Genomic DNA, 96229 nt, shown 5'->3' with positions numbered 1-96229 from the left:
CCTGATACTCTTGCTTTTCGTAGGTGCGAATTCATTCGCACGCTCTTGATACGTCGAAAAGCGTGCGAATGAATTCGCACCTACACTTTTAGAGCGGAGCTTGCTCCGCTGCCTTGGCTGTTGGGTTCTGGCGATCTGCCGGCCTTTCAGGCCGGGGTTTCGTCCGCTAAAACCGCGGCCGAGTTACTTTCTTTTTGATGGGCCCAAAAAGAACAGTAACCAAAGAAAAAGGGCCTTTGGAAGGTATCCCGGCGATGGGGTTACCTCGTGTTCTTGGCCACCGCTCGCCCGCCCTCGGGATTCCTCCGTCGCTTCGATATTCAGATGCGAGGCGATCGACAAGAACTACTCCTTAGCGCAACTCCGCAAAAGCCACGTCACCCATAGGCTACGAATCAAAATCTAGTACCGGCGTAAGAAGGTCACCTGCGACGAAAGCAGGTCCGCTGGCGGACTTCAGGTACGACGCATCGCACCGCAGTTCAGGCCCTTTCTTGGGTTACTTTCTTTGGGCCAGCAAAGAAAGTGACCCGCGCGCAGCGCGGAAGCCTTTGTCCATGGCGCGAGTCGCAGCGCAGCTGGCGAGGACGCGGGCCTGGATCCCGGCCTTCGCCGGGATGACGGCTTAGGGGCAACAGCAAGAGCAAGATGGGTCCCAGCGTTCGCTGGGATGACGGCCTAAGAGCGAACGGCATAAGAGCAAAAGGCATAAGAGCAAAAGGCATAAGAGCAAAAGGCATAAGAGCAAAAGGCATAAGAGCAAAAGGCATAAGAGCAAAAGGCAAGGCAAGTGCAGCGGGGCAAGCCCCGCTCTACAAGGGCAGGGTGCCGCTGGATGCCATCGCGGGCAAACGGCTTAAGAGCAAGAGCCAAAGTCACGCCAGCTAAAGTCATAGCTAATGACCCAGCCAAAATCTGCTGAATAGGCGTGTCAATGCACAGTGAGCAAAAAATTATCCGCCGCGCTTACACTGCGCGGTAATGGCGAACACCGAATCGCTGCCGCTGTTTCCCCTGCACACCGTGCTGCTGCCCGGCGCACCGCTGGGATTGCGGATCTTCGAGCCGCGTTACCTCGACATGGTGCGCGACTGCAGCCACAGGAGCGCCGGCTTCGGCATCTGCCTGATCCTGGACGGCCAGGAAGCCGGTTTGCCCGCCACCCCGGCCGCGTTCGGCACCGAAGCGCGCATCGAGGATTTCGGCAGCACCGACGAAGGCCTGCTGACCTTGCAGGTCCGCGGAGCGCGCCGTTTCCATGTGCGGCAGACACGGGTTCGCGACAACGGCCTGATCCTGGGCGACGTCGAATGGCTGGCGCGCGATCCCGACGACGAGATCCAACCGCAGCATGGCCTGCTGGCCACCGTACTGCGCAACCTGCTGGACCAGATCGGCGGCGAATACGCCAGGGCGCCGATGGCCCGCTTCGACGAGGCGGCCTGGGTCGGCTGGCGGCTGGCCGAACTGCTGCCGCTGGACGATGCGCGCCGGCAGGCGCTATTGCAGCAGAACGATCCGCACCGGCGGCTCGATCGCCTGCTCGAAATGATGCAGTGACCTGCTCTGCAGAGCGGAGCTTGCTCCGCTGCTTTTGCTCTTCGTAGGAGCGGCTTTAGCCGCGAGCTCTTGTTGGATAGCCAGGCCGAACCGAAAAGCTCGCGGCTAAAGCCGCTCCTACGAAAAGCCCCGCTCTACAAACTGCGATCAGTCGCCGGTGCGCAACAGCAGCACTTTGCCCGCAGAGCCCGGGAAGGTTTCCTCGCGCACGTCGGTACCTTGCAGCGCATCGCGCAGCGCCGCATGCGCGGCGCGCGAGTCCTGCTGCGGCTGCCAGAAGCCGACCATATCGAACGGCCGCTGGTAGCGCAGCGTCTGCGCAGTGGCGATCCATAAGGGCGTGCCATCGTGCAGGCGCGCGGGCGCCGGCCACAGACGCAGCGCGAACTGCTGCTTGTCGTCGGCGCCGGGGTGCACCATGAGCAGGGCTTCTGCGCGCCCGTCGAGCGTGGCAGGCAGCACGGGTTGTTGCGGCGGAGGCGTGTCGTCGTCCAGCAGGCCAAGCGTGGCGATCCAGTCGGCCTGCGCCTGCACGCGCCAGCCGGCCGCTTCCAATTTCGTGCGCAACGGCGTCAGCGGGCCTGCCGCCTGCAAGTCCAGCGACCAGGCCAGATCGTTGGAACGCTCGTTGCGGCGTGTCGGCAGCGTGGCCCATTCCTGTCGCCACCAGGCGTGGGTTTGCAGCACGCGCGTAGGCGGCGGCGGTGCGAATTGCGCCAGCAGACGCTCGGTCTGGCGGGGCGCATGCCACAGCACGGCTGCGGTGAAGGCGCCATAGAACAACGCCGCGAGCGGGCGCATCAGGAACGATCGCGCGACGTGGCGCCGGTAAGCGATGCCCAGCGCGAGCAGCCAAACCACGCCGAACAGCACACCGCCGGCGATGTCGCTGAGCCAGTGCGCGCCCAGATACAGCCGCGCGAAGCCGAGCGAAGTCACCGCGGCGCCTGCCAGCAAATACGGCCACACACGGCTGCGTCCGGGCAATTCGCGCGCGATCAGCACGGCGAAGAAGCCGAACGTGATCGTGCTCATCGTCACCGCGATCGACGGGAAACCGAAGCCGCTGGGCGCTGTCGGCGGCCGCGGCATGTCGACCACCGCGCCCAACAGCGCGGTCAGCGCCAGCCCGAACACCAATGCGCCGAGCCAATGCGCCGCCGCCATCCAGCGCCGCCGCCACAGCAGCCAGGCCAGCGCGACCGCGGCCGCCGGCGCCAAGACCTGCGCGTCGCCGATCGAGGCCAGCGCCGCCATCAGCTGGTCGGCCAGCGGATTGCGCAGCTTCGACATCGCTTCGAAGACGTTGCGGTCGATCGCCAGCGGCCCGCCGCGCGCCAGCACCGCCGCCAGCCAGGCGAACCAGGCCCAGCCGATACCCAGCAGGCAGGCGGCCAGCAATATAAGGGAAGGCGATTCGGGCCGGTTGGGATCGATCAGCGCCGCCGCGTACTTGCCCAGGTGCGGATGCGCGCGCGTCCACTTGAGCGCGCGCGCGAGCAGGTTGTTGGCATGCGCGGCGAACCAGCGATAGGTGTACAGCACCACCGCCCACACCAGCGCCAGCGCGGCGAGCAGCGCCAGGAACACCAGGCTCAATTTGTCCGCAACCGCGGCCACCGCATCGTAGGAAGCGCCGAACACCCAGCCCGGCGCCAGGAACGCCGCCGCCCACGCGATGCAGGCGAACAGGCTGGCGGGCGCGTAACGCTTCAGCGGCATCCGCAGCATGCCGGCGATCGCCGGCACGAACGGCCTCACCGCCCCGACGAAACGTGCGATGACGATGCCCTTGCTGCCGTGGCGCCGGAACAACCGTTCGCCGCGTTCCATGAATTGCGGATAGCGGCGGAACAGCCACTGTTCGCTGAGATGCGAGCCCCAGCGATGGCCGATCCAGTAACTCAAGCCGTCGCCCAGGAAAGCGCCGATGGCGGCGCAGGTCAAGGCATAGGGACCGTCGATATGGCCCAGGCCGATCAAAGCGCCGACCGCGAACAGCAGCGGCAGCGCCGGCACCACGATGCCGACCACGGCCAGCGCATCGCAGAACGCGATGAGGGCGATCAACAGACCGGCAGCGAGGGGGTGCGCGCTGATCCAGGCGACCAGGCTGTCTAACCAGGCGGTAGGCATCGCTCAATTATAGGCAACGAACGCGCAAGGTCGGCCATCATCGGCACGCCATCGTGGGGCGAGGTTAGAATCGGTCGTCCCGAATCGACCGCCCCCATGTCCACACTGTCCGGAAAAACGCTGTTCATCACCGGCGCATCGCGCGGCATCGGCCTGGCCATCGCCCTTCGCGCGGCACGCGACGGCGCCAACATCGCGATCGCGGCGAAATCGGCGGTGCCCAATCCCAAACTGCCGGGCACGATCCACGAAGCGGCCAAGGCGGTGGAGGCCGCGGGCGGACGCGCGCTGGCGTTGAAATGCGATATCCGCGAAGAGGACGAGGTGCGCGCCGCGGTCGCCGCCGCCGTCGATGCGTTCGGCGGCATCGACATCCTGGTCAACAACGCCAGCGCGATCTGGCTGCGCGGCGCGCTGGACACGCCGATGAAGCGCTTCGATCTGATGCAGCAAGTCAATTCGCGCGGCAGCTTCCTGTGCGCGCAGGCCTGCCTGCCGCACCTGCTGCAGGCGGCCAATCCGCATATCCTGACGCTGGCGCCGCCGCCGTCGCTGGATCCGAAATGGTGGGCGCCGCATGCCGGCTACACGCTGGCCAAGATGGGCATGAGTTTCGTCACGCTCGGCCTGGCCGGCGAGTTCGGTCCGCAAGGCGTGGCGGTGAACGCGCTATGGCCGCGCACGTTGATCGCCACCGATGCGCTCAACATGATTCCGGGCGTGAACCTGGCCAATGCGCGCAAGCCGGAGATCATCGGCGACGCCGCGCACGCGATCCTGGTCAAGCCGGCGCGCGGATTCGCGGGCAAATTCCTGATCGACGACGAAGTGCTGCACGAGGCGGGCATCGCCGATCTGTCGCCATACGCCGTCGATCCGTCGCAACCGCTGCTGCCGGATATGTTCCTGGATTGAACGCGGTGGATTGCCCGTTCTGCGCGATCGTCCAGGGCCGCGCGCCGGCCAGCGTCGTCGCGGAAACGGAACGGGCCGTGGCGTTCATGGATTTCCGGCAGATGTTGCCGGGCCATGTGCTGGTCGTGCCGCGCGCGCATGTCGAAAACATTTATGCGCTGGACGTCGAAGACGCGGCAGCGGTGACGGCGCTGGCCGCGCGGGCCGCACGCGCCCTGCGCCCTGCGCGCGGCGTTCGACCCGCCCGGATTGAACCTCTGGCAATCCAACGGCGACGCGGGCAGCCAGGAAGTGCCGCATTTTCATCTGCACGTACAGCCGCGGCGTTACGATGACGGCCTGCTGCGGATCTATCCGGCGGACGCACCGCCATCTGAAGACCGCACGGTGTTAGGGCATTTGGCGCAACTGATCAGGCCGCACATCGACGCGTGATGGCGGCGTTCGTTTTTTTGGAGACTTCGATGAAATATCTGCACACCATGATCCGCGTCCGCGACCTGGACGCCACGTTGAAATTCTTCTGCGACGGCCTGGGCCTGAAGGAGAACCGGCGCATGGACAACGAGCAGGGCAAGTACACGCTGGTGTTCCTGTCCGCGCCCGAGACGCCTCAGGCCGAGATCGAACTCACCTACAACTGGGGTTCGGAAGAGGACTACGGCAGCGCGCGCAACTTCGGCCATCTGGCGTTCCGCGTCGACGACATCTACGCCACTTGCGAGCGGTTGCAATCGATGGGCTACACCATCAACCGCCCGCCGCGCGACGGGCACATGGCCTTCGTCCGCTCGCCGGACCTGATCTCGGTCGAGTTGCTGCAGGAAGGCCACCTGCCGCCGAAAGAGCCGTGGGCGTCGATGCCCAATACGGGAAGCTGGTAGGCATTTGAGACCGTCATCCCGGCGCACGCCGGGATCCAGCGACGTTGCCCTTGCTCTGTAGAGCGGAGCTTGCTCCGCTGCCTTGGCTTGGGGGTTCTCGCGAGCTGCCGGCCTTTCAGGCCGGGGTTTCGTCCGCTAAAACCGCGGCCGAGTTACTTTCTTTTTGTGGGGCCCAAAAAGAACAGTAACCAAAGAAAAAGGGCCTTTGGAAGGGATCCGGCGAGGGGCTACTCCATGTGCTTGGCCACCGCTCGCCAGCGCTCGGGATTCCTCCGTCGCTTCGACATTTAGATCCGAGGCGATCGACAAGAACGACTCCTTAGCGAAACTCCGCAAAAGCCACGTCACCCATAGGCTACGAATCAAAATCTAGTACCTGCGTAAGAAGGTCACCTACGACGAAAGCCCAGGCCGCTGGCGGACTTTCAGGTGCGACGCATCGCACCGCAGTTCAGGCCCTTTCTTGGGTTACTTTCTTTGGGCCAACAAAGAAAGTGACCCGGCGCAGCCGGAAGCTTTTGTCCATGGCGCGAGTCGCAGCGCGACCGGCGAGGACGGGGGCCTGGATCCCGGCCTTCGCCGGGATGACGGCTTAGGGGCAAGAACAAAAGCAAGATGGGTCCCAGTGTTCGCTGGGATGACGGCCTAAGAGCAAACGGCTTAAGAGCGAACGGCTTAAGAGCGAAGAGCAGCAGAGCAAGCTCCGCTCTACAAAGCAGGGGCAATGTGGCACTTCTTTTTCGAAGGAGAGAGACAAACAGGGCTGTCGAATCCGGCCTTCGCCGGGATGCCGGTAGCAGTGGCAGGAAAGCCGACCAGCGGTCCGGTTAACGCTCGACCTTCGGGTAACGTCCTATCTCTGACCGACAAGGCAGGGCGAATTGAGCGACGCGGCAGCCATCCCGTTATGGGTCGAAGCCGCGCGCACCGGCGACGGGAGCGCGATGGATGCGCTTTACCGGCGTTTTGCGCCGGTAGTGCACGGCATCTTGCTGGCCTATGTGCAGCACGCCGATGCCGACGACCTGACCCAGGACGTGTTCGAAACCGCGATCCGCCGGCTCGGCGAACTGCGCGAGCCGGCCGCGTTCCCGGGCTGGATCGTCAGCATCGCGCGACGCGCGGCGTTGGATGCCAAGCGTCGTCCGACAGCGATGACCGGCCTGGAGCTGGATCGCACGGCTTCCCCCGACCGCCCCGACGATCGCCTGGAAGCCGAGCGCTCGCTGCGCGCGATCGCGTGCTTGCCCGAGGCGTATCGGGAAACGTTGCTGCTGCGTCTGGTCGAAGGGCTGACCGGTCCCGAAATCGCAGAGCGCACCGGCCTGGCCCCCGGCAGCGTCCGCGTCAACCTGCATCGCGGCATGGCGATGCTGCGCGCCACGCTGGGGTCGGCCGCCGACGCGCGAGGAACCACGGCATGAATATTCCGAACGACCCGTTCCGCGACGACGATTACCTGTGGGACCGCAGCGGCCCCGCGGATCCGGAGATCGTGCGGCTGGAAAGCGTGTTGGCGCCCTTCGCCCTGCGCGCGGAACGCGGCGTGCGCGCATCCGCATCCGCGCTGCCGCCGCCTGCGCAGGCAGCCCGTGCGCGGCGCCCGCGCTGGCGCACCGCGCTGGCCAGCGCCGCAGTTCTGGCGATGTGCGCGCTCGGCGTCGCCGGCTGGTATCGCCACCGCTTGCAATGGCCGGAAGGACGACCCTGGCAGCTATCGGCGTTGAGCGGCGAAGCGCGCATCGATGGACGCACTGCGTCGGGCGCGAAAGCATTCGCTCCGGGCAGCGTGCTGGAAACCGGCCGCGGCGGCTCCGCCAACCTGCGCGTGGCGCGGATCGGCCAGGTGGCGATCGGCGAAAACTCCCGCTTGACCCTGATCGAAACGCGCAGCGGCCGCCACAGGCTGCGCCTGGAGCAAGGCAGCCTGTGGGCGCGCGTATGGGCGCCGCCGGGCGCGCTGGGCGTGTCCACGCCGGTCGCCGACGTCATCGATCTGGGCTGCGAATTCCTGTTGAAGATGGATGCCGACGGCAACGGCCAGCTGACGGTGAACAGCGGCTGGGTGCAGATCGACAATTGGCGTTGGGAAATCCTGGTGCCGCAGAACGCGCGCGTCGAACTGCGCGGACAGGCGCATCCGGGCACGCCCTACGATCTGGGCGCCAATGGGGACTTCGTCGCCGCGCTGCGCGAGATAGACGCGCAAGGCGCCGCCGCCGAACCCGACAGCGATGCCGTGCGCCGATTGGTGGCTTCGTCGCGCGCGCAGGATGCGATCACCCTGGTATCGCTGCTCAGGCAGTATCCGCAATTGGGCGAAGGCCCCGTATTCGATCGCACCGCGCAGATCATGCCCGCCGACGCGCAAGTCACCCGCGAAGCCTTCCGCGCCCGCGGCGCGGATGCACTGGATCCGTGGTGGCGCAGCCTGCCGTATCCGCGCATCAAGCGCTGGTGGGTGCAGTGGCCCGATGCGTTCGGCAAGCCCGCTGATGCTGAATCGCTGTTCAACGAAAAGCAGTGACGGTTAACGCTCGGGGCGCATCGGCAGTCTCTGGTGTGCGCACACCCGTGTCGCGGTCCTTGCGGCGCCGACATCCGACGACCGGACGGATCTCCAACGCAACCGGAGGCATCCGAAATGAAGCACCCCAAGACTCTGCTATGCGGCGCTGCGCTGTCGGCCGCGCTGCTGTTCGCGCCGGCCGCATTCGCCGGCCCGCCGCTGCTCTGCCATCCGTTCGATACCGCAGGCGCGCCGTCGCTGGATTGGGGCGGTCGCGCGTGGAATGAAGCGCGCCGCGATTATCCTTTGAACAACCTGGTCGCCAATACTTCGGTTCTGCTGACGCCGCAGACGCCGGTGATCGCGCGCATGGAAACGCTGCGCCGTGCGGCGATCTACGCCAGCCGCGACGGCCAAGTGGCGCGCGATCTGGCCGTCAGCCTCGAATCGCGCGTCGCCCGGGCATCGACGCCGGAGGCGAAGGCGCTGGCCCTGTTCGACGCCGGCTACTACGCCGAAACGCTGCAGGACATCGTGCGTCTGCAGGGTTACGACATGCCTAGCATCGGCAAGGTCGACACGGCAGCCCTGCGCGCGATCCTGGCCAAGGGCGACGGCAGCGCGCGCATCGGCCAGGCCTTGGCCCTGCGGCCCAACGATCCGGCGATGAATTTCGCCGCGGCGCTGGTGGCCACCGCCGACGAACGCAAGACCGACGTCGCTTCGCACACGCGCATCGCTCGTGCGGGCGTCGGCCGGGACCGGTTGGTGGCGCTGAATATCGGCAAGATCACGCGGTAGCCTTCCTGTAGGAGCGGCTTCAGCCGCGAGCTTTTCCTTTCGACAGAGTAGAAGCTCGCGGCTGAAGCCGCTCCTACAAAAGCGGGAAGAAGGCATATCATTCCGCAAACAGCTCCGGAAGAACGCCTTGTCCACGCCCGCCACCGCCGATCTCGTCGCGATCGGCCAACACTATTACCTGCCCGTCTATCGCCCGCGCGAGGTGATCCTGGAGCGCGGGCAAGGTTCGCGCCTGTGGGATCGCGATGGCCGCGAATACGTCGACTTTGCCGCAGGCATCGCCGTTTGCGGACTAGGCCATAACGATCCGGACCTGGTCGCGGCGCTGACCGAGCAGGCCGGCAAGTTGTGGCACACCAGCAACGTCTTCTACAGCGAACCGCCGTTGCGGCTAGCGGAAGAGCTGGTGAGCGCGTCGCGCTTCGCCGCGCGCGTATTCCTGTGCAACTCCGGCGCAGAGGCCAACGAAGCGGCGATCAAGCTGATCCGCAAGTGGGCCGCCGCGCAGGGCCGCGGGCCGGAGCGGCGCGTCGTCGTCACGTTCCGCGGCAGCTTCCACGGACGCACGCTGGCCGCGGTGACCGCGACTGCGCAGCCGAAGTACCACGAAGGCTACGAACCGTTGCCCGGCGGTTTCCGTTACGTCGACTTCAACGACATCGCGCAGTTGCAAGAAGCGATGGCGGCAGGCGATGTCGCAGCGGTGATGGTCGAACCGGTGCAGGGCGAGGGCGGCGTGATGCCGGCGGCGGAGGGCTTCCTCGAAGCCGTGCGCGAGCTCTGCGATCGCCACGATGCCTTGTTCGCGCTGGACGAGATCCAGTGCGGCATGGGCCGCACCGGCACGCTGTTCGCGCATTGGCAGGACGGCGTGGTGCCGGACATCGTCACGCTGGCCAAGGCTTTGGGCGGCGGTTTCCCGATCGGGGCGTTGCTGGCCGGGCCGAAGGTAGCCGAAGTCATGCAGTTCGGCGCGCATGGCAGCACTTTCGGCGGCAATCCGTTGGCCGCTGCGGTCGCGCGCGCGGCGTTGCGGAAGTTGTCGTCGCCGGAGATCGCCGCGAATGTCGAGCGGCAGTCGGCTGCGATCCGGGCGGGGTTGGCCGCAATCAACGACGAACTCGGCGTGTTCTCGACAATCCGCGGCCGCGGGCTGATGCTGGGCGCGGCGCTCGCCGAAGGGCATTGCGGCAAAGCGGGCGAGATTCTCGATCTGGCGGCGAAGCGCGGGTTGCTGCTGCTGCAGGCGGGGCCGGACGTGTTGCGTTTCGTGCCGGCGCTGAACATCGGCGATGACGATGTGACCGAGGGGCTGCGCCGCCTGGAGGCGGCATTACGCGAATTTATGGGCAAATAAGACCGTTCCTACTCTGTCATCCCGAACGCAGTGAGGGATCCGCCGTTTGCGCGGGCCGTGGCAGCAGATCCCTCACTGCGTTCGGGATGACAGCCTGGGGGGTCAGCCCTGAAGTGCCTGTTCCAGATCGGCGATCAGATCGTCGGCGTGCTCCAGCCCCACCGATACCCGCAACAGGTTCTGCGGCGAGACCGGCTTGTCGCCTTCCACCGAGGCGCGGTGCTCGATCAGCGATTCGCAACCGCCCAGCGAAGTGGCGTTGGTGAAGATCTTCAGCCGGCCGGCCATCGCCAAGGCCGCCTCGCGCCCGCCGCGCACTTCGATCGACAGCATGCCGCCGAAATCGCGCATCTGCTTCGCCGCGATGGCGTGCCCCGGGTGCGAAGCCAGCCCGGGATAGTTGACGCGTTCGATTTCGTCGCGGCCAGCGAGGAATTCGGCGACGCGGCGTGCATTGGCGCAATGCAAGGCCATCCGCGCCGGCAGCGAGCGGCAGCCGCGCAAAGTGAGCCAGGCGCTGAACGGCGACATGTTGGCGCCGGCGATGTGCAGCCGGTGCGCGACGCGTTCGAACAGCGCGTCGTTGCGCGCGAACGCCAGCGCGCCGCCGAGCACGTCGCTGTGGCCGCCGAAATATTTGGTGGTCGAATGCATCACGGCGTCCGCGCCCAGCGCCAGCGGCCGCTGCAGCACCGGCGATGCGAAGGTGTTGTCGCACACGAGCATGCCGCCCGCTTCGTGCGCGATCGTCGCCAGCGCGGCGATATCGCAGACCTTCATGCGCGGATTGGACGGCGTTTCCGCCCAGACCAGATCGATGCCGTCTGCGCAGGCCTTGCGCACCGCTTCCAGGTCCGCCATGTCCACGGTCGCGACCACGATGCCGCGTTCGGGCAAGAACTCCGCGGCCAGCACGCGCAGCCCGGTGTAGCAGTCGTCCGGGATCGCGATCCGCGCGCCGTTCGGCAGCGATTCGAGCAAGGCGCCGATCGCCGCCATGCCCGATGCGAAGGTCAGCGCTGCGGCGCCGCCTTCCAAAGCCGCGACGGCTTGGCGCAGGCGGTCGTTGGTCGGATCGCCTTCGCGCTGGTATTCGTAGCCGGCGATGCGCTCGCCGGCCGGGCCGTGCTTGAAGGTAGTGGCCAGATGGATCGGCGGCGACACCGCGCCGGTGCCCGGGTCGGCCTCGCCGCCGGCGTGGATGGCCAGGGTTTCAAGTCGCATCTTTTTTCTCCAGTACGCCGAGTTCGGCCAATGCCGCGCGCAATGCGGCGGCGCCGGTGAAATGGTGCGCCTGCAATCCGGCTTTGCGCGCGCCTTCCGCATTGGCCGGGTTGTCGTCCACGAACAGCGCCTGCGCCTCGGCGACGCCGAGCGCGGCCAAGCAGCGGCGGAAGATGTCCGGGTCGGGCTTTTCGATCTTGAACTGCGCCGAGCAGAACACCCGGGCCGAGAACAGCGGAAACAGCGGCGGGCAGATCTGCGGCAGGTAATCGCGCAGCATCAGGCCGTTGTTGGTGAGGATGGCGACGCCCGCATGCTTCGCGGTCTCGTGCGCGAGGGCCAGCATCGCCGGCTCGACGGTCATCGAAGCCTTGCGCGCCGCGACGCAATCTTCCAGCGTCAGCCGCGCGCCGAGCCGGCGCGAAAGTTCTTCGGCCTGGCCTTGCGGGCTATACACGCCGCGATCGGAGTCCGATTCCAGGCCGGAATCGAACAGCGCTGCCTTGACCGCCGCCGCGTCCTTGCCGCTGCGTTCGGCCAACACGTCCAAGCGGGCCTGATGGCTGTAATGCACCAGCACGCCGTCCAGGTCGAACAGGACGAGCGCGGGCGCCGCGCTCATGCCTTGGCCTCGCGGAAAGCTTCGCGCGCGGCTACGAGCGTCGCGTGGATCACGTCGTCGTCGTGCGCCGAAGACATGAAGCCGGCTTCGAACGCCGATGGTGCCAGGTACACGCCACGCTGGAGCATCGCATGGAAGAAGCGGTTGAACGCGGCGGTGTCGCAGGCCACGGCCTGCGCATAGGTATCGACTTTCTCGTCGCTGAAGAACAGCCCGAACATGCCGCCGACGCGCTGCGTGGTGAGCGGCACGCCGGCTTCGCCTGCGGCGGCTTCGAGGCCGTCGCACAAAGCATTCGTGCGGCGTTCGAGGTCGGCGTGGAAATTCGGCGCCTGGATCAGTTCCAGCATCGCCAGTCCCGCGGCCATCGCCACCGGATTGCCGCTGAGCGTGCCGGCCTGATAGATCGGCCCGCTCGGCGCGATCTGCCGCATCAGGTCCGCGCGGCCGCCGTAGGCGCCCACCGGCATGCCGCCGCCGATGATCTTGCCGAAGGTGGACAGGTCCGGCGTGACGCCGTAGCGCGCCTGCGCGCCGCCGAGCGCGACGCGGAAGCCGGTCATCACTTCGTCGAAGATCAGCAGCGCGCCGTGGCGCGTGCACAGGTCGCGCAGATGTTGCAGATAGCCGTCGCGCGGCGGCAGGCAATTGGCGTTGCCGACCACCGGTTCGACGATCAGGCCGGCGATGTCGTCGCCGCATTCGTCGAACAGCGCGGTCGCGCCTTCGAAATCGTTGTAGCTCAGCGTCAGCGTCAGGTCGGCGAGCGCTTTGGGCACGCCGGGCGACGTCGGCACGCCGAAGGTCAGCGCGCCGCTGCCGGCCTTGACCAGGAACGAATCGCCGTGGCCGTGATAGCAGCCTTCGAACTTGACGATGCGCGCGCGCCCGGTGGCGCCGCGCGCCAGGCGGATCGCCGACAGCGTGGCCTCGGTGCCGGAATTGACCATGCGCACCATTTCGCAGGCCGGCGCCAATCGCGCGATGGTTTCGGCCATCGTCACTTCCAACGGATTGGGCGTGCCGAAGCTCAGGCCGTCGCGTGCGGTGCGCAATACCGCATCGAGCACGGCCGGGTGGTTGTGGCCGACGATCATCGGGCCCCACGAGCCGACGTAGTCGATGTAGCGGTTGCCGTCGACGTCGTACAGATACGCGCCGTCCGCCCGGTGCACGAAGAACGGTTCGCCGCCGACCGACTTGAACGCGCGCACCGGCGAATTGACGCCGCCGGGCATGAGCCCCTGGGCGCGGGCGAAGAGTTCATGGGAGTTTTGCGTGTTCATGCTTCGAAGCAGTCTCGGTAGGCGCGCGCAGCGGCGGCGGGATCGGCGGCGTCGAACACGCCGCTGATGACGGCGAGCAGATCGGCGCCCGCATCGATCAATAAAGGCGCATTGTCGGGCGTAATGCCGCCGATCGCCACCCGCGGACGGCCGAGCGCGGCGCTGTCGCGCAGCAGGGCCGGCGTCGCGCGCCGCGCATGGGGCTTGGTGGGCGAGGGAAAAAAGGCGCCGAACGCGATGTAGTCCGCGCCGGCTTCGGCCGCTCGCCGGGCGCGGTCCAGCGAGTCGTAGCAGGACGCGCCGATCAGCGCGCCGCGGCCGAGCCAGGCGCGTGCGGCGGAGATGTCTTCGTCGTCCTCGCCCAGATGCACGCCGTCGGCGCCGATGTCCGCGGCCAGGGCCGCATCGTCGTTGACGATCAGCGGCACGTCGTGGCGGCGGCACAGCGCCAGCAGGGCAGAGGCCTGTTCGCGGCGCAGGGCGGCGTCGGCCGCTTTGTTGCGGTATTGCAGCAGTGCGGCGTCGGCCAGCACGGCGCCCACGCGCGCCAGCAATTCCCCCGTATCGGCCAGATCCGGCGTGATCAGGTACAAGCCGCGGCGCGGCCAGCGTGGATTCATGACATGGGTTTCCGTGCCGGGCGCAGGGTGGGACAATGCCATCCCGCTGGTCCGTATTATCGCTCCGATGTCCGAAGTCGCCCAAACCACCGCCTACCGCACCTGGATGTGCGTCGTTTGCGGGTTCATCTACGACGAGGCCGCCGGCTTGCCGGAGGAAGGCATCGCGCCGGGCACGCGCTGGGAAGACATCCCGGAGACCTGGACCTGCCCGGACTGCGGCGTGACCAAGGACGATTTCGAGATGATGGTGGTTTGACGCCGCCATCCGCCGGGGAACCGCTCATGGAATCACCGGCCGCGAATTTCCGGTTCTGGCGGCCAGAGGACCGAGACCTCGGCCTGGCTTTCTTCGCCAGCAACGCGCCGCGGTATTTCGCCGAATCCGAACGCAAGGACTTCATCGCCTTCATCGACGATCTGCCCGGGCCGTATTTCGTGGCGATCGATGCCGACGGCACGCCGGTGGGTTGCGGAGGATATGCGCAGGAAGACGATCATCCGCATGTCGCCGCGCTTTGCTGGGGCATGATCCACCGCGATCGCCATGGGCAAGGATGGGGCGGTGCCTTGCTGCGGTTTCGGCTGGACAGCATCGCCGCCGATCCTGCTTTCGGCGAAGTCCGGATCGAGACTTCTCAATTCAGCCGCGGTTTTTTCCAACGGTACGGTTTCGTGCAAACGAAACAGGTGGAGAACGGTTTCGCCCCCGGCATCGATCTGATCGCGATGACGTTGGACCTGGAGACGTACCGCTCTTCGTAGGAGCGGCTTTAGCCGCGAGCTCTTTCCATCCGTCGCGAGATCTTGGTAGGAAAAGCTCGCGGCTAAAGCCGCTCCTACGAAAAGCAAAAAGAGCTAATGCATCCGCGACGAGCCGCTATTCAGCTCCACCAGCCGCTCGCGCATCTGCGCCATGTCCGTAGCCTGCGGATTCTGCTGCACGTAACGCGCCAGGTCGTGGCGCGCGCCGCCGCGATGGCCCAGCTGCAGATACGCCAGGCCGCGGTCGCGCAGCGCCTCGGGCTGGTCCGGCGAGAGTTTCAGGATGCGGTCCGCGCTGCGCGCCGCGCGTTCCCAATCGTCGCCGTCGGCGTACACGCCGTGCAGGTTGCGCAGCACGCGCACCAGGATGGCGCGGTGCGAGGCGGGGTTGAGGATGTGCAACAGGGCGCCGTCGTCCGGCAATTCGCCGCCCAGGTGCGGCTTGGCGCGTTCGCGCAGTTCGTCCACGTCCAGCGGGCGGCCGCGGTTGAACGGATCCATCACCAGCAACCCGTCGTCCACCGGCAACCGCACCAGGAAGTGGCCGGGGAAGGAAACGCCGTCCAACGGCACGCCCAGCCGGCGCGCCACTTCCATCTGCACCAGGGCCAGCGAAATCGGATTGCCGCGCCGGCGTTCGAACACCTGGTTGAGATAGCTGTTGCGCGGATCGTAGTACTCGTCGCTGTCGCCGGTGTAGCCCAGCTCTTCGAACAGGTGGCGGTTGATCGCGGCCATCTTCGTCGGCCACGCGTCGACCGCGTCGATCTCGGGGCGCAGCGCTTCGGCGTGCTCCTGCAGCAGGGTGTCGTACAGGTCGGCGTCGAGCGCGGGATATTCGTCGCGGGCGATCAGCAGCGCGGTGCTGAGCAGCGGCAGCGTATCGTCGTCCAGACCGGCGAGGCTGTTCCACTCGGGCAGGGAGAACCGGTCGCGCATGGGGCAAGAGTGAGGCCGTTTCCGCGTCGAATCAAGACCCTTTTGCGGCGTCCGCTTTCTTGTAGGAGCGACTTTAGTCGCGAGCTCTTCCCTCATGCTCGCGCGAACTTGAGGGATAGATCTCGCGGCTAAAGCCGCTCCTACGAAGAGCTATGGCTCACTTCGCGGGCGGTATGGCGGGCGAAAGTCTCAGCTCAGCGCCTTCGGCGAGCTTGAGCCGCGCCGCCTGGCCGGCGTTCAATTCCAGCACGTAACGCGCCGACGCCCCGCTGGGATAGTTCGGGCAGTTGTCGCCGAGCGTGCACGGCGGCACGTCGACCTGTTTGGCCACCAGCTTGCGGGCATTGTCGAAATACAGGATGTCGAGCGGAATCTTGGTGTTCTTCATCCAGTACGCCAGCGGTTCCTGGCGGTCGTGGATGAAAAGCATGCCGCGATCGTCGGCCATCTCCTCGCGGAACATCAGGCCGCGGGCGCGCTCGGCGTCGTCGTCGGCGATCTCCACGGTGTAGCGCTGGCCGTTCACTTCCACCCACGGGTCGCTGGCCGTGGCGCAGCCGCTCAACAACAACGCGGCGAACAGCAGGGGGCGGAGAGAGCGCATGGCGGGTTCCGGCGGCGGCGGCCGGGCTAGTTTATCGGTAATCCGGAGGCGTTCAGAACAGCGGGCGGGTTTCGCCCACTTCGGGTTCGGGCTTCTTCTTGCGGCCAGCCCAGCCGCCGGCCCCGGCCTTGAACGGCTGGGCTTCTTCGCCAGCGGGTTTGCGCCCTTTTTGTTTTTGCGCTTCGCGATGCGCCGTTTCGGCCAGCACCTTGAATTGGCGCTCGCGCTGCAGGTACAGCTCGTCGGTCACGTCGGCCGGGTTGCCGCTGCGCTTGCGGACCGATACGTCCTGTTCCAGGGCCGTGTCGGGAATCTTGGAGAAGGGGATGCGCATCGGCGCGGCGTCGTGGACCATCGCCGGCTGCATCGCGCCGAAATACACGGCGTTGTTGCCGTACTTGCCGTTGATCCTGTCCACCACCAGGCTCATGTCCTTGTCGCGCCGGCGGCCGGCCATCAGCTCTTCGGTGACGCTGCCGATCGGTTCCAGACCGACCAGGGTCACGGCCACCGACAGCGGCGGATTGCGGCGCGGGTTCCAGCGTTTGCGCGCGATCGCGTTTTCCAGTTGCGACAGCTGTTCGCCGAGCAGGCGCAGCAGGGTCGGCGTGTCGTCGATCGGGGCGAAGGCCAGGTCGCGCTCGAAGCGGTTTTCCAGGCCGACGAAACGGATCCGGATCGCCAGCCCGCTGGCCAGGAACTTCTCGTGGCGCAAGCGCATCGCCGCTTTCGCCAGCAGTTTGAACAGCACTGCGCGGGCGCCGTCGAAACTGCGCAGCTGCGGGCCCAGCACGTGCGAATGGCCGACCGAGCCGCGCTTGGTGGGCCGGTCGGGCACGTCGAAGCCGCGCAACTGCAGCCAGTAGCGCTCGCCTTCGATGCTGCCCCAGGCCGCGCGCAGGTGCTCGCGCGTGGCGCCGCACAATTGTTCGACGGTATGTATGCCGGCACTGCGCAGTCGGTGCTCCATCGACGGGCCGATGCCGCAGAAGTCGCGCAGTTCCAGCGCGTGCAGCTTGTGCGGCAAGTCGCCCATTTCCAGCACCGTCAGGCCGTCGGGCTTGACGATGTCGGACGCGGTCTTGGCCAGGAAGCGGTTCGGCGCGATGCCGATCGAGCAGCGGATGCTCGGGTAGCCACGGTCGATCAGGGTCTGCTTGATTTTACGGGCGATCGCCTCGGCGTTCTCGCGCTTGCGTTCGCTGCCGATCAGGTAGCAAGGCACTTCGTCGATCGATTCGGCCTTGCCGTGCGGGATGCAGTCCTCGATCGCATTCATCAACGCGTGGTGGATCTCGACGTAGCGCGCCGGGCGCGCCTCGACCAGGGCGATGTCCGGACATTTCTCCATCGCTTCCCACACCGGCGTGCCGGTGCCGATGCCGTGCAGTTTCTTGGCTTCGACACTGGCCGCGATGCAGCAGGTCGTCGCCGCGATCACCGGCACCACCCCGACCGGCCGCCCGCGCAGCGCCGGATTGTCGTGCTGCTCGACCGAGGCGAAGAACGAGTTGAAGTCGACGAAGAGGCAGCGCAGCGTCATGGCGCAATGATACGAACCGCGTGGATAGGCAGTATCGCGCCAATCCGTCTCTAAACGAGAGACTGCAGGAAAATCAGTGGTTTGCAGGCTGTTGCTCTTCGTAGGAGCGGCTTTAGCCGCGAGCTCTTCGAGACCGGAACGAAGATCAAGAGCTCGCGGCTAAAGCCGCTCCTACGAAAAGCGAAGAGCTACAGCACCATCGGCGGCTCGCCGCCGACGATCACCACATCCGCAGGCCGCTGCGCGAACAGGCCCACGCTGACCACGCCGGGAATCTGGTTCAACTCGCGCTCCATCGCCACCGGATCGACGATCGCCAAGCCGTGCACGTCGAGCACCCAATTGCCGTTGTCGGTGTTCACGCCTTCGCGCCACACCGGCTGGCCGCCGGTTTGGGCCACGATCGCGCGCGCGACCAGGCTGCGCGCCATCGGAATCACTTCGATCGGCAGCGGGAATTTGCCGAGCACGTCGACGCGCTTGGCCGGGTCGATGATGCAGACGAACTTTTCGCTGGCCTGCGCGATGATCTTTTCGCGCGTCAGCGCCGCGCCGCCGCCCTTGATCAGGCGCTTGTGCGGATCGCATTCGTCGGCGCCGTCCACATACAGCGACAGCGGGCCGGCGTTGTTGAGGTCGATCACCTCGATGCCGTGCCCGCGCAGGCGCTGCGTGCTCTGTTCGGAACTGGACACGGCGCCGGCGATGCGGTGCTTGATCCGCGCCAGGGCATCGATGAAGAAGGCCACGGTGGAACCGGTGCCGACGCCGACGATCATGCCGTCCTCGACGTAGTCGACCGCTTTCTCGCCGGCCAGGCGCTTGGCTTCGGACACGATGCCTTTACTCCAGGGAAAGAAGGAATTTCCATTGCGCCGCAGACACCGGCAGCACCGACAAGCGGTTGCCGCGCTGGGTCAAGGCGAACGGGCCGAGTGCTTCGGCATGCGACTTGATCTCTTCCAGCGGGATCACCCGCTTGAGCTTGCGCTCGAAGGCGACGTCGACCATTTCCCAGCGCGGCTGCTCGCGCGAGCTTTTCGGGTCGTAATAGTCCGATTTCTTCTCGAACTGGGTCGGGTCGGGATACGCGGTGGCGGCGACCGTGGCGACGCCGGCGATGCCGGGCACCTCGCAACTGGAGTGGTAGAACAGCACGCCATCGCCGACCTGCATCTCTTTCATGTGGTTGCGCGCCTGGTAGTTGCGCACGCCGGTCCAGGGTTCGGTCTTCACTTTCGCCAGGTCGTCGATCGAGAACGTGTCCGGCTCGGTCTTCATCAGCCAGTAGCGTTTGCGTGGGCTCATGCGGGCGTCTTCTGCGGGATCAGGGTTTCGTTTTCGCTGCAGACCGCATCCAGGGGCACGTCCCACGATTCGGCAGGCAGGCGATCGATGCGCTGCGCGGCGAAGGCGGCGCCGACCAGCCAGGGCGGCCCGGCGCGTTCGCGGCGGAACGCGAAGCTGCGATCGTACCAGCCGGCGCCCATGCCCAGCCGCTGTCCGTACGCATCGAAGCCGACCAGCGGCGCCACCACCAGCGACATCGCCTCCGCGCCGAGCAGCGAATCGACGGCCAGGTCGGGTTCGGGGATGCCGTAGCGGTTGGACACCAGCGGGTCGCCCGGACGCCACGGCGCGAAATGCAGGCGTTCTTCGTGCAGCACGGGCAGGCAGTAGACCAGCCCCGGCGGCAAGCGCAGTTGCCAAACGTGCAGGGCGATCTCGCCGTCCATGGCCCAATAGCCGGCGACGTAACCGCTGGCGGGCGCGAACGGCAGCGCCAGCAGGCGTTCGGCGAGCTTTTCGGCGGCGGCGATGCGTTGCGCGGCGGGGATGTCGCGGCGGCGCTGGCGCAGTTCGCGGCGCAGCGCGGTGCGGTCTGCGAGGTTCGGGGATTGCGCGCCGGTCATGACGCGAATTCTAAACGCTTTGCGCGTTCGGCTCTTGTGGGAGCGGCTTCAGCCGCGAGCTTTTGCGAGATGGCGATGGCTGTGAAGAGCTCGCGGCTGAAGCCGCTCCCACAAAAGAGTAAAAAATGCATCCTCCGCCATGCCGATGCGCGCGAAACGACCTTGAACCTGGGGTTCAAGTGGGAACGTTTTGACGCCTTCGGGCTTTCCGCAGCGGGGCGGACTTGCACGCCTGGCGATCGTCGCATTCCCGGTGTCGTTTTTAAGGGACAAGGTGAATGTTTTGCGCGCCGTCGAACACGGCAGAGGACGCAGGCGAAGTATAGCGTGGCTCGGCTCGGCGTGTCGTCCGTTCGTCGGGTGCGTTCGCGTAAAAATTTGCTTGCGCGTTCAGGCGGGCGTTTCGAGCACGCCGTCGAGCTTGCGCTGCAGGTCGGTCAGCGTGCGCGACAGTTCGCGGCCGCGGCTGTCGCTTTCGTTACGCAATTGCTGCAGTTCGTGTGCCAGATTCAGCGCCGCGAGCACGGCGATGCGGTCGACCGCGGCCATGCGGTTGTTGCCGCGGATTTCGCGCATCTTGCCGTCCAGCAGCTTGGCCGCGGCCAGCAGGCTGTCGCGTTCGTCCGGTTCCACGCCGATGGTGTACTCGCGGTCGAGCAGGCGGACGTTGACCGGCTCGCTGGAAGAACTCATGTGTGCTGCTCCAGCGATTTCAGGCGCGTGATCATGGCTTCCACGCGCGATCGCGCCTGTTCATTCTTGGCCAGCAGTTGCGAACGCTCGCCGGCCAGCTGCTCCTGCTGCGCGCGCAGGCTGCGGTTCTCTTCGGCCAGGCGTTGCGCGTGCGCGACCAGCTGCTCGATGCGCGCGGCCAGGGCGCGCAGCTGAACCATGGCTTCGGCGTTGTCCATGGCGGCACGATAGCACCGCCCAACGGCCGGTCAAGCCGGTTCTGAACGTCCAGGTTCGAACCGGGCCACCCCGGACTGCCAATTGCGCAGGAAGGCCAGGCAACGGTAGGGGTCCAGCGGCCGGGCGACCCAGTAGCCCTGGATCTCGTCGCAGTGCTGTTCCAGCAGCAATCGCGCCTGCGCCTGGTGTTCCACGCCTTCGGCGACCACGTACAGCCCCAGCGTGCGCGCCATGGCGATGATCGAGCTGGTGATGGCCTTGTCGTCCCGGTCCTGGGCGATGTCGTCGATGAAGGCCTTGTCGATCTTCAGCGTGGTGATCGGCAGGCGCTTGAGATAGGCCAGCGACGAATAACCGGTGCCGAAATCGTCGATCGCCAGGCGCACGCCCAGGTCGCGCAGGGCTTGCATCGTCGCCGCCGCCTGCGCGGCCTTGGTCATCACCACGGTTTCGGTCAGCTCCAGTTCCAGGCGCTCGCCGGGGATGCCGGTGTCGGCCAGCACTTTGGCCACCTGTTGCGGCAGGTCGCCGCGCAGCAGCTGCAGCGCGGATACGTTCACCGACATGTTGAGATTGCCCAGGCCGTGCTGGCGCCAGCGCCGCAACATGGTGCAGGCCTCGCGCATGACCCATTCGCCGATCGGCAGGATCATGCCGCTTTCTTCGGCCAGCGGGATGAAATGGTTCGGCGGGATCACGCCCAGGTAGGGATGTTCCCAGCGCAGCAACGCTTCCACGCCGGTGATCGCGCCGGTGCGCAGGGACAACCGCGGCTGGTAGACCAGGCGCAGTTCGCCGTTTTCCAGCACTTTGCGCAGGGCGCCGGACAGCGTGGCGCGCTGGCGCAGTTCCCACTCCATCTGCTCGGTGTAGCGCTGGTAGGTGCGGCGGCCGGCGGCCTTGGCCTGGTACATGGCCGTGTCGGCGTGTTTGAGCAGGTCGGTCGGCACCTGCGCATGGTCCGGGTACAGGCTGATCCCGATCGACGGCGAGATGATGATCTCGCGGCGGTCCTCGATCCCCAGCGGCGCGTCGAAGGCCTGGATGATGCGTTCGGCCAGGCGGTCGCCTTCTTCCGGATCCTGCAGGTGCTCCAGCACCACGGTGAACTCGTCGCCGCTCAGGCGCGCCACGGTGGCGCCGGGCGGCGCGACTTCGCGCAGCCGCGCCGCGGAGGCGCGCAGGATGCGGTCGCCGGTGGCGTGGCCGAGCGAATCGTTCACATCCTTGAAGCGGTCAAGGTCCAGGAACAGCACGGCGATGCGGGTATCTTCGCGGCGCGCGTTGACGATCGCCTGCGACAGCCGTTCGGACAGCAGGCTGCGGTTGGGCAGGTTGGTCAGCGTGTCGTAGTTGGCCAGCAGGCGCAGCTCGTGTTCGGTGCGCTTGGCGTGGGTGATGTCGCTGAGCACCGCCACGTACAGGTTGCGCTGGTCGATGGCGCCTTCTACCCTGATCGATTCCAGCGAACACAGGAAATCTTCGCCGTTCTTGCGGCGCTGCCATACCTCGCCGGCCCAGTGGCCGTCCCGGGTCACCTGCGCGCGCAGGTCGCGATAGAAATCCTCGTCGTGCTGCGGGCTGTCGAGGATGCTCGCGGACTGGCCGATGGCCTCCTCCTCGGAATAGCCGGTGGTCTTGGAGAACGCCGGGTTCACCGCCACGAACACGAAGTTCTCGTCCAGCACCGACACCGCTTCGTTCATGCTGCGCAGCACTTCGCTGGCGATGCGGCGCTCGCGGTCGGCGTCGCGGCGGTCGCTGATGTCGCGCGCGGTGCCGGCCACGCGGGTGACGCGGCCCTGCTTGTCGCGCGCCACGGCGCGGCCGCGGGCGCGGATCCATACCCACTTGCCGTCGCGGTTGCGGGCGCGGTGTTCGGATACGAACATCGGCGTGCGGCCTTCGATGTGGGCCTGCATGTTCTGGCGCACGGTGGGCAGGTCGTCCGGGTGCACTTCCAGTTCCAAGTTGGCGAAGTGCAGGTTGCGGATCGTGGTGCCGGGCTTGTCGCCGGGATCGTCGACGCTGAGCACGTGCGCGGCGTTGGTGGTCAGGTCGTTGTCCCAGAAATGCTCGCCCGAGGCCCACAGCGCGATCTTCAAGCGCTCCTCGCGCTCGCGGATCTGCTCGAAATAGCCGCGCTCGGCCTGCAGGCGGCGGCGCCACAACCACCACGCCAGGCTCGCGCCGGCGGCGATCAGCAGCGCCGACATGGCCAGCAGGGCCTGCAGGCTGCGCCACGGCGACGGCGTTGCGGTACGCGTGCCCGCTGCGGGCAGGGCCGCGGCCGGTTCTGCGCCCGCCGCGCTCCGAACGTGGAGCAAGCGCTGCAATGGCCCGCCAGCTGCGGCGCCCGAACCGGCCGGCCAAGCGGGCTGCGGCAGGGCCGAGCCGAGTCGGTCGAGGGTGCCGGCCTGCGCGACGCAGGCAACCGCGGCCGCCAGGCAGGCCACAAGCGCCGGACGGAAGCATGTCGCTGCCTTGCGAAAGATGCGCACGAATGGCGGGCCGTCGGGATGGGGTGCGGGGCAGTGTAGGGGCGGGCTGTCGCCGACAACAAGCGTGGGCGAACCCTCGCATTGCTACACTGCATCCACTTTCCCCCGCATGTCCTGCCGTGTCCGACGATCTGCCCAGTTGGTCCAGTGTCGAAGCCGAAGCGCGAGCGCTGACGCTGTCCATCACGCCGTCGGAACTGCACGGCGCCGCATGCGGCTGGATGGCCGGCGGCGGCGCGGACTCGCCCGATTGGCTGGCGAAAGTGCTGGCGGACGACCAGGCGCCGCGCGCGGCCGAAGGCGGCGCGCTGGAGGCGATGCATGCGGTCAGCCGCTCCCAGTTCGAGGACCGCGATTTCGGCTTCGCGCTGTTGCTGCCCGACGACGATGCCCCGCTCGCCGAGCGGAGCGAAGCCCTGTTCGACTGGTGCCGCGGTTTTCTCGGCGGTTTCGGGTTGGCCGCCGGCAAGGATCCGCCCTTGTCCGATGAAGGCCGCGAAGCGCTAGAGGACCTCGCCAGGCTGGCCGCGGCCACGCCCGAGCCCGACGGCGACGAGGAAGACGAAGCCGCCTACGCCGAGATCGAGGAATTCGTGCGCGTGGCGGCCTTGCTGCTGCACGGCGACTGCGTGATGGGGCCGCGGCACCGGCATAGATTGAATTAGCATCAAAATGCGATTTGCTTTTGTGGGAGCGGCTTCAGCCGCGAGCTCTTTGGAGCGCAGGCTAGACAAAAAGCTCGCGGCTGAAGCCGCTCCCACAAGTGCGATCGCTTCTCCAAGGCATCACATTCCATAGCGAAACCATGAGCCTCGCCACCGGCATTTCCCTCAGCAGTTACGCCAAGCGCCGCAAGCAGCTGATGCGGATCGCCGGCGACGACGCCATCCTGATCCTGCCCGCCGCGCCGGAACGCATCCGCAGCCGCGACACGCATTACCCCTACCGGCAGGACTCCGATTTCTGGTACCTGACCGGCTTCGCCGAGCCCGAAGCGGTGCTGGTGCTGGTGCCCGGCCGCAGCCACGGCGAAAGCCTGCTGTTCTGCCGCGAGCGCGATCCGGACCGCGAAGGTTGGGACGGCCCGCGGCTGGGGCCCGAGGGTGCGGTGGAAAAACTCGGCCTGGACGACGCTTATCCGATCGACGATCTCGACGAGATCCTGCCCGGCCTGCTCGAAGGCCGCACCCGGGTCTACTACCACTTCGGCCGCGACACCGAGTTCGACCTGAAACTGATCGGCTGGCTCAATCGCGTCCGTGCGCAGGCGCGGCAGGGCGCGCAGCCGCCGCACGAATTCCTGGAACTGGGCCACCTGCTCGACGAATTGCGGTTGTTCAAATCCAAGGACGAACTCAAGCTGATGCAGCGCGCCGCCGACATCAGTGTCGAAGCGCACCGTGCGGCGATGCGCGCGGCCCGGCCCGGCGTCCGCGAGTACGAACTCCAGGCCGACATCGAACGCGTGTTCCGCAGCCGCGACGCCGAGCCGGCTTACGGCAGCATCGTCGGCGCCGGCGCCAATGCCTGCGTGCTGCACTACCGCGCCAACAGCGCGCAAGCCAAGGACGGCGATCTGGTGCTGATCGACGCGGGCGCCGAATACCGCGGCTACGCGTCCGACATCACCCGCACGTTCCCGGTCAACGGCCGTTTCAGCAAGGAGCAGCGCGCGCTGCACGACCTGGTCGGCGCCGCGCAGCAGGCCGCGCTGGCGCAGGCGCGGCCCGGCGTGGCTTACGAGGCCGGCCACGAAGCGGCGGTACGCACGCTCACCGAAGGCTTGCTCACGCTCGGCCTGCTGAAAGGCAAGCTGGAAAAGAACATCGCCGAAGGCCACTACAAGCGCTATTACCGGCACAAGACCGGGCACTGGCTCGGCCTGGACGTGCACGACGTGGGCGAATACCGCATCGACGGCGAATCGCGCCTGCTCGAACCGGGCATGGCGTTCACCATCGAGCCCGGCCTCTACATCCCGCCGGACGACAAGACGGTCCACGCCAAATGGCGCGGCATCGGCATCCGCACCGAGGACGACGTGGTCGTCACCAAGGATGGCCATAAGGTGTTGACCGGCCAGCTCGAGCGCAGCGCGGACGAGATCGAAGCTTTCATGGCAGCGGAGCGCTGATCCGCCCACGTTGTGGGCTTTTTGTAGGAGCAAAAGCGGGTCCGGCAAGAAAGCGGGTTTTCAGGCGGAATGCTGGAAACACAGTAGGTATCCGTCCGGGTCGGCGACATACAGCATGCTTCATGCCGTAGCTCTGGACCTTCGGCGGTTCCGGATGCAGTCCTCTGGATAGCAAGTATGCGTAGGCGGCATCGACGTCTCCGCAACCGAAGAAAAGCCCCGTGTCCCGATGCGCGGCGATCCGGGCGGAGTCGGGCGATGCGGGTCGATCGTCGGCTTCGTAGGCCGTATTGAGCATCAAGTCGACGCCGTCCAGCCGCAGCCATACCCAATCCGATCCGTCGCCGTTTCCGGAGTCGTCGACACGCTCGAAGCCGAGAATATCGCGATAGAACGCCAGCGACGCCGGCATGTCGAATACCTGCAGCAGCGGCGCCATGCCGTCGATGCGTAGTCTCATGGCGAAGGGCGCTGTTCGTTCGGCGCTTCCGCGCCTGCGGATTTTCTTCCGGGCGAAGTGAGCGCAGGCAATGTTCGAGCCGGACCTATCCGACGCGCTTCCAGCGTCTGGTAGTTTTTTGTCCAAGTCCTGCCGTCGTCGAGCGAGCGGTCGGCGCTCCAGGAGAACGCATCCGGCCGGATGTTGCGGTAGCGTATTTTCCAGAACGACGGATGCGGACCCGATACGCCGAAGCGCTGTTCGATGCGCACCTCTCCGCCATCGCGTTGTCCGGTGCCGAAATCCTGCAGGCCGCCGCCGCCGTCCATGCCGATCAATTCCCAGCGGTCGAGTCCGGCGTTGTAGGCGCGGATGGTGGTGGTGACGTAGTAGGTTTCGTCCTTGTCGCCGACGACGCGGTACTCGTCCATGATCTGGCCGCCGGACAGCCTAGTCGCGCTCCAATAGCCGCGGAACTTGCCGTAATCGCCGTTGCTCGCGGTGAATTCCCAGTCGCCGAGCAGGTAATCGAAGTCCCCTTTGTGCTTTTCCAGCAAGGCTTGGCGTTGTTCGCGTTGCTTGTCGGCGTCGCTTTGCGCGCTTGCGGGTGCCGCCCACCCGGCGAACGCGATCAAGAACAGGCAAAAGAGGGCGATGCGCATGGCGTACCTCCTACCGGCGCTGGGCATTCGCGTGAGGCTAGGCCGGCGCCGAGTGGCATGCAAGTGCGTTGTCGGTCTGTAGTGGGAGCGGCTTTAGCCGCGAGCTCTTGAAGTCCTGCCGCAACTTGAAAAGCTCGCGGCTAAAGCCGCTCCCACAGAAGCCGCGGTCTACGCGGCCGCTTCGGCGAATGCCGGTCGCGTCAGATTGACCGGCTCGCCGTCCGTGCACTGCACGTCGTCTTCGATGCGGATGCCGCCGAACGGGCGGAACGCGTCGATGCGCGTCCAGTCGACGCTGTCGGCGTGGCCGTTGTTCTTCACCTCGTCCAGCAGCATGTCGATGAAGTAAATGCCGGGCTCGATCGTCACCACCATCCCCGGCTCCAATTTGCGGGTCATGCGCAGGTAGGGATGGCCTTCGGGGCGCGGGATCTTGCCGCCGCGATCGGATTCGGCGAAACCGGCGACGTCGTGCACCTGCAGCCCGATCGGATGGCCCAGGCCATGCGGGAAGAAGGCCGAGCTGACGCCTGTCGCCAGCGCGGCCTCCGGCGAGACCTTGATCACGCCGAAATCCTTGAGGATGCCGGACAGCGTGAGGTGCGCGTCGATATGCAGCTGCTTGTAGTCCGCGCCGGCACGCACCTTCCGGCCCATGTCGATCTGGGCCGCGTCGACCGCATCGATCAGCGCCTGGTACTCGCCGCTGGTGTCCGCGGCGTAGGTGCGGGTGATGTCGCTGGCGTAGCCGTGGAAGCTGGCGCCGGCATCGATCAGGAAGCTGCGCACGGGCTTGGGCGGCAAGCGGCCCAGTTCGGTGTAGTGCAGCACGGCGCCGTGCTCGTTCAGCGCGACGATGTTGTTGTACGGCAGTTCGCCCGCGTCCTGGCCCACCGCCTGGCAGTAGGCCAGATGGATGCCGAATTCGCTGGCGCCGGCGCGGAACGCGCGCTCCGCGGCGCGGTGGCCGCGCACGGCCTTGCGCTGCGCTTCGCGCATCATCGCGATTTCGTACGGCGTCTTGTACGAACGCTGGTATTCGAGATAGTCGATCGCCGCTTCGGGATTGTTCGGCACGAACGCCCCCAGAGCGCTCTGCGGTTCGCCGAGGATGGCGCAGCGCGCCGCGTCCTTGGGCAGGTGCTGCAACGCTTCTTCTGGCTTGCGGATGATCGCGATGTCGAAATGGTCGACCCACCAGCCGCTCGGCGCGTCGGGCACCACGTGCCAGTAGTCGAACGGCTGGTAGTAGACGACTTTGGGCTTGTCGCCCGGGGTATAGACCAGCCAGCTGTTGGGCACGCGCGTCAGCGGCAGCCAGGCCTTGAACTGCGGGTTCACCGCGTACGGATAATCGCGGTCGTCGAAGACCTGGTAGTGAAGCGTGCCGCTGGGCACGACCAGATGGTCGAAGCCGGCGCGCGACAGGGCTTGGTCTGCGCGTTGTTCGAGCGTGGAGAGGTGTTCGACGTAGAGCTTATTGAAATCCGGCTTATTGAAATCCGGCTTATTGAAATCCGGCTGACGGAAATCTTGCGCGTTGGAATCGGACGAGGCCATTGCGGACGGTGTCGGAGTAGGGGGCCCCGATTCTGCCGCAAACGCGTTCGCGCCGCAGGTGCCGTCGGGCCTATCCCGCAACGCCGCTCGGGCGCGGTTTATTCGTATTCGCCGCCGGGCGCTTCCACCCACGCGTTGAGCGCTTCATGCGCGGTCTTGGGCAGCAGGATGAAGCGGGCACCTGCCCACAACTGGCCGTTGGCGCTGGCGCGGTCCATCCACAGCACTTGCGCGCCGCATTCGACGATGGCGTCGCCGCCGCCCGGCTGCGGCAGCAGGAAGCGCCATTGGTAGAGCGCGTCCTCGCGCAGCGGCGTATTGGCGATCAGCAGCAGGCCGGATTCGGACAGGTTGCCGAGCTGGCCGATGGTGGCTTCGGTCATGGCGTCGATCACGTTGATGCGCTCGATCGCCTTGCGTCGTCGCGCACGGCGGAATTCGGGTGTGGCCGCAGGCGTGCTCATGTCGGTGCCGTCCATACGGGTTGCGGTTCGCTCTGGCCTGCGAAGCTGCGCAGCACCGATAGCGTGGCCTGCCAGGCGCGGTCGACCACGCGGCTGCTCTCCACCGTCACCACGCGCAGTTGCTGCTGCGCCATCAGCCGGGCCAGGTGATCGAGCGTCATTTCCGCAACGCGCTGGCCGCGGTTGTTGACGAACAGCGCGTTGTCGGTGACCGGGCTGTACCAGGACAGGCGCCGGCGCGTCTTGTCGCCCTGCTGATTGCTGGTGAATTCCATCCAGGTGCCGAACGGCAGCGAGCGCAGGTAGTCGTAGCAGGACTGTTCCTCGCCGTTGCGCGGCCGCGGCTCGGGCTTCTTGGCGGCGGTGTCCTCACCCAGCCGCGTATGCGACTTGAGCTTGACGGTGAGTTCGGTGCGCGATGCGGCGTCGTCGCTCTCGGTCGGCGCGCGGCTCAGCTGGCGCGCCATCGCCGTGGCTTCGCTGGCGTGATAGCCGACCTGCAGCATCGACTGCTCGATCTGCGAGGCGAGGTCGGCGTCGAGCGTGGAATCCTTGGCGCAGGTGACTTCGATGATCCGCTGGGTGGCATCCAGATGCGTACGCCACAGTTCGGAGGATTCGCCGTTGCGCAGCAGCACCAGGGTCAGCACGTCGGCCCAGGCCTGGCGCAGCAGGGTCTGCACGAAGCGCGGCAGCTGCTTGTCCTTGAGCAGCTCGTCCAGCACCACGGCGGCACGCTGCTTGGCGACCGCCAGTTTTTCCTTGCCGCGCGCGGCTTCCACGTGCCGGCGCTCGCTGACTTCGGCGCGGCGCGCCTGCACCTGCAGTTGCTGCTGCAGGTCGGCGTTGGCCTGCTCGAAGACTTGAACGTCGCCCTGGTAATCGTTGACGACGCGCTCGACCGTCTGCGCCAGTTGGTTCTCGAAGTGCGGATCGACGCCGTCCTCGCCCAGCCACGACGCACCGGACTCGGCGACGGTGTTCAGGAACATGCGTCCCGGATGTTCGCTGCGCACGAAGAACGCGCGGTCCTGCAGCGCCAGGCGCAGCAGCGGTACTTGCAAGCGGTCGAGCAGCTCGCGGGCCAGCGTGTCGTCGCGGACTTCGCGCTCGAGTTCGGTGTAGAGCAGGCCGAGCAGATCGAACGTGTCGTTGTCGTCGCGAGACAGCGTGGCGGCGCTGCCGCGCTGCTGCCGCGCCATCGCCAGCACCGCCTGCTGCACGTCGCGCAGCGAGCGTTTGCGTTCCGGCGAAGCCGGAGTGCCGGAGGGCTTGCGCTGGATCGTGCCCAGCATCTCGTCCAGCGCGGGCGCGGCCAGCGCTTCGGCGTCCGGCGCCTGGCTTCCGGCCTGCAACTTGCCGATCAGGCCGCGGCGGCCGGACAGCAGCTGCTGCAGCAAGGCGAACTGCATGGCGTCGTCGGCCGAGCTGGGCGCATTGGCCTGGCCCAGCCAACCGGTGTAGGGCGCCTGCGCGGAATCGCCGGCGGTCTTGCCGGCCGCGGCGGGCTTGGCGGGAGCGGCCTCGGCGGCTTCGCTGCGGGTCTGGGATGCGGGCCGGATCCGGGCCGGCACGAACTCCAGGCCCGGCAGGATGCCGGCCTTGCCCAGCGATTCGTTCATCAGCTCGACCAGAGTCGGATACCCGGCCAGCACGTGGTGCTCGAACGCGCGGTAGAGCAGCATCCGCAGCACGCCGTCGTGGTGCAGGGCCTTGGCGGTGTCCTCGGCGATGCGCAGCAGGGCGCGCGGACCCACCGGCAGCCGATCGGTCTCAAAGGCCGGCGCACCGGCCATCACCCCGAAGCGCTGCCCGAGCAGGTACAGGGTCAGGGTGGCGCGCGATTCGTAACGCACCGCCAGGTCGCGCAGCATGATGTGTTCGTCGTCGGAATCGCGGTCCAGCAACTGCCATTGCTGGCTGCCGGATTTTGTTGCGGCCGCCGTTTCGGCTTCCGGGCGCGGCGCGCGCAGCCGCGCCAGCGTGTCTTCCAGGCCGTGCAGGTAGAGCGGGATGAAATCGGCGCGGGTCAACCGCAAGTTGCGCAGCGCGTTGAACTGGTCGTCTTGGGCGGCGGCATTGCGGGCATGGTTGGCCTGCTGGAACAACTGCTGCTCCAACTCGTTCAGCATCTTGCCCAGGCCGCGCACGATCTCTTCGGAGACCACCGACAGCAGTTGCTCCAGCGCGCTGCGTACGCGCGGCGGCAGATCGCTGCCGACCAGCGTCGAGGACTGGCTGTCTTTGGGATGCACCATGGCCTGCCCCATTTTCGCTCCCCGCGAAAATCGTATTCCGTTAAATAGCATGGCCGGCGCCGCCAGCGCCATATAAGCGGGAGTAACGCACTGCGGCTGGATAGGCGGCCATCGGCGCCCGGCCGGCTGCGGCTAGTCGTCGCGCGAGGCTTCCAGGGCGGCCGGCTGGCCCTCCTCGTCGAGCCGCAGGTGGAGCGCGATCGGCCGACAGCACACCGGGCAGTCTTCGATGTATGCGGCGTCGCCGGCGCTGGCGTCGACCAGGGCCTCGAAGCGTTCGCCGCAGTAGGGGCATTGCACGGTGAGGGCGTCGAGCATGCTGTGAGAGTGAGCTACGCGGCGATGCGAGCGTGTGAAATGGCGAGCACCTGGCTTTAGCCCTCTCCCGCCTGCGGGAGAGGGTTGGGAGAGGGCGCGCGATATGGCAGGTCGCGTCAAGCGTTCGAAGTCCGACGCCGCACGATCATTGGTTTGACGCCATCTGAGATTTCGCACGCCCTCACCCCAGCCCTCTCCCGCAAGCGGAATAGGGAGCGGAACTCGCGCTCTCAGTCCGTCAGAAACACCGCGATCACATCGTTAGTGAATCGGCGTCCCAGTTCCGTAGGCACCACGCGGTCCCCATCGATCGACAGCCAATCACGGTCGCGCGCCGTATTCAGCCGTTCGTCGATGACGGCGCGATCCAGTCCGGTGCCGGCTTCGAAGCTCGCCAGCGAGAAGCCTTCGTTCAGCCGCAGCGCATTGAGCATGTAGTCGAAAGGCCGCCGTTCCGGCGCGATGTACTCGTCGCCGCCGATCGCCTCGGCGCTGCCGGCTTTGGCGAGGTATTCGGCCGGATGCTTGACCTTCCAGCGGCGCAGGATCGATTGCTCCGAGCCCAAGGTCAGCTTGCCGTGCGCGCCGGCGCCGATGCCCAGGTAATCGCCGAAGCGCCAATAATTGAGGTTGTGCGCGCACTGCCGGTCCGGTCGCGCGTAGGCCGACACTTCGTACTGCGCATAACCGGATGCGGCCAGCATCGCCTGGCAGCGTTCCTGCATGTCCCAGGCATCGTCGTGCTCGGGTATGCCCGCTGGCGGTTTGGCCGCGAACAGCGTGTTGGGTTCCAGGGTCAGCTGGTAATGGCTGATGTGGGCGGGATGCAGCGCGATCGCGCGTTCGATGTCGCGTTCGGCCATGGCCAGCGTTTGCTGCGGCAGCGCGTACATCAGGTCGAGGTTGAAATTGTCGAAGCCGGCGTCCTGCGCCAGCTTCACCGCATATTCCGCCTCGCGGCTGTCGTGGATGCGGCCCAGGCGCTGCAGGCAACCGTCGTCGAAGCTTTGGATGCCGAAGCTGAGCCGGTTGACGCCGGCGGCCAGGTAGTGCTCGAAACGGCCGTGCTCGGCGGTGCCCGGGTTCGTTTCCAGGGTGATTTCCAGCCCGGGCGCGAAACGCAGCCGCGACGAAGCCGCCTGCAGGAAACGGTCGACCGCTGCGGCCGGAAACAGGCTGGGCGTGCCGCCGCCGAAGAACACCGTCTGCACGGTGCGTCCCCACGCCAGCGGCAAGTCGTGGTCCAGGTCAGCGATCAAAGCGTCGACATAAGGCTCGAACGGCAGCGCGCCGCGGCCTTCGTGCGAGTTGAAGTCGCAGTAGGGGCATTTGCGCACGCACCAGGGCAGGTGCACGTACAGCGACAGCGGCGGGGTCGCGGTCAGCATGTTCGGTAGGTGCCGATGCGGTGTTCGCTCGCAGTCAGTGCGTCGCCTTCCTCGTCGATGCGCTGGTAACGCGGCTGCGCATCGACGAGGAAAGCGAGATAGTCGTCCTCCGAAGACCATCGGTCGATCGTCAGGTAGGTGTCCGGGCGTTCCCCGCGCAGCAATTCGGTGCCCAGATGCGCCGGATACTCGGCGAACAGCGCGACCCAGGCGCCATCGCTGCCGTACAGGGCTTCGAACGCGGGCTCCGCGCCTTCGCGCACTTTGTATTGCCAGATGACGACGAACATATCGGTTACCCGATGGCTGCGAGCAGTTTTTCGCGCAGCGCGGCAAGGGCGCGGCCGCGGTGGCTGATGCGGTTCTTCAGGCTCGGTTCGAGTTCCGCCGCCGAGCGGTCCGTCTGCGGGTCGAAGAACACCGGGTCGTAGCCGAAGCCGCCGTCGCCGCGCCGTTCTTCCAGGATCAGCCCGGGCCAGACGCCTTCGGCGATGATCGGCTGCGGATCGCCGGCATGGCGCAGCATCACGATCACCGCATAGAAATGCGCGGTGCGCTGTTCGACTGGCTTGCCGCGCAGGGCGCCGAGCAGTTTGTCGATGTTGGCCTGCGCGTCGCCGTGCGCGCCCGAATAGCGCGCCGAGTACAACCCGGGCGCGCCGCCGAGCGCGTCGACGCAGATGCCGGAATCGTCGGCCAACGCGGGCAGGCCGGTGGCTGCGGCGGCATGCCGCGCCTTGAGCAGCGCGTTTTCGACGAAGGTGGTCGCGGTTTCTTCCGCATCGCCGACGCCCAGATCGCTTTGCGCGATCAGTTCGATGCCCGTGTCGGCGAGCAGGTCGCGCAATTCCTCGAGCTTGCCGGGGTTGCTGCTGGCCAGCACCAGTTTCACGGCTTCATCTCCAACAGGTCCCAGCGGTTGCCGTACAGGTCCTCGAATACCGCGACGGTGCCGTAGGCTTCCTGGCGCGGCTGCTCCACGAATTTTACGCCGCGCGCCGACATCGCAGCGTGGTCCCGACGGAAATCGTCGGTGTGCAGGAAGAAGCCGACACGGCCGCCCATCTGGTCGCCGACCTGGGCGGTTTGCCGCTCGTTCGCCGCCCGCGCCAGCAGCAGCGAGGTTTCGTTCGAGCCGTGCGGCGCGATGCGCACCCAGCGCTTGCCGCCGTCCAGTGCGGTGTCCTCGAGCAGGACGAAGCCGAGCTTGTCCGTGTAGTACGCGATCGCTTCGTCGTAGTCGCGGACGAGCAGCGAAACCGCGCCGATGTGTCGTTGCATTCCATGTCCTCGTAGCCCGGATAAGCGCAGCGCATCCGGGGCTTTCGCCGCGAACGGGTATGACGTCCCGGGTGCGCTGCGCTTACCCGGGCTACGCTATTGCGCCAGCGCTTCGCGTTGCGCCGTAAGCAACTCGCCGATGCCTTTCTCCGCCAGCGCCAGCAGCGCATTCAATTCGTCGCGACGAAAGGCGTGTCCCTCGGCCGTGCCCTGCAACTCGATGAAGCCGCCGCCGTCGTTCATCACCACGTTCATGTCGGTGTCGCAGTCGCTGTCCTCGGCGTAGTCCAGGTCCAGCACCGGCACGCCGCGGTAGACGCCGACCGAGACCGCGGCGACCGCGCCGAAGATCGGATTCTTGGCGATTTCCTTGCGCGCCTGCAGCCAACGCACCGCATCGACCAGGGCGACGTAGGCGCCGGTGATCGCCGCGGTGCGGGTGCCGCCGTCGGCCTGCAGCACGTCGCAATCGAGCGTGATGGTGCGTTCGCCGAGCGCGCCGCGATCGACGCAGGCGCGCAAGGCGCGGCCGATCAGGCGCTGGATCTCAAGCGTGCGCCCGCCTTGCTTGCCGCGCGCGGCCTCCCGGTCGCTGCGGCTGTGCGTGGCGCGCGGCAGCATGCCGTACTCGGCGGTGACCCAGCCTTCGCCCTTGCCGCGCAGGAAGCCCGGCACCCGGTTCTCGACGCTGGCGGTGCACAGCACCCGGGTCTCGCCGAAGGCCACCAGCACCGAGCCCTCCGCATGGCGGGTGTAGCCGCGCTCGATGCGGACCTCGCGCATCTGCTCCGGCGCGCGGCCGCTGGGACGGGACAGGGTGGACATCGGGAGAAGGCCTCGAAAACGGCCGAGTAGGATACCGCCGAATGCATGGAAAAGCCCCGGCGTGCATTAACATCGGCACCTTCATCTCTTCCAGGCCCTTGCATGATCCGCAGCATGACCGCCTTCGCCGCCGGCGAGCGCAACACCGAAGCCGGCGTGCTCGGCTGCGAACTGCGCGCGGTCAATCACCGCTTCCTGGAAATCGGCGTGCGCCTGCCGGAAGAGTTGCGCGTGCTGGAGCCGGCCCTGCGCGAGCGCATCGCGGCGCGCATCTCGCGCGGCAAGCTCGACCTGACCCTGCGCCTGCGTCCGTCGGACGCCGCCGAGCACCTTGAGCTGAACCAGGCGTTGGTGGCGCAACTGAGCGCGGTCGCGCAGGACCTGGACGGCCGTTTTCCTAACCTGCGCACCGAGCTGGGACAACTGCTGCAACTGCCCGGCGTGCTGCAATCGCGCAGCGCCGATCCGGAAACGCTGCAGGCCCAGGCGCTGGCGCTGCTCGACACGGTGCTGGCGCAGTTCGTCGCCGCGCGCGAGCGCGAAGGCGCGCAATTGGCCGCCGTGATCGCCGAGCGCGTCGATGCCATCGCCGCGCAGGCCGCCACCGTGCGCACGCTGATCCCGCTGATCCGCATCGGCCAGCGCCAGAAACTCGAGGCGCGCCTGGCCGACCTGTCGCAGCCCGCCGACCCCGGCCGGCTGGAGCAGGAACTCGTGCTGTGGCTGCAGAAACTCGACGTGGACGAGGAGCTCGACCGGCTCGACAGCCACATCGTCGAGATCCGGCGCGTATTGGCGCAGAAGGAGCCCGTCGGCCGCCGTCTGGATTTCCTGCTGCAGGAATTCAACCGCGAAGCGAACACATTGGGCTCGAAATCGGTCGATACACGCACCTCGCAGGCGGCGGTGGAGCTGAAGGTGCTGATCGACCAGATCCGCGAACAGGTGCAGAACATTGAATAACGCAGATGCCGCCCATGCGGTCGCTTTCCTCTATCGCTGGCGGCTGAAGCCGGGCATGGAAGCGCATTTCGTCGAGGCCTGGACGCGCCGCACCGATGCGTTGCTGGCGCGCGGCGGCTCGCTGGGCTCGCGGCTGCATCGCGGCGACGACGGCCTCTGGTACGGCTATGCGGTGTGGCCCAACGCGGAGGCGCGGCGACGCGCGTTCGAGACGCCGATGCCCGACACGGGGCTGTCGATGGACGACGCCGTCGCGGAGCGGCTGCCGGAGATCGCGTTGCATCCGGTCGCCGACCGTATCGTCGCGGAACCGCTGCCGATCGGCGGCGCGAAGGTGGAATAGCGATGCGCGGAACCTTGTTCATCGTCGCCGCGCCCTCGGGCGCCGGAAAATCCAGCATCGTCAACGCCTGCCTGGCGCGCGACGCCAACATCGCGCTGTCGATCTCGTTCACTTCGCGCGCGCCGCGTCCGGGAGAAAGGCACGCGGAGCATTACCACTTCATCGGCGAGGCGGAGTTCCAGGCCATGATCGACGCCGGCGACTTCTTCGAGCACGCCCGCGTCCACGGCGACTGGAAGGGCACCGCGCGGCAGTCGGTGGAACCGCTGCTGGCGCAGGGCCGCGACGTGCTGCTGGAGATCGACTGGCAAGGCGCGCGCCAGGTGCGCCAGCGGGTGCCGGACGCGGTGAGCGTGTTCATCCTGCCGCCGTCGCGCGCCGCGCTCGAGGAGCGCATGCGCAAGCGCGGCCAGGACAGCGAAGCCACCATCGCCCAGCGCCTGGCGGCGGCGCGCGAAGAGATGTCGCATTACGGCGAATTCGATTACGTGATCGTCAACGAGCATTTCGACACTGCGGTCGACGACATGTGCGCCATCTTCGTCGCCAGCCGGCTGCGCAAGGACATCCAGGTGGCGCGGCACGCCAAGCTGATCACTGCGCTGCTGTCCGACGAGTAGCCTGCTTTTCGTAGGAGCGGCTTTAGCCGCGAGCTTTTACCCCACGCTCGCGCGGCCTTGAGGGGAGAGCTCGCGGCTAAAGCAGCTCCTACGAAAAGCATCGGCCGCAGAATCTTTTGCCAGATACTATCTAACTTATTGATTTATAAAGAAGTCGCTTGCGTTCTTGGCACGGACCTGGCTACAATCCGCGCCCCTCCGTATAGATATGAGCGGCCCGAGCGGCCGCCGGGAAGCCTATGGCCCGCATTACCGTTGAAGATTGCCTGGAAGTGGTCGACAACCGCTTCGAACTCGTGATGATGGCCGCCAAGCGCGCGCGCCAGCTGGCGAACGGAGTCGAATCCAAGATCGACAACTCCGAGCACGCCGACAAGCCCACCGTGCTGGCGCTGCGCGAGATCGCCGCGCGCCGCATCGACCAGGACTACATCGATCAGGTCGAGAAGGCGGAGAAGGAACGCGCCGAGCGCGAGGCGCTGGAATGGGCCGCCGCCGAAGTGGTCGCGGACGACGACCTCTCCAAAGGCGACGATCTCTAAGTTTTTTGCGGTTGCCCCCTTGGCAAAAGGGGGCGAATCGGCCGAAGGCCGATGGGGGATTTGCTCTTGATCTTGCTTTTTTGACGGCAACTTCCACGACAAGAGCAAGAGCAAATCCCCCTCGATCCCCCTTTTTCAAAGGGGAGGAAAAACTAGGCGCTCCGTCTACGCCTGACGCCGCCATACCTTGAGCTTTATTGCCGCCCCCGGCCGGCCCGCGTACGCTCAGCCCATGACCCCCGCCGAGCCCGCCCACGCCGTTTCCCTGCCGCCCGCGCCGTCGGTGCAGGACGTACCGGACTACGTGCAGGCGCTGGACAGCGCCGCTTCCTATCTCAGCGACGACCAGCGCGCGCTGATCCGCCGCGCCTGGGCGGTAGGGGCCGCTGCGCACGCCGGGCAAACGCGTAAATCCGGCGAGCCCTACATCACCCATCCCGTGGCCGCGGCCACGGTGCTGGCCGAGCAGCGGCTGGATGCCGAGACGCTGATCGCGGCGATCCTGCACGACACCATCGAAGACACGCCGCTGTCGCGCGAAGCCATCGCCGGCGAATTCGGCGAGACCGTGGCCGAGCTGGTGGAAGGCGTCACCAAGCTGGACAAGCTGCACTTCCGCGACCGCCAGGAAGCCGCCGCGGAAAGTTTTCGCAAGATGCTGCTGGCGATGTCGCGCGACCTACGCGTGATCCTGATCAAGCTGGCCGACCGCCTGCACAACATGCGCACGCTCGGCGCGCAGACGGGCGAAGCGCGCGAACGCATCGCGCGCGAAACGCTGGAGATCTACGCGCCGATCGCGCAGCGGCTGGGCATGAACCTGCTCAAATCCGAATTGCAGGACCTCGGCTTCCGCGCGCTGCATCCGTGGCGGCACGCGGTCATCGAAAAACGCATCCGCACGCAGCCGGTGGTGCGGCGCGAGGCGCTGGCGAAAATCCAGTCGCAGCTGGCGCAGCGCCTGGCGATGGAAGGCCTGGCGCATCGCTTGGTCGGCCGGGTCAAGACGCCGTGGAGCATCTACACCAAGATGCGCGCCGAGCAGAAGAGCTTCGACCAGATGATGGACGTGTTCGGCTTCCGAGTGGTGGTGTCGGCAGTGCCGGACTGCTACCACGCGCTGGGCGTGGTGCATTCGGTGTTCAAGCCGCTCGACGGCCGCTTTCGCGATTTCATCGCGATACCGAAAGCGAACGGCTACCAGTCGCTGCATACGGTGCTGTTCGGTCCTTACGGCTCGCCGATCGAAGTGCAGATCCGCACCGAGGAAATGGACCTGATCGCCGAGCGCGGCATCGCCGCGCATTGGTCGTACAAGCATGGCGGCGCCGGCAACAGCGCGCAGAGCCGCGCCAGCAGCTGGATCGCCGGTTTGCTGGAGTCGCAGCGCAGCACCGGCTCGTCGCTGGAATTCCTGGAGAACGTCAAGGTCGACCTGTTCCCGGACGAGGTCTACCTGTTCACGCCCAAGGGCGACATCCTCGCGTTGCCGCGCAACTCGACTGCGCTGGATTTCGCCTACGCGGTGCACACCGACGTCGGCAACCACGCGGTCGCCGCGCGCGTCGACAAGAAGCTGGTGCCGCTGCGCACCAAGTTGGTGAGCGGACAGCGCGTCGAAGTGATCACCGCCAAGTCCGCGGCGCCGAATCCGCAATGGCTGGAATTCGTCGTCTCGGGCAAGGCGCGCACCGCGATCCGCCATCAGCTCAAGCATCTCGAACACGAAGATGCGGTGCAGTTGGGCCATCGCATGCTCGATCGTGCGCTGGAAGATCTCAACACTTCGCTCGAACGGCTGCCGTCGGCGCAGTTGGACGCGTATCTGGCCGAATTCCGCTATCCGCGGCTCGAAGCGCTGCTGGCCGACATCGCGCTCGGCAACCGCATGCCGGTGCAGGTGGCGCAAGCGCTCGCGCGCAAGGCGCCGGGCACGGGCGACCTGCTCGACACCGCCCGCGCGATCCTGCCGCAGGACAAGATCCTGATCACCGGCCAGGAACGCGGCGTGATCAGTTTCGCCAATTGCTGCCTGCCGTTGCCCGGCGACGAGATCATGGGTTTCCACACCACCGGCAAGGGCATCGTGGTGCATCGTTTGGATTGCCCGAACGTGGTCGATTACCGCAAGTCGCCCGAACGCTGGGTGCCGATCGGCTGGGACCGCGAGGTGTCCGGCGATTTCCAGGCCGCATTGCGCATCGAAGTGGAAAACCGGCCCGGCGTGCTGGCGCAAGTGGCCGCGGCGATCGCGCAGGCGGAGTCCAATATCGATCGCGTCGAGTATCTGGAGCGGGATACCAGCGTTGCGGGCATTCGCTTCTCGATAGAAGTGCACGACCGCAAGCATCTGGCGGAAGTGATCCGGCGCGTGCGGCGGTTGAACGTGGTGCACGGCGTCCAACGCTTGTAGCCCGGGTAAGCGAAGCGCACCCGGGCGCATGCCTCGGCTCGGTCCCGGGTGCGCTTCGCTTACCCGGGCTACGCGATTGATCAAGTCGCTCAACAAAAACCGTCATCCCGGCGAAGGCCGAGATCCAGAGCCCGCGTCGCTTGGCTACAATCGAAGGCCTGGATCCCGGCCTTCGCCGGGATGACGATTCCTGATGCATTCCCGCATCCTGCTTTCCGGAGTGACCATGCCCCGCGATCCCATCAGCACCGCCAAAGCTCCCGCCGCCATCGGCCCGTACTCGCAAGCCGTGCGCGCCGGCGATACCGTTTACCTATCCGGCCAAGTCGCACTCGACCCGATCAGCGGCCTGCTGATCGAGGGCGACGTGCAGGCCCAGGCGCGCCGCGCCTTCGACAACCTGCGTTCGGTCTGCGAAGCGGCGGGCGGTTCGATGGACGATGTGGTGCGCGTCGGCCTTTATCTGACCGACCTCGATCAGTTCGCCGCGGTCAACGCAGTGATGGCCGAGTATTTCCAGGCGCCGTATCCGGCACGTTCCACCATCGAAGTGTCGGCGCTGCCGCGCGGCGCGCAGTTCGAGGTCGATGCGGTGATGGTGCTCGACTAAAGTCTTCGGAGGTCTTCGTAGCCCAGGTATCGCTGCGCTCCACCCGGGCTACGGGGTCTTCTGCTCGCGAACTTCGCTTGGCGCCACGCCGGTCCAGCGCTTGAACGCGCGCCGGAATTCGCGCGCATCCTTGAAGCCCAGTTCGGCGCCGATCTGCGCGATAGGCAACCGGCCTTCGTGCAGCAGGTCCTGGGCGCGCTCGCTGCGGGCGTCGTCGTGGATCGCCTTGTAATGCGTGCCGGCGACGGCCAGTTGCCGGCGCAGGGTGCGTTCGGTCAGATGCAGTTCGGCGGCGATCTGCGCGAGTTTGGGGTTGTCGCGCAGCCGTTCGCGCACCAGCCGGCGCACGCCGGCGACGATCTCGCTCGGTTTGCGCTCGCGCGGCAACTGCGACTGGCACAAGGCCAAGGCCTGTTGCGCGCTGACAGGGTTGTAGGTCGGCAGCCTGTGTCCGGCCCAAGCGGCGTCGACCAGCACGCGGTTGCGCGCCATGCCGAACTGCACCGGGCAAGCGAACACTTCGCGATAGCGTTCGGCGTAGGCAGGCGCGGGATAGGTGAGTTCCAGCCGCAGCGGCTTGAAGTCTTCGCCGATCAGGCCGCGGCACAGCATCAGCGTGCTCGCGAACAACTCTTCGCACAGGAAGGGCAACAGATGATCGTCCGGCGCGCGCTGCAGCGCGACCATCGCGATCGCGCCGGGATCGGACGTGTCGAATTCCAGGTCCATCAGGCTGCCGGACAAGCCCGCGTACTGCAGGCCGATGCCGATCGCGTCGCCGAAGGTCCGCGCGGTCATCATGGCCAGGCCGAGCAGGCCGAAGTTGCCGATGTTCTGGCGGCAGCCCAATCGCAGGCCCAAGTCCGGCTGCGGCATCGCGCGTAGCGCCGCTTCGACGATGCGGCTGGCCTGGCGATAGGAGACGCGCACGCTGGGGTCGTCGATCTGGGCGCGGGTCAGCGGCAGTCCGGCCAGCCATGGCTCGCAGGAAACCCCCGCCTCATCCGCCAGCAGGCATAGGCCGGCCAGGATGTTGGTGGCGGTGTCGGCGGTGGTTAACCGCGGATCGAGCGAGGCTTTGCTGGCCATCGAACGCAATTTGTCCGTTTTTCCCCCCATGAGTATGCCGCGGCGGCCCTCTCCGTGCGAGTGCGTACGGCGGGAGACTTCATGTTTGTGACATGGCGCCGCGGACAGGCGGAACGGGGAGGCGGATATGGTGCGGATCGGAACGTTGAGCGGTATCGCGATGGCGATGCTGCTGGCCGGCTGCGGGCGCGGCGAAGCGCCGGCGCCCGTGGCGGACGCTGGCTTTCAGAAACAATTGCAGGAGCGCCTGCTCGACGCCAAGCCGGGCGACGTCATCGATATCCCGGCCGGCCGTTTCGCCTTCGACCGCAGCCTGAGTCTGCGCGTGGACGGCGTGACCATCCGCGGCGCCGGCATGGACAAGACCGTGCTCAGCTTCAAGGGCCAGAAGAGCGGCGCCGAGGGCCTGATCGTCAACGCCAGCGATTTCACGCTGGAGAACCTGGCGATCGAAGACAGCAAGGGCGACGGCTTGAAGGTCAACGAAGGCGAGAACATCGCCATCCGCAAAGTGCGGGTGGAATGGACCAACGGACCCGATACCGACAACGGCGCCTACGGTTTGTACCCGGTGCAGACCAAGAACGTGCTGATCGAGGATTCGGTGGTGATCGGCGCGTCCGATGCGGGCATCTACGTGGGCCAGTCGCAGAGCATCGTGGTGCGCCGCAACCGCGCCGAGCGCAACGTGGCCGGCATCGAGATCGAGAACTGCATCGGCGCGGACGTGTACGACAACATCGCCACCGACAACACCGGCGGCATCCTGGTGTTCAACATGCCGGACTTGCCGCAGCCGGGCCACACGACCCGCGTGTTCAAGAACAAGATCGTCAAGAACAACACCGCCAACTTCGGCCGCGAAGGCACCGCGGTGGCGAGCGTGCCCGCCGGCTCGGGCGTGGTGATCATGTCCAACGACGAGGTCGAGGTGTTCGACAACGACATCGCCGACAACAAGACCGCCAATGTGGTCATCGCCAGCCACTATTCGGCCGGATACGAAGGCAAGTACAAGCCGTCGGCGGCCTTCGATCCTTATCCGGAAAAGATTTACGTATACGGCAACCGTTTTTCCGGCGGCGGCGATTCGCCGGACGGGCTCGACCTGAAGGCGCTGAAGGTGGCGATGTTCGGCTTGAACGGCCGTCTGCCCGACGTGCTGTGGGACGGCTACGCCAATCCCAAGCGCGCCGGCGGCCCGCAGATCTGCATCGAAGGCGCGTCCGGCGTGCTCAATGCCGATGGGCCGAACAAGAACAAGAATCCGAAAGCGGATGCGGCGCCGTTCAAATGCACGTTGGACAAGTTGCCGGCGGTGGAGTTGAAGCAGGCTTGAGCAAGACCGTCAGCACTTCCGCTTTTGGCCGTCATTCCCGCGAAGGCGGGAATCCAGCGACTTTGAGACCTCTCCAGATCGCGACGAAGCGACCTGTCATTCCGCGCGCCCTCGCCCAACCCTCTCCCGCAAGCGGGAGAGGGCTAAAGCGAAGTCGCTGGATTACTCGCTTCGCTCGCCCTGCGGGCCATCTGCTGACGCAGATGTTCGCTCCGGCCTTCGGCCTCCGCAGTCCCGCCTTCGCGGGAATGACGGCATGGGGGCTGCTGGTGTCGCTGGTTCTCTTGCTGTCTGCTTGCAAGCAAGAGCCGGCAGCCGTGACATTCCACGCCGATGGCTATCCCGCCAAGCTCAGCGACTGGCACGTCGTATACCGCGACGGCGACAAGCTTGCATTGAACGAAGGCGTCGTGCCATTCGACCTCAACACGCCGCTGTTCAGCGATTACGCGCACAAGCTGCGCACGGTATGGATGCCAAAAGGCAAGGCCGCGCAATACCAGCCGAAAGCGAGTTTCGATTTCCCGGTCGGCACCATCCTCAGCAAGACGTTCTATTACCCGAAAGCGACCGGCGGAGAGGACGCGGTCGCGCGCACCTACGATCAGTCGCGCGATCACGCCGGCGAGGGCCTGGATCTGCGCAACGTGCGCATGATCGAGACGCGGCTGCTGGTGCATCGCGCGCAAGGCTGGGTCGCGCTGGCCTATGTCTGGAACGCCGAACAGACCGAAGCCGAGTTGGCGCGCACCGGCGACAGCGTCGCGCTTCAGTTGGTCGCCGACGACGGCAGCCGCCAAGACTTCAACTACCAGGTGCCCGACCAGAACCAGTGCGCCGGCTGCCATGCCGAGAACAACACCACGCGGCTGGTACAGCCGCTCGGGCCGAAGGCGCGGCACCTGAACCGCGATTACGGCTACGCGTCCGGCAGCGAGAACCAGCTGCGGCATCTGGCGAAAATCGGCTACCTGGCAGGCGTTCCGGCGACCGGCGTGCCGCGCAATGCGGATTGGCGCGATGCAGCACGGGCCAGCCTGGACGATCGGGCGCGCGCCTATCTGGACGCCAATTGCGGACACTGCCACAACGCGCACGGGCCGGCCGATACTTCCGGCCTGCTGCTGGACATGGGCGACCACGAACCGCGCCATCTGGGTTTGTGCAAGCCGCCGATCGCCGCGGGGCGCGGCACCGGCGGCCACCGTTTCGGCATAGTGCCGGGCAAGCCGGACGAGTCGATACTGGCGTACCGCATCGACAGCGACGATCCTGGGGTGATGATGCCGGAGCTGGGCCGCGACGTAGTGCATCGCGAGGGAGTCGAGCTGATCCGGGACTGGATCGCGGCGATGGAAGGCGGTTGCGATGCCTGACCGGCCGCGCAACTGAGAAGAAGAGAAGAAGAAAAGCAAGAACACCACATTCGCAAACGGAAGGGGAGAAAGCGATGTCGTTGAAACCACATATCCTGGGCGTCAGCCTGCGCCGCGCGCTGATCGGCGCCTGCGCATTGCCGTTCGCCTTCAGCGCCTGGGCGCAAACCGCACCGGCCGCGGCGCAGCAGGATCCCGCCGCGCGCGATGCCGTCACGCTGGACCGCATCATCGTCACCGCGCAGAGCCGCGAACAGGAATTGCAGGACGTGCCGATCGCGCTGCAGGTCGTCACCGACCAGCTGATCGACGACGTCGCCGCCGAAGATCTGGGCGACATCGACAGCTTCGTGCCCGGCCTGGTGGTGAACAGCAATCAGCCGACCCAACCCAGCTTCCAGCTGCGCGGCATCCAAACCGACGATTTCGGCATCGGCACCGATCCTGCCGTCGGCGTCTACGTCGACGGCGTCTATGCCGGCCGCGGCGGCGGCGTGCTGTTGCCGTTCACCGACGTCGAGCGCATCGAAGTGCTGAAAGGCCCGCAGGGCACGCTGTTCGGCCGCAACACCGCCGCCGGCGCGATCTCGATCATCACCCGCAAGCCCGTCGACGAATTCGAAGGCCGCGCCAGGCTGCGCCTGGGCAACTACGGCAAGGCCTATCTGGAAGGCATGCTCAACGTGCCTACCGGCGAGGATTCCGCGTTCCGCTTCAACGCGCTGGCCAACCATAGCGACGGCTGGGTGCGCGATTCGGTCACAGGGCAGGACCTCAATCCCGAGGACAACTGGGCCACGCGCGCGGCATTCAAGACGACGTTCGGCGATGCGACCCACTTGTTCCTCAGCTGGGATCACGAGAAGCTCGACCAGCGTGCGCAGGTGACCACGGGCATCGTTTCGCTGCCTGCGGCGCCGGGCGTGCCGCCGTTGCCGGTCGACGAAACGGCATACCTGGATCCGCGCAAGATCGCGACTTCCAACGATGCCGAAGGCAGCCGCGAATACCGCCGCTTCGACGGCGTCACGCTGATCGTCGATCACGCCTTCGAATGGGGCAGCCTGACGTCCACCACGTCCTGGCGCGATTACGATTCCGAAAACCGCGCGGTAGACGAAGACGGCACCAACCGCCGCAATCTGTACGTCGATTCGACCAATACCGAGAGCAACCACAGCGTCTACCAGGAGTTCAAGTTCGCCGGCAGCACCGATCGCATCGATTGGGTTGCCGGCGCCAGCTACTTCCAGGAAAGCGCGAAGCAGACCAGCGAAGTGAATACGTTCACCGATGCGGTCGACACCATCCTCAGCAATCTCGGACAAGCGCCTGGCGGCCTGTTCGGGCCCATATCCGACCTTGCCGGCTCCTTCGGCATTCCTGTGACGCTGCGCGGACATCGCTGGAACGAGGCATTCCGCAACACGCTGGATACCAAGGCTTACGCGGTATACGGCGACGTGATCTGGCACGTCAACGACAAGTTCAACCTGACGCTGGGCGGACGTTTCACCCGCGACGAGAAGGATTTCACCTGGTTCAACAGCTTGCGCTATGCGCCGTCGCTCGACCTCGCGCTGGATCAGTTGCAGTTCCTCGGCTTCTTCGACGCGATCGGACTCCCGCGCGAGCAGTTCGTTTTCGATGTCGCCTTCATCGATCCGCCGGCCCTGCTGAACAAGGGCATCAAGAACAGCGCTTCGCAGTCCTGGAACGACTTCAGCCCGCGCCTGGTCGCCGATTACCATTTCGACGACAACACGATGGGCTTCGCTTCGCTGGCCAAGGGCTACAAGGCCGGCGGCTTCAACTCGCTGCAGATCGGCAGCGAGTTCGAGAACGAGGAAGTGTGGAACTTCGAAACCGGCATCAAGAAAGCGCTGCCGGACTACAGGCTGTCGTTCAACGCTTCGGCGTTCTATTACGTGTACGACAACCGCCAGGCGGTGGTGCTGGACATGACCACCGAGATTCCGCGTTTCGTGGTCGACACTTCCGACCTGGAAGCCTGGGGCCTGGATTTCGATGCGCGCTGGCAGGCTACCGAAGGCCTGGGTCTGGATTTCAACGCCGAGTACATCGATTCCACCTACAAGGAATACGTCAACCCGCAGGGCGTGGACCTGGCCGGCGAGCCGACCGGCACGCCGCACTGGTCTTTCGCCGCCGGCATCGACTACTTGTGGAACCTGGGCGACAACGGCGACGTGCGGTTCGTGTTGCGCCATGCCTATCGCGGCAAGACCCGCTGCAACGACGAATCGGTGTCGCAGGGTGCCTGCGGCGTCAGCCCGGCGCTGGACCTGGGCGAGGCGCAGAACCTCACCGACGCCCGCATCGCCTGGACGTCGGCGCAGGGCCGCTGGGGTTGGGCCATCTACGGCAACAACCTGGGCGACAACCAGTACATCAATTCGCTGGGCACCTACGGCAAGACCGTGCTCGGCACCGTCGGCGCGCGCATCACCGAGCCGCGCACTTACGGCATGGAGGTCAGCCTGAAGTTCTGAACACCGTCTGTCCCGCAGTCTTTGGGGAGCCCCGGCGCTCAACGGCGCCGGGGTTTTTGTTTGCGCGCGATCACGGCATGCTTGGCGGATGCCGGTTTCCCGATCCGACGCCGCCGTCGATCCCGCACACCTTACGCTAGGCAGTTTGCCCGGCGTCGGCGCGCGCGTCGCCGAAAAGCTGGCGGCGCGCGGGCTGCTGACGCTGCAGGACCTGTGGATGCAGCTGCCGCGGCGCTACGAGGACCGCACGTCGATCACGCCGATCCGCGCACTGCAGGCCGGCGTCGCGGCGCAGGTGGAAGGCCGCGTCGAGGCGGTCGAGCGCGGTTTCCGCTACAAGCCGATGCTGCGCGTGGCGGTAGGCGACGATTCGCAATCCACCCTGGTGCTGCGCTTCTTCCATTTCCGCGCCGCCCAGGTCGCGCAGTTCCGCCCCGGCGCGCGGATCCGCTGTTACGGCACGCCGCGCGCGGGACAGCACGGGCTGGAGATCGTGCATCCGAGCTATCGCTTGCTCGACGACGAAGACGCCACCGAGCTCGGCGAACGGCTCGATCCGGTCTATCCCACCATCGAAGGTATCGGCCCGGCGACGCTGCGCAAACTGATCGGCCAGGCCTTGGACAGGCTGCCCGACGAAGAAGCCTTGGAACTGCTGCCGCAGCCGCTGCGCGCCAGCCTGAAACTGCCATCGTTGAAGCAAGCCTTGCTGACGGCGCATCGGCCGCCGCGCGAGGCCGATCTCGCGGCCTTGTCGGCCGGCACGCATCCGGCGCAGCAGCGGCTGGCGCTGGAGGAATTGCTGGCGCACCACCTGAGCCTGCGCCGGCAGCGCATCGCCTTGCAGCAGCAGCGCGCGGCGGCGTTGAAGAAAGGCGACGCGCTCGCAACGCGGCTGCGCGACTCCCTGCCGTTCGCGCTCACCGGCGCGCAGCAGCGCGTGTTCGAACAGATCCGCGCCGACCTCGCCCGGCCGGTGCCGATGCTGCGGCTGGTGCAGGGCGATGTCGGCAGCGGCAAGACGGTGGTGGCGGCGATGGCGGCATTGCTTGCGATAGAGGCGGGCAAGCAAGCCGCGTTGATGGCGCCGACCGAACTGCTGGCCGAACAGCACCTGGCCAACCTGCGCGGCTGGCTGGAGCCGCTCGGCGTGCGCGTGGCCTGGCTCGCCGGCAAAGTGACTGGCAAAGCGCGCGCCAGCGTCATGAACGCGGTCGCGAACGGCGAGGCGCAGGTGGTCGTCGGCACGCACGCCTTGATGCAGGAAAACGTGGTCTTCCACGATTTGGCATTGGCCATCGTCGACGAACAGCACCGCTTCGGCGTGCACCAGCGCCTGGCGCTGCGCGACAAGGGCGCCGGCGGCGACGCGGTGCCGCACCAACTGGTGATGACCGCCACGCCGATCCCGCGCACGCTGGCGATGGCCGCTTACGCCGATCTGGACGTGTCCGCGATCGACGAGCTGCCGCCCGGCCGTACGCCGGTCCAGACCGTGGTGCTGAGCGCCGAACGCCGCCCCGAATTGATCGAGCGCATCCGCGGCGCCTGCGCCGAGGGGCGGCAGGCGTATTGGGTGTGCACGCTGATCGACGACAGCGATGAGGTAGTCGCGCAGGCGGCGCAGAGCACTTATGAAAACCTGTCCGCGTCGCTGCCGCAATTGCGCATCGGCCTGGTCCACGGGCGGATGAAGGCCAACGACAAGCAGGCGACGATGCGCGCGTTCAAGGAGGGCGCGATCGACCTGCTGGTGGCGACCACGGTGATCGAGGTCGGTGTGGATGTGCCCAATGCGTCGCTGATGATCGTCGAGAACGCCGAACGCCTGGGCTTGGCGCAGTTGCACCAGCTGCGCGGGCGGGTAGGGCGCGGCAGCGCGGCGTCGAGCTGCGTGCTGCTGTACCAGTCGCCGTTGTCGATGATGGCCAAGCAGCGGCTGGAAACGATGCGCCAGACCAACGACGGTTTCGTCATCGCCGAAAAAGACCTGGAATTGCGCGGTCCCGGCGAATTGCTCGGCGTGCGCCAGACGGGTTTGGCCGCCTTCCGCGTCGCCGATCTGGCGCGCGATGCGGCGCTGCTGCCGCGGGTGCGCGAGATCGCAGATGCGCTGCTGGCCGAGTCGCCGGACGCCGCCGATCGGATCGTGCAACGCTGGGTAGGCGGCGCGGCGCGATACGCGTCGGCTTAGCTGTTTCCCCCTTTGAAAAAGGGGGATTAAGGGGGATTTGCTTTTGGCTTCCACTCCCGGCGAACAGCGGGCAAAAGCAAATCCCCCCCAACCCCCCTTTTTCAAAGGGGGGAAAAGCACGAAGCTATGCGATCCCCGTTCGCTTATCGCTCATGACCGACAAAATCCCCCTGCTGATCGACACCGACCCCGGCGTCGACGACGCGCTCGCCCTGCTGATGGCGTTCAACGACCGCAACCACGACATCGTCGGTCTGACCGTCGCCGCGGGCAACGTCGGCCTGCAGCACACCGTACGCAATGCGCTGAAACTGTGCGAAGTGGCCGGACGCGGTGATGTCCCGGTCTTCGCCGGCGCGTCGGCGCCGCTGCTGCACCCGTCCCCGGATGCGGGCTACGTGCACGGCCGCGACGGCTTCGGCGATGTCGGCTACGAAGCGGCCCGGCGCCATGCCGAGGCCGAGCACGCCGCGTTGGCGATCCTGCGGCTGTCGCGCGAGCACGCCGGCCGCCTGCTGCTGGTGGCGCTGGGACCGCTGACCAACTTGGCGCTGGCGCTCAAGCTGGATCCGACTTTGCCGCAGAGGATCGGCCGGCTGGTGGTCATGGGCGGCGCGGTCAGCGCCCATGGCAACATCACGCCGACCGCCGAATTCAACGTCTATTTCGATCCGGAGGCCGCGCATATCGTGTTCGAAGCCTTCCCGCGCTTCGACCTGGTCGACTGGGAGGCGGTGCTGGTGCATGGCCTGCTCCATCGCGAAGTCGACGGCTGGCTCAGCGCCGATTCGCCCCGGGCCCGGTTCTACGACCAGATCTCGCGCCAGACCCGCGCCTGGTCGGCCGAGCGGCGCGGCGAGCGCTGGCATTCGGCCGATGCGCTGGCGATGGCCCAGGCCCTGCACCCCGAAGGCGCCGTCCAAGTGCTGGAGCGCCCGGTGGCGGTCGAACTGGACGGCCGGCTCACCCGGGGAACGACCGTGGTCGACTGGCTGGCCCATACCGGCCAGCCCGACAACGCCGCCATCCTGATGGCCTACGACGAAAAGCGCTTCCAGGCCCTTATCCGCGAGGCCCTGGCCGCCCGCTGACGGCCTGAAATCAGGGTTTGCGCCAGGGCGGGGTCTCGGTCTACAATATCCGACTCTTTCCCGCATACAGTTGGTGCCCGCCATGAAAGACGGCGTACATCCCGATTACCGCGCTGTCGTCTTCCAGGACGTCACCTCGGATTTCAAGTTCCTGACCCGTTCCACCCTCGGCAGCAAAGAGACGGTGAAGTGGGAGGACGGCAACGAATATCCGTTGATCAAGATCGAAATCTCGTCGGCCTCGCACCCGTTCTACACCGGTCAGCACAAGGTGATGGACACCAGCGGCCGCATCGACAAGTTCAAGCGCCGCTATACCAAGTAAGCGTTCGGGCCTAACGGCTCGCTGCGACGGCCGCCTTTGGGCGGCCGTTTGCGTTTACGGCTGCGGCTCTTGTGGGAGCGGCTTTAGCCGCGGCTCTTGCCTTCGGATCGGCGCGGCGTGGGGAAAGAGCTCGCGGCTAAAGCCGCTCCTACAAAAGCTCGCTCCTGCGATGGGCGGCTCTGGCCATAGGACTTTGGTTTAGAGCCCCGCCTCGGGCGGCTATGCGATAATGCTGCATCGCGGCAAGCCCGCGGTCCGACCCCCTGCCGCTGCCGCCGCCTCCGGGTGCGCCACGGCCCTACGAGGAGCCACTCGTGTCCGACCTGGATCAAGTCACGTTGAACGCCGGCGATAAGTCGGTCGCCCTGCCGGTGATCAAACCGACGCTGGGCAACGACTGCATCGATATCGCCAAGGTGCCGAAGGAAACCGGCTGCTTCACCTACGACCCCGGCTTCACCGCCACCGCCGCCTGCAAGTCGGCCATCACCTACATCGACGGCGACGCCGGCGTGCTGCTGTACCGCGGGTACCCGATCGAACAGCTCGCCAAGCAGTCGAGCTTCCTCGAAGTGGCCTATCTGCTGATGAACGGCGAGCTGCCCAACAAGGCGCAGTTCGACGCCTTCGACCACGAGGTCGCGCATCACACGATGATGCACGAGGCGTTCAAGAACTTCCTCGGCGGCTTCCGCCACGACGCGCATCCGATGGCGATGCTGGTCGGGATGATCGGCTCGATGGCCAGCTTCTACCACAACACGCTCGACCTGGAAGATCCGGTGCAGCGTCGCCTGGCTGCGATCCGCCTGATCGCCAAGGTGCCGACGATCGCCGCCGCCTGCCATCGCTATTCGATCGGCTGGCCGGTGCGCTTCCCGCGCAACAACCTGGAATACGTCGACCGCTTCCTGCACATGATGTTCGAAGTGCCGAGCGAGCCGTTGGAGTTGCCTCCGGTCGCCGCCAAGGCACTGGACCTACTTTTCATCCTGCACGCAGACCACGAGCAGAACGCCTCGACGTCCACGGTGCGCCTGGTCGGTTCCACCGGCGCCAATCCTTACGCCTGCGTCGCCGCCGGCGTAGCTGCGTTGTGGGGTCCGGCGCACGGCGGCGCCAACGAGGCCGTGCTGAAGATGCTGGCCGAGATCGGCGAGGTGAAGAACGTCCAGTCGGCGGTCGACAAGGCCAAGAACAAGGAATCGGGCTTCCGCCTGATGGGCTTCGGCCACCGCGTCTACAAGAACTTCGATCCGCGCGCCAAGATCATCCGCGAGATGACCTACCAGGTGCTCGACGAGCTGGGCGTCGACGATCCGCTGCTGGACGTGGCGATCAAGCTGGAAGAGGCCGCGCTGAAGGACGACTACTTCGTGCAGCGCAAGCTCTATCCCAACGTCGATTTCTACAGCGGCCTCATCTACAAGGCGCTGAAGATCCCGACCGAGATGTTCACCGTCATGTTCGCCATCGCCCGCACCGCCGGCTGGGTGGCGCACTGGCTGGAGCAGCAGGAAGATCCGGACGCCAAGATCGGCCGCCCGCGCCAGATCTACACCGGCTACGACAAGCGGGAATACGTCGGCGTCGACAAGCGCTGATCGCGCAGCATCCGGTACGCAATAAAAAACGCCCCGTCATGCGGGGCGTTTTGCTTTCTCTGTGTTTTTGTAGGAGCGGCTTTAGCCGCGAGTTCTTTGGGTCGCGGTTTCGTGTGGAAAGAGCTCGCGGCTAAAGCCGCTCCTACGAAAAGCGGGCGAACCCGGTTCACGGGCTTGCTTCGTAACCCGCGATTTCGTCGTCGGCCAACAGCTGCCGCAACTGCGAAGCGGACGCGCGCTTCATCGGCTTCTCGTCGACATTCGACAACGGCGCCTGCCGCAGCACGTCGGCCGGCAGCACGGTCAGGTCGAAGGTCAGGTCTTCGGCACTGAACAGCCACACCGGGAACACGTCGCCGCGTTCGCGATCCAGGCGCACATGGCGGCTGCGCGCTTCGGCCGGAATGCGGTGTTCCTCGAGGAAGCGCGGCACCGCGTCGGCATCGTCGGTGTACAGCTGCAGCGTGACCGGCGCGTTGGCGTCGGCGGTGCCGTCCAGCACCGGGCCGACCAGGCGCGCGTCGAACGCGGCGAAGAATTCCAGCGCGCGCAGCGCGGCTTCGCGACGGGTGCGCAAACCTGTCGCCTGCGCGTCGCCGAGGAACAGGCGCTGGTACTCGCGCAACGCGTCTTCGATCTCGCGGTTGCGCGGCAATGAAGCGTCGTCGTGGATGCCGAGCCGCTGCGCGGCTTTCAGCTTGGCCTGATGGTAGTCGCGTATGCCGCCTTCAGCCATTAGTCGCGCGGCTTCGTAGGCGAGACGGCGGCGGCGCTCGCGGGTGCGCGTCTCGGCGTGCTGACGGGCGTGGTGCATCGTCGCGAGCTCCCGATCAAAGCCTGCGGCGACTGTAACCGATTTGCGCGTGAGGTCAATGTGCCTGCCGCCGGCTCTTCGCAAGAGCGGCTTTTGTAGGAGCGGCTTCAGCCGCGAGCTCTTCCATTCACGCTCGCGCGAGCTTGTGGGTAAGAGCTCGCGGCTGAAGCCGCTCCTACGAAGAGCGGGACTCAGAAGATGTCGAACGCGGCCTCGTCCGGCGCCTGTTCGGCATCGTAGTTGGTGTAGGTCTCCATCCGTTCCAGATCCTCGACCTTCACGTATTCGACGATGCCGCCGCTGCCTTCCGGCAGCAGGGTGCCGTTCGCGCCCACCGATACCTTGATCATCCCTTCGGGCGGATCGTTGCGGGCGATCGGCACGTCCTTCAGCGCCACGCGCATGTAGTCGATCCAGATCGGCAGCGCGGCCTTGCCGCCGTATTCGCGGTAGCCGAGCGAGCGGAAGTCGTCGCGGCCCACCCAGACCGTGGTCACCAGGTTGCCGCCGAAGCCCGAGAACCAGGCGTCGCGGTGGTCGTTGGTGGAGCCGGTCTTGCCGCCGATGTCCTCGCGCTTGAGCACCTTGGCTGCGGTGCCGGTGCCGCGCTGGACCACATCGCGCATCATCGACACCAGCTGATAGGCGACGCGCTCGTCGATCGCGCGCGGCGCCAACACGGCGTTGGGATCGGCGGCGACCGGGATCGCGTCGGGCTGCTTGTCGTCGCCCTTGCCCGATTTGGCGGGTTTTTCGGCAGGTTTGGCGGCCACAGGGCTCAGGTCGAAACCATCGACGATATTGGACGCCGCGCGTTCCTGCCCGACGCGCTGGCCGCAGCTGTGGCAGGCGGTCGGCGGCTTCTCCTTGAAGATCACCTGGCCTGCGCGGTCCTTCACTTCGTCGATGAACCAAGCTTTGATCTGGAAGCCGCCATTGGCGAACACAGAATAGCCGCGCGCGACATCCAGCGGCGCCAGCGACGCGGTGCCCAGCGACATCGACAGGTTGGGCGGCAGCTGCGCTTCGTCGAAACCGAAGTGGCTGATGTAGCGGCGCGCGTAGTCGACGCCGATCGCGTCGAGCAGACGCACGGAGACCAAATTGCGCGATTGCACCAGCGCCTCGCGCAAGCGCATCGGACCGGCGAAGTTGCCGCTGTCGTTCTGCGGACGCCACATATGGCCGCGGCGGTCGCGGAACACGACCGGCGCATCCAGCACGATCGAGGCCGGATTGAAGCCGCGCTCGAAGGCGGCGGCGTAAAGGAAGGGCTTGAAGCTGGAGCCCGGCTGGCGCCGCGCTTGCGTGGCGCGGTTGAACTTGTTGCCGGCGAAGCTGTAGCCGCCGATCAATGCGCGCAGCGCGCCGGTTTCAGGTTCCAGCGACACCAGTGTCGCCTGTGCTCGCGGCAGTTGGTCGATCACCCACTCTTCTTTGTCTTTCTCGCCGCTTCGGCGGATGCGGGCCACGTCGCCGCGCTTGTATAGCGCCGCCGGACTCTTGCCCGGCCAACGCGCGCCGGCGGACCCGGGCAACACCACTTCGCTGCCGTCGGCCAGGACCACGGTAGCGCTGCCGTCGTTGCCGGTGCCGGCGACGATCGCGGGGAACAGGCCGGCCTGCGCCGGAATGCCGCGCAGGCGCGCTGCGATCGTAGCGGTGTCTTCGTCCGCGGCCAGGTCGAAATGCTGTTCGATCTTGTTCCAGCCGTGGCGATGGTCGTACACACGCAGGCCCTGGCGCACCGCGATGTCGGCGGCTTCCTGCATCGTCGGGTCGATCGTGGTGGTGACGTGGTAGCCCTTGGTGAGCACGTCGCCGCCGAAGCGGGCGATCATCTCTTGCCGCACCATTTCGGCTACGTACGGCGCGTAGACCTCGACCGGACGCTCGTGCGGCGTGGCGTGCATGGGCTGCGCCTTGGCCTGCGCAGCGTCGGCGGCGCCGATGTATTTCAGCTCGACCATGCGATCGAGGATGTAGTCGCGGCGGATGCGGTTGCGCTCCGGGTTGCTGATCGGATTGCCGCTGGAGGGGAACTTGGGCACGCCGGCCAGCGTGGCGATCTCGTCCAGGGTCAGCTGCTGCAGCGACTTGCCGTAGTAGTACTCGGCCGCGGCGCCGATGCCGTAGGTGCGGTTGCCGAAGAAGCTCTTGTTGAGGTAGAGCTCGAAGATCTCGTCCTTGCTCAGCTCCTGTTCCATCTTGATCGCCAGCAGCATCTCCGCCAGCTTGCGGGTGTAGCTGTATTCCGAGCTGAGGAAGAACTGGCGCGCGACCTGCTGGGTGATGGTGGATCCTCCGGGGACGCGCTTGTCGTCCGTGGTCGCCAGCAGCCATACCGCGCGCGCGATGCCTTTGTAGTCCACGCCGTGATGCTTGTAGAAGCGCGCGTCCTCGATCGCGATGAAGGCCTGCTTCACCTGGTCCGGAACTTGCGATATCTGCACCGGGTAGCGGCGGCTTTCGCCGAACAGCGCCATCAGGCGGCCGTCGCGGGCGTACACGTACAGCGGTTCCTGCATTTCCACGTTGCGCAGGGTCTGCGAATCGGGAAGCTTGGAGGAGACCACGTAATAGAGGGTGCCGACGGCCAGCAGGCCGAGCAGGATCAGGCCGGCGGAGGCGGTCAGTCCCCAGCGCAGCAAACGTCGAAAACGGGACATGGAACGGGCGGCTTCCGATTGCGGATGTCGTAACGGCGGAGTATAGATGACCCGGGGACCGGTACCGCCTGGACCGTCGGGGTTGACCTAATGGGACGGTATCGGACGTTGAATGGGCGATAACGGTCACAGCTCGGCTAATGCGGGGGCGTGGGGGGATTGCCAGGCTGTGAAAAGTCCGTTATTTAATGTGCCCACGTAGTAAGTGCTTGTAAGCACCCGTGGGAAGGGGAGAAACCGTGGGTCTCGTCTCAAAATCTCAGTCGCCGTTGATCGGCGTCGATATCAGCTCGACTGCGGTCAAGCTCCTGCAGCTATCGCGCTCGGGGGACCGCTACCGCGTGGAGCATTACGCGGTGGAGCCGCTGCCGCCCAATGCGGTCGTCGAAAAGAACCTGGTCGAGGTGGAAGCCGTGGCCGAGGCCATCCGGCGCGCCGTCAATCGCTCGGGCAGCAAGGCCAAGCATGCGGCGGCCGCGGTAGCGGGCTCGTCGGTGATCACCAAGATCATCCCGATGCCGGCCGGCCTGGAAGAGGACGACCTCGAAGCTCAGGTCGAACTCGAAGCCGTCAACTACATCCCGTACCCGATCGAGGAAGTGAACCTCGACTTCGAGGTGCTCGGGCCGATGCCCAACAGCCCGGACATGGTGCAGGTGCTGCTGGTGGCGTCGCGCTCGGAGAACGTCGAAACCCGGCAGTCGGCGCTGGAACTGGGCGGCTTGTCGGCGCGGGTCATGGACGTGGAGGCTTTCGCCATCGAAAACGCCTTCGCGCTGATGGCCACGCATCTGAACACGCCGCGCGACGGCATCGTCGCCCTGGTCGACGTCGGCGCCTCCATGACCACGCTCAACGTGTTGCGCAACGGCCGCAGCCTGTACACCCGCGAACAAGTGTTCGGCGGCAAGCAGCTGACCGACGAGGTGATGCGCCGTTACGGCCTGAGCTATGAGGAAGCGGGCCTGGCCAAGCGCCAAGGCGGCTTGCCGGAAAGCTACGAGGTCGAGGTGCTCGAGCCGTTCAAGGAAGCGATGGTGCAGCAGGTCAGCCGCCTGTTGCAGTTCTTCTATGCCGGCAGCGAATACAACCGCGTCGACCAGATCGTGCTGGCCGGCGGTTGCGCCTCGGTACCGGGCGTGTCCGAACTGCTCGAAGAACAACTGGGCGTGCCTTCGGTCGTCGCCAATCCGCTGGCCCACATGACGTTGGGTCCCCGCGTACAGGCCCATGCGCTGGCGCAGGACGCCCCCGCGCTGATGATTGCGTGCGGGCTGGCGCTGAGGAGCTTCGACTGATGTCCAAGATCAATCTGCTCCCCTGGCGCGCCGAGCGGCGCAAGCAGCGCCAGCAGGAGTTCTACGTGATGCTGGGCATGTCGGCCCTGATCGCGGCGCTGCTGTCGTTCTTCATCATCGGCTATTACAACAGCCAGATCAGCGGCCAGAACGACCGCAACGCCTTCCTCCAGGGCGAAATCGACAAGGTCCAGAAGCAGATCGACGAGATCAAGCTGCTGGACGAGAAGAAAGCCCGCCTGCTGGCCCGCAAGAAGGTCATCGAGGAGCTGCAGGTCAACCGCTACCAGATGGTGCACTTGTTCGATTCGCTGGTGCGCACCATTCCGGACGGCGTGATCCTGACCGGGATCAAACAGGAAGGCGAGCAGCTGACGCTCGAAGGCCGCTCGCAATCCAATGCACGCGTGGCTACCTACATGCGCAACCTGGAAGGCTCGGGCTGGATGACCAATCCCGAAGTCAACGTCATCGAAGCCAAGGACGCCGACAAGGCGGTGGTGATCCCGGCCTCGAACAACATCGTGCTGCCCTATGCGTTCACCCTGCAGGTGAAGCTGGCCAATCCCAACGCGCCTAAGGAAGGCGAGGCCGCCGGAACGGCGCCTGCCGCGACGCCGCCGGCCGCCGCGCCTGCGGCTGCCAAAGCCACGGGGGGAGCGTCGTCATGAGCCAGAAGAAAAAGATTTCGCTCAAAGAACTGGATTTCAACAACATCGGCGGCTGGCCGCGGCAGGCCAAGATCGGCTTCTGCGTGATCATGGGCCTGCTGATCGTGTTCCTGGCCTATTGGCTGTTCGTACGCGACAAGCGCGACGAGCTGGCCAACCTGGAAAGGAAGGAATCGCAGCTGCGCTCCGAATTCGAAGAAAAGCAGGGCCGCGCCGCGAACCTCGAGCCGCTCAAGCAGCAGCTCGCGCAGATGGAGCAGGTGCTGCAGCAGATGCTGCGCCAGCTGCCCAGCAAGACCGAAATGCCCGACCTGATCGTCGACATCTCGCAGACGGCGCTCGCGACCGGCCTGCAGAACGAGCTGTTCCAGCCCGAGCCCGAGGTGCCGAAGGAGTTCTACGCGGAGAAACCGATCAGCCTGCGCATGATCGGCAGCTACCACCAGTTCGGCGCCTTCGTCAGCGGCGTGGCTTCGCTGCCGCGAGTGGTGATCATGACCTTCCACAACATCTCGCTCAAACCGCGCGGCAAGGGCAAAGACGCCGCGATCACCGCCACCAGCGACGGTCTGGAGCTGGCCGGCACGGTCAAGACCTACCGCTATCTGGACGATGAGGAAACCGCCCAGTTGCAGGCCGCGGATGCGGCAGCGGACAAATCCAAGGCGGGCAAGAAGACGCCGAAGCCTGCTGCGGCGCCCGCGAAAGGAGGCCAGCGATGAGCCCTCGGATTCCATCGCGCGTCGGCGTCGGCTTGCTGGCCCTGTTCGCGGTCCTGGTGGCCGGCGGTTGCGGCCGCAGCATCACCAGCACGCCAGGCGAAGCGCCCAACCTGGAGAAATGGGTCGCCGAAGTGCGCGCGCGCCCTGCGCCGCCGCTGGAGCAGATCCCGCTGATGCAGCAGTTCGAAAGCTTCGAATACGCCGCACAGGGCATGCGCGACCCGTTCAGCACCGCTTTCACCAACACCAACGAAGGCAGCGGACCGCGGCCGAACGCGCAGCGCCGCAAGCAGCAGCTTGAGCAATTCCCGCTCGACAGCCTGGACATGGTGGGTACGCTGGGGCTCGGCTCCAGAGTGGTAGGGTTGGTGATGGCCCCGGACAAGGTGACCTATCGCATCGTGCCGGGCGAGTACATGGGACAAAGCGATGGCCGCGTCACGGCGGTCTATGAAGACCGAATCGAGCTAGTGGAATTGGTACCGGACGGCGCGGGAGGCTGGTTGGAACGCCCGGCCACGGTGGCGCTGGAAGACAAATGATTAGGGGAAAGCACATGAGCCAGTTCAACGCCCACCGTTCTCACGCGGCCGGCCCCGCGAAAGCCGTACGCCTGGCGGCGCTCGGCGGCCTGGCCTGCGGCCTGCTGGCCGCGGCCTCCGGCGTCGGCGCAGCCGACGCGCCTATCGCGACGGCCAAGCCTGCCCAGCAGACCACGATGTCGGCGGTCGATCCGGCCACCCGCGTACCGGGTGCCCTCGAGGTCTCCAACATCGACTTCAAGCGCGGCGACGGCGGCGCGGGCAAGCTGATCCTGCGCTTCAGCGGCGACGGCGCGATGCCCGACCTGCGCAAGGACGGCTCGGACGTAATCGTCGACGTCGGCAACGCTTCGCTGCCGCCGGCCTTGCAGAAGCCGCTCAACGTCACCGATTTCGCCACCCCGGTGCGTCAGATCGACGCCCAGGGCAACGGCAAGGGCACGCGCCTGGTGCTGAGCACCAGCGGTCCCTACGAATCGCTGGCCTATCAGACCGGCCGCGACTACATCGTCGAAGTGGTGCCTCGCGCATCGTCGCAGGCGCGTGGGGCTGTGAAGTCGGCCATCGCGGCCGGCCAGACGGCGCCGGCCAAGGCCTTTACCGGCGCGCCGGTGTCGTTCAACTTCCAGGACGTGCCGGTGCGCACGGTGCTGCAGTTCATCGCCGAGGAATCCAAGCTCAACCTGGTCGCTTCGGACACGGTGCAGGGCAACATCACCGTGCGCTTGATCAACGTGCCGTGGGACCAGGCGCTGGAAATCGTCATGCGCGCCAAGGGCCTGGACAAGCGCCGCGACGGCAACGTGATCTGGGTGGCGCCTCAGGCGGAGATCGCCAAGTCCGAGCAGGACCGCGAGAACGCCCGCATCGAGCTCGAGAACCGGGAAGACCTGGAGACCGAGTTCGTCCGCATCAACTACCACAACGCCGTCGACATCTATAAGGCGCTGACCGAAGCCAAGGGCATCGGCAACAGCGGCCAGGGCGGCGGTGGCGGCAGCACCAACAACAACGACAGCGGCTTCCTGTCGCCGCGCGGCCGCCTGGTGGCGGACGCGCGCACCAACACGCTGATGATCAGCGACATCCCGAAGAAGATCGCGGCGATGAAGCGGGTGATCTACGAGATCGACCGCCCGGTCGACCAGGTGCTGATCGAGGCCCGCATCGTGATCGCCACCGACACCTTCGTGCGCGAGCTCGGCGCCCGGTTCGGCGTGGCCGGCACCAAGCAGTACGGCGGCAACCAGGGCGTGATCAGCGGCAACCTGGAAGACAACACGTCGATCATCAATGACGGCGAGCACATCATTCCCGATGGCCTGAACGTCAATCTGCCGGTCACCGATCCGGCGGGTTCGATCGCCTATACGCTGCTGGGCGCCAACTTCTCCATCGACCTCGAGCTATCGGCGCTGCAACGCGAAGGCCGCGGCGAAGTGATCTCCAACCCGCGCGTGCTGACCAGCAACCAGCGCGAAGCGGTGATCCGCCAGGGCCAGGAAGTCGGCTACGTCACCCTCACCGGCGTCGGCACCGGCGGCGGCCAGGCGCTGCCTAACGTGCAGTTCAAGGACGTGCTGCTCGAACTCAAGGTCACGCCCACCATCACCAACGACAACCGCGTGTTCCTGGCGCTGAACGTGAAGAAGGACGAAGTGGTCGGCACGCTCGACACCTCGATCGGCAACGTGCCGCAGATCGCCAAACGCGAAGTGAACACCGCGGCGCTGGTCGACGACGGCCAGACCGTGGTGATCGGCGGCGTGTACGAGTTCACCGACCGCAACAGCGTCACCAAGGTGCCGTTCCTCGGCGACATCCCGTTCCTCGGCAACCTGTTCAAGAAGAAGAGCCGCACCAAGGACAAGGCGGAGCTGCTGATCTTCGTCACGCCCAAGGTGCTGCGCGTTGCGCAGCGCCCGAACTGACGGCGCCAACGATCCGATGCGACGACGGGGCCTTCGGGCCCCGTTCGTTTTTCGGCTGAACCGTACTGCGCGGACGTCGAACCATTCGGCCCGGCTTCGGTCAAACTGCGCCTGGAACCCCCACTGGCCGCGATCGAGAATGGATAGCCGCAACGAACCTTCCCCGTCCCGTCTGCACGAAGCCTTCGGCGCCTTGTCGGCGAGGCTTTCCGAGAGCATCGTCGGCCAACAGGCCCTGATCGAACGGCTGCTGATCGCCCTGTTGGCGGACGGGCACCTGCTGGTGGAGGGCGCGCCCGGATTGGCCAAGACCAGCGCGATCCGGGCGCTGGCGTCGCGGCTGGACGCCGATTTCGCGCGCGTCCAGTTCACGCCGGACCTGCTGCCCGCCGACCTGACCGGCACCGAAGTGTGGCGGCCGCAGGACGGCCGTTTCGAATTCCAGCCCGGCCCGATCTTCCATCCCGTACTGCTGGCCGACGAGATCAACCGCGCGCCGGCCAAGGTGCAGTCGGCGCTGCTCGAAGCCATGGGCGAGCGCCAGGTGACCGTCGGGCGCCACACGTACGCGCTGCCGAAGCTGTTCCTGGTGATGGCGACCCAGAACCCGATCGAACAGGAAGGCACGTTCCCATTGCCCGAAGCGCAGCTCGATCGTTTCCTGATGTACGTGCGCATCGGCTATCCGGAGGCCGCCGCCGAGGCCGAAATCCTCAGGCTCGCGCGACAGCAGGCGCGGGACACTTTGCAGTCGACCGTCGCCGAAGTGGCCAAGATGCCGCTGGAGGACGTGTTCGCCGCGCGCGCTGCGGTGCTGGACCTGCACGTCGCGCCGGCGGTGGAGCGTTATCTGGTGGAACTGGTGCTGGCCTCGCGCGAGGCGCAGCGTTACGACGCCGAACTCGCCCGTCGCATCGCTTGGGGCGCCAGCCCGCGTGGTTCGATCGCGCTCGAGCGTTGCGCACGGGCACGCGCCTGGCTGGCGGGGCGGGACTTCGTCACGCCCGACGACGTCCGCGCGATCGCGCCCGACGTGCTGCGCCATCGCGTGCTGCCTAGCTACGAAGCCACCGCCGAAGGCTGGGACGGCGATCGGCTGGTCGCCGCACTGCTGGATAAAGTGCCGTTGCCGTGATGCCGAGCGTTTCCCGCAACCGGACGCATAGATTTTGTAGAGCGGGGCTTGCCCCGCTGCTTTTGCACGGTAGGTGCGAATTTATTCGCACGCTCTTGGCCTGTGAACAGCGTGCGAATAAATTCGCACCTACGAAAGCCGAGGACAGTGGAGCGAGCTCCTTTGTCCAAGAGGGCCGTGGAGCCATGCATGGCTGAAGGCACCGCGCCGACGCTGGCCGAACTGATCGCCCTGCGCGGCACCGCGCAGGGTCGGCGTCCGCCCGGCCGCGGCCGTCATGGCGTCAGCGGCCATGCCCTGTCGCCGCTGCGGGGCCGCGGCATGGAATACGCCGAATCGCGCGAATACGCGCGCGGCGACGATGCGCGCCACATCGATTGGCGGTTGACCGCACGCAGCGGCAAGCCGCATACCAAGCTGTTCCAAGCCGAGCGCGAAAGATTGACGTTGATCGTGGCCGACACCGCGCCCTCACTCTATTTCGGCACCCGCGTGCGCTTCAAGTCGGTGCAGGCCGCGCGCGCGGGCGCGGTGGCGGCATGGGCCGCCGTGCGCGACGGCGACCGCATCGCCGCATTGCGCGGCAGCCGCAGCGAAGCGCCGGTGTCGCCCGCCGCCGGTCCGCGCGGCGCCCTGCGCGCGCTCGATGCGCTGGTGCGCTGGTACGCCGTGACGCCCGCGGACGATGCCGGCCTTGCGGTCGCGCTCGATCATGCCGCGCGCGTGTTGCGGCCGGGTTCGCGGCTGGTCGTGCTGGCCGATCCGCGCAGCGTCGCTGCGCTGCCGCAGCGGCGCTGGCCCGCGTTGGCGCAGCACAACGAAGTGATCGTGCTGCTGCTGACCGATCCCTTGGAAATGCAGCCGCCGAAAGCGCTGCTGCCGTTCGCGGGCCGCGGTCACCGCGTAGAACTCGATCTGGCCAACCCCGCGCAACGCCAACGCTGGCGGCACGAATTCGGCGATCCGGTCGAAGCGGCGCTGGATCGCCTGCCGTCCAGCGGCGTGCGCGTGCAGACCTTGTCCAGCGAGATGCGCAGCGATGCCTGGCTGCCCTTGCTCGGGCGCGCGCAGCCCAGGGTGGCCTGATCATGTCGCCCGACGCACTGGTTTTGCGCGACATTCATCAACCGCCTGCGCCCGCTTGGTGGCCGCCTGCGCCCGGTTGGTGGTTGCTTGCGGCGATCGTACTGGCGCTGATCGTGCTGGCGTATGCGTGGATGGCGCGCCGCAGGCGGCGGCAGCGCGCCATCGTCGCCTTGTTCGATAAGACCCTCGAACAAGCGCAGGCGCCTGCGGCGCGCGTTGCGGCGATATCGGAACTGCTGCGGCGCGCCTCGCGCCGGCGCGATCCGGCGGCCGACCGGCTGCAGGGCGAAGACTGGCTGCGCTTTCTCGATGGCGATGGCGGATCCGCGGAATTCTCCGCCGGCGCGGGACGCCTGCTGCTGGACGGCGGCTACCGGCGCGATGTCGACGCCGCGCAACTCGCCGCATTGCGGCCGCTCGCGCGGCGCCGCTATCTGCAATTGATGGCGGTGCGGCGATGAGCGTTGGCCTGTCCGCGTTGCGCGATATTTTCGATGCCTTCGCGTGGCCGTGGTGGCTGTGCGCGTTGCCGCTGCCGTGGCTGGTGCGTCGCCTGTTGCCGCCGCGACGCAGCGCATCGGCGGCATTGAAGGTGCCGTTCGACGACCGTCTGGATGCCATCGCCGCGCGCGGCGGCATCGCCCATGGCGGCCGCTCGCATGTGTTGGCCTGGCTGGCCTGGGGTTTGCTGTGCGTGGCCGCGGCGCGTCCGCAACAGCTCGGTCCCGCCATCGCGCCGCCGCAGGCCGGGCGCGACCTGATGCTGGCGGTGGATTTGTCCGGCAGCATGAGCGAAGAAGACATGCAACTGGGCGACGATGTCGTCGACCGACTGACCGCGGCGAAAGCGGTGCTGGCCGATTTTCTCGATCGCCGCAGCGGCGACCGCGTCGGCCTGATCGTGTTCGGCCAGCGCGCCTATGCGTTGGCGCCGCTGACGCTGGACCGCGATTCGGTGCGCGAACAGCTGCGCGACAGCGTGATCGGCCTGGCCGGCCGCGAAACCGCGATCGGCGACGCGATCGGCCTGGCGGTGAAGCGCCTGCGCACGCAACCCGCCGAACAGCGCGTGGTGATCCTGCTCACCGACGGCGTCAACACGGCCGGCGCATTGACGCCGCTCAAGGCCGCGGAATTGGCGAAGAACGACGGCGTGCGCGTGCACACCATCGCTTTCGGCGGCGAAGGCGGCTTGTCGGTCTTCGGCTTCCGCCTGCCCGGGCCGGGCGGTGACGAAATGGACGAGTCCACGCTGCAGGCGGTCGCGAAAACCACCGGCGGCCGTTTCTTCCGCGCGCGCGATACCGAATCGCTGGCCGGCATCTATGCCGAGATCGACCGCATCGAACCGGTGGAACGCCCGGGTCAGCGCGTGCGGCCGCGCAACGAGCGTTACGCATGGCCATTGGCCGGCGCGTTCGGATTGGCTCTGCTGGCCTTCGCCTGGCCGTTGCGGAGGTCGGCATGATCGATTGGCCGACGACCCTGCACTGGCTGCGCCCGTATTGGCTGTGGGCGCTGCTCGCCTTGCCGCTGATCTGGGCCGGCTGGAACGCCCGCCGCAAGCGCGAAAGCGTGTGGCGCGATGCGGTCGATCCGCATCTGCTGCCTCATCTGCTGGAACGCGGCGGCGCATCGATGCGGAGCTTCGGCTTGTGGGCGATGGCGGCCTATGTTCTGGCGATACTCGCGCTGGCCGGGCCGTCTTGGCGGCAGGCCGAGCAACCTTTGTGGCAAACGCGCGCGCCGCTGGTGATCGCTTTGGATCTGTCCAGCGCAACGCTGGCCACGGACCTGCCGCCGACGCGCCTGTTGCAGGCGCGCGCCAAGATCGCCGCGCTGCTGCGCGAACGGGCGGGCGGCCAAGTCGGTCTGGTGGCCTATGCCGACGATGCCTTCACCGTCGCGCCGCTGACCGACGACAGCGCCAATCTCGCGCTGTTCCTCGATGCGCTGGCGCCGGACGTGATGCCGACCGACGGCAGCCGCAGCGATCGCGCGATCGACGCCTCGGCGAAACTGCTCAAGCAGGCTGGCTTCGACCGCGGCGACATCCTGCTGCTCACCGATCATGCCGACACCGCCGCAATGGCGGCCGCGCAAAGCGCCGCGCGCAGCGGCTATCGCGTTTCCGCGCTGGGCCTGGGCACAGCGACCGGTGCGGCTTACCGCGGTCCCGGCGGCGCCATCGCGCAAGCGCGCCTGGACGAAGCATCGTTGCGCGCGCTCGCTCGCGCGGCCGATGGCGCGTATGCGGCCGCGACGTCCGGCGACGGCGACCTGCGCGCGCTCGGCGTGCTCGACCCGCAACAGGCTGGCGCCGCCGCGACGCGCGGCGAGAAAGGGCGCAACTGGCAGGACGGCGGCTATTGGCTGCTGCCGCCGCTGCTGCTGTTGGCCTTGTTCGCATTCCGGCGCGGCGGCGGCGCGGTAGCCGCTTCTTTGCTGTTGCTCGGATTGTTTCCTTGGTCGTCGGTGCAGGCCGCCGGACAAGATCTATGGCGGCGCCCGGACCAACAGGCGCATCGAACCCTGCAGCAAGGCGTCGCCGCCTATCGCAAGAACGATTTCGCCGCCGCGGAAAAGGCCTGGAAGGGCATCGACACCGCGGACGGCCAGTACAACCTCGGCAACGCGCTGGCGAAGGCGGGCCGCTATCCCGAAGCCATCGCTGCTTACGATCGCGCCTTGAAATCGCAGCCGGGCATGGCCGATGCGCTCGCCAACAAGCAGGCGGTCGAAGCGGCGATGAAGCGCAAGCCGCCGCAAGGCCAGCGCCAAGACGATCGCGGCAAGCAAGATCCGAGCAAGCATTCGGACAAGCAATCCGGCGGCAGCGGCCCGCCGCAGAAGCCGAAAGCGGACGCGCAAAAAGACGACGCGCAGCCACCTCAACAGAATCCATCACAGGATCGCGCTTCGCAACCGCAACAAGGCGCTGCGCAGCAGTCCGCCAAGCCGCAGGACGCCGCCGCGCAGCGCGCCGCCGATGCCGCGCAACGCGAGCGCATGCAGCGCGCGCTGGCCGGGCAGAATGCGCAGAAGCCCGGCGAGAAAGGCCAGTCCTCGCAAGCGCGCCAGGAAACACCGGCCGAACGCGAACGACGGCAGGCCAGCGAGGCCTGGCTGCGCCGCGTGCCGGACGATCCCGGCGGTCTGCTGCGCGCCAAGTTCAGGCTGGAGCAGGAACGCCGCCAACAATCCGGATCTTCGCCATGAGCCCTATCGCGCGCATCGTCGCATTGCTGTCCCTGCTGTCGGCCGCGTTCGCGGCGCAAGCGCAGACGCGCGCCTGGCTGGACCGCAGCCGCGTCGCGCTGGGCGAAACCGCGACGCTCAACGTCGAAACCGACCAGGCCGGCGCCGACGCACCGGATTATTCGGCGCTGATGAAGGATTTCGACCTCAGCGGCAACACCAGCAGCCGCCAGTTCGAAATCGCCAATGGCCAAACACGCACGCGCGTGCTGTTCGCAGTGGCGTTGCAGCCCAAGCGCGAAGGCCTGCTCACGGTGCCGGCGCTGACCGTCGGTACGCAGCGCACGCAACCGCTGACCTTGAGCGTGACCGCGGCCGCGGCGGCGCCGGCTCGCGCGGGCGGAGCGGTCTTCATCGAAACCGAAGTCGACGACGAAGAGCCTTACGTGCAGCAGGCGGTAGGCCTGGTGGTGAGGCTTTACTACGCGGTTCCGTTGCTGTCGGGCCAGTTGGAACTGGATACGCCGGAAGGCGCCTCTATGCAGCGCATCGGCGAAGACCTGCAGTACGCACGCGAGATCGCGGGCCGCCGCTACAACGTGGTCGAACGGCGCATGCTGCTGATTCCCGAGCGCAGCGGCACGCTCGCCATTCCCAGCGCGCGCTTCAACGGCCGCGGCGCGGGCGGCTTCTTCGACGAAGTCTTCGGCGACGGCCAGCGCGAACTGCGCGCCAACGGCCCGCCGCGGTTGCTGAAGGTGCAGGCCACGCCGGCCGGCGCGCCGCAACCGTGGTTGCCGTTGCGCGACCTGAGCCTGCGCTATGTCGCTACGCCGCAGCAGGCGCGCGCCGGCGAAGCGGCGACCGTGGTGATCGAAGCTACGGCCGACGGCGCCACCGCGACCCAGATGCCCGAGCTGCTGCTGACCGCCGGCGACGGCGCGCAAGTGTTCGCCGAGCCCGCGCAGAACGACGAGAGCTTCGCCAACGGTCGTCCGCAGGTGAAGATCACGCGCCGCTTCTCGGTGGTGCCTGGGCGTGCCGGACGGCTGACGCTGGACGCGCCGCGCCTGGCGTGGTGGGACGTGCGCAGCGATTCGGCGCGCACCGCCAGCCTGCCGCCGTTGGCCATGAGCGTGGCGCCGGGCAGCGGCGGTGCGAATGCGCCTGTCGCATCGTCCACCGCCGCGCCGGAACCGGCTGCGCAGCGCTGGGTGCGCATACCGGGCGTGCAGGGCGGCGTTGGCGTCTGGGCGGTGACCACGGTGGCCTTCGCACTGTTATGGCTGCTGACGCTGGCGTGGGCGCTGCATCGCCGGCATGCGGGCCACGCGCCTGCGTCGGCATCATCCGCCCCCGCGCCTTCGACCGACGGCAAGCCGCGCGCCGACCTGAAGCATGCGCTGGATGCCGGCGATCTGGACGATATCGGCGACGCGCTGTGCGCAGCGGCCTCGCCGCGTGCCGGCGATCTGGAGGCTTTGTTGCGCAGATTGGACGACCCCGCGCAACGCGACGCGATAGAACAGTTGCGCCGCGCGCGCTGGGGCGGCGGCGATCCGGCACAGGCGCGCGCTGCGCTGCGCGAAGCATTCAGGCGAGGACCTGTTTGGCGCAACGCAGCAACGGAATCGGCGTCGCCGCTGCCGCCGCTCTATCCGCAGAGCCGGTAGGGCACCAGCCCCTTCGTTCGTCATCCCAGCGAAAGCTGGGACCCATGTTACTTTTCCTGCCGTCTTGTTTGTATAGCGATAGCAAAATGGGTCCCAGCTTTCGCTGGGATGACGGGTAGGCGGGTTCCGGGACTTTCGAGCCACTCCTGTATCCTTCGAGAATTCCACCAGGGAAGCCTCCATGGCCGCAGATCGCGCTCCCCCCGCTAAAAAACTGCCGCTGCATTGGAAGATCGCCATCGGCTTCTTCGCCGGCCTGTTGCTGGGCATGTTCGTGCACTACGGCGTGGGCGCCGAAACGAGTTGGGTGCAGACGCTCACCAAATACATCACGCAGCCGTTCTCCACGCTGTTCCTCAGTCTGATCTTCATGTTGATCGTGCCGCTGCTGTTCTCGGCGCTGGTGGTCGGCGTCTCGGAAATGGGAGACATCCGCGCACTGGGCCGGATCGGTTGGCGCACGCTGGCCTACACCGTGATTCTGTCCGGCACCGCGGTGCTGGTCGGCCTGGTGATGGTGAACGTGTTCAAGCCCGGCGTGGGCGTCGATCAGGCGCTGGCGCAGCAATTGCTCAACGAAGGCGCCGAGCGCGCCCAGGCCATCGTCAAGGACAGCGCCGTTCAGCCCAAGGGCATGGACATGCTGCTGTCGATCGTGCCGCAGAACGTGATCGGCGCGGCCTCGAGCAACGCCAACATCCTGGCGCTGATGTTTTTCGCGTTGATGTTCGGCATCGGCATCGTGATGAGCAAGGCCACGCCGGCGCTGGAAACGCTCAAGCGCGGCATCGAAGGCCTGTTCGAAGTGTCGATGACGCTAATCGGATTGGTCATCCGCCTGGCGCCTTACGCGGTGTTCTGCTTCATGTTCAACCTGGCCGTGCTGTTCGGCTGGGATCTGCTGCTGCGATTGGGCGCCTATGTGCTGGTCGTGGTCGCCGCGCTCGCGTTCCACATGCTGGTGGTGTATTCGATCGCGTTGAAGGCGATCGGCGGCTATTCGCCCGCCAAGTTCTTCAAAGGCGTGCAGGAGGCGATGCTGATGGCGTTCTCCACCGCCTCCAGCAACGCCACGCTGCCGACCGCGCTGCGCGTGGCCGACGACGAGCTGGGGCTGCCCAAGCGCGTGTCGCGCTTCGTGCTGACCATCGGCGCCACCGCCAATCAGAACGGCACCGCGCTGTTCGAAGGCGTCACGGTGATCTTCCTGGCCCAGTTCTTCGGCGTGGACCTGAGCATCGGCCAGCAGATCATGGTCATGCTGGTCTGCATCCTGGGCGGCATCGGCACCGCGGGCGTGCCGTCGGGCTCGCTGCCGGTGGTGGCGCTGATCTGCGCCATGGTCGGGGTGCCGCCGGAAGGCATCGGCCTGGTGCTGGGCGTCAACCATTTCCTCGACATGTGCCGGACCACGGTCAACGTGACCGGCGACCTGGGCATCGCGGCGATGGTGGCCAAAGGCGAGGCCGACGGACCGAGCCTGGCCGATGCCGGCAACAGCATCGGCTGAGCGCTTGCGATCTTTCGGGAGGCGTAGCCCGGGTAAGCGCAGCGCACCCGGGACCACGTCGCGGCGAAATCCCGGGTGCGCTGCGCTTACCCGGGCTACCCTCCCAAGAACCTTCGCAAAGGCTTCTCATACACAGCGATAACCAACCGCCGCTGCGGTCATGGGACAATAGGCCGCCCGCGAATCCCCGGGCGCCGCCCACGATCCCGCCCTCCATGACGACGCCCAGCCGCCGCGACCTCGCCAACGCCATCCGTTTCCTCGCCATCGACGCCGTCCAGGCCGCCAACTCCGGCCATCCCGGCATGCCGATGGGCATGGCCGACATCGCCGAGGTGCTGTGGAACGACTACCTCAGCCACAACCCCAATAATCCGAAGTGGTTCAACCGCGACCGCTTCGTGCTGTCCAACGGCCACGGCTCGATGTTGCAGTACGCGCTGCTGCACCTGTCCGGCTACGACCTGCCGATCGAAGAGATCAAGCGCTTCCGCCAACTCGAATCGAAGACGCCGGGCCATCCCGAGAATTTCATGACGCCGGGCGTGGAAACCACCACCGGCCCGCTCGGCCAGGGCTTCGCCAACGCGGTCGGTTTCGCGCTGGCCGAGAAAGTGCTGGCGCAACGCTTCAACCGCCCCGAGTTCGAAGTCGTCGACCACCGCACCTGGGTGTTCATGGGCGACGGCTGCCTGATGGAAGGCATCTCGCACGAAGCCGCTTCGCTGGCCGGCACCTGGGGCCTGGGCAAGCTGGTCGCGTTCTGGGACGACAACAAGATTTCGATCGACGGCAACACCGACGGTTGGTTCACCGACGACACGCCAATGCGTTTCGAAGCCTACGGCTGGCAAGTGATCCGCAACGTCAACGGCCACGATCCGGCCGAAGTGAAGACCGCGATCGACACCGCGCTGGCCGAAACCGGCAAGCCCACGCTGATCTGCTGCCGCACCACGATCGGCTTCGGTTCGCCCAACAAGGCCGGCAAGGAATCCGTGCACGGCGCGGCGCTGGGCAAGGAAGAAGTCGCGGCCACCCGCGAGGCGCTGGGCTGGGCTTACGGACCGTTCGAAATCCCGCAGGACATCCGCGACGCCTGGCGCGCCGGCAACGCCGGCCTGGTGCGCGAGGAGCAGTGGAACCGCCTGTTCGACGCGTATGCCGCGCAGCATCCGCAACTGGCCGACGAACTCGTGCGGCGCTCGCACGCCGAGCTGCCCGAAGGCTTCGCCGCCGCGGCCGACGCCTACATCGCCAAGCTGCAGACCGACGGCCCGACCGTCGCCTCGCGCAAGGCCTCGCAGATGGCGATCGAGGCCTTCGCGCCGCTGCTGCCGGAGCTGATCGGCGGCTCGGCCGACCTGGCGCATTCCAACCTCACGTTGTGGAAGGGCAGCAAGTCGGTCGCCGGCGATTCGCCCGACGCCAACTACATCTACTTCGGCGTGCGCGAATTCGCGATGACCGCGATCAGCAACGGCCTGGCGCTGCACGGCGGCTTCATTCCTTACGACGCCACCTTCCTGGTGTTCAGCGACTACGCGCGCAACGCGGTGCGCATGAGCGCGCTGATGGGCGCGCATGCGATCCACGTCTATACCCACGATTCGATCGGTTTGGGCGAGGACGGGCCGACCCATCAGCCGATCGAGCATCTGGCCGCGTTGCGGTACATCCCGCACAACGATGTCTGGCGCCCTTGCGATGCGGTCGAGTCGGCGATGGCCTGGCGCGTGGCGATCGAGCGCAAGGTCGGCCCCAGCTGCCTGGTGTTCTCGCGACAGAACCTGGCCCACCAGCCGCGCAACGACGCGCAGATCGCGGCGATCGCGCATGGCGGCTATGTGCTGCGCGACAGCATCGGCGCGCCGGAAGTAGTGCTGATCGCCACCGGTTCCGAAGTGGGCCTGGCGATGCAGGCCGCGGAAAAGCTGGGCCGCAACGTGCGCGTGGTGTCGATGCCGTCGACCGATGCGTTCGATCGCCAATCGCCCGAGTACCGCGAATCGGTGCTGCCCAAGGCCTGCCGCAAGCGCGTGGCCATCGAAGCCGGCGTCACCGACTTCTGGCGCAAGTACGTGGGCCTGGACGGCGCGGTGGTGGGCATCGACAGCTTCGGCGCCAGCGCGCCGATCGAGGCGTTGATGCCGCATTTCGGCTTCACCGTCGAGAAGGTGGTCGAGGCCGTGCAGTCGCTCGGCTGAGCCGCTCTTAAAGCCGTCATTCCCGCGAAGGCGGGGTTTTTAACAGCCGAATGGCTGGTCATCCAGTGACTCTGTTTTTAGCCCTCTCCCGCTTGCGGGAGAGGGTTGGGTGAGGGCGCGTGGGATGGAGATAGCTTCGTTGCGATCTGGTGTAGCGTCAAAGTCGCTGGATGACCAGCCATTCGGCTGTTAAAAACCCCGCCTTCGCGGGAATGACGGCTGAAAAGCCAACCCTCACCCTCGTGACGTGTTCTGCAGCGCGTAAGACACGAGCCGCGCATACAGACGTTCCTGCAGGCCCTTCGGCGTCTGCAACCCCATTCGCTCCATCGCTTCGTCGTCCCCGCTCCGGCCAGCGAATGCGGCGCCAATGACGGTGAATGCTTTACCCGCGAACGTCGCCGAGTTCGACTTCAGCCAGCCCAATGCCTTCACCAGCCGCTGCTCGACTTCGGTGAAATCGCTGCCGAGCGGGTAATCAGGCAGCGTGCCGTCCGAGCGCAGCGGCGCCAGCCGCTCGCGCAACGCACGTTCGGTGTTGTTCGACCATTGCGCGGGCGGTTGGAACCCTTCCGCGAGCTTCCGGCTGCGCTTCGCCGTTTCCAGCAAGCCGCGCTGGAAACGCGCGTCGGCGATCGCCGCCATGGCGATCACGCAATCCTCGTCGGTCTTGCCGCGCAGATCGGCGATGCCGTACTCGTCGACGTAGAGGTCGCGAAGGTGCCGCGGAATGGTGGCGTGCCCGTAGTTCCAGCGGATATTCGATTCGGCCCTGCCGCCGCCGTCGCGGACGGCGCGCAGCAGCAGCGCCGAGCGCGCATCGGGCAGGGCATGCGCCATCGCCACGAAGTTGTACTGTCCGCCCACGCCCGAGACCACGCGGCCGTCGTCCAGGCCGTCCGATACGGCCGCGCCGAGCGCGGTGGCCATCATGCACGTGTTGAAGAAACGCGCATCGCGTCGCTGCAAGCGCTCCAAAACCTCATTGCCGCCGTAGAGTTCGTTGACCTCGCTGACCCGGCGCATGCCGATGGCGCGGCGCGTGCCGTCGTCCAGGTGGCGCAGCCAGCGGTAGAAATCCGGCGATCCCAGATAGAACGCCCCGTGCAGGAATTCGCCGTCGCGATCCAGCAACTCCAGGTCCAGCACGCTGGCCTCGCCGTCGGCGATGCGCTTCATCAGCGGCTCGTTCTCCACCACCTTGCGGCGGATCACGCCGGCCTCCACCAGATGGCGGAAGCCTTCGTTGACCATTTCGCTGCAGCCGTACAGGCCCTGCGGCAGCGGATCGAGCCCGCCGCTGGCGATCACCGCCGGGTGCCGCTCGATCTCCGGATCCAGCGTGGCCATCACCTTGCGGTAGGCGGCGTTGTCGGTATGGCGCAGCGCGAGCGCATGGCAGAGCGCGTCGGACAGCGCCCCGATGCCGATCTGCAGCGTGCCGCCGTCGCGCACCAGCGCGCTGGCATAGAAGCCGATCGCGTATTCGATATCGCCCACCGGCTGGCGCGGCAACGCGAACAGTTTGGGATACGGCGCCGGCGGCGCGATCACGATGTCGAAGAAGCCGCTGTCGACCGCGGCGATGCCGTCCAGCCACGGCAGCTGCGGGTCGATTTCTGCGATCAGCACCGGACGCGGCAGGCCGCGCGCGACGATCGCATCGATCGCGTCGAACGTCAGGTCGGTGTTGGACGACAGCGACAGCCGCGTACCCTCGTCGTTGCTGGCCACCTTCTGCACCAGCACGTTCATGCCGCGGTCGGCCAGCGCCTTGGCCACGTGCGTGTAATTGAGGCTGGCGTAGCGGCGCTGCGCCTGGCGCGAGTTCAGCAGCGCGCCGGATTGCACGTAGAACTCTTCCACTTCGATATGCGCGGGCAACGCATCGCGCTTCTGCGCCTGCACGTAGGCCAGGCGCGGGAAGTCGTCGCCGTACAGGCGCGACACGAACGGGCCGAGGAAGCGCTTCTCCAGATCGCTGCCGCCGCCGGGCGGGTCCAGCGACAGGGCGGTGTACAGCTGCATCGGCCGCGACGGATCGCGGGCGACGCGCTCGTAAAGCGCATTGAGCAGGCGGTGCGGTTTGCCGATGCCCAGAGGCGCGCCGATGCGGAGCGGGCCTTCGAGGCTGGCGAGGAGGGATTCGACGGCATCGTCGATGGAAGTGAAGACGGCGGGGGAGTTTTGGCGGGTCATGCGCCTAGCCTACTCCGTGGGCGGCTTCGCGGCCCGCCGATGCGCTCCCGCATTATGCGAACAGTAATTTGCCGGCTGCGATCAAAAGCACCACGCCGAGCGCGTAACGCAAGCCCTTGACCGGCAGCCATTTCAGCCCGAGCTGGGTGCCGATCAAGGCGCCGACGGCCACTGCGGCCAACCACACGGGCAATGCGGTCGGCAATGTACCGCTGGCATGCATCAAGCCGGCCAGGCCGGTGAGCGAATTGATCCAGACGAAGGCGACGGATGTGCCGCTGGCCTCGCGCGTGGGCATCCAGTGCGCGAACAGCAGCAGCGGCGTCAGGAAGATCGCGCCGCCCGTGCCGGTGAGGCCGGATAGCACGCCGATCGCGGCGCCGACCAGAAGCCCTGCCAGCCAAGGCACGCGACGGCCGGCGTCCTGCGTATCGGTGGTTTCGGCGCGCGAAGCGCTGCGGAAAACGCCGAACGCCGCGACCAGCAGCACGATGCCTAGCAGGATCGAATAGCTTTCCTTCGGCAACTTGACTTGCGCGGCAAAGAACGCCGCCGGCGCCGAGGCCAGCACGAACGGCAGCACGTTGCGCCAGCGCACATAGCCGCCGCGCCAGAAACGGAACAGGCCGATGCCGCCGACAAGTAGATTCAAGGCCAGCGCGGTCGGACGCATCTGCTCCGGCGCGAAATTCAACAAGGCCATCGCCGCGATGTAGCCGCTGGCGCCGGCATGGCCGACCGACGAGTACAGCACCGCCACCGCGAACAGCAGGGCGGCGAGGACAAGTTCGACTTCGCTCATGGGGCGGCGACCACCGTGATGGATTTGACCTGCCGCACCCAGCGCGCGGGCCTGGCGTCGCCCGGTGCGATCAGCCGCAGCGGGCCATCGTCGTCGTCCAGCGGCTTGCCGCTGCAATGGTCGACCAGCAGCACGCGGCGATCGCTCAGGCTCGGATCGAGCTCGGCCAACGAATAGATCGCGCGGTAGCCGTCGCGCGCGGTCACCAGCAGATAGCGTGCGAGCTGCGGGCCGCGCAACGGGTCCGCGGGCACCGCACCGGTGGCGCGCAACAAGCCTGCGAGCGCCACGCCTTCGCAATCCAGATCCTGTCCGTGCGCGGAAGCCTTCACCGGTTCGCGCGGCAGTTTGGCCAGCGTCGCCGCGTCCAGCGGCACGACGAACGGCGAAGGCGACATCGGCTCGGATGCGCGTCCCGCATGTTCCGGGTGCGATGGCGCCGCGGCCCGGAGGACCGGGCCGGCGGCTGCGCAGGCCGACAATCCGGCGACGAGCAGCAGGCAGGCGGTCCGCATCGCGTATTTCCGGGTGGTCATAATTTGTCCAGCGGCACTTTCAGGTAGCGCACGCCGTTGTCCTCGGCCGCGGGCAGTGCGCCGGCGCGGATATTGGTCTGCACGGCGGGGATGATCAAGGCGGGCATCGGCAGCGTCGCGTCGCGCGCCAGGCGCAGTTTCACGAAATCGGCCTCGCTCGCGCCGTTGCCGACGTGGATGTTGGCGCGCTTCTGCTCGCCGATCGTGGTTTCGCAAGCTACCGCGCGTCCGCCGGGGCCGTAATCGTGGCAGACGAAGACGCGGGTGCCGTCCGGAAGTTCGAACAGGCGCTGGATCGAACGATACAGCGTGGCCGCGCTACCCCCGGGAAAATCGCAGCGCGCCGAGCCCGCATCGGGCATGAACAGCGAGTCGCCGGTGAACAATGCGTCGCCGATCAGATACGCGCTGCTGTCGCTGGTATGCCCCGGCACCGGAATCACCCGCGCCCGCAAGCCGCCGATCGAGAAAATCTCATCGGCCGCGAACAGGCGGTCGAATTGCGAGCCATCGGTCGCGAAGCTTGCGCCGAGGTTGAAGATCGGCCGGAACGTCTCCTGCACGGTGCGGATGCCGTCGCCGATGGCGAGCACGGCATCGGGGAACTGCCGCTTGAGCCAGTGCGCGGCGGACAGATGATCGGCGTGCGCGTGCGTCTCCAGCAGCCAGCGCACGCGGTAGCCGTGTTCGCGCACGTCCTGCAGCAGCGCTTCGGCCGAGGCGGTGGAGGTGCGTCCGGAAGCGGCTTCGTAATCCAGCACTGGATCGATGATCGCCGCTTCGCGGCTGTCCGGATCGGCGACGACGTAACTCCACGTGCCGGTGCCGGCGTGGTGGTGCGGATGCACGATCGGCGACATGGCGGCGCTCCTCGTCGGTTCAGTGCGTATCGGCCAACGTCGTGTTGAGCAGGTCGGCCAAACGGAACGCGGCCTGGCGCACGCGCTGCTCGGCCAGCGGACGTTGCGCGTCCAGATAGGCGATATCGAGTTTGTGCCCGTCCGGATAGAGCTTGTGCGATTCGATCAGCCGGCACGATTCGCCGGCCCAGGCCGACGGATCGCGGGTCTGCGGCGCGGCGGGCGGCCAGGGCAGGGCGTCGAGCTTGGCCGCGTACGGCGACAGCTTCAGCTTCTTCGAGCCGAGGATGTAGAAATCCCACACCGAGTGCAGATTGGTGCCCATCACGCCGTCCACATATTTCTTGCGGGCGTACGCCTCGGGCTCCAGATCGGTGCGCAGGCTGATCTGGTAGGCATTGCCGCCCTTGTCGTCGCGATTGCTCGCGTGCATGGGCTGATGCACGTCGCCGACGAAATGGACGAGGAACTTCAAGGCGTCGCGTCGCGCTTCCAGCGGTTGCGAGCGATCGGCCAGGATCGCGCGTTGCCTTTCGATCGCGCCGACCACGCAGTCGCCATCCGGGCAATCGCGCTCGGGCCGATATTCGCAGCCCGAGGAGCGGTAGTTGATGTAATGCCAGGATTGCGTGCGCTTGAAGCGTTCGGGGTCCGAATCGCGCAGCGTATCGGCCCAATCGGCCACGCCGGCCAGGGTGGGATCGGGCTCGCCGGCGAGCAAGGCGTCGACTTGGGCGCGGGCGGCCGGCGTCAGGTGGCGCTGGGCCAGTTCGCCCACCAGGCGATGGCCCAGGGCGCTCCAACCCAGCGCGGACGGGGCCAGCAACAGCAAAAAAGCGAGCAAAAGCGGTTTGCGCAGCGTTTTCATCGGCGGCCGGGGGTTATGGGGGGTGGGGCCAGACGCTAAAATACCGATCTTTCCCTTCCCCGTCTTTGCAGGAGCGGCTTCATGGCGATCAAGGTAGGCATCAACGGTTTTGGCCGGATCGGGCGCAACGTGCTGCGCTCGGCGGTGCAGAATTTCGGCAACGAGATCGAGATCGTGGCGATCAACGACCTGCTCGAGCCGGACTACCTGGCCTATATGCTGCAGTACGACTCGGTGCACGGCCGCTTCAAGGGCGAGATCGCGGTCGACGGCAACACCCTGATCGTCAACGGCAAGAAGATCCGCCTCACCCAGGAACGCGATCCGGCCAACCTGAAATGGGACGAAGTCGGCGCGCAGGTCGTCATCGAATCCACCGGCCTGTTCCTGGACAAGGCCACCGCGCAGAAGCACCTGGACGCCGGCGCCAAGAAAGTGATCCTGTCGGCGCCGTCCAAGGACGACACGCCGATGTTCGTCTACGGCGTCAACGACAAGACCTACAAGGGCGAGGCGATCATCTCCAACGCGAGCTGCACCACCAACTGCCTGGCGCCGCTGGCCAAGGTGCTGAACGACAAGTGGGGCATCAAGCGCGGCCTGATGACCACCGTGCACGCCGCCACCGCCACGCAGAAGACGGTCGACGGACCCAGCAACAAGGATTGGCGCGGCGGCCGCGGCATCCTCGAGAACATCATCCCGTCCAGCACCGGCGCGGCCAAGGCCGTGGGCGTGGTGATCCCCGAGCTCAACAAGAAGCTCACCGGCATGTCGTTCCGCGTGCCGACCAGCGACGTGTCGGTGGTCGATCTCACCTGCGAGCTCGAGAAGCCCGCCACCTACGCCGAGATCTGCGCGGAAATGAAGGCGCAGAGCGAAGGCGCGTTGAAGGGGATCCTGGGCTATACCGAAGACAAGGTGGTCGCCACCGATTTCCGCGGCGATACCCGTACGTCGATCTTCGACGCCGACGCCGGCATCGCGCTGGACGGCACTTTCGTGAAGCTGATCAGCTGGTACGACAACGAGTGGGGCTATTCCACCAAGTGCCTGGAAATGGTGAAAGTCGTCGCCAAGTAATCCCGGCGGCATTCCCCTCGAAAAAGCCCCGCGGTGCGGGGCTTTTTCATCTGGCGGCCTGTCGGCGCAGGGCAGCCATGGGCGCCGCGCCGATCGACGGTCTTTCCCCATCCGCAGGCCGCACCGATCCAACCGCAAGCACGGCGGGCTGCAGCGATGCCTGGCGCTCCACCAAGGTCAGCTGCCGCTGGCGCTCCGCCATCGCCAGATCCCGCGCCCGCTCCTCGCCGTGCTTGGCGACGCCGAACGTTTTTCGCAGGCGCGTGCCGTCGGGCAGGAGGGTCTGCGCCATGTAGAACGCATAGCCGCGGTAGCAGTTGCGGCAGACGCCGGGCATGCCGCTGGTGTTGTTGCGGCGCAGCTGTTGATTGCGCGCGGTCTTCGCCATCGGCGGCGCCAGCTGGAGCATCTCGTCGCGATAGGCTATCGCGGCCGCCAGCGCCGCTTGCTCGCCGCCGTATTTCACGTCCGCGAAGGATCGGTTGCAGACCCATTTCTTGTCGCGCGAGATCATCACCCGCCACGTCCAGCTGCTGCCGCCCGCATCCAGCCGGCCGGTGGTCTTGGCGCGGTAGATGCCGTACATCTCGGGCGGGTGGAAGAAGGATTGGCCTTCGGGGCGCGGCCGTTTGCGGCGCGGTTTGGCGCTGGCGGCGGGGGCATCGCCGCCTGCGGTTCCGCTCTCGTCCCTCGGTGCGGCCGTCATAGCGAATACCTCATCCCGCGCTCTTGCGACAGCTGCTGTTCCTGGGCGAGCCATTGCTGGTGCTGCTGGGCCTGTTGCTTGTCGAAGTCTTCCGAACGCTGCACGGTTTCCTGCATCGGCGGCGCCGCTTGGGACAGGTACACGTCTGTTCGGAAGCCAGGCGTCGTTCCCATCACGAAGATCCGGTCGTCGCGGACGATGATTTTGTCGATGTCGTTAGCACGCAGGACACCGCCGATCTTGGCTTGCAGCATCACGTGTGCGGCCATGTCGTCGGAGTATTTGTCGGGGAGGGCCTTGCGGATAGCCTCGTAAAGGGCATAGTCCGGGTGATTTCGCTCTCGCGGATCGGGTCGTCCGTCATGAACATCAGTACGGGGCTGAGGGTTCGCGGACCTGAACCAACGATCTGCTTGCGGTTCCTCATCCATCTGTCGACGTGACGCGTCAAATTTCAAGTACTCATTGATGTAGCCCTTGGGAGTTATCGCGCCGGAATCGAGGTCGTGCAAGTACTCACGGAATTGGTTCAGGTGCCATTCGTTGAAATCCATATGCGTATGCACGCCTATCTTGATGGGGGCCTTATTGCTTTGCTGCCCTAGCAATTGCCCATACTCGATCTTTTCGCCGTCGGTAACGCGGATTGGATTCATATGAAGGACTCTAGCCAGAATTTTTGCGTCGTCACCCTGACTGTCGTAGATCTCAACGGCACCCCACCGGTCAAGTCGTGCAGACCGCTTTACGAACCCTGATACGGGAGACGGGATATCGACCGATGGATTTCCGTCGACTGAGAGAACGAAATCCTTGCTGACAAGCCTGTCCCTACTGGATGAATAGACAAACTCCTCTCTGCTGCCGTCGATTTGGCTGTAGTTGCGTCTCTCCGGGTCCTCTGGCCATGTCGGGTGGTGTTTTTCGAGGGATTCGTAGTTTTCTACAGGCTCCCATCCGGCCCCGACACTTTCCGAGATGCTGTATTTTTTGGACATAAAATCTCCTGCCGTTATGTGGAAGCATCAATTAATGAGGTCGCATGCCAGCATTTGTTGACCCACTCGAACCTATAGACCCTGCTGTAAGCGCCACCGCCTACGCTGTAGGTAGAGACCTCTTTAACGCCGCTTTCTTTTTCTGTGATATCTAGCCGCACGCCTTTTGAGGCGAGATCCTCTTTTTTAAGGATTAGCGGGAACTCGATTTCGTATGAATTCAGACGTCGAATCTTTGGATCTGCTTCGAGGTCTTGTGATTGATACTCGATAGAAACGAATGGATAGCTGGTGAACGTTCTCTGCATGTTCTGGTCAGCCATGAAAGCCGCCAAGAAGACGGCGAAATCCTCGGACGGACATATGGGTGGTGCGAGGATGGTTCTCGTGTCATTCAACAACTGGAAAAGTTCGGTTAGATCCCTTATGCGAGCTCTTGTCTTGACGGCGCGGCATGCTTCGGTCAGGTTCGGGGCTTCTCTCCGGGAAATTCCTTGAATAAACGGCTCCAACAGGCATTCAGCGTCGCGATAATCTCGCCACGCTTGGTCCGAACTATTGAGGTAGTCCAATAGGTCGCTCAGATAAGCGGCGTCGTTGGACGTGTGCGCGTGATAGGTACTGCGTACCGAATTGATTGCGCGTGCGTTAAGCTGATCCAGCTCCAGATCAAGAGCATGCATCTCCTTGTATGGTTTGCATGCATGAGGCATTGCGCGTTCGCATTCTTCAATCTCTTGGCTCCGATAATGCGAAAAACATTCCTCTCGTTTTCTGGTGTCGCCGATCGCAAAGCAATCCATGCGATTTGTATTGCTGAGATCAGGCGCGTTCTGGGCGTTTACCGTTTGAGCTATGGCGAATCCTGCCGTAAGTGCTGTTATTAACAGGCCGGGATGAAACAGAAAATTGATTCGACTCTTCTGAAGAGAAGAAGCCTCATTCTTTGTTGGTTCATCCATCAATATCCTCCCTAAATCCATTGGATTAGTTACCAGCACAAGAAACCCACAACTGTTCGCAAGTTTTTCCATTGACGTGTCCATTAGTGGCAACGGACGAATTCACGAGTAGTTTTTCCATCAGTGATGGTTAGGTAGTCGCCGTTAAGCACATATATGTCAGCTGCCGTCTGAATTTCTGGAGGCGCGATGTTGGAGATCACGTGTATCCTCAGGCAAGCGGGTTTCTAGAGATCTCAGTGATCTTTTTTGGCTTGATAGTTTCTTCGTTCATATGCGCAGCGTTAGACGTAATGACGAGTCTTCCTTCGTTATCTTGGGCCTCGCTTTCACGGCATCGATGCGCGTCCTGTTGCCATGAATCTTGAATAACCTTCGGGAATCCAAAGACTTTCTGTTTTGCGCAAGCAGGAGGGTGAGCGGCTACACCTGCAAGGAACGCGATGTTTAGTGCGATGAATCTCATTTCAGCTCCGGAATCTTCACGGGATTCTTGATTCTGTTTTTAAAATGGGTGTCGGAGAAGTATCGAATCTTGTTGCACAACACAGGCTGCGCCATCCCCTCGTACAGGATGATTTCCTTGTCCGGCCCCATCGCTTTCAGTTCCTGCGGCAGCATCAACGCGCGCCGCTCGTGCGATTCGCTGCGGCTGAAATCGCGGCCGCGGGTGATGTTGTTCTTGCGCACCGTGGTGTAGCCCAGCATTTCCGAGTATTCGTTCGCGTCCTGCTGCTCGCGCGGGGCGAAGACGATCTGCAGGGCGTGGTTGGTGACCAGAGTGCGGGCGACGTCCTTGCCGTAGACGGATTCGAGCTGGGACATGCTCTGGATGATCGGCATGGCCCGCAGGTTGTAGCCGGCCATGAAGGAAATGGCCGAAGCGAAGATCTCGAGCTTGCCGATGGCGGTGAACTCGTCCATCAGCAACAGGCACTGGTGCTTGAGCCGCTTGTCGTTCTGCGGCAGCGTCTGCACGTTGACGTTGATCAACTGACTGAAGAACAGGTTGATCAGCGTCCGGCATTCGGCCAGCTTGTGCGGCTGGATGCCGACGTAGATCGTCATCTTCTGCTTGCGCACATCGGTCAGCCAGAAATCGTTGTGGCTGGTGGCCGCGTCCAACACCGGGTTGAGCCATGGATTCAGCGGCTCGCGCACCGTGCCCATGATCGAGGCGAAGGTTTCTTTTTCCTGCGAGAGCAGGCCAGCGAAAGCGGCCTTCGCTTCTTTGCTCAAGAAAGGCCGATCGGATAGCTGAGTGAGATAAGTCTTGAGGTCTTCGCCCTTGCCGGCCGTCAACCGGAATACCTGCCCAAGGGTAGGGAAGGCCAGGACTTCGGGCAGATAGCCCCGCTTTCGTTGTTCATCGTAGTTTTCGTACAGGTACAACGCGAACGCGAGGAACGCATTTCGCGCCTGGCTCACCCAGAACTTGTCCTGACTGGATCCGTCGGGATACAGGATCGCGGCGATCGCCTGCAGGCTGGAGATGCGGAACGCCGGGTCGCCCGACACGTAGCTCATCGGGTTCCAGCGATGCGTGCGGCGATCCTCGGCGTAGGGATTGAATAAATAGATTTTCTGACCCTGGCTTTCGCGCCAGCCCGAGGTCAGGTCGAAGTTCTCCTGCTTGATGTCCAGCACCACCACCGAGTCCTGGTACTCGAGCAGGTTCGGCACGACGATGCCCACGCCCTTGCCCGACCGCGTCGGCGCGGCCAGGATCGCGAATTGCTGGCCGGGCAGGCGGATCAAGGTGTTGCCGACCTTGCCGACCACGATGCCGTCGGGCGAAGGCTTGAGCAGCCCGCGTTTGGCCAGATCGCCGCGGCCGGCGAAGCGGGCTTCGCCGTGCAGCGATTTTTCCCGCGGCCTCAGGGTCAGCACGCCCAGCGCCAACCAGGCGGCCGCCGGCAGGCCGAAGCCGAGATAGCCGCCCCATTTGATCTTCGCGGCGAAGGGCGCGACTTCGGGCAGGTCGAGCGCGCGGAAATAGATGAGGTAGGTGTCCCACCGCAGCAGGCCGGTATCGACCTTCAGCAGCCACAGCGTCAGATAGCCGGAAAGGTAGAGCCCCGCGATCAGCGAGAGCAGCGTGACCGCAGTCACGAAATACAGCTTGTGCTTGTTCACCGTGGCGCTCCTTTGCCGGTTTTCTTTTTGTCGAAGGCGCTAGCCCAAGACGGAAACCGGCAAAAAAGAGGCCACCCGAAGCGGCTATTCAGAGGTGGCTTTTCGTAGGAGCGGCTTTAGCCGCGAGCTTTCCTCCCGTTGGCTGGACAGCGCCACGGTGGGAGAAAAGCTCGCGGCTAAAGCCGCTCCTACAAAAAAGCCGCTCCTACAAAAAAGCCGCTCCTACAAAAAAGCCGCTCCTACAAAAAAGCCGCTCCTACAAAAAAGCAGGACATCAGGCCTTGCCGCCGCGCCAGAATTTGAACGCGGCGATCGCGAAGAAATAAAAAGCCATGCCGGCCACGGCGGTGTGCGGGCGTTCGATCCATTCGCCGCCGCCGGGCAATCCCAGCGTCGCGACCACTTCTTCGGTGAGGCCCAGCCGAGGCAAGGACAGCACGACGCCGCCGAACACCGCCGCGAGATACGCCACCACCGAGAACGCCCAGGTAGTCATCTGGCGTTGGACCTCCTGCGCGCGATCGCGCGGTGCGCTGAAGATCCAGAATCCTTTGGCCGCGACCAGCCAGACGAACACCCACACCGGCCACCACGCCTTGAACGACCACGCGAACACGGCGACGAACATCGCGTAGAAAAACAACAGGCCGAGCATCGCCAGCACGCGCTTGCCGCGCGACATGTCGTCTGCGAAAGCGATCACGGTGAAAAAGCCGGTGCCGTGCACCAGCAGGAATTCCATCAGCATCATCAGCACGACCGTCTTGACCGCGCCCTGCCCGAACGCGAACGGCGCGAACCAGACCACCAGGCAGGCCGCGCCGGTGACCGCATCGGGCAGAGCGCCCCACCAGCGGCCCGCGCGCAGGCCAGGCATGGCGGCGAACGTGCTTGATTCCATTCCCGAATCCCCTTGGAAGGCCGCCCGGTTTGCCTTGCCCGGCTGGCGCCACGGACAATACGCTCCTGACTTCGCCCTGGAAACCATTATGTCCATCCTCCGCATGACCGACCTCGACCTGCGCGGCAAGCGCGTGCTGATCCGCCAGGATCTGAACGTGCCGATCGAGGACGGGCGGGTGACATCGGACCAGCGCATCGCCGCCTCGCTGTCGACCTTGCGTCGCGCGCTTGACGCCAGCGCCGCGGTGATGGTGATGTCGCATCTGGGCCGGCCCAAAGAAGGGGTGTGGAGCGAAGCCGATTCGCTGGCGCCGGTGGCGGCGCGCCTGTCCGAGCTGCTCGGACGCGAAGTGCCGCTGGTGCGCGAGTACCTGGATGGCGTCGACGTCGCGCCCGGCCAGCTCGTGCTGCTCGAGAATTGCCGCATGAACGTGGGCGAGGGCAAGGACGACGAAAACCTGTCCAAGCGATATGCGTCACTGTGCGACGTGTTCGTGATGGACGCGTTCGGCACCGCGCATCGCGCGCAAGCGTCCACGCACGGCGTCATCAAGCACGCCAAGCAGGCGGCGGGCGGGCCGTTGCTGATGGCAGAACTCGACGCGCTCGCCACCGCGCTCGACAAGCCGGCGCGGCCGCTGCTGGCGATCGTCGCCGGTTCCAAAGTGTCGACCAAGCTGGAACTGCTGTCGTCGCTGGTCGGCAAGGTCGACCAGCTGATCGTCGGCGGCGGCATCGCCAACACTTTCATCGCTGCGATGGGCTACGGCGTGGGCAAATCGCTGTACGAAGCGGACCTGATCGGCACCGCCAAGCAGATCATCGCCGACGCCAAAGCGCGCGGCGCCGACATCCCGATCCCGACCGACGTGGTGGTGGCGCCGGAATTCAGCGCGGCCGCGCCGGCCAGCGTTCGCGCGGTCGACGCCGTGCAGGACGGCGACATGATCCTGGACATCGGCCCGGACACCGCGCGGCGCTACGCCGAATTGATCGCGAAGGCGGGCACCGTGGTGTGGAACGGCCCGGTCGGCGTGTTCGAGTTCGACGCTTTCGGCAAGGGTACGCAGACGTTGGCCCGCGCGATCGCCGCATCGGAGGCCTATTCGATCGCCGGCGGCGGCGACACGTTGGCCGCGGTGGACAAATATGGTATCGCCGACGAAATCTCCTACATCTCCACCGGCGGCGGCGCCTTCCTCGAATTCCTGGAAGGCAAGACGCTGCCGGCGGTGGCGGCGCTCGAAGCGCGCGCCCGTTGAGCCTGAAATAACGCAGCCGTAACGCGCGGCGCCGCAAGCCGCGCATTCACCTTTGTCGTTTGTGCACGCAGTTCAAAGTTCGCGTGCGCTCGCGGCGCTATGCTCCGGACGCCATCACTCAAGGAGCGGGCTCATGCGGCGGATCAGGATCGTTCTCTGCGCTTTGGTATTGATCGGCATGGTCGGCATGGCCATGGCCGGACGCTGGCCCTACATCATGACGTTCTACGACGATGCGGGTAATGCGGTCGGCTGGCAGATCGGGGCCTGCGACGGCAGCGTCCACTACAGCGGGCAGCGCACCGATACCTACACGATCGAACGCCTGAACTGCCCGGATTGACGTCTTCCGACATTCGCGAACCTACGTCACAGCGCGGCGCCCGGCCGCGCGCGCAGGAAAAAGGAGGCTGTATGCGACATGCGAAACTGATCCTGACCGGTCTGCTGCTGGCGGCCGCTTCGAGCATCAGCTATGCGGGCGGCTGCCTGCAGGGCACTTTCGTCTACTACGGCGAGGATGGCGGCTATGTCGGCCATCGCACCGTCGGCTGCGGCGCCGACGACGGTACCTGGGGCACGGTGACGACGGATTACAGCTTCACGCAGGGCTGCGCTTCGCCGATCTGATCCGGCGCCGATGGACGACGCGAAGCCCCGACATGATCGGGGCTTCGTTTTTTGCGACGTGCGACATGCTCGTTAACGGATATTTGATTCCACGATGCGGGCGTGCGGCCTATGGTGTCGGTGCGGAAGGAATCCGTGTCCATCCAAGGAGAAGAACATGAGTCGTACCAGGATTGCCGTGGCTGCAGCGATGTTCGCGATAGCGGCCGGCTTGTCGTTCAGCGCCGCCGCGAACTGGCAAGGCACGTGGCATTACTACAGCGACGAAGGCGCGCTGGTCGGCGCTTGGACCGCGGGCTGCGGCGCGGCCGATGGCCGCTGGGGCATCGAAACGGACAACAAGTGGTTCACCCAGGGCTGCAGGCCGGATAGCTGATCCGATCCATTCGAAACCGAAACGAAATCAAAGCCCCGAACGAATCGGGGCTTTTTCGTAGCCCGGGTGGAGCCGCAGGCGATACCGGGACGCGATATTGCGCATGGCGTGAAAGCCCCGGGTATCGCTGCGCTCCACCCGGGCTACGGCTCACCGATCGCCGTTGCGCCAATCCGAGGCGAGTAAGCCGAAAATCTCCGTGTCGCTGACTTTTTCGCCGACGAAATAGCGTTCGCGCAGCAGCCCTTCACTGATGAAGCCGAGCCGCTCGAGGATCCGTCGCGAGCCGTCGTTGCGAGGATCGATATCCGCCTCGATGCGATGCAGGGCCAAACTGCGGAACGCCCAGTCCAACGCCGCGCTCACCGCTTCGTGCGCCAGGCCCTGGCCCCAGCGGTCCGAGCGCAGCGCATAGCCCAGTTCGGCGCGGCGATGGCGTGCATCGAAGCGGAACAGGGTGCAGGTGCCGATCACCGCGTCGCTCTTGTCGGCGATCACCCAATTGATCTTGTCGCGCTCGGCGAAAGCCTCCTGCATCTCGCCGATCGCGGCTTCGGCTTCGGTGCGCTCGGTCATCGGCGGCCGGCTCCAGTAGCGCATCACCTCAGGATCGGAGAACAGCGCGAAGACCGCGTCGGCATCGTCCTGGCGCGGGCCGCGCAGGCGGGTGCGCGAGCCGCGCAACTGCGGGAAACCGGGCAATGCGGCCAGGGCCGCAGGCAGATCGAAGGACATGTAGCTTTTCCGGTCGCAGGTCTGGGCTAGGATAGCTGCGATTCCATCGCGCGAAGCCCCAACCGCATGTCCGAGCACCGCCGCCGCACCCGCATTCTCGCCACCCTGGGCCCGGCCACCGACGCGCCCGGCGTGCTCGACGCCCTGCTGCGCGCCGGCGTGGACGTGGTGCGGCTGAACTTCTCGCACGGCGATCCGTCGGCGCAGGTCGCGCGCGCGCAGGCCGTGCGCGAGGCGGCGCAGCGGGTCGGCGCCGAGGTCGGCATCCTCGCCGATCTGCCCGGGCCGAAGATACGCATAGAACGTTTCGCCGAAGGCCGCGTGCGCCTGCGCGCCGGCGACCGTTTCGACCTGCTCGCGCGCGAAGACGCGCCGCCGGGCGACGTCGCCCAGGTCGGCGTCAGCTATCTCGGCCTGCCCAACGACGTGGCCGCCGGCGACGTGCTGCTGCTCGACGACGGCGTGGTGCAGTTGCAGGTGGACAAGGTGGAAGGCGAGCGCATCGTCACCCGCGTGCTCAACGACAGCGTGCTGTCCGACCGCAAGGGGCTGAACCGGCTCGGCGGCGGCCTGTCGCTGGGCGCGCTGACCGAACGCGACCGCGAGCTGATCGGCGTGGCCGCGCAGATCGGGGTGGACTTCATCGCCGTTTCGTTCTGCCGCAACGCCGCCGACATGGAAGAGGCGCGCAGCATCGCCCGCGCCGCCGGCAGCGACGCCGCGCTGGTCTCCAAGATCGAGCGCGCCGAGGCGATCGAGAACCTGGAAGAGATCATCGACGCCAGCGACGTGGTGATGGTGGCGCGCGGCGACCTGGGCGTGGAGATCGGCGACGCCGAGCTGCCCGGCCTGCAGAAGAAGATCATCCGCGAATCGCTGGCGCGCAACAAAGTGGTGATCACCGCCACGCAGATGCTGCAGTCGATGGTCGACAGCCCGATCCCCACCCGCGCCGAAGTGCTGGACGTGGCCAACGCCGTGATCGACGGCACCGATGCGGTGATGCTGTCGCAGGAAAGCGCGGCCGGCAATTTTCCGCTGCGCGCGGTGGAAGCGATGGCGCGCATCTGCATCGGCGCGGAAAAGCAATTCGAAGCCAACACCGATTTCGAGAAGGCGCAGCGCGATCTGCAGCGCGCCGACCAGGCGATCGCGATGGCCACCATGTTCCTGTCCGAGCACATCGGGGTGCGCGCGATCGTGGCGATGACCGAATCGGGCGGCACCGCGCGCTTCCTGTCGCGATTCCGCTCCAGCGTGCCGATCTACGGCCTGTCGCGCCACGGCGGCGCGCGGCGGCGGATGGCGCTGATGCGCGACGTGTTCCCGATCGATTTCGACAGCCGCGGCATGGCCACACGCGAGGCCGCGCGCGCGGCATTGAAGGCCTTGTTCCAGGCCGGCCTGCTGGCGGAGGGCGACCGCGTGATCTTCACCAGCGGCGACCACATGGAGCACCACGGCGCGACCAACACGCTGCGCCTGCTGGAAGTGGGCGCGGAGGGCGTGGCGCAAGGCCTGGGCGAGATTTGACGAGCCGACGTGCGATCACCATGAATCATGGGCGATTGCGGCGCCGGTGCCGATTGGCGCGGGGAAGAGGACGATTGACGGCCTTAGCCGTCAGTGCTATTTCCCTCTTGGGATAGGGTTGCCGGTGCGCCAGCAATGGCCTGCTTCTGCCGATTCTCGATTTTCTTGCTGCTGTCCGTGACGGCCCCGGCCTTCGCCGCAGAGCCGGTCCGGGTCGTCAACGAAGGCGGCATCAAGACTGCTTGGGCGTTGCCCCCGGGCACCCGCCTTCCCGCCCCGGTTTATCCACCGCAGTTTTCAGATCGCGCTCTGGAAGTCTGCGTCGGCGTCGGTTACCTGCTGAATGCGGACGGCAGCACTTCCCACTACGCACTGCTGAAAGCCTGGAACAGCGCGAGCGGCCAGCGCGAACCATCGCCCGGTTTTTGGGCCGCTTTCGCCCAATCTGCGGCCGATGCGTTGCAGCATTGGCGGTTCCAGCCGCGGCCGGAGACCGGTCGCCCGGTGCCGGTATACACCGTCGCGACAATGCTATTCGGCAAGCCGGAAACGACGGCTTCGCCACAGTTGCGGCAGCGCTGCGCCATCCCCAATCTGGCGCAGCACCTGATCGCCATCCGCGCAGATTCGAGCAAGCGACGTCTGCTCGACACCGATTTGTTCGACCGGATGCAGCTCGAGCCCGAAGATTTCAAGACGCGGCCCCACTAGTCGCGTTGCTCGGGGGCTGAATAGGGCCGAACGGGGCCAGGTACTTGACAGCACATTCGAGTAGGCGTTTAACGGCACTTCTAAAGGGAGAGCAGCTATGGATCGTCGACTGGAAGCAAAACTGGCGCTCGGGCTCAGCATGGGCTTGGTGGCGACTGCCGGCATCTCGGCCGAGCGCGTGCGTATGGTGAACGAAGGCGGTATCCGCGATCAGTGGATGCTGGCCGACGGCGCCAAGCTTGCGGCGCCCGGGTACCCGGCCGCGTTCGCCGATCGCGGAGATAATGTGTGCATTGCGATGGGCTACGCGATCAAGCCCGACGGCAGCACTTCCGATTTCGGGCTGCTCAAGGCTTGGAACAGCTCAACCGGCGAAAAGGAGCCCGCGGACGGGTTCTGGGAAGCTTTTTCGCAAACCAGCGCCGCTGCCCTGTCGCAATGGAAATTCAAACCTCGCCCGGAGATAACCACACCGCAAACCACCTATACGGTCGCCACGCTCCACTTCATGGGCAAAGAGGCCACCGATGTGGCCGGGCTGCGCAGCCATTGTTCGATCTCGGACTTGGCTTCGCTCGTACAGAAGCAGAAGGCGAGGGCTTTCCAGACCGGCACGATGGAGAAGCAGGCTCTGGAAGCTTTCCAGCGCAGCCAAACCAGGGCGATGACGGCCAATCCGGCTGTTTCCCGGCGGCCGGCCGGCCGCTGACTGCATGGCAACAGCTTCCGGTCCCGCCGACGCGCTGGCGACGTCTGGCAGCCGGTTATAATGGAGGTTTACAGTCCTAGGCCCAGACATGAGCATCGAACAGCTTGCCGAAACCGCCCAGGCCATGGTCGCCGCGGGCAAGGGCATCATCGCCATCGATGAGTCCAACAACACCATCGCCAAGCGCTTCGCCGGCGTGGGCATCGACAACACCGAAGAGAACCGGCGCGCTTACCGCGAGCTGCTGCTGACCACCCCCAAGCTGGGCGATTACATCAGCGGCGCGATCCTGTACGACGAGACCATCCGCCAGTCCACCAAGGCCGGCGTGCCTTTCACCAAGGTGATGATGGACAACGGCATCATCCCGGGCATCAAGGTCGACAAGGGCCCGCAGCCGCTGGCCGGCTTCCCGGGCGAAGTGGTGACCGAAGGCCTGGACGGCCTGCGCGAGCGCCTGCAGGAGTACTACAAGCTCGGCGCGCGTTTCGCCAAGTGGCGGGCGGTGATCAATATCGGCGACGACATCCCGTCCGGCACCTGCATCGAAGCCAATTCGCACGCGTTGGCGCGTTACGCCGCGCTGTGCCAGGAATGCGGCCTGGTGCCGATGGTGGAGCCGGAAGTGATCATGGACGGCAGCCACGACATCGAGACCTGCTACGAAGTCACCGAAGTGGTGCTGCGTTCGCTGTTCGACGCGCTGTACCAGCAGAGCGTGATGCTGGAAGGCACGATCCTGAAGGCGTCGATGGTGATTCCGGGCAAGGACAGCGGCGAGGAGGCATCGGTCGAGGAAGTCGCCGAATCCACCCTGATGTGCCTGAAATCCACCGTGCCGGCGATCCTGCCGGGCATCGTGTTCCTGTCGGGCGGCCAGAGCGACGAGGAAGCCACCGCGCACCTGGATGCGATGAACCGCATGGGCCCGAATCCGTGGCCGCTGTCGTTCTCCTACGGCCGCGCCATGCAGTCGGCCGCGCTCAAGCTATGGTCGCAGGACCTGGCCAACAACGTCGGCAAGGCGCAGGAAACCGTGTTCGCCCGTGCCAGGGACAACGGGCTGGCGGCGTTGGGCAAGTGGAGCAAGGCCGCCTGATTCGCGGTCCGAAAAATCCCAGCGAAAACGCCGGCCTCCGCCGGCGTTTTCTTTTTGTAGAGCGGGGCTTGCCCCGCTGCCGTTGCTCTTCTTGTGGAGCGGCTTCCATGTAGGACGGCTTCTTTGCAGGAGCGGCTTCAGCCGCGAGCTTTGCTCTTTTGCCTGTCATCCCGAGCGTAGCGAGGGATCTGCTCCACGACACAACAGATCCCTCGCTACGCTCGGGATGACAGGCAAAAGAAGTGAGAGTTCGCGGCTGAGGCCGCTCCTGCAAAAGCAGATCGGCAGAAAGCGATATGCTGAGAGCAACCCCGGGAGTCGCCGCCATGTCCAACGCGATCCGCCTGCCGCCCGAAGCCGCCGCTGCGCTCGCGCGCGGGGAACTGATCCAGGCGATCAAGATCGTCCGCGAAGCCACGGGTCTGGGCTTGAAGGAAGCCAAGGATCTCGTCGAGGCTTATGCCAAACAGCCGGATCGGGTCGTTGCCAGCAGGGTCAGCGCACTGCGCGAAAAGGCCGCGGCGGCGAATCTCGCGTTCCCGCAGCAGGTGTCCGAAGCGCTGGCGCGAGGCGAGCTGATCGACGCGATCAAACGCCTGCGCGAAGCCAATCCGCAATTGGGTTTGAAGGAAGCCAAGGATGCGGTCGATGCCATCGTCGGCAAGCATCCGGCCCCCAGCAAGGCGCAACATGGCGCGCGGCGCGTGCCGACCGTGGTGCAGGGCGACAGCGGGCGCAGCAGTTGGATCTGGGTGGTGGCGATCCTGCTCGCCGCTGCGGTCTGGATGTGGATGGCGAGCGGCGGCTGACCCGGGCGCCGGGGCCGACGTAGAATCCGGAGCATGCCGACCATCATCCACACATTCGTATTGGGGGCCGTCCTGGCGGGCACCGTCGCCGGAGGGCAAGGAAAAGACATGGGCGAATCCGTCGATGCGCTGATGCGCGACTACCAGGGCGACGTGCCCGGCGCTTCGGTCCTGGTGATCGAGAACGGCAAGTCCGTGGTCAGCCGCAGCTACGGCTATGCCGATCTGGAAAAGCGGATCGCCGCATCGCCGCGCACCAATTACCGGCTTGCTTCGGTGAGCAAGCAGTTCACCGCCGCATCGATCCTGCTGCTGGCGCAGGACGGCAAGCTCGGCCTGGACGACCCGGTGCGAAAATGGCTGCCTTCGCTGCCGGCCAGCGCCGATGCGATCACGCTGAAGCACCTGTTGACCCACACGTCCGGCTTGATCGATTACGAAGAGGTGATGGCGCAGGACGCCACCGAAAACGAACAGGTGCACGATGCCGACGTGCTGCGGCTGCTCGAAACGCAAGGCCGCACTTACTTCGCGCCCGGCAGCGGCTACCGCTACAGCAACGGCGGTTACGCGCTGTTGGCGCTGATCGTCGAGAAAGCGTCCGGGAAACGCTATGCAGCGTTCCTGCACGACCGCGTTTTCGAACCGCTGGGCATGAAGCGCACCGTCGCGTACGAAAAGGGCGTCTCTGAAGTGGCCGATCGCGCCTATGGCTACAGCCTGATCGACGGCCGCTGGCAGCGCGCCGACCAAAGCTCCACCAGCGCGGTGCTCGGCGACGGCGGCATCTACTCGTCGATCGACGACCTGACCAAATGGGATGCCGCGCAATACGACGATCGTCTGCTCGACGCGCCATCGCGCAAGCTCGCCGCCACGCCGTGGACCAAGACCGACGATCCGGCGGTCGAGTACGGCTACGGCTGGCGCGTCACCGGCGAAACCCTGTGGCATTCGGGCGAAACGATCGGCTTCCGCAATGTGATCGTGCGCTATCCGCAGCGCAAGCTGACCGTGGTCGTGCTGACCAACCGCGACGATCCGGAGCCGTACAAGAAAGCGCTGCAGATCGCGCGATTGTTCTTGTAGGGTGGGCCTTGGCCCACCATCGCCATGCCGCATCGGCGACGGACGCCGATCGAACCTACACGATCCCCCACGTCACCGCCGTCGTTGCGGGCGAATTACAGATCCGCCCCGAACCCGATGCCGGCCGAACGCTCCGACCCGCTGAACGCGCCGCCGAGCGTGAACACGCCGCGGCTGCCCACGCGGACGCCGTAACCGACGGACAGCGCCTGCCGACCGCCGTGGAAACCGGCGCCGACCGCCACGCGTCCGCGCGGGCCGTTGCCGCCGGCAGCGATCGCGCTCATCTGCGCCATGGCTGCGCCCAGCGCATTGCCGCGGTCGATGCGCTCACCCATCTGGCCGAAGCGTTGGTCGATGCGGTCGAAGCGATCGTTGATGCCGGAGAAATCGACCTGCGAGAACTTCTGGTCGGTGTAAGCGTTGGCGGCCGACAGCGTTTGCGCATCGCCAGCTTGCATCTCGCCTTTGACGTTGGCGATCTGATCGTCGGTGTAGGCGTTGGCAGCGGTGCCGCCGGTAGCCACGGCGGTATCGGTGTAGGCCTTGGCCGTCGTCAAGGTGGCATTGAGCTGATTGAGGTTGACCGCATCGGTGCCTTGCGTGCCGTCGGCGACGTTGACGATCTGGCGTTCGTTGCCGAAGGAGCCCACCGAAATGGTGTTGGCGCGATCGGCGACGGCGCCGCTGCCTAAAGCCACGCTGTCCACAGCTAGCGCTTGGCTGCCAGCGCCGACGGCCACGGTTCGCAACTCCAGTGCGTGCGCACCGGGGCCGAAGGCGGCGGCGTGATCGCTCGCAGCCAAGCTTGTTTCGTCGGCACCTTGTATGCCGTCGCCATCCCGGTCGAACCAACTGCCTGCGGCGATGCTGTTGCTGCCTTGAGCGGTGGCAGAGGATCCTATCGCCACGCTGGATGAACCCATGGCTTGGGTCAAGGTACCCATTGCTACGGAGCGGTCGCCTATTGCGTGACTGGCCGAACCGATCGCAACAGCATGGTCGCCGCCGGCCCAGGTTACTTCGCTACCGGTGTCAGTAAATCCATCGTTGTTGAAGTCAATCTCCGTATCGAAGAAGCCGTTGCCATTGACGTCGAATCCGCTGCCTAGAGTTACAGCGCCATCGCCAGTGGCGCTGGTGTTAGAACCGAATGCGCTGCTAGCCTGGCCGAAAGCGAAATTTTCGGTGCCGATGGCGCTGCTGAAAGCGCCATCGGCAAGATTATTGTTACCAAAAGCGTTGCTGTGATCGCCATGCGCCCGATTCTGAAAACCGAATGCGCTGGCAAAAGAGAAATCAGCACGGTTGTTGTTTCCGAACGCGCTGCTGCCCTCACTTATAGCTTGGTTCTGCACGCCAATTGCACTGCTGTTGAGGCTGGTAGCCGAATTATCTTCGCCAATGGCATTGCTTTGCGTCCCGGTGGCTTCATTACTGAAGCCGAACGCAGTGCTTCTATCGCCGCTAGCGATATTTGACGATCCGCAGGACGTGGCGTCGGTGCCCGTTGCCGTGCTGCCGCCATCCACTTCGGCATCGTTGTCCACGCCGTTGTTGAGGTTGCAGGTGTTGGGGTTGCCTGCGAAGACCGGTGCGGCGGCGCATAGGGCCAGCAGGGCTAAGGCCAGCGCCGTTGGGCGCGCGGCCGAAGAGGATCGGGTTAAACGGTTCATCTGATCGGGCTCCATCGAAGTGCTGCCGCAAGTGGCAGTGAACTGAAAAGACGGAAAAACCCAAAAAAAAGGCCAGATTGAGGGCCTGATCCTTCAACGGACGGTAAAGCCGGACGTACCCGTCGATTGTTGGTTACAGCGCGGGTGGCGACTGAGCTGCAAGCCGGGGTGTGTTTGAGTCTCAAGGGCTGTTCGTCGCCAGCGAGGCATGGCGACGGTGGGCCAAGGTCCACCCTACAGCGAAGCCAACCACTCGTCGTCGGAGCCCTCATTGACGCCTTCGAACAGGAAGGTCGACAGATAACGCTCGCCGGTATCGGGCAGCATCGCCAGGATCGCCTCGCCGTCCTTCGCCGACTTGGCCACTTCCAGCGCGGCGGCCACAGTGGCGCCGGCCGAGATGCCGACGAATACGCCTTCTTCTTGCGCCAAGCGGCGCGCGGTATCGCGGGCCAGCACGTCGTCGATCGGCAGGATCTGCGCGGCTGCATCGCGGTTCAACACCGCGGGAACGAAATCCGGCGTCCAGCCTTGGATCTTGTGCGGCTGCCATTCCTTGCCGGCGAGCAGCGAAGCGCCGGCCGGTTCGCAAGCGGTGACCTTCACTTCCGGCCGCGCGACCTTGAGCACTTCGCCGACGCCGGTCAGCGTGCCGCCGGTGCCCCAGCCCGTGACGAAATGGTCGAGCCGGCGGCCGGCGAAATCGCGCAGGATTTCCGCGGCGGTGGTCTGCCGGTGATAGGCGGGGTTGGCCGGATTCTCGAATTGGCGCGCGAGGAACCAGCCGTGCTTCTTCGCCAACTCTTCGGCTCTGCGCACCATGCCGCTGCCGCGTTCGGCCGCGGGCGTGAGGATCACTTTCGCGCCGTAAGCGCGCATCAGCTTGCGGCGTTCGATCGAGAAGGTTTCCGACATCGTCGCTACGAATTTGTAGCCGCGCGCCGCGCAAACCATCGCCAGCGCGACGCCCGTGTTGCCCGACGTGGCTTCGATCACGGTGTCGCCGGATTTCAGCAGGCCTTTGATTTCGGCGTCGAGGATGATGGCGATGGCCAGGCGGTCCTTGACCGAACCGCCTGGATTGAACGATTCGACCTTGGCGTAAAGTTCGACATTGGCGGGCGCGATGCGCCGCAGGCGCACGACCGGAGTGCGGCCGATGGTGTCGAGAATGCTGTCGTGGATCATGGTGTCGCTCCTGAGTGGGGGATCGGGGCGGTTGCGTGTGCGGAAACGCTCGGGCCGACAGGAATCAATACGCAGGATCGGCGGAGGAGAGGCCGCGGCCGGTAGGGCGCGCAAGGCCAGACTGCCGCGTAACGCACGCGAGCGCCAGAGGTTGACGGAAACGGGGCGTTCCAGCGCCATGCCCGATGGCATACGTGGGTGTCACGGCCACCGGCTAGAATCGACCGGATTTGACCGAATCCGAGCACCGATGCCGACTCCCCGACCGTTTATCGCCGTTCCGACGCTGCTGCTATGCCTGGTCATGGCCGCCTGCGGCAAGGACGACGCCGGCGGACGCCAGCAGGAGACCCCGACGGTGACCACCGCACGCCTGCAGCCGGTGCGCTGGAGCGACGAGCTGACCGCGCTGGGCACGGCCAAGGCGCGCGAATCGGTCGACATCACCGCCAGCGTCACCCAGACCGTGGCCAGCGTCGATTTCGACAGCGGCCAATTCGTCAAGCGCGGCCAGGGCCTGGTCACGCTGACCCAGCGCGAGCAGAGCGCTGGCGTCGCCGAAGCCCAGGCCTCGCTGCGCGACGCCGAACAATTGTACGAACGCAACAGCCGCCTCGCCGACCAGCAACTGATCGCGCGCTCGGAACTGGAAACCCAGCGCACCGCGCTCGAAGCCGCGCGGGCTCGCGTCGCCGTGCAACGCGCCACCGTCGCCGACCGCGTGATCCGCGCGCCTTTCGACGGCGTGCTGGGCCTGCGCCTGGTCAGCGCCGGCACGCTGGTGACGCCCGGCACGCCGATCACGACCTTGGACGACGTGTCGCTGATCAAACTCGATTTCACCTTCCCCGAATCTTCCCTGTCGCAGTTGGCTGCGGGCCAGCGCATCAATGCACGCAGCGACGCATGGCCCGGCGAGCGCTTCGAGGGCGCGATCACCACGATCGATTCGCGGGTCGATCCGGCGACCCGCGCAGTGATGGTGCGCGCCGAAATCCCGAACCCCGACGGCAAATTGCGCCCGGGCATGCTGCTCGAGGTGGGCGTCGAGCGCGCGTCGCGCGAAACGCTCGCGATACCCGAATTGGCCCTACAGCAATCCGGCACCAATGCCAGCGTGTTCCGGGTCGAGACCGGCAACAAGGTCAAGCAGGTGCCGGTCAAGATCGGCGCGCGCCGCCGCGGCGAGGTGGAGATCCTTTCCGGCCTGAAAGCGGGGGACCGCATCGTCGTCGACGGCACGGTCAAGATCCGCGACGGTTCGACCATCCGGGACGTGACCGAGGGTGCGGAGACGGCGCAGGCGGACGAGAACTAAGCAATGCTGCTTTCCGATATTTCGATCAAGCGCCCCGTCTTCGCGACGGTGATGTCGCTCATCTTGATCGTGCTGGGCGTGGTGTCGTTCACCCGCCTGCCGCTGCGCGAATTGCCGGATGTGGATCCGCCGGTCGTGTCGGT

At 66.0% G+C, this 96229-nt stretch carries 94 protein-coding genes and 1 other RNA gene (1 of these 95 cut by a window edge); 52 read left to right on the top strand and 43 right to left on the bottom strand.

Features of this window, described 5'->3' with window-relative positions; genetic code table 11:
• Window positions 1–981: 981 nt before the first annotated feature.
• The gene (locus M2650_RS12645; RefSeq protein WP_249475018.1) at window positions 982–1560 is read left to right on the top strand and encodes an LON peptidase substrate-binding domain-containing protein; all 579 of its coding nucleotides are present in this window, start codon (window positions 982–984) and stop codon (window positions 1558–1560) included.
• Window positions 1561–1707: 147 nt separating this feature from the next.
• Here M2650_RS12645 and M2650_RS12640 read toward each other — a convergent pair whose 3' ends face one another.
• The gene (locus M2650_RS12640; protein ID WP_249475016.1) at window positions 1708–3696 is read right to left on the bottom strand and encodes a bifunctional DedA family/phosphatase PAP2 family protein; all 1989 of its coding nucleotides are present in this window, start codon (window positions 3694–3696) and stop codon (window positions 1708–1710) included.
• Window positions 3697–3792: 96 nt separating this feature from the next.
• On the opposite strand from M2650_RS12640, the gene M2650_RS12635 reads away from it, so the two are divergent.
• The 8 genes from M2650_RS12635 to M2650_RS12605 all read left to right on the top strand — a co-directional run bounded on the left by M2650_RS12635 (window position 3793) and on the right by M2650_RS12605 (window position 10162).
• The gene (locus M2650_RS12635; RefSeq protein ID WP_249475014.1) at window positions 3793–4611 is read left to right on the top strand and encodes an SDR family oxidoreductase; all 819 of its coding nucleotides are present in this window, start codon (window positions 3793–3795) and stop codon (window positions 4609–4611) included.
• Between the two features lie 5 nt (window positions 4612–4616).
• Window positions 4617–4946 (top strand): HIT family protein, encoded by a 330-nt coding sequence (locus M2650_RS12630; protein ID WP_249475065.1) that lies wholly within the window; start codon window positions 4617–4619, stop codon window positions 4944–4946.
• Complete coding sequence (locus tag M2650_RS16560; protein ID WP_345779862.1) at window positions 4861–5046, top strand: HIT family protein; 186 nt, start codon at window positions 4861–4863, stop codon at window positions 5044–5046. Before M2650_RS12630 ends, M2650_RS16560 begins: the two co-directional genes overlap by 86 nt.
• A 29-nt stretch (window positions 5047–5075) precedes the next feature.
• Entirely contained in the window at window positions 5076–5495 is a 420-nt protein-coding gene (locus M2650_RS12625) for a VOC family protein (protein WP_249475013.1), read from the top strand.
• Between the two features lie 881 nt (window positions 5496–6376).
• A complete protein-coding gene (locus M2650_RS12620) occupies window positions 6377–6919 on the top strand; it encodes an RNA polymerase sigma factor (protein ID WP_249475011.1) in 543 nt (180 codons plus the stop codon).
• Window positions 6916–8022, top strand: a complete 1107-nt coding sequence (locus tag M2650_RS12615) for a FecR domain-containing protein (RefSeq protein ID WP_249475009.1) — start codon at window positions 6916–6918, stop codon at window positions 8020–8022. The genes M2650_RS12620 and M2650_RS12615 overlap by 4 nt, the downstream gene beginning before the upstream one ends.
• Before the next feature lie 117 nt (window positions 8023–8139).
• Window positions 8140–8805, top strand: a complete 666-nt coding sequence (locus M2650_RS12610) for a hypothetical protein (RefSeq protein ID WP_249475007.1) — start codon at window positions 8140–8142, stop codon at window positions 8803–8805.
• Window positions 8806–8932: 127 nt separating this feature from the next.
• Window positions 8933–10162 carry an acetylornithine transaminase gene (locus M2650_RS12605; RefSeq protein ID WP_249475005.1) on the top strand — a complete coding sequence of 410 codons (1230 nt, stop codon included), beginning with the start codon at window positions 8933–8935 and terminating at the stop codon, window positions 10160–10162.
• A gap of 102 nt (window positions 10163–10264) precedes the next feature.
• Here M2650_RS12605 and M2650_RS12600 read toward each other — a convergent pair whose 3' ends face one another.
• From M2650_RS12600 to thiE, 4 genes are read right to left on the bottom strand one after another with little or no spacing between them, the layout of a single operon-like run.
• The gene (locus M2650_RS12600) at window positions 10265–11386 is read right to left on the bottom strand and encodes a trans-sulfuration enzyme family protein (protein WP_249475003.1); all 1122 of its coding nucleotides are present in this window, start codon (window positions 11384–11386) and stop codon (window positions 10265–10267) included.
• Window positions 11376–12008 (bottom strand): HAD family hydrolase, encoded by a 633-nt coding sequence (locus M2650_RS12595; RefSeq protein WP_249475001.1) that lies wholly within the window; start codon window positions 12006–12008, stop codon window positions 11376–11378. The genes M2650_RS12600 and M2650_RS12595 overlap by 11 nt, the downstream gene beginning before the upstream one ends.
• Complete coding sequence (gene hemL, locus M2650_RS12590; protein ID WP_249474999.1) at window positions 12005–13294, bottom strand: glutamate-1-semialdehyde 2,1-aminomutase; 1290 nt, start codon at window positions 13292–13294, stop codon at window positions 12005–12007. Before hemL ends, M2650_RS12595 begins: the two co-directional genes overlap by 4 nt.
• Window positions 13291–13914, bottom strand: coding sequence for a thiamine phosphate synthase (gene thiE, locus M2650_RS12585; RefSeq protein WP_249474997.1), 624 nt, complete (start codon window positions 13912–13914; stop codon window positions 13291–13293). The genes hemL and thiE overlap by 4 nt, the downstream gene beginning before the upstream one ends.
• Window positions 13915–13981: 67 nt before the next feature.
• Here thiE and M2650_RS12580 point away from each other — a divergent pair, with 67 nt between their 5' ends.
• Together M2650_RS12580 and M2650_RS12575 are read left to right on the top strand one after the other, a co-directional pair.
• A complete protein-coding gene (locus M2650_RS12580) occupies window positions 13982–14173 on the top strand; it encodes a rubredoxin (RefSeq protein WP_249474995.1) in 192 nt (63 codons plus the stop codon).
• A gap of 26 nt (window positions 14174–14199) precedes the next feature.
• On the top strand, window positions 14200–14679 hold the full coding sequence (locus M2650_RS12575) for a GNAT family N-acetyltransferase (protein WP_249474993.1): 480 nt from the start codon (window positions 14200–14202) through the stop codon (window positions 14677–14679).
• Window positions 14680–14772: 93 nt separating this feature from the next.
• Here M2650_RS12575 and M2650_RS12570 read toward each other — a convergent pair whose 3' ends face one another.
• The 10 genes from M2650_RS12570 to M2650_RS12525 form a co-directional block, all read right to left on the bottom strand.
• Entirely contained in the window at window positions 14773–15618 is an 846-nt protein-coding gene (locus tag M2650_RS12570) for a SirB1 family protein (RefSeq protein WP_249474991.1), read from the bottom strand.
• Window positions 15619–15775: 157 nt separating this feature from the next.
• On the bottom strand, window positions 15776–16222 hold the full coding sequence (locus M2650_RS12565) for a DUF192 domain-containing protein (protein WP_249474989.1): 447 nt from the start codon (window positions 16220–16222) through the stop codon (window positions 15776–15778).
• Between the two features lie 52 nt (window positions 16223–16274).
• Window positions 16275–17765, bottom strand: a complete 1491-nt coding sequence (locus M2650_RS12560) for a DNA polymerase Y family protein (protein ID WP_249474987.1) — start codon at window positions 17763–17765, stop codon at window positions 16275–16277.
• A 188-nt stretch (window positions 17766–17953) separates the two neighbouring features.
• Complete coding sequence (rpiA, locus tag M2650_RS12555) at window positions 17954–18601, bottom strand: ribose-5-phosphate isomerase RpiA (RefSeq protein ID WP_249474985.1); 648 nt, start codon at window positions 18599–18601, stop codon at window positions 17954–17956.
• Window positions 18602–18608: 7 nt separating this feature from the next.
• A complete protein-coding gene (locus tag M2650_RS12550; protein ID WP_249474983.1) occupies window positions 18609–19073 on the bottom strand; it encodes an EVE domain-containing protein in 465 nt (154 codons plus the stop codon).
• Complete coding sequence (locus tag M2650_RS12545; RefSeq protein WP_249474981.1) at window positions 19070–19678, bottom strand: 5-formyltetrahydrofolate cyclo-ligase; 609 nt, start codon at window positions 19676–19678, stop codon at window positions 19070–19072. Before M2650_RS12545 ends, M2650_RS12550 begins: the two co-directional genes overlap by 4 nt.
• 127 nt (window positions 19679–19805) lie before the next feature.
• A non-coding RNA gene (gene ssrS, locus M2650_RS12540) (6S RNA) lies at window positions 19806–19990 on the bottom strand.
• 78 nt (window positions 19991–20068) lie between these two features.
• Window positions 20069–20371 (bottom strand): cell division protein ZapA, encoded by a 303-nt coding sequence (locus M2650_RS12535; RefSeq protein WP_249474979.1) that lies wholly within the window; start codon window positions 20369–20371, stop codon window positions 20069–20071.
• The gene (locus M2650_RS12530) at window positions 20368–20589 is read right to left on the bottom strand and encodes a TIGR02449 family protein (protein ID WP_249474977.1); all 222 of its coding nucleotides are present in this window, start codon (window positions 20587–20589) and stop codon (window positions 20368–20370) included. The genes M2650_RS12535 and M2650_RS12530 overlap by 4 nt, the downstream gene beginning before the upstream one ends.
• Window positions 20590–20619: 30 nt before the next feature.
• The gene (locus M2650_RS12525; protein ID WP_249474975.1) at window positions 20620–22917 is read right to left on the bottom strand and encodes a putative bifunctional diguanylate cyclase/phosphodiesterase; all 2298 of its coding nucleotides are present in this window, start codon (window positions 22915–22917) and stop codon (window positions 20620–20622) included.
• 293 nt (window positions 22918–23210) lie between these two features.
• Here M2650_RS12525 and M2650_RS12520 point away from each other — a divergent pair, with 293 nt between their 5' ends.
• Window positions 23211–23756, top strand: a complete 546-nt coding sequence (locus M2650_RS12520) for a UPF0149 family protein (protein ID WP_249474973.1) — start codon at window positions 23211–23213, stop codon at window positions 23754–23756.
• Window positions 23757–23896: 140 nt separating this feature from the next.
• Window positions 23897–25225: an aminopeptidase P N-terminal domain-containing protein gene (locus M2650_RS12515; protein ID WP_249474971.1), complete on the top strand. Its 1329-nt coding sequence runs from the start codon at window positions 23897–23899 to the stop codon at window positions 25223–25225.
• On the opposite strand, the gene M2650_RS12510 is transcribed toward M2650_RS12515, so the two are convergent.
• The 11 genes from M2650_RS12510 to rph all read right to left on the bottom strand — a co-directional run bounded on the left by M2650_RS12510 (window position 25206) and on the right by rph (window position 34420).
• The gene (locus tag M2650_RS12510) at window positions 25206–25685 is read right to left on the bottom strand and encodes a VOC family protein (RefSeq protein ID WP_249474969.1); all 480 of its coding nucleotides are present in this window, start codon (window positions 25683–25685) and stop codon (window positions 25206–25208) included. The two genes, M2650_RS12515 and M2650_RS12510, sit on opposite strands and share 20 nt — an antisense overlap.
• Window positions 25682–26326, bottom strand: coding sequence for a hypothetical protein (locus M2650_RS12505; RefSeq protein WP_249474966.1), 645 nt, complete (start codon window positions 26324–26326; stop codon window positions 25682–25684). Before M2650_RS12505 ends, M2650_RS12510 begins: the two co-directional genes overlap by 4 nt.
• 168 nt (window positions 26327–26494) lie before the next feature.
• Entirely contained in the window at window positions 26495–27886 is a 1392-nt protein-coding gene (pepQ, locus tag M2650_RS12500; RefSeq protein ID WP_249474964.1) for a Xaa-Pro dipeptidase, read from the bottom strand.
• Between the two features lie 98 nt (window positions 27887–27984).
• A complete protein-coding gene (locus M2650_RS12495) occupies window positions 27985–28365 on the bottom strand; it encodes a PilZ domain-containing protein (protein ID WP_249474962.1) in 381 nt (126 codons plus the stop codon).
• Window positions 28347–30620: a DUF1631 family protein gene (locus tag M2650_RS12490; protein WP_249474960.1), complete on the bottom strand. Its 2274-nt coding sequence runs from the start codon at window positions 30618–30620 to the stop codon at window positions 28347–28349. Before M2650_RS12490 ends, M2650_RS12495 begins: the two co-directional genes overlap by 19 nt.
• 120 nt (window positions 30621–30740) lie before the next feature.
• Entirely contained in the window at window positions 30741–30926 is a 186-nt protein-coding gene (locus M2650_RS12485) for a CPXCG motif-containing cysteine-rich protein (protein ID WP_249474958.1), read from the bottom strand.
• A gap of 230 nt (window positions 30927–31156) precedes the next feature.
• Window positions 31157–32314: a radical SAM family heme chaperone HemW gene (gene hemW / locus M2650_RS12480; RefSeq protein ID WP_249474957.1), complete on the bottom strand. Its 1158-nt coding sequence runs from the start codon at window positions 32312–32314 to the stop codon at window positions 31157–31159.
• Complete coding sequence (locus M2650_RS12475) at window positions 32308–32604, bottom strand: antibiotic biosynthesis monooxygenase family protein (RefSeq protein WP_249474955.1); 297 nt, start codon at window positions 32602–32604, stop codon at window positions 32308–32310. Before M2650_RS12475 ends, hemW begins: the two co-directional genes overlap by 7 nt.
• 5 nt (window positions 32605–32609) lie before the next feature.
• Entirely contained in the window at window positions 32610–33206 is a 597-nt protein-coding gene (gene rdgB / locus M2650_RS12470; RefSeq protein ID WP_249474953.1) for an RdgB/HAM1 family non-canonical purine NTP pyrophosphatase, read from the bottom strand.
• Window positions 33203–33595 carry a VOC family protein gene (locus M2650_RS12465; RefSeq protein WP_249474951.1) on the bottom strand — a complete coding sequence of 131 codons (393 nt, stop codon included), beginning with the start codon at window positions 33593–33595 and terminating at the stop codon, window positions 33203–33205. The genes rdgB and M2650_RS12465 overlap by 4 nt, the downstream gene beginning before the upstream one ends.
• A gap of 96 nt (window positions 33596–33691) precedes the next feature.
• Complete coding sequence (gene rph, locus M2650_RS12460) at window positions 33692–34420, bottom strand: ribonuclease PH (protein WP_249474950.1); 729 nt, start codon at window positions 34418–34420, stop codon at window positions 33692–33694.
• Window positions 34421–34522: 102 nt separating this feature from the next.
• Between rph and M2650_RS12455 the strand changes: the two genes are divergently transcribed.
• The 6 genes from M2650_RS12455 to M2650_RS12430 all read left to right on the top strand — a co-directional run bounded on the left by M2650_RS12455 (window position 34523) and on the right by M2650_RS12430 (window position 39911).
• Window positions 34523–35383: a YicC/YloC family endoribonuclease gene (locus M2650_RS12455; RefSeq protein WP_249474948.1), complete on the top strand. Its 861-nt coding sequence runs from the start codon at window positions 34523–34525 to the stop codon at window positions 35381–35383.
• Entirely contained in the window at window positions 35376–35726 is a 351-nt protein-coding gene (locus tag M2650_RS12450; RefSeq protein ID WP_249474946.1) for an antibiotic biosynthesis monooxygenase, read from the top strand. Before M2650_RS12455 ends, M2650_RS12450 begins: the two co-directional genes overlap by 8 nt.
• Window positions 35727–35728: 2 nt before the next feature.
• Window positions 35729–36346, top strand: a complete 618-nt coding sequence (gmk, locus tag M2650_RS12445; RefSeq protein ID WP_249474944.1) for a guanylate kinase — start codon at window positions 35729–35731, stop codon at window positions 36344–36346.
• Window positions 36347–36585: 239 nt separating this feature from the next.
• Window positions 36586–36888, top strand: a complete 303-nt coding sequence (gene rpoZ / locus M2650_RS12440; protein WP_249474942.1) for a DNA-directed RNA polymerase subunit omega — start codon at window positions 36586–36588, stop codon at window positions 36886–36888.
• A 232-nt stretch (window positions 36889–37120) separates the two neighbouring features.
• Window positions 37121–39301 carry a RelA/SpoT family protein gene (locus M2650_RS12435; protein WP_249474940.1) on the top strand — a complete coding sequence of 727 codons (2181 nt, stop codon included), beginning with the start codon at window positions 37121–37123 and terminating at the stop codon, window positions 39299–39301.
• A gap of 226 nt (window positions 39302–39527) precedes the next feature.
• Entirely contained in the window at window positions 39528–39911 is a 384-nt protein-coding gene (locus tag M2650_RS12430; RefSeq protein WP_249474938.1) for a RidA family protein, read from the top strand.
• A 48-nt stretch (window positions 39912–39959) separates the two neighbouring features.
• Here the strand turns inward: M2650_RS12430 and M2650_RS12425 are convergent, their stop codons facing one another.
• Window positions 39960–41000 carry an AraC family transcriptional regulator gene (locus M2650_RS12425; RefSeq protein WP_249474936.1) on the bottom strand — a complete coding sequence of 347 codons (1041 nt, stop codon included), beginning with the start codon at window positions 40998–41000 and terminating at the stop codon, window positions 39960–39962.
• Window positions 41001–41127: 127 nt separating this feature from the next.
• Between M2650_RS12425 and M2650_RS12420 the strand changes: the two genes are divergently transcribed.
• From M2650_RS12420 to M2650_RS12390, 7 genes are all read left to right on the top strand, one after another.
• On the top strand, window positions 41128–42339 hold the full coding sequence (locus M2650_RS12420; RefSeq protein WP_249474934.1) for a parallel beta-helix domain-containing protein: 1212 nt from the start codon (window positions 41128–41130) through the stop codon (window positions 42337–42339).
• A 317-nt stretch (window positions 42340–42656) separates the two neighbouring features.
• On the top strand, window positions 42657–43715 hold the full coding sequence (locus M2650_RS12415; protein WP_249474932.1) for an SO2930 family diheme c-type cytochrome: 1059 nt from the start codon (window positions 42657–42659) through the stop codon (window positions 43713–43715).
• A gap of 74 nt (window positions 43716–43789) precedes the next feature.
• A complete protein-coding gene (locus tag M2650_RS12410; RefSeq protein ID WP_249474930.1) occupies window positions 43790–46228 on the top strand; it encodes a TonB-dependent receptor in 2439 nt (812 codons plus the stop codon).
• 88 nt (window positions 46229–46316) lie between these two features.
• Window positions 46317–48422, top strand: coding sequence for an ATP-dependent DNA helicase RecG (gene recG / locus M2650_RS12405; RefSeq protein WP_249474928.1), 2106 nt, complete (start codon window positions 46317–46319; stop codon window positions 48420–48422).
• Between the two features lie 152 nt (window positions 48423–48574).
• Complete coding sequence (locus M2650_RS12400) at window positions 48575–49513, top strand: nucleoside hydrolase (RefSeq protein WP_249474926.1); 939 nt, start codon at window positions 48575–48577, stop codon at window positions 49511–49513.
• Between the two features lie 82 nt (window positions 49514–49595).
• Window positions 49596–49838: a type B 50S ribosomal protein L31 gene (locus M2650_RS12395; RefSeq protein ID WP_137267170.1), complete on the top strand. Its 243-nt coding sequence runs from the start codon at window positions 49596–49598 to the stop codon at window positions 49836–49838.
• 314 nt (window positions 49839–50152) lie between these two features.
• Window positions 50153–51442, top strand: coding sequence for a citrate synthase (locus tag M2650_RS12390; protein ID WP_249474924.1), 1290 nt, complete (start codon window positions 50153–50155; stop codon window positions 51440–51442).
• Window positions 51443–51608: 166 nt separating this feature from the next.
• Here M2650_RS12390 and M2650_RS12385 read toward each other — a convergent pair whose 3' ends face one another.
• Window positions 51609–52256: a hypothetical protein gene (locus M2650_RS12385; protein WP_249474922.1), complete on the bottom strand. Its 648-nt coding sequence runs from the start codon at window positions 52254–52256 to the stop codon at window positions 51609–51611.
• A 191-nt stretch (window positions 52257–52447) separates the two neighbouring features.
• Window positions 52448–54925, bottom strand: coding sequence for a penicillin-binding protein 1A (locus tag M2650_RS12380; RefSeq protein WP_249474920.1), 2478 nt, complete (start codon window positions 54923–54925; stop codon window positions 52448–52450).
• 239 nt (window positions 54926–55164) lie between these two features.
• Between M2650_RS12380 and M2650_RS12375 the strand changes: the two genes are divergently transcribed.
• The 13 genes from M2650_RS12375 (at window position 55165) to tkt (ending at window position 70898) form a co-directional block, all read left to right on the top strand.
• A complete protein-coding gene (locus tag M2650_RS12375; RefSeq protein ID WP_249474918.1) occupies window positions 55165–56223 on the top strand; it encodes a type IV pilus assembly protein PilM in 1059 nt (352 codons plus the stop codon).
• Entirely contained in the window at window positions 56223–56894 is a 672-nt protein-coding gene (locus M2650_RS12370; RefSeq protein WP_249474916.1) for a PilN domain-containing protein, read from the top strand. Before M2650_RS12375 ends, M2650_RS12370 begins: the two co-directional genes overlap by 1 nt.
• Window positions 56891–57616, top strand: coding sequence for a type IV pilus inner membrane component PilO (locus M2650_RS12365; RefSeq protein ID WP_249474914.1), 726 nt, complete (start codon window positions 56891–56893; stop codon window positions 57614–57616). Before M2650_RS12370 ends, M2650_RS12365 begins: the two co-directional genes overlap by 4 nt.
• On the top strand, window positions 57613–58158 hold the full coding sequence (locus tag M2650_RS12360; RefSeq protein WP_249474912.1) for a pilus assembly protein PilP: 546 nt from the start codon (window positions 57613–57615) through the stop codon (window positions 58156–58158). Before M2650_RS12365 ends, M2650_RS12360 begins: the two co-directional genes overlap by 4 nt.
• Window positions 58159–58172: 14 nt before the next feature.
• A complete protein-coding gene (locus M2650_RS12355) occupies window positions 58173–60089 on the top strand; it encodes a type IV pilus secretin PilQ (protein WP_425602547.1) in 1917 nt (638 codons plus the stop codon).
• Window positions 60090–60228: 139 nt separating this feature from the next.
• Entirely contained in the window at window positions 60229–61224 is a 996-nt protein-coding gene (locus M2650_RS12350) for an AAA family ATPase (RefSeq protein ID WP_249474908.1), read from the top strand.
• A 189-nt stretch (window positions 61225–61413) separates the two neighbouring features.
• Window positions 61414–62310 (top strand): DUF58 domain-containing protein, encoded by an 897-nt coding sequence (locus M2650_RS12345; protein WP_249474906.1) that lies wholly within the window; start codon window positions 61414–61416, stop codon window positions 62308–62310.
• A gap of 2 nt (window positions 62311–62312) precedes the next feature.
• Window positions 62313–62771, top strand: coding sequence for a DUF4381 domain-containing protein (locus M2650_RS12340; RefSeq protein ID WP_249474904.1), 459 nt, complete (start codon window positions 62313–62315; stop codon window positions 62769–62771).
• Window positions 62768–63778 carry a vWA domain-containing protein gene (locus M2650_RS12335; protein ID WP_249474902.1) on the top strand — a complete coding sequence of 337 codons (1011 nt, stop codon included), beginning with the start codon at window positions 62768–62770 and terminating at the stop codon, window positions 63776–63778. Before M2650_RS12340 ends, M2650_RS12335 begins: the two co-directional genes overlap by 4 nt.
• Entirely contained in the window at window positions 63775–65529 is a 1755-nt protein-coding gene (locus M2650_RS12330) for a VWA domain-containing protein (protein WP_249474901.1), read from the top strand. Before M2650_RS12335 ends, M2650_RS12330 begins: the two co-directional genes overlap by 4 nt.
• Window positions 65526–67181, top strand: coding sequence for a BatD family protein (locus M2650_RS12325; protein ID WP_249474899.1), 1656 nt, complete (start codon window positions 65526–65528; stop codon window positions 67179–67181). The genes M2650_RS12330 and M2650_RS12325 overlap by 4 nt, the downstream gene beginning before the upstream one ends.
• Before the next feature lie 181 nt (window positions 67182–67362).
• Window positions 67363–68691, top strand: coding sequence for a dicarboxylate/amino acid:cation symporter (locus M2650_RS12320; protein ID WP_249474898.1), 1329 nt, complete (start codon window positions 67363–67365; stop codon window positions 68689–68691).
• 215 nt (window positions 68692–68906) lie between these two features.
• Entirely contained in the window at window positions 68907–70898 is a 1992-nt protein-coding gene (gene tkt, locus M2650_RS12315) for a transketolase (protein ID WP_249474897.1), read from the top strand.
• A gap of 234 nt (window positions 70899–71132) precedes the next feature.
• On the opposite strand, the gene M2650_RS12310 is transcribed toward tkt, so the two are convergent.
• From M2650_RS12310 to M2650_RS12290, 5 genes are read right to left on the bottom strand one after another with little or no spacing between them, the layout of a single operon-like run.
• Window positions 71133–73097, bottom strand: coding sequence for an acetyl-CoA hydrolase/transferase C-terminal domain-containing protein (locus M2650_RS12310; RefSeq protein ID WP_249474895.1), 1965 nt, complete (start codon window positions 73095–73097; stop codon window positions 71133–71135).
• 52 nt (window positions 73098–73149) lie between these two features.
• Complete coding sequence (locus M2650_RS12305; protein ID WP_249474894.1) at window positions 73150–73899, bottom strand: sulfite exporter TauE/SafE family protein; 750 nt, start codon at window positions 73897–73899, stop codon at window positions 73150–73152.
• The gene (locus M2650_RS12300) at window positions 73896–74435 is read right to left on the bottom strand and encodes a molybdopterin-dependent oxidoreductase (protein ID WP_249474893.1); all 540 of its coding nucleotides are present in this window, start codon (window positions 74433–74435) and stop codon (window positions 73896–73898) included. Before M2650_RS12300 ends, M2650_RS12305 begins: the two co-directional genes overlap by 4 nt.
• A complete protein-coding gene (locus M2650_RS12295; protein ID WP_249474892.1) occupies window positions 74432–75295 on the bottom strand; it encodes an MBL fold metallo-hydrolase in 864 nt (287 codons plus the stop codon). The genes M2650_RS12300 and M2650_RS12295 overlap by 4 nt, the downstream gene beginning before the upstream one ends.
• 19 nt (window positions 75296–75314) lie before the next feature.
• Window positions 75315–76139: a S1/P1 nuclease gene (locus tag M2650_RS12290; protein ID WP_249474890.1), complete on the bottom strand. Its 825-nt coding sequence runs from the start codon at window positions 76137–76139 to the stop codon at window positions 75315–75317.
• Between the two features lie 105 nt (window positions 76140–76244).
• Here M2650_RS12290 and gap point away from each other — a divergent pair, with 105 nt between their 5' ends.
• A complete protein-coding gene (gap, locus tag M2650_RS12285) occupies window positions 76245–77246 on the top strand; it encodes a type I glyceraldehyde-3-phosphate dehydrogenase (RefSeq protein WP_249474888.1) in 1002 nt (333 codons plus the stop codon).
• 46 nt (window positions 77247–77292) lie between these two features.
• On the opposite strand, the gene M2650_RS12280 is transcribed toward gap, so the two are convergent.
• The 6 genes from M2650_RS12280 to M2650_RS12255 all read right to left on the bottom strand — a co-directional run bounded on the left by M2650_RS12280 (window position 77293) and on the right by M2650_RS12255 (window position 82949).
• Complete coding sequence (locus tag M2650_RS12280; protein ID WP_249474887.1) at window positions 77293–77952, bottom strand: hypothetical protein; 660 nt, start codon at window positions 77950–77952, stop codon at window positions 77293–77295.
• Window positions 77949–78950: a hypothetical protein gene (locus M2650_RS12275; protein WP_249474886.1), complete on the bottom strand. Its 1002-nt coding sequence runs from the start codon at window positions 78948–78950 to the stop codon at window positions 77949–77951. The genes M2650_RS12280 and M2650_RS12275 overlap by 4 nt, the downstream gene beginning before the upstream one ends.
• Before the next feature lie 14 nt (window positions 78951–78964).
• Complete coding sequence (locus M2650_RS12270) at window positions 78965–79984, bottom strand: lysozyme inhibitor LprI family protein (RefSeq protein ID WP_249474885.1); 1020 nt, start codon at window positions 79982–79984, stop codon at window positions 78965–78967.
• A gap of 139 nt (window positions 79985–80123) precedes the next feature.
• Complete coding sequence (locus tag M2650_RS12265; RefSeq protein WP_249474884.1) at window positions 80124–80378, bottom strand: hypothetical protein; 255 nt, start codon at window positions 80376–80378, stop codon at window positions 80124–80126.
• Window positions 80375–82048 (bottom strand): type IV secretory system conjugative DNA transfer family protein, encoded by a 1674-nt coding sequence (locus M2650_RS12260; protein ID WP_249474881.1) that lies wholly within the window; start codon window positions 82046–82048, stop codon window positions 80375–80377. Before M2650_RS12260 ends, M2650_RS12265 begins: the two co-directional genes overlap by 4 nt.
• A gap of 274 nt (window positions 82049–82322) precedes the next feature.
• The gene (locus M2650_RS12255) at window positions 82323–82949 is read right to left on the bottom strand and encodes a hypothetical protein (RefSeq protein WP_249474879.1); all 627 of its coding nucleotides are present in this window, start codon (window positions 82947–82949) and stop codon (window positions 82323–82325) included.
• An 88-nt stretch (window positions 82950–83037) separates the two neighbouring features.
• Between M2650_RS12255 and M2650_RS12250 the strand changes: the two genes are divergently transcribed.
• The 4 genes from M2650_RS12250 (at window position 83038) to M2650_RS12235 (ending at window position 85219) form a co-directional block, all read left to right on the top strand.
• Entirely contained in the window at window positions 83038–84213 is a 1176-nt protein-coding gene (locus tag M2650_RS12250; protein ID WP_249474877.1) for a phosphoglycerate kinase, read from the top strand.
• Window positions 84214–84346: 133 nt separating this feature from the next.
• Window positions 84347–84556, top strand: coding sequence for a DUF6289 family protein (locus M2650_RS12245; protein ID WP_249474874.1), 210 nt, complete (start codon window positions 84347–84349; stop codon window positions 84554–84556).
• Between the two features lie 71 nt (window positions 84557–84627).
• On the top strand, window positions 84628–84843 hold the full coding sequence (locus M2650_RS12240) for a DUF6289 family protein (protein ID WP_249474873.1): 216 nt from the start codon (window positions 84628–84630) through the stop codon (window positions 84841–84843).
• Between the two features lie 157 nt (window positions 84844–85000).
• On the top strand, window positions 85001–85219 hold the full coding sequence (locus M2650_RS12235) for a DUF6289 family protein (protein WP_249474871.1): 219 nt from the start codon (window positions 85001–85003) through the stop codon (window positions 85217–85219).
• A 150-nt stretch (window positions 85220–85369) separates the two neighbouring features.
• Here M2650_RS12235 and M2650_RS12230 read toward each other — a convergent pair whose 3' ends face one another.
• Window positions 85370–85954 (bottom strand): GNAT family N-acetyltransferase, encoded by a 585-nt coding sequence (locus M2650_RS12230; protein ID WP_249474869.1) that lies wholly within the window; start codon window positions 85952–85954, stop codon window positions 85370–85372.
• Between the two features lie 66 nt (window positions 85955–86020).
• On the opposite strand from M2650_RS12230, the gene pyk reads away from it, so the two are divergent.
• The 6 genes from pyk (at window position 86021) to M2650_RS12200 (ending at window position 91904) form a co-directional block, all read left to right on the top strand.
• Window positions 86021–87487 (top strand): pyruvate kinase, encoded by a 1467-nt coding sequence (gene pyk, locus M2650_RS12225; RefSeq protein ID WP_249474868.1) that lies wholly within the window; start codon window positions 86021–86023, stop codon window positions 87485–87487.
• A gap of 177 nt (window positions 87488–87664) precedes the next feature.
• On the top strand, window positions 87665–88198 hold the full coding sequence (locus tag M2650_RS12220) for an energy transducer TonB (RefSeq protein ID WP_249474866.1): 534 nt from the start codon (window positions 87665–87667) through the stop codon (window positions 88196–88198).
• Between the two features lie 97 nt (window positions 88199–88295).
• Window positions 88296–88907: a hypothetical protein gene (locus M2650_RS12215; RefSeq protein WP_249474865.1), complete on the top strand. Its 612-nt coding sequence runs from the start codon at window positions 88296–88298 to the stop codon at window positions 88905–88907.
• Window positions 88908–88995: 88 nt separating this feature from the next.
• Complete coding sequence (locus tag M2650_RS12210; RefSeq protein WP_249474863.1) at window positions 88996–90006, top strand: class I fructose-bisphosphate aldolase; 1011 nt, start codon at window positions 88996–88998, stop codon at window positions 90004–90006.
• A gap of 326 nt (window positions 90007–90332) precedes the next feature.
• Window positions 90333–90815, top strand: a complete 483-nt coding sequence (locus M2650_RS12205) for a ribosomal protein L7/L12 (RefSeq protein ID WP_249474862.1) — start codon at window positions 90333–90335, stop codon at window positions 90813–90815.
• Window positions 90816–90848: 33 nt separating this feature from the next.
• Window positions 90849–91904, top strand: coding sequence for a serine hydrolase domain-containing protein (locus M2650_RS12200; protein WP_486624466.1), 1056 nt, complete (start codon window positions 90849–90851; stop codon window positions 91902–91904).
• A gap of 95 nt (window positions 91905–91999) precedes the next feature.
• On the opposite strand, the gene M2650_RS12195 is transcribed toward M2650_RS12200, so the two are convergent.
• Window positions 92000–93595, bottom strand: coding sequence for a YadA-like family protein (locus tag M2650_RS12195; RefSeq protein WP_249474860.1), 1596 nt, complete (start codon window positions 93593–93595; stop codon window positions 92000–92002).
• A 219-nt stretch (window positions 93596–93814) separates the two neighbouring features.
• On the bottom strand, window positions 93815–94768 hold the full coding sequence (gene cysK / locus M2650_RS12190; protein ID WP_249474858.1) for a cysteine synthase A: 954 nt from the start codon (window positions 94766–94768) through the stop codon (window positions 93815–93817).
• Between the two features lie 250 nt (window positions 94769–95018).
• Between cysK and M2650_RS12185 the strand changes: the two genes are divergently transcribed.
• Window positions 95019–96086 carry an efflux RND transporter periplasmic adaptor subunit gene (locus M2650_RS12185; protein WP_249474856.1) on the top strand — a complete coding sequence of 356 codons (1068 nt, stop codon included), beginning with the start codon at window positions 95019–95021 and terminating at the stop codon, window positions 96084–96086.
• A gap of 3 nt (window positions 96087–96089) precedes the next feature.
• Window positions 96090–96229, top strand: partial view of an efflux RND transporter permease subunit gene (locus M2650_RS12180; protein ID WP_249474855.1) — the 5' portion only. 2986 nt of this gene lie beyond the right edge of the window; 140 of the gene's 3126 nt are visible here — the first part of the coding sequence; its start codon is at window positions 96090–96092; its stop codon lies beyond the right edge, outside the window.

Source organism: Luteimonas galliterrae (assembly GCF_023374055.1).
In the GTDB taxonomy this organism is placed as follows: domain Bacteria; phylum Pseudomonadota; class Gammaproteobacteria; order Xanthomonadales; family Xanthomonadaceae; genus Luteimonas_C; species Luteimonas_C galliterrae.
The sequence above is the reverse complement of the archived record's forward strand: the minus strand, read 5'-3'. Positions and strand labels throughout refer to the sequence as shown.

What these genes read in the sequence shown, in the direction of transcription:
- M2650_RS12645 (WP_249475018.1), top strand. Translation starts at nt 982, where the DNA reads ATGGCGAACACCGAATCGCTGCCGCTGTTTCCCCTGCACACCGTGCTG.
- M2650_RS12640 (WP_249475016.1), bottom strand. Translation starts at nt 3,696, where the DNA reads ATGCCTACCGCCTGGTTAGACAGCCTGGTCGCCTGGATCAGCGCGCAC.
- M2650_RS12635 (WP_249475014.1), top strand. Translation starts at nt 3,793, where the DNA reads ATGTCCACACTGTCCGGAAAAACGCTGTTCATCACCGGCGCATCGCGC.
- M2650_RS12625 (WP_249475013.1), top strand. Translation starts at nt 5,076, where the DNA reads ATGAAATATCTGCACACCATGATCCGCGTCCGCGACCTGGACGCCACG.
- M2650_RS12615 (WP_249475009.1), top strand. Translation starts at nt 6,916, where the DNA reads ATGAATATTCCGAACGACCCGTTCCGCGACGACGATTACCTGTGGGAC.
- M2650_RS12610 (WP_249475007.1), top strand. Translation starts at nt 8,140, where the DNA reads ATGAAGCACCCCAAGACTCTGCTATGCGGCGCTGCGCTGTCGGCCGCG.
- M2650_RS12600 (WP_249475003.1), bottom strand. Translation starts at nt 11,386, where the DNA reads ATGCGACTTGAAACCCTGGCCATCCACGCCGGCGGCGAGGCCGACCCG.
- M2650_RS12595 (WP_249475001.1), bottom strand. Translation starts at nt 12,008, where the DNA reads ATGAGCGCGGCGCCCGCGCTCGTCCTGTTCGACCTGGACGGCGTGCTG.
- hemL (WP_249474999.1), bottom strand. Translation starts at nt 13,294, where the DNA reads ATGAACACGCAAAACTCCCATGAACTCTTCGCCCGCGCCCAGGGGCTC.
- thiE (WP_249474997.1), bottom strand. Translation starts at nt 13,914, where the DNA reads ATGAATCCACGCTGGCCGCGCCGCGGCTTGTACCTGATCACGCCGGAT.
- M2650_RS12580 (WP_249474995.1), top strand. Translation starts at nt 13,982, where the DNA reads ATGTCCGAAGTCGCCCAAACCACCGCCTACCGCACCTGGATGTGCGTC.
- M2650_RS12575 (WP_249474993.1), top strand. Translation starts at nt 14,200, where the DNA reads ATGGAATCACCGGCCGCGAATTTCCGGTTCTGGCGGCCAGAGGACCGA.
- M2650_RS12570 (WP_249474991.1), bottom strand. Translation starts at nt 15,618, where the DNA reads ATGCGCGACCGGTTCTCCCTGCCCGAGTGGAACAGCCTCGCCGGTCTG.
- M2650_RS12565 (WP_249474989.1), bottom strand. Translation starts at nt 16,222, where the DNA reads ATGCGCTCTCTCCGCCCCCTGCTGTTCGCCGCGTTGTTGTTGAGCGGC.
- M2650_RS12560 (WP_249474987.1), bottom strand. Translation starts at nt 17,765, where the DNA reads ATGACGCTGCGCTGCCTCTTCGTCGACTTCAACTCGTTCTTCGCCTCG.
- M2650_RS12550 (WP_249474983.1), bottom strand. Translation starts at nt 19,073, where the DNA reads ATGAGCCCACGCAAACGCTACTGGCTGATGAAGACCGAGCCGGACACG.
- M2650_RS12545 (WP_249474981.1), bottom strand. Translation starts at nt 19,678, where the DNA reads ATGACCGGCGCGCAATCCCCGAACCTCGCAGACCGCACCGCGCTGCGC.
- M2650_RS12535 (WP_249474979.1), bottom strand. Translation starts at nt 20,371, where the DNA reads ATGAGTTCTTCCAGCGAGCCGGTCAACGTCCGCCTGCTCGACCGCGAG.
- M2650_RS12530 (WP_249474977.1), bottom strand. Translation starts at nt 20,589, where the DNA reads ATGGACAACGCCGAAGCCATGGTTCAGCTGCGCGCCCTGGCCGCGCGC.
- M2650_RS12515 (WP_249474971.1), top strand. Translation starts at nt 23,897, where the DNA reads ATGAGCCTCGCCACCGGCATTTCCCTCAGCAGTTACGCCAAGCGCCGC.
- M2650_RS12510 (WP_249474969.1), bottom strand. Translation starts at nt 25,685, where the DNA reads ATGAGACTACGCATCGACGGCATGGCGCCGCTGCTGCAGGTATTCGAC.
- M2650_RS12505 (WP_249474966.1), bottom strand. Translation starts at nt 26,326, where the DNA reads ATGCGCATCGCCCTCTTTTGCCTGTTCTTGATCGCGTTCGCCGGGTGG.
- pepQ (WP_249474964.1), bottom strand. Translation starts at nt 27,886, where the DNA reads ATGGCCTCGTCCGATTCCAACGCGCAAGATTTCCGTCAGCCGGATTTC.
- M2650_RS12495 (WP_249474962.1), bottom strand. Translation starts at nt 28,365, where the DNA reads ATGGACGGCACCGACATGAGCACGCCTGCGGCCACACCCGAATTCCGC.
- M2650_RS12490 (WP_249474960.1), bottom strand. Translation starts at nt 30,620, where the DNA reads ATGGGGCAGGCCATGGTGCATCCCAAAGACAGCCAGTCCTCGACGCTG.
- M2650_RS12485 (WP_249474958.1), bottom strand. Translation starts at nt 30,926, where the DNA reads ATGCTCGACGCCCTCACCGTGCAATGCCCCTACTGCGGCGAACGCTTC.
- hemW (WP_249474957.1), bottom strand. Translation starts at nt 32,314, where the DNA reads ATGCTGACCGCGACCCCGCCGCTGTCGCTGTACGTGCACCTGCCCTGG.
- M2650_RS12475 (WP_249474955.1), bottom strand. Translation starts at nt 32,604, where the DNA reads ATGTTCGTCGTCATCTGGCAATACAAAGTGCGCGAAGGCGCGGAGCCC.
- M2650_RS12465 (WP_249474951.1), bottom strand. Translation starts at nt 33,595, where the DNA reads ATGCAACGACACATCGGCGCGGTTTCGCTGCTCGTCCGCGACTACGAC.
- rph (WP_249474950.1), bottom strand. Translation starts at nt 34,420, where the DNA reads ATGTCCACCCTGTCCCGTCCCAGCGGCCGCGCGCCGGAGCAGATGCGC.
- M2650_RS12455 (WP_249474948.1), top strand. Translation starts at nt 34,523, where the DNA reads ATGATCCGCAGCATGACCGCCTTCGCCGCCGGCGAGCGCAACACCGAA.
- gmk (WP_249474944.1), top strand. Translation starts at nt 35,729, where the DNA reads ATGCGCGGAACCTTGTTCATCGTCGCCGCGCCCTCGGGCGCCGGAAAA.
- rpoZ (WP_249474942.1), top strand. Translation starts at nt 36,586, where the DNA reads ATGGCCCGCATTACCGTTGAAGATTGCCTGGAAGTGGTCGACAACCGC.
- M2650_RS12435 (WP_249474940.1), top strand. Translation starts at nt 37,121, where the DNA reads ATGACCCCCGCCGAGCCCGCCCACGCCGTTTCCCTGCCGCCCGCGCCG.
- M2650_RS12430 (WP_249474938.1), top strand. Translation starts at nt 39,528, where the DNA reads ATGCCCCGCGATCCCATCAGCACCGCCAAAGCTCCCGCCGCCATCGGC.
- M2650_RS12425 (WP_249474936.1), bottom strand. Translation starts at nt 41,000, where the DNA reads ATGGCCAGCAAAGCCTCGCTCGATCCGCGGTTAACCACCGCCGACACC.
- M2650_RS12420 (WP_249474934.1), top strand. Translation starts at nt 41,128, where the DNA reads ATGGTGCGGATCGGAACGTTGAGCGGTATCGCGATGGCGATGCTGCTG.
- M2650_RS12410 (WP_249474930.1), top strand. Translation starts at nt 43,790, where the DNA reads ATGTCGTTGAAACCACATATCCTGGGCGTCAGCCTGCGCCGCGCGCTG.
- recG (WP_249474928.1), top strand. Translation starts at nt 46,317, where the DNA reads ATGCCGGTTTCCCGATCCGACGCCGCCGTCGATCCCGCACACCTTACG.
- M2650_RS12400 (WP_249474926.1), top strand. Translation starts at nt 48,575, where the DNA reads ATGACCGACAAAATCCCCCTGCTGATCGACACCGACCCCGGCGTCGAC.
- M2650_RS12395 (WP_137267170.1), top strand. Translation starts at nt 49,596, where the DNA reads ATGAAAGACGGCGTACATCCCGATTACCGCGCTGTCGTCTTCCAGGAC.
- M2650_RS12385 (WP_249474922.1), bottom strand. Translation starts at nt 52,256, where the DNA reads ATGCACCACGCCCGTCAGCACGCCGAGACGCGCACCCGCGAGCGCCGC.
- M2650_RS12380 (WP_249474920.1), bottom strand. Translation starts at nt 54,925, where the DNA reads ATGTCCCGTTTTCGACGTTTGCTGCGCTGGGGACTGACCGCCTCCGCC.
- M2650_RS12370 (WP_249474916.1), top strand. Translation starts at nt 56,223, where the DNA reads ATGTCCAAGATCAATCTGCTCCCCTGGCGCGCCGAGCGGCGCAAGCAG.
- M2650_RS12365 (WP_249474914.1), top strand. Translation starts at nt 56,891, where the DNA reads ATGAGCCAGAAGAAAAAGATTTCGCTCAAAGAACTGGATTTCAACAAC.
- M2650_RS12360 (WP_249474912.1), top strand. Translation starts at nt 57,613, where the DNA reads ATGAGCCCTCGGATTCCATCGCGCGTCGGCGTCGGCTTGCTGGCCCTG.
- M2650_RS12355 (WP_425602547.1), top strand. Translation starts at nt 58,173, where the DNA reads ATGAGCCAGTTCAACGCCCACCGTTCTCACGCGGCCGGCCCCGCGAAA.
- M2650_RS12350 (WP_249474908.1), top strand. Translation starts at nt 60,229, where the DNA reads ATGGATAGCCGCAACGAACCTTCCCCGTCCCGTCTGCACGAAGCCTTC.
- M2650_RS12345 (WP_249474906.1), top strand. Translation starts at nt 61,414, where the DNA reads ATGGCTGAAGGCACCGCGCCGACGCTGGCCGAACTGATCGCCCTGCGC.
- M2650_RS12340 (WP_249474904.1), top strand. Translation starts at nt 62,313, where the DNA reads ATGTCGCCCGACGCACTGGTTTTGCGCGACATTCATCAACCGCCTGCG.
- M2650_RS12335 (WP_249474902.1), top strand. Translation starts at nt 62,768, where the DNA reads ATGAGCGTTGGCCTGTCCGCGTTGCGCGATATTTTCGATGCCTTCGCG.
- M2650_RS12330 (WP_249474901.1), top strand. Translation starts at nt 63,775, where the DNA reads ATGATCGATTGGCCGACGACCCTGCACTGGCTGCGCCCGTATTGGCTG.
- M2650_RS12325 (WP_249474899.1), top strand. Translation starts at nt 65,526, where the DNA reads ATGAGCCCTATCGCGCGCATCGTCGCATTGCTGTCCCTGCTGTCGGCC.
- M2650_RS12320 (WP_249474898.1), top strand. Translation starts at nt 67,363, where the DNA reads ATGGCCGCAGATCGCGCTCCCCCCGCTAAAAAACTGCCGCTGCATTGG.
- tkt (WP_249474897.1), top strand. Translation starts at nt 68,907, where the DNA reads ATGACGACGCCCAGCCGCCGCGACCTCGCCAACGCCATCCGTTTCCTC.
- M2650_RS12310 (WP_249474895.1), bottom strand. Translation starts at nt 73,097, where the DNA reads ATGACCCGCCAAAACTCCCCCGCCGTCTTCACTTCCATCGACGATGCC.
- M2650_RS12305 (WP_249474894.1), bottom strand. Translation starts at nt 73,899, where the DNA reads ATGAGCGAAGTCGAACTTGTCCTCGCCGCCCTGCTGTTCGCGGTGGCG.
- M2650_RS12300 (WP_249474893.1), bottom strand. Translation starts at nt 74,435, where the DNA reads ATGACCACCCGGAAATACGCGATGCGGACCGCCTGCCTGCTGCTCGTC.
- M2650_RS12295 (WP_249474892.1), bottom strand. Translation starts at nt 75,295, where the DNA reads ATGTCGCCGATCGTGCATCCGCACCACCACGCCGGCACCGGCACGTGG.
- gap (WP_249474888.1), top strand. Translation starts at nt 76,245, where the DNA reads ATGGCGATCAAGGTAGGCATCAACGGTTTTGGCCGGATCGGGCGCAAC.
- M2650_RS12280 (WP_249474887.1), bottom strand. Translation starts at nt 77,952, where the DNA reads ATGACGGCCGCACCGAGGGACGAGAGCGGAACCGCAGGCGGCGATGCC.
- M2650_RS12275 (WP_249474886.1), bottom strand. Translation starts at nt 78,950, where the DNA reads ATGTCCAAAAAATACAGCATCTCGGAAAGTGTCGGGGCCGGATGGGAG.
- M2650_RS12270 (WP_249474885.1), bottom strand. Translation starts at nt 79,984, where the DNA reads ATGGAAAAACTTGCGAACAGTTGTGGGTTTCTTGTGCTGGTAACTAAT.
- M2650_RS12265 (WP_249474884.1), bottom strand. Translation starts at nt 80,378, where the DNA reads ATGAGATTCATCGCACTAAACATCGCGTTCCTTGCAGGTGTAGCCGCT.
- M2650_RS12255 (WP_249474879.1), bottom strand. Translation starts at nt 82,949, where the DNA reads ATGGAATCAAGCACGTTCGCCGCCATGCCTGGCCTGCGCGCGGGCCGC.
- M2650_RS12250 (WP_249474877.1), top strand. Translation starts at nt 83,038, where the DNA reads ATGTCCATCCTCCGCATGACCGACCTCGACCTGCGCGGCAAGCGCGTG.
- M2650_RS12245 (WP_249474874.1), top strand. Translation starts at nt 84,347, where the DNA reads ATGCGGCGGATCAGGATCGTTCTCTGCGCTTTGGTATTGATCGGCATG.
- M2650_RS12240 (WP_249474873.1), top strand. Translation starts at nt 84,628, where the DNA reads ATGCGACATGCGAAACTGATCCTGACCGGTCTGCTGCTGGCGGCCGCT.
- M2650_RS12235 (WP_249474871.1), top strand. Translation starts at nt 85,001, where the DNA reads ATGAGTCGTACCAGGATTGCCGTGGCTGCAGCGATGTTCGCGATAGCG.
- M2650_RS12230 (WP_249474869.1), bottom strand. Translation starts at nt 85,954, where the DNA reads ATGTCCTTCGATCTGCCTGCGGCCCTGGCCGCATTGCCCGGTTTCCCG.
- pyk (WP_249474868.1), top strand. Translation starts at nt 86,021, where the DNA reads ATGTCCGAGCACCGCCGCCGCACCCGCATTCTCGCCACCCTGGGCCCG.
- M2650_RS12215 (WP_249474865.1), top strand. Translation starts at nt 88,296, where the DNA reads ATGGATCGTCGACTGGAAGCAAAACTGGCGCTCGGGCTCAGCATGGGC.
- M2650_RS12210 (WP_249474863.1), top strand. Translation starts at nt 88,996, where the DNA reads ATGAGCATCGAACAGCTTGCCGAAACCGCCCAGGCCATGGTCGCCGCG.
- M2650_RS12205 (WP_249474862.1), top strand. Translation starts at nt 90,333, where the DNA reads ATGTCCAACGCGATCCGCCTGCCGCCCGAAGCCGCCGCTGCGCTCGCG.
- M2650_RS12200 (WP_486624466.1), top strand. Translation starts at nt 90,849, where the DNA reads ATGCCGACCATCATCCACACATTCGTATTGGGGGCCGTCCTGGCGGGC.
- M2650_RS12195 (WP_249474860.1), bottom strand. Translation starts at nt 93,595, where the DNA reads ATGGAGCCCGATCAGATGAACCGTTTAACCCGATCCTCTTCGGCCGCG.
- cysK (WP_249474858.1), bottom strand. Translation starts at nt 94,768, where the DNA reads ATGATCCACGACAGCATTCTCGACACCATCGGCCGCACTCCGGTCGTG.
- M2650_RS12185 (WP_249474856.1), top strand. Translation starts at nt 95,019, where the DNA reads ATGCCGACTCCCCGACCGTTTATCGCCGTTCCGACGCTGCTGCTATGC.